The sequence below is a fragment of the Pseudomonas idahonensis genome (assembly GCF_037903935.1).
In the GTDB taxonomy this organism is placed as follows: Bacteria; Pseudomonadota; Gammaproteobacteria; order Pseudomonadales; family Pseudomonadaceae; genus Aquipseudomonas; species Aquipseudomonas danubii.
This window is the reverse complement of sequence record NZ_CP149586.1, coordinates 1,606,379-1,721,721: the sequence shown is the minus strand read 5'-3', so window position 1 is coordinate 1,721,721 and position 115,343 is coordinate 1,606,379. Positions and strand designations below refer to the sequence as shown.

Here is a 115,343-nt window from a genome sequence, read left to right as displayed (position 1 = left end):
AAAGCCTAGTTCGGAAGAACTGCTCCAGCTCCAGCAAAGATATGGTCTGAGCTATCTATAAAGGCGAAAAAAGATCGAGATACCTTTGGGGTGTACCATCAGATGTTGTTCGCTCGATAGACAATGGTGAGTCATTTTGAAAAAGAGTGAGCTACCGGTAAAACGTACGTGACCTGCGGCCTTCCATTCACATGGAGGAAAAAGTGGGCACGCTGCTGGGAGGAAGTGCGCTACTGCTCGGAGCGCTGCCGACGCAGCAAAGGCTGAATCAAAAAAGGGCCGTTAGAGGCCCCTTAATGTTCAATCCAAGTCACTTGGTCAACCAGGATTCAACGGTCGCGGCGCCGTGCTTTATTTTCCATTCCTTCAGCGTTTTGTGGTTACCACCCTTGGTTTCAACGACTTCGCCAGTGTGAGGATTTTTATAAACCTTCAGCTGGCGAGGCTTACGACTACGGACTTTCGACTCGACGGCTGAAGCAAGACGGCCTGCTTGTGGATCTAACACATTGATCACGTCTTTCAGGCTGTAGCCATATTTTGCGAGCAAATCGCGAAGCTTCGTTTCGAATTCGATTTCTTTCTTCAGGCCAGCATCGCCCTTCAAGGCTTCGAGCGCTTGGAGCTGTTCGGCGAGGTGTTTTTCGAGTTGACGGAATTCGGCAAGTTTAGACATTAAAACTCTCACTTTGATTTGATAGGTATGGCATACACTTGAACCCTTCAATCTCTAACATACTAGGCAATTTTCTGACCAGTAGGAATTAAATTTTCGGGCTGCTTCACCATAATGAAAAGTAAAATAAGTAGCACCTGGTGCGTTACCTAAAAAATGTAGCTTTTACCACCTTGGTTGATACGGGTGAGGTTAGACTGCGTGCTCAAAGCAAAAGTCAACCGAGGAGACACGAACAATGAGACCTAGATTTGTGCTTGTTCCAGCGGTTCAAGTCGAACGGAGATCCCATGGTTCAGGATTTCATGTTCAATCGCAGGCCCACCTAGGTCGTTTTGACATTTACGACAATCAAGAGAAAGTAAGGCTAGCGTATGGGTTTCAAGACAAGACTGTTGCAGAGACCGCGTGTGCAAAAATCAACTTGGAGGCGGATAACCCGAATTTGCCGCTGGGTGAAAAATCCATCAAAAACTAATCGAGTGGCACCAACGCCATTTGTGCAGGGGAGTCAGGAGCGTACCTACAGTTGGCATTCACGTTACCACTTCTTGGCTGGAAATTTATTAACTATAAACCCGAAAGTCCCTGCTGTATGAACAAGGCCCTTGAACACTATGCTTAAAGGCAATCGCGAGCATCTTTCGATTAAAGCATAGGCTGGAGATGTCTACGGTACCGGAGGCAGTCCAGAGACAACACGCCCCCGCCCACTCTCCTTAGCTTCATAGAGTCGCTTATCCGCTTCGTTTATTAGCCCTTTCAATTCAAGATCTCCCATCGGCGTAACTGTTGCCACGCCTAGTGAAATAGTTACAACACAGTCTACATCCGAGGCGACATGTTCGATGCGTAGGGCACGCACGTGTGCCAACATCCTCTCTGCTATCTCAAATGCACCCAAATGATCGGTCTTTGGCAAAACACAGGCAAACTCTTCACCACCATATCGAGCGACCAGATCATAAGGACGCTTAACGCACTCAGACAAAGCCTGGGCAATTGATATAAGGCAACTATCGCCGGCTTGATGGCCGTAATGATCGTTATAGCGTTTAAAAAAATCTACATCCACTAATATAAGCGATAGCGGTTTTTGCTCTCGAAAGCACTGCCGCCAATCTGCTGAAATATCTTGATCAAATTTACGACGATTCGCGACGCCCGTTAGTCCATCCATGAGCGCCATTGACCTCAACAAATCGTTCTGTAGCTTCAACGTGAGATGCGTTCTGACACGCGCTTTAACAATCGTTGGATTAACTGGTTTGCTAATGAAATCCACAGCACCAAGCTCAAAACCCTGAATTTCGTCAGCCTCTTGTTGATTACCAGTGATAAAAATTATAGGAATATTCTGTGTTTCAGGATTAGCTTTTAGACGTCTACAGACTTCATGGCCGTCTATGCCATCCATAACTACATCTAGCAAAATCAAATCTGGAGCTTGGTCTTGACATATCTCAATTGCTTGCTGGCCACTAGTTGCCATAAAAACATCACAATTCTCACGGAATAACTCATGAAGTATCCGTATATTAGTCGCCTGATCGTCAACCAAAAGTAGCTTTGGTCGGACGAATGAATGAGGCAGCCAGGTATCCATTAATCCACCCATTTAAAAAGACTCCAACAAATCTTGCCCCATTGGTATTGCAGCACGAAAGTCTAGAGATTCTACTTTTAGGCAGAAATCATTGAATCTTTCACGTAGTAAATCTGGAGTTTTTGGAGCTACGTCGGCTGCTAAGTCCAGAGCATCAAGATTCCCGGCTTTCAATAAGATCAAAATCTCTTTTAGGCAATCTTTCCACTGCGTCAATTCCATTTTTTCAACGTTGCTAGTAACACTTGAAGGATAGGTAAAGCCAAAGTCCAGATTCATTTTCTGGATACTTTTGGTCAGTAGCACTTCAAGTTCTGAAACCCATGTCATATCCGAAAGCAAGTTTGCCTTGGATATCTCGTCTCCATGTTTTATTTTTTGCTCTAGACTGCCTGCATACTCAGATAGTGATGTCGCCCCCATACTACCGCTACTTCCTTTGATGGTATGAAGCACAAGCGCCGCATTTAAAGTGTCATGGCGTAGAATATCATGCCGCAATCGCACAAGCTGCTTTTCCAATTCAGGGCCAAAACTACTCAGTACCTTTTTGATCAAGTCAAGATTACCTCCAAAACGATTGATAATCGTATTTTTATTTTCAACAATATCCCGACCTTCGCCTATCTTATTAGGGCTCTGAAGTATTGGCTCGAATCTACCGCTTACTTGAGACAGCAATGTAGCGACGAGATGTTCTAAATCGATAGGTTTACCCACATGCTCATTCATACCTGCTGCAATACATTCTTCTCGATCACTAATTGAGGCATTCGCGGTCATTGCTAAAATCGGAAGTTCTAGAAACTCGTCATGAGATCGAATACGACGTGTTGCTTCCAGACCATCAATATCAGGCATCTGAATATCCATTAACACTACGTCGAACGAAACTCGCTCTTCCACAACCTTTTTAACTCCCTCCAATCCACCCTCTGCAAGCGTCACGTGAGCCCCCTCACTTGTGAGTAATTCATCGGCGACCTGTCGATTGAACTCATTATCCTCGACGACCAAGAGCCTCAGTCCACTGAGACGTTTGGGCCTATCAATATTGGGGGTTTTATAAGCGGTGGGAAAACTACTTCCCCCACTGAAGGCTTGATTCACAGCATCTGCCAATTGCTTAGGAGTAATGGGCTTAGTTAAAAAACCAACAAAAGGAGCATTCCCATCTTTATTTGCATCGGCTAATACTTCACGGCCATATGCAGTGATCATAATTATCATGGGCGGAGGCAGACTATTAGACGACTGCTGGATCATTTGTGCGGCACTCAACCCATCCACAACGGGCATACGCCAGTCCATCAATACCACGTTGTAAGGTTCGCCTGATGCTTGGGCACATAAAACACTTTCCACCGCTTGAGCGCCACCACTCACTTCATCTGCTTTCCAGCCCAGCGCACGTACGGTTCTGACTAACAGCTCACTAGCCATTGCATTATCGTCGACCACTAGCACGCGTATATGCTCATCGACTCCAGGACAAAAAGATCTTAGGAGAGACTTATCGGCAATATCTAATGTGATATCAAACCAGAAGCGACTTCCGACACCCTCTTGGCTTTCGACTTGAAGATCACCTCCCATAAGGCTGACCAACCGCTTACATATCACAAGCCCCAAGCCTGTACCGCCAAAGCGCCGAGAAGTTGAAGCTTCTGCTTGTGTGAATCCCTCAAAAATCCTCAAAAGCTGCTGCGAATTAATACCGATACCAGTATCAGATACTGCAATGCGAACAGTTATATTTTCCTCCGTATCAAGGATCTGGTGAATGCTAACTACGACTTGGCCTTCCGAAGTGAATTTGAGTGCATTCCCTGCTAAATTAATAAGCACTTGCTGCAGTCGTAGACTATCGCCGATCAGATCATTTGGGAGATTAGAGTCTATATCGAATATGACCTCTACCTCTTTCTGCCCTTGGTTACCGGCCAACACTACCGCAAGATCACACATTAAAGTCTCAAGCTGGAACGGATGCAGATCGAGCTGGAGTTTGCCCACCTCAATCTTTGAGTAATCTAGAATGTCATTAAGCAAGCTAAGAAGCGATTTTGCTGCGGTTTGGGCCTTAGTGACATAATCAAGCTGGCGACCATTCAGCTCCGTATTCTGTACTAGCTGCAACATACCCAACACTGCGTTCATGGGTGTACGTATTTCATGACTCATGTTGGCTAGGAATGCTGACTTAGCTGCACTGGCTAGATCTGCTTGCTCTTTTGCATAAAGTAAACGCGACTCCAGTTCTCGCTGTGAAGTGATGTCCCTATTGATACCGGTAACACACAAAGCTGTACCTGAAGAATCGCGCTCAATCTGCGCGCCTGCCTGAATGAAGCGGATCTGGCCATCAGGGCGGACGACACGAAAAACTGTATCGTATGTACCAGCCCCATCGACAGCGGCGTTAAGCCTTGCAGAAGTGTCTACGACATCATCGGGATGAACACGCGAATACCAGTGGGAGTAATTCAAACCGCTATTACGCAATGACATAGGTTGACCATACAGCTCGAACATCCTGTCGTTCCACTGCAAAGCATTATCCGCTAATGTCCAAGACCAGATACCAAGCTCTGCTACGTCAGCGGCCAAAACCAATTGCTCATGCATCGCCATTAGTTCGCTTCGCTGCCTCTCGGTCGTTTCCAGGCTAGCAGCCAGCTCTCTTTCTGCAGCTTTACGCTCGGTGATATCTACTGCGATACCCAAGTAACCACTTAGTTTACCATCGTCATCACGCATCGACGTTACGACCAGAGTGACGGGAAAACTCGAACCGTCTTTGCGAATATATGTCCACTCCCGCGTTTCTGCTCCTTCATTGTTAGGTTTTTGAGTGAAAACGTAGAAACCATCGACGGTTTGAGAATACTCTTGGCTCAGTTCAACGCCGCGCGCATCGACTTCATCCGTGTCATGGAAAACTATAGGGGTGCATTTACCTATCAAATCGTCGGCTGTATAGCCAAGCATCTGCTCGGCACCATCATTGAATACGCGAATAACACCATCCATGTCTGTCGCAATAATTGAAACCTCAGTAGCAGAACGCAGCACGCTTCCGAGCAAAACATTGAGACTTCGTAATTCGTGAGTTCGCTGCGCCACCTGTTCTTCCAAGCTCGAGTTAAGCTCAAGAATACGTGCCTCTGCCTGTTTCTTCGCAGAAATATCCCTTACAGCTTTGGAGGCGCCAACGATGCGACCGTCCTCGCCATAAATAGGTGAGACACTTATAGAAACATCAACAAGGCGCCGATTTTTATCGAAACGTTTGGTATCGAAATTTTCGACTCGCTCACCGAGCCTTATACGAGCAAGTAGATCAATCTCCTCCGTCTTTAGCTCTGGCGGGACAATCATATTTGCCAATGATTGGCCTATGGCCTCTTCGGACGTATAAATAAATAGACGCTCTGCCGCCTTATTCCAAGTGGTTACAACACCGTCGAGCGTTTTTCCGATAATAGCCTCAGCCGAGCTTTCAAGAATCGTTGCTAGCCTCGCTTGCTCCGATATTACTTGCCTTCGACGCTCACGACTGACACTCATGACACCTATCAAAGTCGCCACAAGAAATGTAAGTAAAAAACCCAATAACAAAACAAAAGCCGGTGAAACTTGATTTAACCGATCTAGGTACAAAGAGTTTACAGCTAACTCGATTTTCCATTGCCTGCCGAACACCTCGCGCTCAACTTGATGGGACATAAGCGATGCGTCGCTAGCAGAGCTCGTGCTTTCATAAAAAAGTTGTTCTTGGCCTGGTACAGTTACATCTCGCAACCTTAGATGTACAGCACTATTTTCTATGCCAAGACTGTTAAGTACCTGTTCGGTCTGGAGGACAGCATAGCTCCATCCGAAAGCTGCTTTCTCTCTTTCGGCCTGAGTCACAGGAGTAATACCATCGCGATAAATCGGCATCATTAACAAGAAAGATTGCTGCGGCTTTCCAATGGCCTGCACAAGCGTAATGGGCCCGGTGAGTCGCGCCATGCCGCTTTGCATCGATGATTCAGCAGCCTCCCTCCTTGCTGTTTCAGACGCTATATCTAAGCCAATTGCCGCACGATTTTCTTCAACCGGTTCAACATACTGTATTATGTAGCGCTCACCGGTATGAGCTGCGAGCTGTCGTATTGAAAAATCAGCAGCTCCATCGGCCCGTGCAGATTTTAGAAATTCAATTTCATCATGCTGTGGCACACGCCTAATAAAGCCCATAGCTCTCGCCCCGGGAAACTCAGAAGTAAGGTTACGGGTATTTTGATACTTTTTAAAAAGCTCACGACTGATGCCATGCTCGCCCGCAGTAATTACGGCGCCACGAGTTCCTCTCAAACCGTATTGGTAAAGTTTAAGTCGCTCTAAAACCAGACCTGCCACCTGTTCGGTCGTTGCTACAACCGAATCTTCAGCCTGTCGCTCATTGACGCGATAGACGATCAAGCTTAAAACAAAGCTCGCACCTATACCGAGAGCCAAGGTGAGAACGGCTCCCCAGCTCAATGTAGATTTTTTTGTTTTAATCAATCGCGAGCCCTCGGTGTTAAAGGTATTAATAGGCCAAACCACAATATGAAAAATACTCAGTTTAACTTACGTATTTACTTGCATCTTCACCATCAAAAACTATACTGCCAGCTAAATAATTTAACAACTTATCGTATGGTATAGGATGACAGTATAGATAGCCTTGCATAATCTGGCAGCCTTTTTGAAAAAGCGCTTCCGCCTGAGCTTGGGACTCTACTCCTTCAGCAACCAATTCGAGATTTAGTGCTAGGCCGAGTTGAATGATCGCTTCAATAATTGCAGAATCGCTTTTATCTGTAAGCATGCACCTAACAAAGCCTTGATCAATCTTTAAAATATCAATTGGAAAGCGTTTTAGATAAGCAAGGCTTGAGTAGCCAGTACCGAAGTCATCAATAGAGATACGTACCCCTAACGCTCTGACTTTAAGAAGTATCTTTCTGACCCCATCAGCATCCTGCGCTAGTACACCTTCAGTTATTTCCAATTCCAAATACTTTCCTTCGAGTCCGGACTCAAGCAAAGTTCTTTCGACCATCGAAAAAAATGATTCTTCCAGAAATTGCACCAAAGAAATATTCACACTTACCGAAATGTCATAGCCCTGTGTACGCAGCCTCTCCGCATCTTTGCACGCCTGTAACAAGACATACTTCCCTATTGGAATTATCAGCCCTGTCTCCTCAGCCAAAGGAATGAACTCATCCGGCGAAATAAGCGCTCCATCATTATTACGCCATCGTATTAGCGCTTCCAATCCGACTATTCGCTTTTTCTGTATATTTATTTTTGGTTGGTAAAAAATCTCAAAAACTCGCTTCTCCAAAGCATCTCGAATATGACGTTCAAGTAAGTGCTTAGCGCGGATATCGTTCTGACTGCGCGAGGAGTAATAACAATACCTATTACGACCTGCCAATTTTGCCTGATATTTTGCTGAGTCAGCGTGCTGATAAAGGGATTCAGCATCCGTGCTGTCATCAGGAAAAATACTGATTCCTATGCTTACAGATAAATCGTGGCGTAGGCCTTTAATTGAAAGAGGATTCGAGATATTTTCGATCAATTTTCCTGCGTACAAATCAACTTCTTCAACAGCTAATACTTCCGACAGCAAAAGTACAAACTCGTCGCCTCCCACCCTGCTAAGGGTATCCTGCATAGGCATAGCTTGACTTAAGCGTGATGCAACAACTTGCAAAACCAAGTCACCCGCAGAGTACCCAAACGCGTCGTTTATAAACTTAAAATTATCAAGATTAATTATGAGCAATGCAACTCGCAAACATTTACTATTCGCACTTTCCAAAGCCTGATCAATACGCAGCATCAACAACCTTCTGTTGCCTAGTCCTGTCAATGCGTCGTAACTGGATATTCTTTTAGCTTCATTACGCAATCCTATGTGCGCTTTAATACGCGCCCTGGCAATCGGAATATTTATCGGCTTCTCAATAAAGTCTACACCGCCGCACTCTAACGCAAGTAGCTCTTCATCTTTTTGTGTGTGAGCGCTTACAAAGATAACGGCTATACCAGAAAAATCTGGGTCGGCCTTTAAAACTTTGCAGACATCGAAACCATTCATCCCTGGCATTTCTATGTCAAGCAACACTAAATCCGGCTTGCACTGCCTTGCAATTTCTAGAGCATCTTCTCCTCTTTGAGCGATATATATCTCAGCTAAACCTCCTACTGCTGCACTTAGCGTGCGCAGATCAGAAACCTGATCATCTACAATCAAAACAACTGATTTTGACATGGGCGTTAAACTCTGCATTCCGTCGCTCCGTATAAGCCCTGAATTACCTACATTAAACCAGCCAATCTTTTAAGTCTTTGAATGCTCTCCTCGGGTTCGCCATTGCCGACAGCCTCAGCTAGGCGCATGACCACCTGTTCGCGACGTACTTGCATGGCTGGCAAGGCATAGATAGCACCAATCAACTCGCGTAAACCCTTTGGAAGTCCCAGTCGAGTTTTCAAATGATTTGCAAACGGTGAAGAGAAATCACGGATCGCGTGTGACAGCGTTTCTTCACTTGTAGTGTTCCCCATGCTCTCCCACTTTTGTATTTGGTAAATCACACAGAGCTCTCCCATACGGTGCAAGAGAGCCGCAGTGCACAAAGGGGCTGGATCCAGGCCGCATTGCTCAGCAATCAGCAAGACTCTTTGCGCTAATCTCTCGGCAACATCAAGATGGGCTTGTAATAGGGATGTAAGCATTCCTTTAGGCTGAACCTCCTTCTGCTTTAAGGCTTGGCTAGACGCCAAATTCAAGCTTGTAAGGGAGCCTAAGCGAGCTAACGCTGAGTTCAGAGTGGTGCTTATCTGACCTTGTCCAAGATAAGCAGGGCTATTGGCCGCTGCTATCAAATAGGCAGTTATGGCCGGGTCATTCTGCCAACTTTCAACGAGTTCGCTTAGATGCGGTAGGCACTCACCGCGACCTAATTTAAGCGCCTCTTTTACGGACGTTAACAAAGGTAAATCCAACTCAACTGGCGACAAGCGATTGAGATAGTGAATCAGATCTTCCGCAATGATAAGGGGCTCTCGTACCTTCTCATCTGGCGGGAGAAGCGACTCTAAGCATTGCACAAGTCGAGGAATTTGAAATGGCTTGGTAAAAAATGCGCTGATACCTAGCGGCTTTGCCACCAGTACGCTGTCCCTGTCTGCGCGTGCGGTGATAATTATCAGGGGCGTGTGTTGATCTTTTTTACGAATAATCCTGAGCATTTCCACGCCGGGAGCATCAGGAAGGTTCCAGTCAGCCATAACTAAATGATAGTCATTCTGGTGCCAAGCAGCTAAAGCGCTAGAAACATCAGAAAAGCACTCGACCTGCGCAACGGAGCGAACACTTAGAACCACCTGTTTTAAAAGGTCAGTCATCCAAGGGTCATCATCCAAAATCATCACACGCATACGGTGTCCCTCACCGGACAGACAGACTGCTTAAAGACTAAGGGCAGATTATCAGTTACCGACTTAAATTGTAGTCACCGATGCAGAGCTCAGTATTTTTAGAGAGAAACACCTGAAAACTATCAATCCAAAAACCCTAATAATAAAAATCTATTTAGAGTACGACTCACTTATTTGCAATTAATTATCATTAAGAAATATCAAGCAGTTTTTTTCGCTATTTTCGTTCGCATCTATTAGGTCTTTTCCCCAGAATTAAACATTTGTAACCCAGCTATGGTTCACAGTTATCTAATGATACCGAATGCCAATTCAGGCGAGATTGCTCTCCAGATAGGGGTATCTGATTGCCAAACTCGACGCCATCAGAAACAAGATCGAATAGAACTATAGACACTCCCCGTAGCAGCGTCGGGCACCAGGTCACCTAGTTTGGACAAATCGCTGTAAGGTGAGTCAGGTCAACACTCAATCAGGGGGCCCCATTATCTGTTTGATTTTCGCAGGTGTAGCGAAACGCATTAAGTGTCAGAGCCCGTGGGGGAGCGGGACTGTCAGCATTGATGTCTGGGCCTACTGCACAACGCCGTTTTCGGCACTTAAAGCAGTGGTTTACGACTTCAGCCCGAGCCGCGCGGGTGAGCACGCACGTAACTTCCTTGGGCAATGGAACGGCAAGCTGGTTTGCGATGATTTCGCCGGCTACAAAGCAAGCTTCCAGCAAGGCATCACTGAAATCGGCTGCATGGCCCACGCCCGCCGTAAGTTCTTCGATTTGCACGCAACGAATAAAAGCCAGCTGGCCGAACAGGCACTGCATTCAATCGGCGGGTTGTACGAAATCGAACGGCAAGCCCGGGACATGACCGACGTGGATCGCTGGCGAATACGCCAGGAAAAAGCTGTGCCCGTTCTCAACGCACTGCACATCTGGATGCTGGCCCAGCGCAATCTCGTGCCCGAAGGATCGGCTATCGCCAAAGCTCTGGATTACAGTATCAAGCGCTGGGCAGCATTGGTTCGTTATGCCGATGATGGCGCTGTGCCGATAGACAACAATCAATGTGAGAACCAAATACGACCTTGGGCTCTTGGATGCTCGAACTGGCTATTTGCGGGCTCGTTACGTAGCGGCAAACGGGCTGCAGCGATCATGAGCTTGATCCAATCGGCGCGCATTAATGGGCATGCCCCTTATGCCTATCTCAAAGATGTGCTGACGCGACTGCCGACGCAACGTGCGAGTGAGATCGGGAAATTGCAGCCGCATCAGTGGGTACCAGCCTGACTTGCGTAGAGTAAGTTGCCGAACGCTATCAGCCAGGCTGATATAATTTGCGCCTTTAGAATGTTTTAGGGGACTCTCATGCGCCAGGTTTTGCTCATTGTCGATGTTCAGTCCACCTTCAGCCCACCTGAGTGGCTAGTCGAAGGAATACGGGCTCTATCCGCAAAAATTCCTACGATCGCGTCTATTGAGCTTCACGATGAACAGGTAACTCCATTTCAAAGACAGCTTGGCTGGAGTCCTGCGAGCAAGGACGAAAGCCTTGTCGAGACAGACAGGGTCTTCGTAAAGCATGGCTACGGGCAGACCGTCGAAACGATCAAGTACATCAAAGAGTTGGGCGTTGAGAGGGTCTTGGTGTGTGGCATACAGACTGAGACCTGCGTGCTCGCAGCTGGCTTTGCACTATTCGACGCAGGCCTTACTCCTACGCTCGTAACCGATTTAACGGTGGGCTCTTCTCTAGATAGGTCTGGTCAACTTGGCATCGACCTATGGACGCATCACTTCCGCCAAGTCACTACAGTGGCTGAGGTGGTCGCGGGACTGTAGAGAGTTAGAAAGCTCGTAAGGATAGCCGTGTCCTATACGTAATGGTCATCACCTTAAACCAGTATCGATGATTGTAATGACGGCATGTTTGAGAGACTAAAGCGGGTATACACCATTACCATCAGAAAGATGACTTCGCCGGACGCTTACCGAAAAACGACGTTCGCTCATTGTTAGCTGCGGCTTTGTTAAGACACACTGACTCCGGCCACTTTGAGGCATTCAGCGCAGGGCTTGCCGTTGGTGACATCGATCAGCGAACGCTGGAAGCGCTTCAGCATATCGGTGTCGATTCAAGTGTGCTGCGGAGTAAATGTATCGATGAGTTTAAGGGCAGGATTTCCACTACATTGTCACCTTGTGTGACAATTCATCTGAGGAGGCATCCCGGATGCCATCCTCGGACGAGGTGATTACTTGGAGTTTCGAGGATCCAGCTACCAGTGAAAAGCCTGAACCTTTTCGCCATACCCTCCAGGAAATCCATGATCGCATCAAGATGTTCGTCACGGTAAAAACTCGAAATACCTCAGCGTAGGCTTACCCATCGCTTCAGAGCCTAAGGCGGTCAAAAGCGGTCGCCAGAATGTCAGCCAATAACCGTTGATCCATCGTCATCGTTCCGACTTCTAACTGTCACATTCGTCGCTTAGGTTTCCTTCGCCAAGATGCTCAAAGGGTGCTTTATGAATAGTGTATGCTGGCCGAAGACTCGGCGCATAGCTGCCAACCTCCGTTCACGAAGGAGGATCATTAGCGCGCTTTGCAGCCGCCATTCTCCAGTGATCAGGACAGCTGAATACCAGGCTGCCGTTTTACAGCGATATCCAATGGATCTCATAAGCAGTGCTGAAGTCGAAGCCTTGTTGAGCAGCTGGCTTCCCTCTGCCGGGCGTTATCAGAGACCTTACCTGATGCCCGATAACTTATAAGGTTCTTTAGATTGATCAAAAACAAGTCATGGGAGAGCAGCTACTGATTTGACTACAAAACAAAAAAAGGTCACTGAAGGGCCCTACGTTCTTACATCCTGAAATTACTTGGTCAGCCAGGACTCGACACGCGCAGCGCCGTGCTTTGTTTTCCATCCCTTCAGCGTCTTGTGATTCCCCCCCTTGGTTTCAACGACTTCGCCAGTGTGAGGATTTTTATAAACCTTCAGCTGGCGAGGCTTACGACTACGGACTTTCGACTCGACGTCTGGAGCGCGACGACCAGCTTGCGGATCAGGCAGGTTGATCACACCCTTAAGGCTGTAGCCGTATTTTGCGAGCAAATCACGCAATTTGGTCTCGAATTCTATTTTTTCTTCAGGCCAGCATCACCCTTGAGGGTTTCTAGAGCCTGGAGTTGCTCGGCGAGGTGTTTTTCGATCTGGCGGAACTCTGCAAGCTTCGATATAAAAAGTTCTCGATATGAGTAGTACAAGAAGGTTACACCATAAATCACGGCACACACTTTCAGGTAGCTGCGTCTTAGCCGTTCACGCGGACAGCCAGCAATACACAACACTTAAAAGCTAACTCGACGATCATTTTGAAAATCGCTCTACACTAACTTGAACATCTGAATGACGTTCATTGACTTAGTAGTAGTAGTCGATCCCTGGTTGGTCGTGGAATCAACAGCTTGTGAATGCGCTTCAGATTTTTCCTAGGTTGCCCCCCTGACCACAATCGGAAGCGTACGTAAGGTTGATCACGACGCTCAAGCGTTCAACCCAACCTTCAACATGACCAAGAAATCTTCAAGCACGAAATCTCAACCTATGACTCAGGACGCCAAGGCCCGTATCTACTCGGCGACGGCTCGAGAGAACGGCGGCAGCATCCCACCGGACAGTTTCGCTACCTGCAATACCTCTTATGCATAGGCCGTGTTTTTATCTGGCCCCTAGCGACGTAGACGAGTGGCGTAGCTCATGGGGAGGAGAAAAACATGCGCACTACTGATAATCGCGCCATGTCACGGCGCTGTTTGATGGACGCCAGGTCACAGAAATTAACTATCCCCCGAAGACGAATCACCCTTACCCGACCTTGATCACGATGGGTTTGCGGAGCTTGCCAAGTAGCGGCTTAGCGCCATGATGGCACTGGGCTAGAATGACGCTTCTCTAAGTTTTGCGATGCGGATATGCCGAAGGATCGCCCCTCCAAACGCTCTAAAACCGTTGTGGCTCAGCAACCTGCGAAACCCCGGAAGAAATTAGCAAGCCTTGCTGCAACGGGCGATCGAGGAGGGGCATTTGAGCGCCGCGTTCAGGCTGTCCGTCTTTTGGCCATGTGTCTCGGCGCAGCCTGCTCAGGGGTTCGTCAGGACTTCACCATCGTCAAACTGCAATTCCAGGGCCGCATCCACGAGCACAACACTGACGACTTGGTCGTGTCGACACGCTGCGGCGCTACTGGTCAGACGGCGACTGTGCGGATGCAGATGAAACGCTCATTGAGGGCTACCGCCAATCCTGTCTTTGAAGAGGCCGTTGGATTAGCCTGGTTGGACTTTGAGAGCGCAGATTTCCAGCGCGAGCTTGATGAGACGCTGATCGTCTTCGATGTAGCCAGCACCGGCGCCATGAAGGGTGCAATTGAAGTAGTCAACTTCGCCCGCTCCTCCACGTCTTTCGAGTCCTGGGACACGAAGGTTCACGCCCCGGGGTTCAGCAATGACGCTATCCGTACCGCCTACAGCGCAATAAAGGGAGCGGTCGAGACGTATAGCTTAAAACTTGTAGCCGAGGCCAAATCCGCCAGGCCTCTGTGAAATCGCGAGCGCTTGTATCGAACGGGCGAATGCGAGATGGCCCTAGGCTCAACGACTACCGAAACAACGGTATCTTACGGCTTCATGAGCTTCAGGAGGCCTCGGGGCAGGCCCGGCGCTCAGCTTATACGGTGCCCACTGCCATAGAGGTACTATCGTGGCCTATGATGGAGACCACTTGGGGTACGACATCCCCAAAGTCAAAGCGCCGCTCATTATCACGCCACAGGCTTGTGGGGCGTGGGACAGGCCCACAATTTAGGGGACGTTACCACCTTCGAGGAAGCGATCAGTTATTGCGAAAGGAGCCCGCTTGGCGGCATGCATGCAGGTCATGACGTCCAGCGTGCGCTCACCCAGACCACGAGCTACCAGACATGAGCACAGACGAATAGTCACCTCCGCTGACCACCAGAGAGGTTTGCCAGTTGCTGCGCGAAAGCGAGGTCAGACAGGCGAACATGTGCTCCCAATCGGTAGCCGGCTGACGGCGAGCTTTCAGCCCTGAAATACGCCGCTGCTCTCAAATGCCAAGTTGTTCGGGTTGACGAGCGCCTGAGCCTGTCACGACCACGGGGGCAAAATCATGACGGGCCTGCATCAGTGGATCCCGACCAGATCTGGGCGAGGCAGATGATCGGCTCATCTAACCTCGCTACATTTGGTGATCGTACCGGGCCATCTTCAGCATGGAACAGACGAAGTCCAGCTTCTCTTCAGTCGGCTCATCATCACGTAGCCAGCGTATCTTGATGCCTAGGTACTGCGCCCATTCGATACCCTTCTTGAAGCTTCGCCGGTCATCATTTTTTGCTGCGAGCTCAACGTATTGGTTGACCAGTTTGTATTGGTTTTTGCCTGCCCTGTATTTGGCATTTTCGAACGCTGCCTGGAAATGAGGCATCGCTGCCTCGAACTGATCCTTACGGTAGTGGTAGACCCCACGTAACCAGGGCACCATCCAGCACAGTTGCTCATCCAGTCCGTAGGCCGCTACCTGAGCAGCATAATCGTCGATCTGCCCCAGCTGTGTGGTCGCATCGCCCTTGAGCTCAAAGCCCTTCTTCAGAAGTTCTGCAAAACCCTGGGGAGGGGTCAAGGCTGACTGCCGCCGAAGCAGATCCAGATGGGTGCATACGGCGAAAAGACCATACTTACTCTTGAGGGCGTCGAGGACGTCATCACGTAATGGCACGCCAGGGTGAGCATTTTTTAGCTGCCACACCGTGTCGGCGACAGCGGTCACTTTGCTGCCAAAAAATGCCCAGTAATTTCTACAGGCAGCTACCCAAACGTACGAGGCAGACTCAGGGGATTCTTGCTGCTGCATCACGGGTGCAAGCTTAGCTTTGAACTCGTCGACGTCATCGGCAATCCATACGGCGTACTCTTGAAATTGTTGGCAAGCGTCGGCAAGGTACTGGGGGTCGTAGGCTTTTGTGATTTCCCTCGCGAGGTAGCTCGATACCCGAGCAATCAACAGCGCGACAAAGATGCTGACCTGAAGCTCTTTGGATATCTCTCGCCCGTTTCGAGCCAGGGCGGCGAATGATTCTTCAAAATTTTTGAACAGTGCTGGAAGCGCCGGAAGTCGTACTCCTCGCGTCCACTTGATGGCGTTGTCGAGGTTCTGTTGAAGCAAGTTGCTGTCGCTTTGAGGGTTCTTGCCAGGGTAATGAAACTGCGTCTGTGAAAGACCACAGCACGCATATGCCCAGCGCATAACCTTTTCCAGAGGCAATACCAGACTGCCATCTGCAGCAACCGTCGGCAGGTACCAGAATGTGTCATCTGGCGTTTCCAGCTTCAGGTCTGTAAGCCTGTGGCTGAGAAGGCTTTGATTCAGCGACACAACCAGCACAGGAATTGCCGTCGTCGAAATGAAGTACTGAACGGTTTCCGATTTGCTGAGGTAGGTTCCTTCTTCACTAACCAGCCGGCTGTATACATCCAGCAGATCGTTGAGTGGATCGCCTATAGCGCTCATGATCTGGATGCTGGGTATGTACGCTGTCAGGATGTTGCTGAGTCCCTGAATGACTTGGCCAAAATTTGAAAGCAGCCCACCTTCTTCTTTGGCCAGCCTCATCAACTGCTTTTGGAGGGACTTCTTCTGCGTCTCGTCAACGTCATCACGACTGGCTTCCTTACGCGGAAGCACGCCAAAGGCATCGTAGGCCAGCTTCACCAACTCGCCTTGGGTGGCGAAGCAAATATCTCTATTCATCTGAGATCCTTGATACCCCGGCCAATAATGACCGGGGTGCGCATTCCTAGCGCTGGTTGGGGTTGAGCTGCTTGCCACGATTACCATGAGCGTGAGCGTTCGTGGGATTAGTGCCTGATGTGCCACGATTACTGTTCAATGCATCTGACCTGTCGTTCTGCTGCTGACGCTGCTGGCTGGTGGGACTGGTTGGCTTGGCCATGACTGCTTCCTATTGGGTGGAAAGAAGGTCGCATGCTACCCGCGCGAAATAATGCAGTATCTAGGCTTTTTGGAGACGAGATTTCATCAGCACCGCAGCAGGCCTTCTGCGTAACCGTACGGGCAACACACCTTTCCTGACACCGACGCTTGAGGCAATGGTTTCCGTTAGATCCGCAGACACCATCACCTTTAATTGGCTCTGATACCCTGATCCGGCTCACCCGTGACAACTATTTCTGACAAGGACGACTACATGCCCACCGTACAACGGCTACTCCTACCCGATACCAATCAAAACCCTGTGCACGTCCTGACAGGTATCAACGTTGCAGACCGTCTCTGCGAAACCACCAGCACGCTCGAAGTCATTTTCCTGGTGCCCGCCAAAGCATCACTCACCTCTGGCGCCCTCCATGAAGCGCTAGGGGCGACGATGCACAGTAAGCTGGTCAAAGGAGTACCCGTGACATTGCCTAGCGGCGCCCAGATGCGCTGCGAAACAATGAAGACCTTGAAATGGGTATCCAAACCATCCGTGTTGGTCGCCATCTTTGCCGGCCAGGACATGATGGACAAAATCGATTCGCTGCAAAACCTAGTGGCTGTCCCATGGACACCCGATGCAATTGAAAATTGGAATAGAACCTGGTCACCCCAAGTGCTGGGCAAGCCCACAAAATCTGGGAAGTCTGCTGCCCCGGCGATCAAGCTCATCGCCGATCCAATCGTTGAGCAAGCAATGAAGTCTCTGACCTCAGTGATCAACTTGGGCACCGCCGTCCTGAACGCCTCCGATGATGATCACGCCAAACGCATCCTTAGAATCCTGCGCTCGCGTAACCACAAAGAGCCGGCAGAGAACATCAAACTCTGGGCAATCAAGAATGGCTGGCTGCCCAAAACTGCTGAGCGGCTGGCGGACTTGGCTGGAAAGGCGTTCGCTTTACGTTCAAAACCGAAGCTCGATAATCCGGCTCACGCCGAGCAGCTCTATCTGCGCTGGACTGAGGCAGCCCAGTCATAACTGACTCCATCCAAGAGCTCTCATCACGGGCGATGTGGAGAGAATTCAATACTTTGCCTGCCATAAATGTGAGCCCCAGGTACGTCAGGAACTTCTGCGTGCAGAAGAAGCTCCGGAGGCCACCACGACTGAAGGCGGCGGAGAGCACGCGCTTTGAGCCACAATCGACGAGAGTTTTGAGTTAGGTCTCCCCTCTATTTAACTCAACGCTGCCAACGCCCAGCCGCCCTGACTGGGCGTTGGTTAGCCCTCTAGCCCACCATGTACTATCCCGTCAGGCCTCGCCATGAGTGGTTTCAGAGAAGCTTCAGCACCTTATCAAGCGCATCGAGAGTGCCAGGCTTGAAGACTGCCCTACCATTTTGGTCGAGCACATCCCCCAGATCGCCGTGCTGTAGCTTGAAATCATTCAAGAAGTCTTTCGAGCCTAGGTATTCAAGCGCGCGCCGCTCTAGGGAATTGAGCTTGAAGTCCGGCGCACTGCCCGCACGGTCATCAATCCGGATCACCTTTCCAGGAGGATGTATTTGTTTGAGAGAAGCCTGCGCCTCAGCTAGCTCGACGAGGGTCTGCTGAACCAGCAACCGTAATTGTGGATCCTGAATCTCGTCGGCCCATGCATCCCCGCGACGTGGTCGTTTGGGTCTTTTACGACTGGCTGAGGAATTGGCGAAGCATTTGATTAGCGCCTTGTAGTTATCACCGGTGCTGTTGGCGATGCTCTGCGCCTTCGGCACCTTTCTCGACTCCCCGAGCCGCGCGACATTAGCGTAGGAGAAATCGGTACTTTTCTCCGTCACAATTTCCTGGCAAACCTCAAAGATCGCTTCAAGCGAAGCTCGCTGCTTCGGGTTCTTCTCGCACAGCAAGGCGAGCATTTCCTCAGGTGTCATTTCTCTCTCGTTCTCTGGCCGACCCACTCATGCCAAAGCCGTCTCAGAGAGACGGCCTCGTGAAGATACTTTACCGAAGGAGCGATCAATGATGCATCGCTCTCCCGATCTTTTTGATCACAGACGACTAAGCAAAGGCCTCCAACTCGATCGACTCTATCTCCTCCATGAAGGGCAAGGCTGAGGCATCCAGGAACGGCCTTGTTTCCAGCAACCTGGCAAAATCAGGCTTGGAGATACGATCCGGGCCCTGCAGGTCATCAATCAAGAGCTCACCAGAGACCAGCTTGTTGACCTTATTCCAGCTATGAAGCCGAGTCAGGAAGAAATCCGTTACCTGGTTACCTAGGATGAGTTGCTCCTTCTCGTTTAGGTTGAACATGGAGGGCCTTAGGTCGTTCATCTGTGCCATTCGATCGATCATCTGCGAACGGCGTGGGGTCGCCATGAGAGCCGAAGAAGACTGGTAGATCGTGGCGTTCACGCACACCTCGTTCAAGTGCTGGTAGAACGAGGTCTCTTCGTACTCGATCTCGATATCGCTACGATCGGTAGCAATCAGCTGCAGTGGCATATCTTCCCCTTCCGCTGATGCCTCAGCCTGATTGTTCAAGACGACACGGGAATCATTGATGAGGCGAGTGATTGCCTGCATGTCGCATAGGTGCAAATCCATTTTCGTCGCCAGTGACTCCATGTCAGCGTGCAATCGGCTATTGGCGAGTTCCAGCCCAAGCCGCCTCGCCTCATCAAACTCGACGCCCGCCCTTATGCACATCACCTGCTCCCGATCAAGCGCTTGGATCAGTTGCATGTTCCCTGCCGTCTGCTTCTCCAGATCGCTATATTGCTCGTACACCAAAGTCACGGCCAGGCTGATCTCAGTCCACAGCGCGGACAGGCCACCGAGGAAAACCGGCCCGGTAATGAAATGTCGGCAGCGCGGACAATTTTGCATGCCTAGATAACCAGCCGGTGTCGCCCCATAAGCAAGCGAATTTAGCGCCGGCCCTCCATCCTCGCAACGCGAACCGGCATACGGACAGATGCCATAGTCGCGCACCAACTGAGTCCCCGTCATGCCCGACATCAGCGCAGCGAGGGCTTCCTCACTATTCGCCACCAATTGGTGCCTCAATTCATCTATCCGGTTCTGCTCAATCATCAACTGAGCGTGCACGGCCTTATTCAAAAGGGCTCGCTTCTCCCCCTCTGCCATCGCGTGGCGCATCTTTGCACCACCAATTTTGGTGTAGTAGACACTCATCACGATGGATGCATGTCCAGCGATCTTCATGATGATGTGGATGGGCATTCCAAACTCAGCGACATACGCGGTGATCAGGCTCACCCGCATGGAGTGCGGAGTGAAACGAGATTCGTAGGCGGTCAGCGCACTAGGACGAGCCCCCTCTTCAAAGGTAGCCAGCGTCAGGTTCTTGGGCTGGATGTTGTACAGCGCCGCCGCTAGGCGCGTGGTCAGAGAAGGGGCAAAGGTCGGAGGTTGATCCTCGCCGAACGCCCTGAACAGGAAAGTATTCGAGCCCTTCCGCGCAAGCTTCTTCTTGGAGAGCCCTGTACGTTTGCTGCAATCCACCCAAGGGGTTAGACGGGTAATGGGATTGTATTTGCGCTGCCACTCCCGAAGCACCGTCAACCAATAGATCATCGGCTCCGGTATCCACGGGACATCGTAACCAGCACCGTCGTAGGAAGTCTTGTTGCTGGTGAAGTGCATGCCCCACGCTGGGTTCCCTTCTGAGTCCGTTTCGCGTCGCACGAACCCTTCCTGACGCCCATGCTTAGCTAAGGGCCCCATATTTTTCACCCACTCGGGCTTGCCATCGACGAATCTTACGAGGTACTCATCCGACTCTCCCGAGTCGTTATACATGACCTGCCGGCCCCGGGCGGGTACCGAGACCATGCAGTACAGCGCAATCCAGAAGACTGGAATCCACAGGTAGTATTCGCCACCTGATTCCCGCCAAATGCAGTTGGGATCATCGAAGTCGATCAGCTCCTTGTCCACAGGATAGTAGTCAGCGTCGTAGTTCTGGATATTCTTCAGATCCGCGAACGTCTTCGCCTCCGGCGGGATGATCCAGTTACGAACCTCTTCAACATACTGGTAGGCGAGAACCGGCTTGACGGATTCGGAGGGCCGTTCCCTCTGCCCCATAAATTCAACAGCTGCCAATGGATTGGATGCACCGGGCACGATGTAGACGAAGCCATTCTCATCCTCTTCAGTGAAGTGACGCTTCAATGCATCGTTCAGGTATTTATTGACCTCGTGCCAAATCCGGCGCCCGATGACCGGATCAGACTCAGCCTGCAAAAATTTGAGGTATTTCTTAGTGTCGACCACCTTTTTTGTCAAAAACTCACGCACATTTGCGCCGAGATCGTTCGGCTCTACATAGTTGCGCAGAAACTTGCAAAGTGAATGTTCCAACGAACCTTTCACCGGGCTATTGTTGACAAAGTGCGCGATATCATCATGCCAACCCTTACTTTTATCCGAGATTTGTTCAAGCCTGAAAGGCAAATCCTGCTCTAAGAATTCGAAGATATTTACCCACTCTTCATAGATCAGCTCAGGATTGTAGGGCATCCTTGGATCTTTCAACTTGGCGCAAAGAGCTCTGTAGTCGGAGCGAGTTTTGCACTTGTATCGAATGGCGATCGCTCTGAGATCTTCATAAAGGTAAGGCTCCGGTACTCCCATCGCATAGGGCCAGCCCTTCCACTCCCCCGCAAACATCTTTTCCGGATTTTCAGGCAGCACAGGGTAGGTTAGACGGGCGACTTGGTAATCACTTTGATTACTCAGCTTGAGGATCTTGATCGCAAGTTTCAAGTCTTCCATGTTGTCGCACGCTTTAGGCAACAAGAATGTTGGCCATCCCGGAAAATCGGGGAAGCGCCTATTGGGCTGAGCAGGTAAACGCGCGTCAACCTTCCAATTCTTTCGATAGTTATCTGCTCCGAAAAACCTGTGTGGCAACGCTAGCTCGCGTGCCTGCTGCCAAGTCGTGCAATAGTAGCTAGTCGTCGATTGCGTGATGGGAGACCAGCCCCGCCAATGAGAAAGATAGATATTTTCAGGTCGGGCAGGTAGCTTGGGGTCACTACGGTATTTACGAGCGTAGTCTTCCTTAGAGTTTATATATAGAAGTTTGACCGCTTCCATGAACTCTTCAAATGTCGCATAGTAACCGTCGGCTGCTGGATCCCGAACATCAGTTTCATCCACTCCCAAGAAGTGAGCCCAATTCTTGAATGCGCTGCCATAGGTTTTGCTCGGACTCTTCGGCAGGCGGGGATCCAGATGTCGTCTGCGCCGGTAATTGTCCGCATTATAGATTTCCAGGCACGCGCATGCCGCAGCGGCTTCCTCAATGGTCTTGTAAGACGGCTTTTCTGTTCCAAGAAGGACAGGGATTCCCGGAAAGTCTTTGTAGACCAGAGCAGGTGTATTGGGAATTCTTGGATCTTTTTTTTGTGCTGCTTGGTAAGAGCGGACGGTAGTCAAACCCAAGCCTCGAACAACCTCCTGAAGTTCATTCAACGTATAGAATTCTGGAATACCGAAGAACTCATTCCAGCCAACCCACTTACCTGCGTACACTTTAATAGGGTTTTTGGGCAGGTCGTCATGCTGTTCCTGAAGCGCTTGGTAATCTTTAATTCGTGAGATACCTCTCTCCAGCATGAACGCCTTGGCTTCTTCGTAAGTCTTAAAGACCTGAGCAACAAGCATAGGGCGGCGCGCACCGTAATTAAAAGTTCGAGTAGGCTTTTTTCTAAAATTTTTTGCCCCACCAACACTAGCACTCTCTTGCTGCACTAAGTTCTTTTTCTCTGTTCTCGGGACTTGGCTTTCAACTTCACCTTCATTTTGACCATGTTCAACACGAGAAATCTCGCCCACTCCGTGTTGGGTATTTACTTTTTCCTGGGCATAGCTCTGCTTGCCGCCTGACTTGGCCATGGGCGCTCTCCAACGTTTGATCTGAAGGCAACAAAACTACCTAAGATAAATACAATTGAGAAGACCCACTTAATTTTCAAAAAAGCAATATATAGCTAATTCTAAATTGAGAATTAAAGCGTATATTGAAGCTAATCTTGAATTGAGTTTCGCCTCGTGCATTCTGGCGAACTCAGGCGCGCTGAGGGCTCGGAATTTCTACGAAAGGGTCGCCAATTTTAAATTGGAATTTTTCTCTGGCCGGCCTCAGCGCTTAGCTCAATTTAGAATTGAGCCAAAATTGAAACGCCTTGTTACATTTTAGGGCGTTTTTGAGGGTTTAGGCCTATTTATGGCCGGCCAAGCTTCGGTTCGCTGAGTCAGATGGGAAACAGGCTCTAGGAGACGTCTTTTGTCCTAGGGGCGGTTGCTGTGGGCTTCCCTGGGTTTTCGAGGTGAAAGGCCCGGAGTGGCTGACGTTGAGGAGGAACGAGATAGGGCCGGCTAGCAAACTATTCAGCCCGGCTGGTTGCCATCAGGCTACTGAATGACTCACACGGTGGGGCCGCCTGGGGTTCAGACCGGGCAGCTTGCATCGCCTAGCAGTGTTCCTGTTCGCTCTGGAGTTCGCGCGCTTCCCGACGTTTCTCTGCGAGACGTTTCTCACCCTTCATCCTTTCGACCCTAGTGTCTTCGTAGGTAGGCTCTTTGTAGATCCGCTGAGATTCGATATTGCGATGGTGCAGGGCCTTTTGAATAAACTCCTCGGAAAGATCGGATTCACAGAGCCTGTAACCGTATGCGTGACGATGACCATGTTCGGTAGTTCCGAGCTTTTTGGAGTGCTCCAAACCAATACGGTGAACTGCATCCCGGTGTTGGCGGTTGAAGTTTTTCATCGTCTCCGGCCTACCGTCTGTGTTCGTGAACGCGTACGGATGGTCTTCAGTTGGCTGAGGGTTAACTCGCTGGTACTTAAGGTAGTTTGCGTAATAGTGAAGGAATACCTTGGCCATATCCAATGGGTAGAAATAGACTTCAACAAAGCCATCAGAGCCATCAGTCAGCAGCGGAGCCTTCCACCCGGCATGCAGCGAGTCTGTCTTTGAATACTCCGTGCGAGGCTTTCTGCGATAACGCCGGTTCAGATAATCACGGCGATTGGTATAGCCCTCTTCCTGAACGCGCCCATTCTCAGGGTGCCAGATACGCACATAGGCTTCTTTACGCGTCCTGTCGACGATCACGTCAGACAAAAATAAGTGAAAGATCTCGCTCTTACGCAGCCCCGCATAATGCATCAAGACTGTGATCGCCCTTCCCTTCCAGTCAATACGATCATTTTCCGTAGCGTCCGGGTCGGCCATGCGCCGCACCCATCCGTTTTCAAGCAAGTTGTGAATCTCACTTTCAGGAAAGCGCTTGCTGGGCCTTCTATTGAACATAGGCACGCTCGAAGTCTGCGTGCGCCGAACCCATTGATTCTCAGCGGCTGCGTCCTTTGGTTTGTGGAGATAGTTCAGGAACACATTGGATTGACGCTGGTAGTAGGCGCACCAGTTCATCCGCTCCTCCACCGATGTCGCCTTCCTGAATGGGTTGACTAAGGATTTCTCGTGTCCAGACTCACCAACGAGCCAGTCGGTGTACGCAGTGATGTGCTGCAAGAGCGTGCGAGCATCCTCGGCTTTACGCGGTAACCAGTACAGCCCACCAGGATCTTGCTGGGTCTCGATGTTGATCGTCCCGTACTGCAGTGCTGTCGCAAACGACTCCAGGAGCTCTGTCGTCTTAGTGAAGTGGCCTTCGTTCGCACCGATGTACGACAGCAGCAGCTTCATCGCGAATACGTTCCGCTCACGCCACGAAGCGCTCTTCTTGAGGTATCGCGTCGAGGCCAGAAACCTCAGGTGGGAGATCAGGATGCCTTGAGGCGTGAGTAACGCTGGGAGCTCGATCTCACGCCCCGTATTGTCGTTCTGATACAGCGTCCTGATCTTCAAGCTGACTGTCATGGTGCTAGCTCTCCTGCCCTCTTCTCCACGCCCTTTGCTGGCAAACCTGATGTGGTCTGTGTCTTCTAATCGTCATCAGCTGGCTTGGATTGATCTCTTTGGGATCTCCAACTTGGCGTAGGACGCGTGGTTTCTGGGGTTGGAGGCTTTTCGGATTTAGTAGTAGGTAGTAGTTAGTAGTTAGTATGTGGGTATTGTCTATTATAGTGGTACAGAGCGTCTTAGTGGAAGATCCTGCACTGGGGGTTTTTGGTTAATTTTTGAACGGATTCTGGGAGCTGAGGGGCTTGAGTGGGCTGGATAGTATTGATGTTGTACCGGTGATAATGGCGCGGCATGCAGCAATCCGGCGGTCGGCGGATCAAGCGCAGCCTGTACATCGATGCCAGCGGCGTGCGCTTTCTGCATGACGACGAAGAACAGCGGCTGAGCAAGGTGCGCCTGCTCACCGACTACATCGGGCGCAAGCAGGCCGAGCTCAAGAGTTGGAACGAAGCCCAGGGCAACGTCGCCGCGCTATCGGCCAACCGCCGACGCATGACCAATATCGGCACCTTCCGCGCCTATGCCCTGGCGTACCTCAAGAGCCACCCGGAGATCCAGCCGAACATGACCTGCATGGTGCGCCAGATGCAGACCACCGCCCAGGGCATTCCGCTGGAGATCTACTGCTTCACCCGCACCACGGCCTGGGTGGATTACGAGCGCATCCAGGGGGATATCTTCGATTACTTGCTGGCGGTGATGCCGGAATTTGGCCTGAACCTCTACCAGCAGCCCAGCGGCACCGATCTGCGGGCCGGTTTGCTGCCGGCGATAGCGGGCGCCAGCCATGTTCCACAACCAGAAAAGCACGCGCTTTAACCTGCAGCCGCAGCCGAGCCATGGCGAGGCTGCGCGAAGGCCCGCAGGGCCTTGCTTGGCGATCTTGAGATTTTGCGTCCCTTCGGGCCGATCGCAGCCTGCGGCAGCGGCTACAGCAAAGCCGAGCCGCTGTGCCGCGACTTCAGCGAGCAACCAGCCGGGAGCCGCGGCGGCTGATCCACACCGCCCCAAGGATCACCAACCCGCCCAGCAACAAGCGCCCCAGGTCTTCATGCTGGTTCCAGATCAGCAGGTTGACCAGCAGCCCCACCGGCACATGCAGGTTGTTCATCACCGCCAGGGTGGCGCCGGTCACCAGGCACGCGCCCTTGTTCCACCAGTACATCCCCAATGCCGTGGACACCAGGCCGAGAAACAGCAGCACCGCCCATTGCAGCGGCGCATCAGGCAGGTAATGGGCCTTGCCGAACAGCAGGAACGCCGGCAGTACCACCAGCAACGCCCCCAGGTAGAAGTAGCCGAAGCGCCGGTAATGCGGCAGGTCGCTGGGGTAGCGCGCCACCAGGTGCTTGTACAGCACTTGCCCGGCGGCATAGGTGAAGTTGGCCAGTTGCAGCAGCAAGAAGCCGATGAAGAAGTCCGGATTGACGCTGTCGTAGCGAATCACCACTGCGCCCGCCACCGCCACCAGCGCCGCCAGCAGCCCCCAGGGGTTGAAGCGCCGGTTCAGGGCGTCTTCGATCAGGGTCACGTGCAGGGGCGTGAGGATGGTGAACAGCAGCACCTCCGGCACCGTCAGCACCCGAAAGCTCAGGTACAGGCACACGTAGGTGATGCCGAACTGCAGGGCCCCGATCAGCAGCATGCCGCGCATGAAGGCCGGTTCCACCCGGCGCCAGCGGGTCAGCGGGAGAAACACCAGCCCCGCCAACAGCACCCGCACCAGCACCGCGAAGTAACTGTCGACATGCCCGGCCAGGTATTCGCCGATCAGGCTGAAGGAAAATGCCTGGATCAGAGTGACAAAAAGTAGATAGCCCATGTTCGCCTCATCTTGAATGGCGGCGACGATAGCGGTTTTGCCGGTACAGATGAAATCCCGGGCAAAAAAAAGCCCGATCTCGCTAGGCGTGCAATCGGGCGTCGGCACTGAAGAAGCAACCAGTGCAAAGGGAGGTTCGATGCGCGAACCGGCTTGAAGGGGATCCGCAGGCGCTACTTGAACACCGGCGGATTATCTGCGGATTAACGGCGCCCATCTTGCAGCGCCGCTTCGTCCAACGGGGCTCAGGCCACCTGGGCCAGCTTGGCGTTGGCCTGGTTCAAGCCCTTTTCGTGGAAGTCGCCGCCCAGGTTCAAACCTTCGGCGTGGATGAACTCGACGTCGTGGATACCGATAAAGCCCATGACCTGACGCAGGTAGGGTTCCTGGTGATCGGCGCTGCTGCCGGCGTAGATGCCGCCCCGAGCAGTGAGCACGTAGGCACGCTTGCCGGTCAGCAGGCCCTGGGGCCCGGTGTCGGTGTACTTGAAGGTCACCCCGGCACGCAGCACATGGTCGAGCCAGGCTTTCAGGGTGCTGGGAATGGCAAAGTTGTACATCGGCGCGGCCATCACCAACACGTCGGCGGCCAGCAGCTCCTCGGTCAGCTCATTGGAGCGCTGCAGGGACTCCTGCTCGGCGGCGCTGCGCTGCTCGGCAGGTTTCATCCAGCCTCCCAACAGGTTGGCGTCCAAATGCGGCACCGGGTTGCGGGCCAGGTCACGCACCGTGATCGAGTCGCCGGGGTGAGCGGCCTGCCATTGCTGGATAAAGGTCTGGGTCAATTGCCGGGATACGGAATCCTGCTGGCGGGCACTGCTTTCAATGATCAGGACGCGGGACATGGCTGAAGCCTCCATCGGGGTATGCGTAAGTCGATGGAGCGCAGATTAAACAGAGTGATATCGATGAAAAAGCGCAAATAACTGCTATAACCAATCAACAAATTCGTTTATAAGCGGAGCCAGCCCCAACGCAGCACGCCGGGCCGGCCCAGAGTCCATCATTTGGCCTGGCAGTTCAGGTCCAGGCGCAGCTTGATGATCTTGCGATTGAACTTGGCGGTCACGTTCTTGCTCTTGCCGGCCGCCACTTCCACCTTGCGGGTGCGGGGCGCCTCGGGGCCATTGCGAAACACCACCGAACACACGGCGTCGTTCTTGCCGTAGTTGTTCAACTGGATGGAGCCGATGTCTTCATCGGTAGCAAAGGTGGTGTAGTCGATGCTCTGGCCGTTCAACTGCTTCTCGACATCGATGGGATAGGCCCAGGCGCAGAGGGGCAACAGCGCCAGCAACACACAACAGAATTTTCTCATTCGGCAGTCTCCAATAAGGAGCGCCAGCTTAGGACAAGAGGAGTCCCTCATGAAAGCGCCCCGCGTGACCCTGGATCAATGGCGCACCCTGCAGGCGGTGGTCGATCACGGCGGCTTCGCCCAGGCCGCCGAAGCCCTGCACCGCTCGCAGTCCTCGGTCAGCTACACCGTGGCGCGCATGCAGGACCAGCTCGGCGTGCCGCTGCTGCGCATCGATGGCCGCAAGGCGGTGCTCACCGAAGCCGGCGGCGTGTTGCTGCGCCGCTCCCGGCAACTGGTCAAGCAGGCCAGCCAGCTGGAAGACCTGGCCCACCATATGGAACAGGGCTGGGAAGCCGAAGTGCGACTGGTGGTGGACGCCGCCTACCCCAACGCGCGCCTGGTGCGCGCCCTGACCGCCTTCATGCCGCAAAGCCGTGGCTGCCGCGTACGCCTGCGCGAAGAAGTACTGTCCGGGGTCGAGGAAGTGCTGCTCGAAGGCGTGGCCGACCTGGCCATCAGTGGCTTCAACATTCCCGGTTACCTGGGCACCGAGATGAGTTCGGTGGAGTTCGTCGCCGTGGCCCACCCGGAACATGCCCTGCACCGCCTGCAACGTGAGCTGCATTTCCAGGACCTGGAAAGCCAGTTGCAAGTGGTGATCCGCGACTCCGGCCGCCAGCAGCCACGGGATGTGGGCTGGCTCGGCGCCGAACAACGCTGGACCGTGGGCAGCCTGGCCACCGCCTCGACCTTCGTCAGCAGCGGCCTGGGGTTTGCCTGGCTGCCCCGGCACCTGATCGAACGGGAGCTGCGCGAAGGCCTGCTCAAGGTCCTGCCCCTGGACCAGGGCGGCAGCCGCCATCCGACCTTCTTCCTCTATTCCAACAAGGACAAACCCCTGGGCCCGGCCACGCAGATCCTCGTGGAACTGCTGCGCACCTTCGACACCGCGCCCCTGGATGCGCCCTTTGCCGCCCCCGAGCAAGCCTGACGTCCCACCCACCAGAACAGGAGTTCTGCCATGGCGTATTTCGAGCATGAAGGTTGCACCCTGCACTACGAGGAATACGGCCGGGGCGACCCCCTGCTGCTGGTTCACGGCCTGGGCTCCAGCGCCCTGGACTGGGAAAAGCAGATCCCCGAGCTCTCAGCCCGCTACCGGCTGATCATCCCGGACATTCGCGGTCACGGGCGTTCCGACAAACCTCGGGAGCGCTACAGCATCCCGGGCTTCAGCGCCGACATCGTGGCGCTGATCGAGCACCTGAACCTGGGTCCCGCGCACTACGTCGGGCTGTCCATGGGCGGCATGATCGGCTTCCAGCTGGCGGTGGATCAGCCGCAATTGCTCAAGAGCCTGTGCATCGTCAACAGCGCCCCCGAGGTCAAGCTACGCAGCGCCAATGACTACTGGCAGTGGTTCAAGCGCTGGAGCCTGGCCCGGGTGTTGAGCCCGGCCGCCATCGGCAAGGCCCTGGGGCCGCGCCTGTTTCCCAAGCCGGAGCAGGGTGAGCTGCGGCAAAAGATGGCCGAGCGCTGGGCAAAAAACGACAAACGTGCTTATCTCGCCAGCTTCGACGCCATCGTCGGCTGGGGAGTGCAGGAACGTCTGGGGCGGATCACCTGTCCAACCCTGGTCGTCAGCGCCGACCGCGACTACACCCCGGTGGCGGTCAAAGAGGCTTATGTCAAACTGCTGCCGGATGCACGGCTGGTGGTGATCGAGGACTCCCGACACGCCACGCCGCTGGACCAGCCGCAGCGCTTCAACCACACCCTGCTGGACTTCATAACCACAGTCGACACCACCACTCAGGATCACTGAACCATGCTGAAAAAAATCGCCCTCGTCGCCGGCTCCGTGCTGTTCGCTGCCAACCTGATGGCCGCCCAACCGGCCAAGGCGCCTCACGTCCTGCTGGACACCAGCTTCGGCAAGATCGAAGTCGAACTGGACCCGGTCAAGGCACCGATCTCCAGCAAGAACTTCCTCGACTACGTCGACAGCGGCTTCTACAACAACACCATCTTCCACCGGGTGATCCCGGGGTTCATGGCCCAAGGCGGTGGTTTCACCGCGCAGATGGTGCAGAAAGACACCCGCGACCCGATCAAGAACGAAGCCTCCAACGGTCTGCATAACGTTCGCGGCACCCTGTCCATGGCCCGCACCTCCAACCCCAACTCGGCCACCAGCCAGTTCTTCATCAACGTCGCCGACAACGCCTTCCTCGACCCGGGCCGCGATGCCGGCTACGCGGTGTTCGCCAAGGTGGTGAGCGGCATGGACGTGGTGGACCAGATCGTCAATTCCCAGACCACCACCAAGCAAGGCATGCAAAACGTGCCTGTGGACCCGGTGCTGATCAAGTCGGCCAAGCGCATCGACTGAATTCCGCAGCCTGTCCCGACGGCGGCGCCCTACCCGGCGCCCCGTCCGCTTTCAGAACAGGAGAGCCCGTACCCCGGGCTTCAAGACCCCCATGCTCTTTCGTCGTTTTGAACAACTGATCGATATCTTCCGCGACGCCCCCAGCGCCACCCCGCCCAATCGGGTCCTGCCCTTCTACTTCCACTACATCAAGCAAGTCTGGCCCAGCTTCGTCGCGCTGCTGGTGGTGGGCCTGTTCGTGGCCCTGATCGAGGTGTCGCTGTTCAGCTACCTGAGCACCATCATCGACCTGGCCCAGGGCACGCCCAGCGTCCAGGTATTCACCGACCACGGCCTGGAGCTGGCCTGGATGGCGGTGGTGGCCCTGCTGTTCCGGCCGCTGATGGTGGGCCTGCACGACCTGTTGATGCACCAGACCATCAACCCCGGCATGACCAGCCTGATCCGCTGGCAGAACCACAGCTACGTGCTGCGCCAGAGCCTGAATTTCTTCCAGAACGACTTCGCCGGGCGCATCGCCCAGCGCATCATGCAGACCGGCTATTCGCTGCAGGACTCCTCGGTGCAGGTGATCGATGCCCTGTGGCACGTGACCATCTACGCCATCGGCTCCCTGGTGCTGTTCGCCGACGCCGACTGGCGCCTGATGATCCCCCTGCTGCTGTGGATCGCCGGTTTCATCGGTGCCATGCGCTACTTCGTGCCACGCATCCAGAAGCGCTCGGTGGACGCCTCCGACGCCCGCTCCAAACTCATGGGGCGGATCGTCGACGGCTACACCAACATCACCACCCTCAAGCTCTTCGCCCACACCCACTTCGAGCAGAGCTACGCCCGCGAAGCCATCGCCGAACAGACCGAAAAAAGCCAATTGGCCGGGCGCGTGGTCACCGCCATGGACGTGACCATCACCAGCCTCAACGGCCTGCTGATCGTCAGCACCACGGGCCTGGCCCTGTGGCTGTGGAGCCAGTCGCTGATCAGCGCCGGGGCCATCGCCCTGGCCACCGGCCTGGTGATCCGCATCGTCAACATGTCCGGCTGGATCATGTGGGTGATCAACGGCATCTTCGAGAACATCGGCATGGTCGAGGACGGCCTCAAGACCATCGCCCAGCCGCTGCAACTCACCGACCGCGAGCAGGCGCCGAAGCTGGCGGTGGCCAAGGGCGGCGTGCGCTTCGAGCATGTGGAGTTCCATTACGGCAAGGCCAACAAGGTCATCAGCGACCTCAACCTGGACATCCGTCCCGGGGAGAAGATCGGCCTGATCGGCCCGTCCGGGGCCGGCAAATCGACCCTGGTCAACCTGCTGCTGCGCCTATACGACCTGCAGGGCGGGCAGATCCTCATCGACGGCCAGAACATCGCCGAGGTGACCCAGGAAAGCCTGCGCGAGCGCATCGGCATGATCACCCAGGACACCTCGCTGCTGCACCGCTCGATCCGTGACAACCTACTCTACGGCCGCCCGGATGCCACCGACGAGGAGCTCTGGGAAGCGGTGCGCAAGGCCCGGGCCGACGAGTTCATCCCGCAGTTGTCCGACGCCCAGGGCCGCACCGGCTTCGATGCCCACGTTGGCGAACGCGGGGTCAAGCTGTCCGGCGGCCAGCGCCAGCGCATCGCCATTGCCCGGGTGCTGCTCAAGGACGCGCCGATCCTGATCATGGACGAAGCCACCTCGGCCCTGGACTCGGAAGTGGAAGCGGCGATCCAGGAAAGCCTGGAGACCCTGATGCAGGGCAAGACCGTAATCGCCATCGCCCACCGTCTCTCCACCATCGCCCGCATGGACCGCCTGATCGTCCTGGAACAGGGGCGCATTGCCGAAGCCGGCACCCACGCCGAACTGCTGGCCCATGGTGGTTTGTACGCGCGCCTGTGGCAGCACCAGACTGGAGGATTCGTCGGCATCGACTGAGCCTCTGTAGCCGCTGCCGCAGGCTGCGATCGGCCCCGCAGGGGCCGTAGAACCGGAGTTCGCGGTTCGCCGGGTAAAGCGCGGCGGCCGCCTTGCGAGTCCTGCGGACTCGATCGCAGCCTGCGGCAGCGGCTACAGTGTGCTGATCAGTTACAGAAAGTCGCCGCACAATGCGCCAGGGCCCTGGTTTCAAGGGCTCTGGCGTTTTTTTGGGTGGGCTGGAATTGCGCCGAAAGCCTGCTGTACTGACCCTAGGTTCCGGAGCGGAACCTGTAGTTAACCTGCGGGATGCATAACAGTTGTATCGCGTTGATAGGTTGGCCTATCAAGGAATCACTCATGTCTTTGTTCAAACGTTCCATGACTGAATTGCTCGGGACCTTCTGGCTGGTTCTCGGCGGCTGCGGCAGCGCCGTGCTGGCGGCGGCGTTTCCCAATGTCGGCATCGGTCTGCTGGGCGTCGCCCTGGCCTTCGGCCTGACGGTGCTGACCATGGCCTTCGCCATCGGCCATATTTCCGGCTGCCACCTCAATCCCGCCGTGTCCGTGGGCCTGGTGGTGGGCGGACGCTTTCCGGCCAGGGAGCTGCCAGCCTATATCGTGGCGCAGGTCATCGGCGGGGCCATCGCCGCAGCGCTGCTGTATTTCATTGCCAGCGGCAAGCCCGGCTTCGAGCTGGCCTCGGGGCTGGCCTCCAATGGCTATGGCGAGCACTCCCCCGGCGGCTATTCAATGGCAGCGGGGTTTGTCTGTGAACTGGTGATGACCGGGATGTTCGTGGTGATCATTCTGGGCGCCACTGACAAACGCGCTCCGGCGGGGCTGGCGCCCATCGCCATCGGCCTGGCCCTGACCCTGATCCACCTGATCTCGATCCCGGTCACCAACACCTCGGTCAACCCGGCCCGCAGCACCGGCCCGGCGCTGATCGTCGGCGGCTGGGCCCTGCAGCAACTGTGGCTGTTCTGGCTGGCGCCGATCCTCGGCGCGGTGATCGGCGCCGTGCTCTACCGCTGGCTGGGCAAGGAAGACGGCTGAGCAACGGCGGCGAGGATCACGCCTGCCGATAGGGCAAGGCGTCCCTCGCCTCCTCGGCATAAGCGCGAATTCCGACCCGCTCCCGATGCAGAAAATCCTGCACCGCGGCATTCAGCCCGGGGTGACGCAGGTAATGCCAGGAGCGGGTGATCACCGGTTCGAAGCCCCGAATCAGTTTGTGCTCGCCCTGGGCCCCGGCGTCGAAGCGCTGCAGCCCCTGGGCGATGGCGTAGTCCATGCCCTGATAGAAACAGGTCTCGAAATGCAGGCGGTCAAACTCCGCCAGGCAGCCCCAGTAGCGGCCGTAGAAACTGTCGCCCCCCACCAGGCTGAAGGCCATGGCCACCGGGCGCCCGCCCTGCTTGGCCAGGACCACGCGAATCGCCTCGGGCATGCGCTCGGCCAGCAGGCTGAAGAAGGCCCGGGTCAGGTACGGCGACTGGCGCCGCACCGCATAGGTATTGGCGTAGCAGGCATAGACGAAATCCCACAGTGCCTCGTCCAGTTCATGGCCTTCGAACCACTGGAAATCAAAGCCCTGCCCCGCCACCTGTTCGCGCTCCTTGCGCATCTGCTTGCGCTTGCGCGAACTCAAGGCGTCGAGAAAATCCTGAAAATCCCGGTAGCCGCGATTCTGCCAGTGGAACTGACAGCCCAGGCGCTGCAACCAGCCCGGTTGCTGTTCCAGGGCCTGATCGCTGAAGTCATCGGTGAAGTTGATGTGAGCGCTGGAAAGCCCTTCGATCTCCAGGTAACCGGGCAGGCTTTTCAGCAGCTCGAAGGCGTCCGCCTGGGTCGCCGCCAACACCCGGGCGCCGCTCACCGGGCTGAACGGCACCGCGGTCAGCAGCTTGGGGTAGTAGTCGATCCCGGCTCGCGCGCAGGCATCCGCCCAACCGTGATCGAACACGTATTCACCGTAGGAGTGCCATTTGCGATAGCTGGGCAGGGCCGCCAGTAGCCGGCCGTCTTCTACATGCAGCAGGTGCTCGGCCTGCCAACCGGAGCCCGGGCCCAGGCTGCCACTGTCTTCCAGGGCACTGAGAAAGGCGTGACGGACAAAGGGTTGCCCGTCCTTGAGCAGGCCATCCCATTGCACAGGATCGACGGCAGACAGACTGTTCAAGGATTGCAGCGGCATGGGGGTCCCCGGAATTCAGATCGAACGACCCGGCGAGTATCCTCCATCCCCGGACTCACCGAAACCGCCAGCACCCTGCCCCCCCCTCAATGCCCCAGGTGTTCGGCGAGAAAATCGATGAACACCCGGGATTTGCGCGGCAAGTGGGCGCTGTTGGGAAACAGCACATGCACCGGCTGCGGCGCCAGGCTGTACGGCGGCAGCACCCGCACCAGGCGCCCGTTGGCCAGGTCGTCGAGCACCAGCCATTCGGGCAGCACCGCCAGCCCCAGGCCGGCCAGGGCCAGGGCGCGAATCGCCGTCGCCGAATTGGACTCGTGCCCGGGGTTGACCCGCACCTCCACCTCGCCGCGACGCGGATGATTGAAGGTCCAGCTGGGCGGCCCCGCCAGATTGCTGTTGCCGATCCACGGCAAGCGACAGAGATCCTCGGCCTGCGCCAGTTCCACGCCCTTGAGCAGGTCCGGGCTGGCCACCAGGGCGATGCCGTAGTCCGCCAGCTTGCGACCCTTGAACCCCGAGTCCGCCAGGTGGCCGAGGCGAATCACCAGATCGAGCTTTTCCGCCACCAGGTCATTCAACGACGAATTGAAGTGATAACTCAGGCGCACCTCGGGGTAGCGCGCGGTGAACAACGGCAGGATCGGCAGCACGAAAGTCTCGGCGTACTCCGCCGTGGAGCTGATGCGCAACTTGCCGCTGACCCGGTTGCGTCCGTGCAGCACGTTGTCAAAGGCGGTATCGATATTGGCGACAATCCCCTTGAATTCGTCATACAGGTCCTGGCCGCTTTCCGTCAGGGCGATATGCCGCGTGGTGCGGATCAGCAAGGTACTGGCCAGGGCCTGCTCCAGCGCCTTGATATGCAGGCTGGCCATGGCCTTGCTGATGCCCAGGTACTGCGCGGCGCGGGTGTAGGAGCCAAAGTCCACCACCGCGAGAAAGGTCTGCACCCGGTGCAGTTGGCCGTGAAAGGTCTCGCTCACTGTCAAATCCTGTTAAACAATGCGTCAAGTATAGGCACCTCGACAGTCTCCGCCCAAGCTCCCTAAGCTGCGGGCAAAACGGAGGCGGCATGACCTACAGATACAAAGTGGCGGTGGTATTTCTTCTCGGGTTCTTTATCGACTGCGTGAACATCTTCATGTCGGCGGTGGCCCTGCCGAGCATCGCCGCGCACTGGCAGGTCTCCAGCGCCAGCGTGGCCTGGGTGGCCAACGCCTACATTCTCGGCCTGACCCTGGTGATTCCCATCAGCACCTGGCTGGCAGGACGCTTCGGCAGCCGGGAGATCCTCTGCGCCTCGATGCTGCTGTTCAGTGGCGCGGCCCTGCTCTGCGGGCTGGCCGACGACTTCAGGTGGCTGGTGTTCTGGCGACTGGTGCAGGGCATGGCCGGCGGCCTGCTGATTCCCCTGGGGCAAGCCCTGACCTTCAACCTGTTCCAGGGCCCGCAACGGGCGCGCATCTCGACCCTGATAATGGCCGTGGCATTGCTGGCGCCGGCACTCTCGCCGACCCTGGGCGGTGCAATTGTCGACCACAGTTCCTGGCGCTGGGTGTTCTTCGCCAGCCTGCCGTTGTCCTTGCTGGCGGCGCTGCTGTCCTGGCGCTGGGTCCGCAGCGAACGCACGCCGCATCCGGCCCGACCGGACCTGCGCGGCCTGCTGCTGGTGAGCGCCAGCCTGGGCAGCCTGCTGCTGGGCATGTCGCTGTACGGCAGCGGCTACCCGGCCTATCAGGCCCTGCTCTGCCTCGCGGCCGGCCTGCTGTTGGCCGCGCTGTACCGCAGGCACTGCCAGGCTTGCCCCCAGCCCATCGTCGATCTGCACCTGCTGAAAAATCCCCGCCTCGGCCTGTCGGTGGGCATCTACCACGCGATTCCCGGGGTCTTCACCGGCGTCAACCTGCTGAGCCTGTTCTTCCTGCAGGACAGCCTGCACCTGAGCGCGCAACACAGCGGCATGTTCATGCTGCTGTATGCCGCCGGTGCCCTGCTGGCGATGCTGGCCTGCGGGCGTTACTACCACCGCATCGGCGCCCCGCGACTGTTCGCCATCGCCCTGGTGCTGCACAGCGCCGGCATTGCCACGCTGTGTTGGGTCAACGCGACATCCGACCTGCCGCTGATCATGCTGGCCTACCTGCTGATGGGCCTTGGTGGCGGCGCCGGTGCCAACACCGCCCAGACCACCGCCCTGCTGGACTTCAGTGGCAGCGACACGCACAAGGCCAGCGTGATCTGGAACATCAACCGGCAGCTGGCCTTCAGCCTTGGCGCAGCCTTGCTGCTGATGCTCTACAACCTCCTGCTCAGGTACCTGGACGCTCTCGCGGCCTATCACCTGAGCCTGCTGCTGGCCGCCCTGGCCGGCCTGCTTCCCTTGCCGGCCCTCGGCAGACTCACTCCACAAAAGGCCTCCCATGCCCAACTCGATCGTTAAACAGGCACAGCACAGCGTGCACTGGATTCATCAACTGATTCACCGTGTCTTCACCGATCAACGGGGGGATGGCGCGGCCTGCATCGAGCAACTGCTGCCGCTGTTCGCCGAGGATTTCCAGATGGTGACCACCAGTGGCGCCCTGGTTGGCCGGGCACAGGTGGAGCAGCTGTTTCGCGGTGCCCTGGGCACCCGCGCGGGGCTGGAGATCATCATCAGCGATCTGCACTGCCTGTGGCAGGAAGGCCACAGCGCGGCGATCCGCTACAAGGAAACCCATTGCCTGAACCAGAGCCAGACCTCGCGCCTGTCACTGGCGATCATCCGGGTCCAGGACGATGCGGTGCAGTGGCTGTACCTGCACGAAACCGCCTGCCCCTGAGCCCTTTGCCCGAGGCGCGGCACGCGCCCCGCCTCGGCCAAGCACGGCATCACATGGTGTCGACCACCTCGATCCCCAGCAGCCCCAGGCCCTCCTTCAGGGTGCGGGCGGTCAGTTCACAGAGTTTCAGCCGCGAACCATCGACACGCTCGTCAGCAATCACCGGGCAGGACTCGTAGAAACGCGAAAACGCCGTGGCCAGCCCGTACAGATAGGCACACAGCACGTGGGGCAGGCTTTCGCGCAGCACTTGCAACATCACATCCTCGAAACGCAGCAGCTCGATGGCCAGGCTGTGTTCATGGGGCTCGATGATCTGCAGGCCTTGCTCCTTGACGCTCCCGGCCCGGGTCAGCACGCGGTTGGCCCGGGTGTAGGCGTATTGCAGGTAAGGCGCGGTATTACCCTCGAAGGACAGCATCGCGTCCCAGTCGAACACATAATCGGTGTTGCGATGACGGGACAGGTCGGCGTACTTCAGCGCGCCGATGCCCACCACCCGGGCCACGTGTCGACGGGCCTCGGGGTCCAGCCCGTTGTTCTTCGCGGCGATCAGCACCTCGGCCCGCTCCACCGCCTCGGTCAGCAACGCATCGAGCTTGACCGACTCGCCGGACTTGGTCTTCAACGGCTTGCCATCGGCGCCCTTGATCGTGCCATGGCTGACATGCTCGAAATCCGCCTGGGGCGGCAGGAAGCCGGCCTTGCGCGCCACCAGGAACAACTGCTGGAAATGCAGGGACTGACGCACATCCACCACATACAGGCAGCGGTCGAGCTTGAGCTGGCGAATGCGAAAACGGATCGCCGCCAGGTCCGTGGTGGCATAGAGAAAGCCACCGCCCTGCTTCTGTACGATAAAGGCCGCCTCCTGGCCCTCCTTGTTGGCGTACTCCGCCAGCATCACCACCCTGGCGCCCTGGCTTTCGGTCAGCAGGCCCTTGTCCTGCAGGGCCTGGACCAGGGGCTGCAGGTCATCGTTGTAGAAACTCTCGCCACGGATGTCCGACTGTTTGAGCAACAGGCCCAGGCGCTGGAAGATATCCAGGGAGTGGGACAACGACACCTCGACGAAGGTGTGCCACATGCGCAGCACCTCGGCGTCTCCCTGTTGCAGCCGGACCACATAATCCCGGGCACGGCGGGCAAAATCCTCCGATTCATCGAAGCGCAGCTTGGCCTGTTGGTAGAAGCGGTTCAGGTCCCGCAGTTCGTAGTCCTGCCGGCAGGTATCGGTGGCCTCTTTCATATAGGCCAGGAGCATGCCGAACTGAGTGCCCCAGTCGCCGACGTGACTCTGCAGGATCACGTCCTGGCCCATGAACAGATTGATCCGCGCCAGAGCGTCGCCAATGATGCTGCCGCGCAGGTGCCCGACGTGCATTTCCTTGGCCAGGTTGACCGAGGCGTACTCCACCATCACCCGCTTGGCCGGCTGCGGTTCGACTCCCAGGTTGCGGGTCAGCAGCGCATGCTCCAGGCGTTCGCGCAGGAAGTCTTTGCTGAGGGAAATGTTGATAAAGCCCGGCCCGGCGATCTGCAGGTGCTCGGCGATGCCCCGCAGGTCCACCCGCTCCACCAGTTGCAAGGCCAGCTCGCGCGGCGCCAGGCCCAGCTTCTTGGCCGCGGCCATGACTCCACTCATCTGGAAATCGCCAAACTCGGGACGGCTGGCCAGTTGAATCACCGGCGGACTGTCAGTGGCGCCCAGGCCGTTGAGGGCGGCCGCGAAACGTTGGTCCAGAATGCGCATTACAGACATGTCGGATACACCTCATCCTTGAAGATTTCGAACCTCAGGCGGCAACCCTGCCCTTTACCTGACGGCGTAGTTTTGTACCACCATGACCAGCCCGCACAGTGCGGCCAGTCCTATGAACATCCATTGCCCCCCCACCAGGTCGAGCATGCCGCCACCGTAGATCGGCGACAGCGCAATGCCCACCCGATAAAGGCTGGAGACCCCGAAATAGGTGCCGCGCAGACTCTCCTGAGCCAGCCGGTCGACCTCGATGCTGAAGATCGGGAACACAATCAACTCGCCCACGCTCAACAGCAGCGTGGCCAGCGCCAGCCCCCAGAACAGCGTCACCGGCGAGCCGGCGAACACCAGCTGCGACGCTAACATCAGGGCCATGCCCCAGAACAGCCGACAGCGAGTGGAATAGGCCTCCAGTAAGCGCAACAGAGGAAACTGAGTAAAGACCACTATCAGCGAGTTGAGGGTGATCAGGATCACCAGCAGGGTCACCGGGTCCTGCACTTCGCTACGCGCCAGGTACTGCGGCAGGGTCGAGTCGAACGAGGCATAGACGAAGGCCGCCACGGTGTTGCACAGCATCAGCAGGGTAAATCGCCGATGCTTGAGTACCGCACCGAAGGCCACCAGGAAGTTGGGGGTCGGGGCGCTGGCATGCCGCTGCACCCGGGCCTCCTTGTCCCGCAGCAGACGCCACAGCAGCAGGCCGAACACCGTGTACACCAGGGCGCAGACGGCGAACACCAGGGAGCGCACGCTGGACAGCAGCAACATGCCGATCAACGGCCCGATGGAGCCACCGACGTTCACCAGAAAATAGTTGGCATACAGTGCCAGCTCCCGGGACTGCAGATCCTCCACGTAATCGCCGATCAGCACTTTGCAGGTCGACTCCAGCAGCGAGCAGCCGATGCTCACGCCGGCCACTGCCACGCCGAACCAGAACACCGAGCCGGCCTCGATGAACAGCAAGAACGACAGCGCGCTCAACAAGGCGCCCGCCAGGATCAGGCGCCGTCGTCCGAAACGGTCCGAGAGCCAGCCGGTGTAGATACTGCTCAGTGCGCCGCCCACCATGGCCACCGCCAACAGGGTGCCGATCAAGGTCGCCCCCAGGTGATAGTCCTGGTACAGGAAGATCGCCAGGAACGGCCAGATCATGAAGAACGCGCTACGGGTCAGCAGGGTGCCGAACAGCACCACATGGATCTCCCTGGGCAGGGTGGCGTAGCGCGCCCAGCTGAAGGTTCTTTCAATCATGGGCCGGCCCACTTCTCCCGCCAGGGGGAGCCTGTCCTCCCCGGCCCTGGTTCATTGCGCTAGAGGGCACGGTTCAGGCTCCTGGGTCTTGAGTTGCGCCAGCAGCCGCTGGTGCTCCTGGTCGGTGATCGGCAGCGCCCAGCCCGGCATGCCACCGGACAGCACATTGACCGCCCTGGAGCGACCGTTGCAGCGCAAATACAGGCCCGACATCTGCTGATTGATGTAGTACAGGCCAAACACCACGAACTGCTCCACCGGCTGGTTCCAGAAGGCCTGGGGCAAAGCATAGGAGCGCTGGCGGATGGTGGCCTGGGCAATCCATTCACTGTGACTTGGACCGATGCAGGCGCGGATCAGTTCGTCAGTGGCTTCCTCACCGAGGATCACCCCCTTGCCACCGGTGGAGTTGCAGGGCTTGAACACCAGCTCTTGGCGCCGCTGCAGCAAACCCTCAAGGTTTTGCGCACTGACCCGCACCGTCATGGGTATCCGGCGATCGATGGCGGCGCGCTGTTCAGCGTCCAGCACCGCCCGCAGCGCCGGCTCATGAAACAGCGAGAACCATGACTTGCAGCTGCTCACGTAGTTTTCAAAGGTGTTGAGCAGCAAGGCGCCCGAACCGCAGATACGCCGCACCAGATCGCCGCCATCGACGATTTCCTCCTCCAGGAACAGGCGATAGACCAGGGTTCGCGCGCCCTCTTCGGCGCTCAGCCACTGCGCCTGGTACTGGTGTTCCTTGATCAGTACCACTTCCAGATCCGCACAGGCCTGACGCACATGGCGCAACAACGGCTGGTAGGCCGAAGCGCCTGCCCAGTGGTCATAGGCTTCAAGATCCAGGAGCACCACACGACTGCGCCGCTGCTCCTTGCACAGGCGCTGGATCAGCCGCGCCAGATCGACATAGGGCGATTGCCCGTGTTCGAAGCCACTGAGCTGCACCCCTCGCGACTCCAGAAAACGCGAGCAGAATTCGTGCAACTGCGGGCCTTCGATGGCCGGCCCGATGTTCAGTTCGCACAGCTGGTACTGGCCATCCTCGCTCAGCAGAACGTCCGCACGGCCAATCAGCCGCCCGCCCTTTTCCAGCAGCGACCAATCCACCAGGTCGCGGACCTGAACCGGCACATTGAACAATTCGAGGATGTGCTCGCGGCTGTGCAGGGTCAGCAAATGGGCAAGCATCCGCGACTGCGCCGCCAGGATCAGACGCAGGTCGGCGGCCACCGCCTGAAAGGCAGCGGCGGGAAACAGGGCCAGGGGAAAGGGGATCGCCTTGTATCCCTGGGGCTTGATCAACTGCGGATTGCGCTGGCCAAACACATCGAACAACGGGCGATTGAGCTCTTCAAAATTCATGGGTCGCGCTTCCTGATGCAAATGAGGGGGCAAGCCCTCGGTGGGAATGGATCAGAGGGTCGCTTCGCCGCCATCGATCACGATGTCGGCACCGGTCACCCAGGCGGCTTCGTCACTGGCCAGAAACACCGCCGCGCCGGCGTGATCCTGGGGCGTGCCGGCGCGGCCCAGGGGAATGTCCTTGCCCCGTTCGCGCCACAACTGCGGATCGTTGTGCCACTGGTTGCGGTTGCCCTGGGTGGCGGTCAGTCCGGGTGACAGGGTATTGACCCGGATGCCCTGGGCAGCGAACTCGTAGGCCAAGCTCTTGGACAGCATCGACAGCCCGGCCTTGGATGACTGGTAGTGGGCCATCTGGCTGATGGCCTTGAAGGCACTGATGGAAGACACGTTGATCACACTGCCGGCGATCCGCCGTTCGAGCATGTGGGCGATCACCGCCTGGGTCAGAAAGAACGGAAACCGCAGGTTGGCATTCATCACCTTGTGGTAGTCCTCGACGCTGGTTTCGAGAAACCCCGTGCGTGTGGTGATGCCGACATTGTTGACCAGCACATGCAGCTCATCGAACCCGGCGAGGACTCGACCGGCCAGTTGCGGCGCGGCACTGGCCTCCCCCGCATCCACCTGGAAGGCCTGGCATTTCACCCCCAACTCTTGCAGTTGACCCAGCACCTGGGCCGCGGCGGCCTCATCGCGCTGATAGGTAAACGCCACATTGGCCCCTTCTCGCGCCATGGCCAGGGCGATGGCCTGGCCAATGCCATGACTGGCGCCGGTGATCAGCGCGTTCTTGCCGGACAATCGTTGTTCTGCCATGTATTCATCCTTGTCATGCCTGGGCCCCAGGCACTGTGGTTTCAGAGGCTGTGGTTTCAGAGGCTGACGCGTGTGCCCAGCCCCTTGGTCCGTGCCGAGCGCAGCAGGGCTGCCGCCACCGCCACATCCTGAATCGCCGTGCCCACTGACTTGAACAGGCTGCTGGCGGTGCCTCGCGGGACGACGGAGCCGCCCAGCAGGCTGGCGATTTCCTGCACATCCCCGGGCATCAGAACCCCCAGGCGCAGGCTTTGAATCAGCTCGCCGGCCTCACGCAGAGCGGCATCGCGCTCCTCGACGTACACCGCCGCCTGTCCCAGCAGCAGCGGATCGATCTCGCAGGCCATTTCATCGACCCCGCCGATGGCATTGATGTGGGTCCCGGGGCGCACATCCGCCGCCCGCACCAGCGGCTCGGCACTGGCGGTGGAAGTGGCCGTGCAGATCACGTCCGCCATGCGCACCGCCCGGGCCACGCTGTCGGTCACCATGACCTGGGGGCACAACCCACGATCACTGACCCAGGCCGCCAGGGCCCGGGCCTTGTCCAGGCTCCTGGAATGCAGCAACAGCTGTTCGATGGGGCGCACCGCACAGACCGCCTCGATCTGGCTGCGGGCCTGGACCCCGGCACCGATCACCGCCAGCACCCGGGATGCGGGCCGCGCCAGCAGGTCGGTGGCCAGCCCGGCCATGGCCCCGGTGCGCAGGGCCGTCAGATGGGCGCCTTCCATCAGCGCCAGGATTTCCCCGGTCTGGCTGCTGAGCAGGATCACCAGGGCATGGATCAGTGGCCGACCGTGGCGGGGGTTGTCCGGGGTGATGGTCGAAACCTTGACCGCCACCGCCTGGGCCAAGGGCAGGGCCGCCGGCATCACCAGCACTTGGTTGCTCTCGGCACTGTCGCCCAGGGTCATGATGGTTCGCGGCGGCACTTGCACGCCGTCCGCCATGGCCGGTGCCAGGGCCTGGCGCAGGGCCTCGATGGCCTCGCCCATGGACAGTGCCCGAGCCATGGCCTGGCGATCGAGGCTGAGAAAATTCATGGCACCTCCTGTTCGACCACGGGCAAGGCCAGGGGCTCGCGCCGGGGCACCAGGAATGAACGCTGGTAACTGAGCACCACACTGCCATCGGCCTTGAAGCCTTCGGTCTCGATGGTGGCGATCCCCTGCCCAGGCCGTGAACGGCTGGGGCGGATGGCCAGGACCTTCGACTTGGCGTAGAGGGTGTCGCCGATGAACACCGGGGCCGACAGCCGCACCTGATCCCAGCCCAGGTTGGCCAGGGTGCGAAAGCTCATGGTCTGCACCGACATGCCATTGATGATGGCGAAGGTCACCACGCTGTTGACCAGCACCTTGCCGAACTCCGTGTCCTTGGCGTACTCCTGGTCGAAGTGCAGCGGGTGATGGTTCATCGACAACAGGGTCAGCCAGGTGTTGTCGGTTTCCAGCACGGTGCGCCCGGGCCAGTGACGAATCACGTCGCCGGGCTTGAAGTCCTCGAAGAACATCCCCGGCGACTCCAGGTACTCACCGTTGTCCAGCCGTTGCAGGGTCGAGATCATGGATGTGGCTCCTGGGTAAAATTGTTCAGCAGCTTGCGGGCCTTCTTGATGAATGGAGGACCGATCATGTCGCCATCCAGGGTGAAGATTTCGCCCTGGCTGTGCTCCGCCCGACGCAGGATCTCCCGGGCCCGTTCCAGCTCGCCAGGGCTGGGGCTGAACACCTCCATGACCGTGGCCAGCTGGCGTGGATGGACGATGGCCTTGCCATGGAATCCCAGGGCCTTGACCGCCCGGCTTTCCTGCAGCAACAGCTGCGGGTCGTCCAGGTGATAGCAGGCGGTGTCGATGGCCGCGATGTCGTAGCGCGCCGCTGCGTTGGCGATGCGCTGGCGGGCGTAGAGCATGTTTTCCCAACCGATTTCCACCCCCAGCTCGGCCGCAAAGTCCGCCGAGCCGAACACCAGCCCCGAGCACTGGCTGGCAATCGGGTCGATGGCGTCGATGGCCTCCAGGGTCTCCACGGTGACGTACAGCTCCACCGGGTGCTGCAGCTCGCTGAGCTGGGCACGCACGATCTCCAGTTCGCAGGCATCGCGGACCATGGTCAGCATCACGATGTCCGGCGCCACGCCATGGCGGATGAAGGCCTCAAGGTCCAGCAGGCCTTGGGGCGAGCGCAGTTCGTTGATCCGCACCGCCACCCGGGACGCCGACGCCGGAGCCTTGAGCAATTGCAGGCAATGCTCCCGGGCCAGGGCTTTCCTGGCTGGGGGCACCGAGTCTTCCAGGTCGATCAGGCAGACATCGGCCCCCGCCTCCCGAGCGCCTTGCAGCCGCTCCAGGTTGAAGGCCGGGGTGTAGAGGATCGAACGGGGCAACCGGGGAATGGGGGCAACTGAATAACCACGGGTTTGCATAACCGGACACTCGCAGCAATGGATGGGTTCAGGACTCGATGCAGCCACGCAGCAGTTCGCACATGGACAGCACCTGCTCCTCGCTGATGGTGGAGCGCAACATGACCCGCAGCCCGGCGTTGTCCTTGGCCACGATGGGGAAGAACACCGGCGACACATAGAAGCCGTTTTCGAACAGCAGCCGACCGCTGCGGATCACCTTGTCGTTGGGCAACTGCACCAGGCGGATCGGAAAGGCATTGCCGGCCTGCTCGGTGCGGATGAACTCGTCGAACAGCTGGATGTTGCGCGACAGGGCGTTCTGCCGCAGCGCCAGTTCCGGGCCGCGATGCAGCTCGGCAGACGCCAGGGAGGCGCCGATGGCCGCGGTGTTCATCGGCTGCGACCAGGCCATCGGCCCGCCGAAACGGGTCAGGATGTCCTCCACCTGCTTGCCCTTGGGGCCGAACATGATGGCTGCGCCACTGGTGCCGAACGCCTTGTTCAGGGTGGCGACGATGATGGTGTTTTCATTGACCTGATCGATGTGCGAGCGCACATAGCCCTCGCCGTGGCGACCGACGATGGACAGCGAGTGTGAATCGTCCAGGTAGAGGAACAGGCCGTACTTTTCCTGCAGGGTCAGCAAGTCCCCGAGGGCCGCGTGGCCGCCCATGCTGTAGGTGCCGTCGGCGACATAGGCGACCTTGCGGTACTTGCGGCACAGGTCTTCCAGGGCGTTCATGTCGTTGTGGCCGATGGTGAACACCTCGGTCTCATCGCCGCACACCGGCTTGTACAGGCTCATGGAAAAGTGCGCGAACTTGTCGAAGGCCATCACCGGGCGCACGCCCTGGGTCAGGTGCCCGGACGCCAGCAGCGGGAGGATGCCTGCCGTGGCCGCGCCAGCGGAAATGGCGGTGATGACCTTGGCCTCGAACAGTTGCGAGAGCGACGCCTCCAGCTCCAGCAGCGCCGGAATCTGGATGCGGATCCGGGAAATGCAGTGATCCAGCACGCCGTAGCGATGCAAGGCGTCGATGGCGCCCTGGACAATGCTCGGATGGGAATCCAGGTCCAGGTAGGAACAGCAACTGACGTTGATGAAACGATGGCCATCGGCGGTTTCCAGGCTGCCGTCCCCCACCAGGTTGGCGACGATGCCCGCCAGGCCGTTGCGTTCGGATTCGTCCCAGAACTGGTTGCCGTAATCGAAGGCCTTGAGGTTGTTGCGGTATTTGTTGGTGACCTGAGGCTGAGTGTTGTCGGTCATGATGCTCTCCGGAATTCGAGTGAGTAGGTGCCTGTCAGGTAGGCATGACGTCGAGGGCCTGGGCTTCGAACACCGCCAGCCGCCGCTTGAAGTCGCTGTCGGTTTTCCACACCGCGAAGATGTCGCCACTGGCGCCGACCATGATCAGCGCGTCCATGCCCTTGGCCCGCTTGAGGGTCTGCAGGGCATGGGCCGGGGTCTGGGCGATCGGGCTGCCGACGTTCAGCGAAGTGTTCACCGAGGCCTCGACCCCGCACTGTTTCCCCATCTGCTTGAGGTAGGCGTGGATCAGCGGGTTGAGGGACTGGCGCACGATCTGCAGGCGACTGGTGCCGTCCACATGGACCACCGCCGGAACCCGGCTGCGGGCCTCGGGGCGCGCCCGGGCGGTGAGCACCATGTAGTTGTAGGCCGAGTAGTCGTCGGTCTTGGCCCCTTCATCGAGCTCGAACAGCCGATGGGCTTCTTCCAGGGTGACCATGGGCGCCAGCGGCCGGATCTTCTCCCGGAACTTCACTTTCGAGTTGAGCAGTTCCAGGGTGTTGGGATTGCGCGGGTTGGCCAGGATGCTGCGATTGCCCAAGGCCCGCGGACCGGTTTCCGCCGGGCCCTGGAACACCCCGATCACGGCGTTGTTGCACACCAGGCTGGCCATGAAACGCGCCACCTCGGTCAGGGAATCGGCCTGGTTCAGGGAGCCGATCTTGCGGGCTTCGACCCCCTGCTCCTCGATCACTGCGCGCTGGATCTGCGCCGTGGACGGTGCCAGGCCACACAGGTACGGGCTGGCGAAATCGTTGCGCGCGTCGGCGCCATTGCGCATGGCGAACTGTATCGCCGCGCCCAGGGCCACACCGCAGTCGCTGGGGATCGGCGGCACCCAGATCTTCAGGCACTGGTCCTGGCCCAGGTAGCGCTGGAAGTAGTCGCGATTGAAGTGCTGGACCAGATGCATGTTGGCAATGCAATTGAGCGCCGTGCCGCCGGTGAGCACCAGCTTGTGGGCACAGGTCTTGCGGATCAGGTGATCGACGATATGGAACAGCGCGTCCTCGAACACCAGTTGCAGGGCCTGGGCCTTGTCGACCCGATCCTGGGTGATGTCCGAATGCTCGATGTCGTCGACGCTGAGCACGCTGTCCGGGTTCCACATGTCCCCCGGAGCGATGGGCGCGCCGAGGATGTCGATCAGCGGCTGGCCATAGGGCTCGGTGTGGCTCTTGATGTGCCAGTTGACCATGGTCCGGTTGACGTGGATGTTGCCTTCCTCGGCGAAATACAGGATCTGCCGCAGGCGCTTGTAATAGGGGTTGGTCAGGCGGCTGGCATTGCCCCAGGCAGCGGCGCCCATGTAGCGCCCTTCGGAGCTGAGGAAACTCCAGCCGCCCTGGGTCGAGCTGATGTAGCCGTACAGGTAGCCCAGGGAGTCGATGGTGCTCTGGTTTTGCCGGTGACAGATGACTTGGCCGTCGCGGACTTCGTACAGCGAGATGGCACCGTTGTCGCCAGTGCCGTCGAGCACGGTGAGGATCACCGGCTCAGGCTCCCGGGCGAACGGCGACAGGGCATAGGCCAGGTAGGCATGGTTGTTGTGGTGATGCATGCCGATCAGCGGCTGGGTGGTTTCCAGGCCCAGGCTCTGGGAGATCCGCTTGGGCGCCCCCAGGCCCTTGAGCAGGTGGCTGAGGTTGAAGTTCGGGTCGTGCCGCGGGTTGAGCAGGGTCAGGCTGCTGGGGGCATGTTCGAAGATGATCTTCAGGTCAAAGCCCAGGGCGCGGATGTAGTCCCAACTGCCAAGAATGCAGAAGATGTCCTGCGCGCTGATGTTGCGGCTGGCCATGATCAGGCGGATCTCTGCCAGGCTGTGCTGGGGAAACTTGTTGGAGTGTTTTTCTGCGCTGAAGCGCTCCTCCTCGTTGTTGGCAATGATGTGGATGCCATCCTTGGCGCTGACCTTGATCAGGGCCACGCCGGTGTTGTGCCCGAAGGGACCGACCCCCAGCAGGTACAGGCTCTCGCCCTGGGCCAGACGCCGGGCGAACTCCGCTCCGCGCTCCTGGGCGAAGGCGCTTTCACCGCTGTAGAAATGCTGCCGCCGGCCCAACTTCTCGTAGACATAGTCGGTCACGCGCTTGACCCACTCGGGCAGGCGCTTGAGCTTCGGCCCGTAGGTTCCATATACCCTGGTCATGTCGACACTCTCCTGAGATAAACCTCGAACCCGTCCTGGGTTCAGTTCCGGCAACGATCTTCGGCGGCCCGGACTGCCGCACTGGTGATGATGTCCAGATTGCCCGCATAGGCCGGCAAGTAGTCCCCTGCCCCCCTGGCCCGGACCATGGTCACCACTTTGCCGTCGATCAGGCTGGGTTCCATGATCAGCGAGTAGCCGGGCATGTACTGGCGCACCTGATCGAGCATCACGCGGACACTGTGCCGCAGCTCGGCCATGTCCGGTTTGTCTATCAGGGCGAAGACCGTGGTCTGCATGTCCACCGGCGGATCGGCCGGATTGATGTTGAGGATCGACTTGACGCTCGGGGCGCCGGAGAAATGCTTGAGGGCCTTCTCCGTGGTGCACAGGTACTCGTTCACATTCAGCCGGGTTGCGGCGCCGGCACTGCGGGCGGAAATCGACGACACCGCCTCCACGTAGTTCAGGTGCTGCCCGGTGCGCCGCAGCGCGTGCACGATCGGCAGGGAGGCCTGGCCACCGCAGGTGACCATGTTGAGGTTCTCCACATCCCGCAACGTGCTCGAATTGATCGTGGGCACACACCAGACGCCGGTATCGGCCGGAGTCAGGTTGATCAGCAACTTGCCCTGCCCCTCCAACACTTGGGCATGTTGCACATGGGCCTGGGCACTGCTGGCATCGAACACCACATCAACTTCATCCAGATGTTCAACTAACTTATCAATACCGCGATGATCACAACGCACTCCCAGTTTTGCGGCATAGTCCAGCCCCGCCGACTGTTGATTGCGCCCAATAAAATAATCACAGCGCAAATAAGAACTGCGCATGACCTTCAACAGAAGATCACAGCCAATATTACCGCTGCCTAATATCGCGACTCTAAGTACCATAAAGCGCTCTCCTTGCTTATGGGAAGTCAGTTGAATTCACAGCGCCTTGGCCAGATTCATCGCAACTTCAATAATCAGGTCTTCCTGACCTGCCACTACTTTTCTTTTGCCCAGCACGCGATATATATCCAGCGCCGCGACACCATGTTGTTGTGCGGCCTTCAACACCGGTTTTTCAAACCCCGAGAACACCCCGTACAAACCGCTGACGATGTTCATGGCACTGATATGGGGCTGCGCGCTCTTGATCCGGTCCGTGCTCTGCTCCGAGGCGACGATCATGGCAAAGGCCCGAGCCTCGTCCACCAGACCGAGCTTCATCAGCGCCGCGCACAACACTTCCAGGGGGGTATTGCCGGCGCCGGCGCCGAGGCCGTTGATGGTGCCGTCGAGCAACCGGGCTCCGGCCCTGACCGCGCTCAGGCTGTTGGCCACCGCCAGCCCCAGGTTGTTATGCCCGTGAAAACCTATGGGCACCGGCAGCTCCTGGGCCAGCAGCGAGACCTTTTCAAAAGCGTCCTGCTCCATGTAGGCCCCGGCGGAATCCATCAGCACAATGGCGTCGGCGCCGTAGCTGACCTGCAGTCGGGCCTGCTCCAGCAGGGTCCGGGCACTGGCCATGTGGGTCATCATCAGCACGCCCTGGGCCTCGGCGCCCCGTGACTTGACGAAGTCGATGTAGCGCGCGGTGATATCGGCCTCGGTGCAATGGCAGGCGATGCGCAGCACATCCACGCCCTGCTCGATGGCCATGTGCAGATGATCGATCCTGGCGAATCCGGGAATCGCATGAATCCCCAGGCGGGTCTGCTGCAAGGCTTCCCGGGCGGTGCTCAGCATCGCTTCATCACTGTGGGGAGCCAGCCCCAGTTGCAGGGACGAAGCTCCCAGGCCGTTGCCATGACCGACCTCCACGCAATAGAGCCCACAGGCATCCACGGCGCGGCAATAGGCACTGATGTCCTCCAGGCCAAGGCGGTGCCCGAGCGCATGATTACCATCCCGAAGTGTCGGGTCGTAAAGTTCAACTTTCGTCATGTCAGCAATCCCTTGCGACCCCCGGTACAGGGGTACTTAATGACTCTGCCCCACCCTTCACTTCCTTGAAGGGCTTATCGGGCCGGGGCATGACCAAACCAACCAGCGCCGGCCACCAGCGTATTAACAATCCGGTTAAAGCTCTAACTTCCCTGACAACAATCAGCCTGACCAGCTCTACAAAACTCCGTGTAGAACACTATCTTTCAGACAACTTTCCCAATGCTTGATCTGAAATCTTTTTTGATACTTCCATAGCCATTCCGAGACTGTCAACCGCACTAATTTCATTCTAAAAAACCGTAATATTTTTTAAGAAAGAAAATCACTCCAGAAAAAAAACCATATCGACGCCCTCGCCTCATCCACCATTGCCCCGTATCGACTGGCCCATGAGCACTTTCGCCAACGGCTGTAGCGAGAGCGATTGATGGCGGATTTCAACAGCGAAAATAAACTCGATGGGAACTATCCAGAGGCTATTTATTTTTTAAATTTGACGCCTGCCAAGGGGCTAACTAGCGTCCTTCGATCGCTATAACCTTCACTCCAGAAACAGCGTATTGCCGTATTCGGGCAAAAAAAAACCCCGCCGCAGCGGGGTCAAAACGAGAGGAGCTATAACGGATGAGAAAGAGCTCTACCTGGATGTTGCAACAGCCTTAGAACACGTACTGCACGCGAGCCACCAGGGCGTCGCCGCTGTCATCGCCAACGCTGTTGCTGATCTTGTCGGTGCTGACCTTGATGTAGTTGGCGGACACCTTGATCGCCTCGTTGGCGTACCAGTTGACCCCGATGGTGTTCATGTTGGCCTTGGCATCGCCAACTTCACGGGTAGCGGTGGCGGCGACGATGTTCTTGTCATCAACCTTGATGTTGTCGTAGCGGTAGAACACTTCCCAGGCACCGTACTGCTTGTTTTCCGGCTTGATGGTGTCGAACTTGGCGCCATCGAGTTTGTAGACCCGGGATTCGCCGGTCAGGGTGTAGGCCAGTTGGCCGTAGAAACCGTTGGCCTTGACGTCCTTGTAAGCGTTGCTGTCGGCTTTGAGCTTGCGAGTCAGGTATTCCGCCTGGGCCGAGAACGGGCCACTGGCGAAGGCGAACTCGCCGCCGAACACTCGGTCATTGTCATAAGCGCCTGCTGTCGTCAGGTTCGAGGCGTTCAGGCCCACGCCACCGCCGAAGGTAGCGCGGTTGCCGTTGGCGCCGGCATCGTTGCCGCCGTTGGTGGCGATGCCACGCACGCCCAGGCGAGGACGAATCCGCGAGTCGAAGGCGGTATCGCCCAGATCGCGGCTGGCGAAGTCCAGGCCGAAGTGCAGGACGTTGCCGGTTTCATGCAGCGGTGCAAACACGGCACGGGCGTTGAGCTGCTTGACGCTGTCGCCATCGCTGTCGTTGATGTCCTTGGCCGAGACGCTGCCGGACAGGTAAGCCATGTCGGCCACCACCGAGCTGACCTGCAGCCCCATGCCGTTCTCGTGGGAGTTGATCCAGTCGGCCAGCTCGTAGGCGGCATTACGCTCCATGGAGGTGACCCACTTGGAGCTGGTGGCCTTCTCCAGACCGAAGTCGGCGTCGAAACGACCGGCGCGAATGGTCACCGGCTTGAAGCCCACATAAGAGATGGACGCCTCGTCGAAGTAACCGTCATCGGCGGTGCCTGAGTTGTGGGAGAAGTCGTAGCTGATCTGGTATTTCCAATCCTTGTAGGCGGTGCCGCCCAATTCCAGATAGGCGCGGCGGAAGTAGGCGCCGTCGCCGGTATCACCATTCTTGGTGTAGAACCCGTCGAAACGGCCATAGTCGGCTTGCAGACGACCGCCCAGCTTGAAGCTGAATGCGGAGTCGGTGGTAGCAACCTCAAGGCCGCCCTTGGTTTTGACTACGATATCGGCGCCGTCGGTGGTGACGGTGCCAGCGAAAGCCTGGGCGGTTACTGCCAGGGCCAGGGCGCTGGCGGCAAAACCGGCGAAGTGCTTACGGATCATCGAAGAGTTCCCCTAATTGGTGGTCTGTAGCGTTGGAAAACACGCGGGGTTGGCCCGCTGGTGTTGGGTGGGAATCTTGGCGATGGGTTATTTCAGCCGGGTTGCTGATAGATAAAGATTTAATTACAGGGGAACTTTTTTACTTCGAAATGCAATAAGGCAAAAAGCCCGTGCTAGAGCGCTTTCGCCAGGGTTTGCGGGGGAATGGGGGGACATTACAGGGCTGTCACCTTCGATCGGATGACCGATTGGTGACAGATGCGGATGCACGGCGGCATCCGCATGGGGGAAAGGTCAGAGGTCGCGCTTGTGCTCGGCAGCCAGGCGTTCGGCCAGTTCGTCCAGGCCTTCCAGAGGCGGCTCGGGGAGCACCCGCAAGGTGGCCTGGAGCAGGCGCATCTGACGAATGAAACGCCGGCAATTGGGGCAGAACAGCAGATGATGGCGAACCATCAGGCGCTCGCGAAAACTCAGCTGGCCGTCCAGGTAGTCGCTGGAACGTGCCACTTGTTCCTTACAGGTCAGCATTGGCCGGTTTCCTCAAAATGCTCCACGGTGGCGAAGACTTTCAAACGCGCCCGGTGCAAAAGCACCCGTACATTGGAGAGCGTGAGCCCCAAAAGATTACAGATTTCTTCCAGCTCCAACCCCTGACGTTCGCGCAACAGCAGGACGCTGCTTTGCAGTTCCGAGAGGCTGAGCAGGGTGTGCTCCAGGCAGTCACGCAGCTCGGACTCGGTCAGCAGGGCCTCCGGGGTGTCTTCGTGCCAGGCGAAGGGCGCCACCAGCCAGTGGCCATCGCTGGAAGAGAAACGCTCATCGCCCACGGTGCCGTGGGGGGCGGGCAAGTCATCCAGCAGGACTTCCCGGCGATTCTGTTTGTAACGGCCCTTGGCCGCGTTGGACGTGATGGTCAGCAGCCAGGTCTTGAGGCTGGAACGCCCCTGAAACCCTGACAGATTGCGCACCACCGACAACCAGGCGTCCTGTACCACTTCATCGGCATGGCGGTTGCCGACAATGGCGTAAGCCACCGCGCGCATAGCGCTCTGGTAGGTACTGACCAGTTCCTTGTATGCCTTTTGCTCACCCGCCAAAAGGCGCTCTAGCAGTTGCGTGTCATCAGCAGCAGCCATTCGTGCCTCGTTCAATCATGCAGGTTTGAGAGGGTGTGACGCGCCAACCCGGCCCTGCGCCACACCCGCATCAGCCTAGATCAACGCTTGCGCAGCAGTACGCTGCCGATGGAGTAGCCGGCGCCGAAGGAACTGAGCACGGCCAGGGAGCCGCTGGCCAGGTCGTCCTGGTACTTGTGGAAGGCAATCACCGAGCCGGCCGAACTGGTGTTGGCGTAAGTGTCGAGAATCACCGGGGCCTCTTCCACCGTGGCTTCACGGCCCAGGAGTTTCTTGACGATCAGGTGGTTCATGCTCAGGTTGGCCTGGTGCAGCCAGAAGCGCTTCACGTCGCCGACATTGAGTTGGTTTTCTTCCAGGTGGGCCGCGATCAGTTCGGCCACCATCGGGCATACGTCACGGAACACCTTGCGGCCTTCCTGGACGAACAGCTTGTCCCGGGCACCTATGCCCTCTTCCGCCGCGCGGTTGAGGAAACCGAAGTTGTTGCGGATGTTGTTGGAGAACTGGGTCAGCAGCTTGGTGCTGACGATCTCGAACTGCTGGGCCGAGGTGGCGAGGTCGGCCCGCTCGATGATCACCGCGGTGGCGGCGTCGCCGAAGATGAAGTGGCTGTCGCGGTCACGGAAGTTCAGGTGCCCGGTGCAGACTTCCGGGTTGACCATCAGGATGGCCCGGGCTTGGCCCAGTTGCACGCTGTTGCAGGCAGCCTGGATGCCGAAGGTCGCCGAAGAACAGGCCACGTTCATGTCAAAGCCGAAGCCCTGGATGCCCAGGGCGGCCTGGACTTCGATGGCGATGGCCGGATAGGCACGCTGCAGGTTGGAACAGGCAACGATCACCCCGTCGATGTCGGCGGCGGTCTTGCCGGCCCGTTGCAGGGCCTGTTCGGCGGCGGCGACCGCCATCTGGCAAAGCACCGACCATTCGTCGTTGGAACGTTCCGGCAGGTGCGGGGCCATGCGTTGCGGGTCGAGGATGCCGTCCTTGTCCATGACGAAGCGACTTTTGATCCCCGAGGCCTTTTCAATGAAAGCGGCGTTGGATTCGGTCAGGGCCTGCACCTCGCCCCGCTCGATGGCCGCGGCGTTGTCGCTGTTGAACTGGTGGACGTAGGCATTGAAAGATTCCACCAGCTCTTCGTTGGAAATGCTGTTGGCCGGGGTAAACAGGCCGGTGCCGCTGATGACGACGTTATGCACGGTCGTTCCTCTAGTGTGATGAGGCAGAAGGTCTTGGCACCGCCGTGCCAAACCATAAACGGACTGCCCCGCTGGTGGGAGCCTTCCTGGCATCGCTTTATTCCGATCCGCCCGTTTGCCTGGGGTACAGAACAACAGGGCCGGTATTTATGACGGCGGAGTTTGCCATAAACACCGGCATTTCGCCGCAATTGCAGTGGGCCCGGTGGGCGCCGGCTTGCCGGCGAAGGGGCCTTGGAGCCTTGAGTTGCCCACGCAGACACCTTCGCTGGGGAGCCGGCGCCTGCATGGGCTCAGGCTTCGACCTGGCTCCACTGCTTGTTCAGGCGTTTGTCGGAAATCGGCACCTTGGTCCCCAGTTGCTGGGCAAACAAGGACACCCGGTATTCCTCCAGCCACCAGCGATACAGCTCCAGTTGCGGGTCGCGCTTGCCTTCCTGGGCATGCTTCTGCGCCCGGGTCTGGTACTGGCTCCACAGGCCCGCCAGCTCAGTGCTCCAGACCCGATCCTTCTGCAGCTGGCTGCCGAGTTTCTCGAAACGCAGTTCCACCGCCTTGAGGTAGCGCGGCAGTTCCTTGAGCCACAGGGCCGGGGTTTCCCGGACAAAACCCGGGTACACCAGATTCGCCAACTGCGACTTGATGTCGTTGAGGGCCACCGCCTGGGCCAGGTCGATCTTGCCCTTGAAGCGTTTTTGCAGGCCGTGCCAGAGCTTGAGAATCTCCAGGGTCAGGCGCGCCAGACGCTCGGCGTGCTCGGTCCAGGCGCCGCGCTTGCGCTCGGCCAGGGACGCCAGGCCCGCGCCATCGCGAGGCAGCGAGGCTTCGCCGTCGAGGATGCAGCTGTCGAGGCTGGCCAGGAGGATGTCCTCCACCAGGGCATCGACCCGGCCCAGTTCACGGTACAGCAGGCCCAGCTCAGTCAGCCCCGGCAGCTTGCCACGCAGGAACTTGGCCGGTTCGGCCAATTGCTGCAACAGCAGGCGCTGCAGGGCCCGGCGATGCTGGAACTCGGCCTCGGCGGCGGTGGAGAAACGCCCTTCCTTGACCGTCCCCGCCTCTTCCACCAGGGCCGGGTACACCGTCATCGACAGTCCGGCGATCTTCTGCTGGGTCTTTTCCGCGACCGCGGCAAACACACGGGCCTCCACCGGCTGCTGGCTCTTGGCGGTTTGCGGCACGGCCAGGGCGGCCTGGCTGGCTTCGGCAAAACGCGCGGTCAGTTCGGCCAGGTCGCGACCTTCGCCAAGGAACTTGCCCTGGGCGTCGACGATTTCCAGGTTCATCCGCAGGTGGCTCTCCACCTGCTGCGCGGCTTCGTTCCAGGCCTCGTCGCTGACCCGTGCACCGGTCATGCGCAACAGCTCGCGGCCCAGGGCCTGGGGCAACGAACCTTCGGCGAAGACCATGCGCTGCAAGGCCGCCTTGACGAAGTCCGGCACCGGCACGAAGTTTTTGCGCAGGGCCTTGGGCAGGTTGCGCACCAGGGCGATGCACTTGGCCTCGATCAACCCCGGCACCAGCCATTCCAGGCGTTCGGCGGGCAGCGCCGGCAGCAGGGGCGCCGGCACCCGCAGGGTTACGCCGTCCCGGGGGTGGTTGGGCTCGAAGTGATAACTCAGGGCCAGTTCCAGATCGCCAATATGCAGGGTGTCCGGGTACTGCTTGGCGGTGACTTCACTGGCCTCGCGGGCCAGCACGTCTTCTTCGCGCATGATCAACAGCTGCGGGTTCTTCTGGCTGTGGACCCGGTACCAACTGTCGAAGGTCGCGGTCTGGTGGATCTCCGCCGGCAGGCGCTCGTCGTAGAAGGCGAACAGGGTTTCCTCGTCCGCCAGGATGTCCCGGCGCCGGGCCTTGGCTTCCAGGGCGTCGAGCTGTTCCAGCAACTGGGTGTTGGCGCTCAGGCACTTGGCCTTGGACTGGATCTCACCGCGCACCAGGGCTTCGCGGATAAACAGCTCGCGGGACACCACCGGGTCCACTGGCCCGTAATGCACCGGCCGACGGCCGACCACGATCAGCCCGAACAGGGTGATCTGCTCGTAGGCCACCACCTGGCCACGCTTCTTCTCCCAATGGGGTTCGAAGTGGTTTTTCTTTACCAGGTGGCCGGCCAGGGGCTCGATCCAGTCGGGCTCGATCTTGGCCACCATGCGCGCATAGAGCTTGGTGGTCTCCACCAGCTCGGCGGTCATCAGCCATTGCGGGCGCTTCTTGCCCAGGCCCGAGGACGGGTGAATCCAGAAACGTCGCTGCCGGGCACCGAGGTAGTCGCCGTCTTCGGTCTTCTGGCCGATCTGGCTCAGCAGGCCCACCAGCACTGCCTTGTGCAGTTTCGGGTAGTCCGCCGGTTCCTTGTTCAGGCTCAGTTGCAGGTCGCGGCAGATCAGGCTCAGCTGCCGGTGCGAATCGCGCCATTCCCGCAGACGCAGGTAATTCAGGAAATTCTTGCGGCACCAGTTGCGCAGCGGGCTGGCGGTCAGGGCCTGGCGCTGCTCTTCAAAGCCGCGCCACAGATTGACCAGCCCGGCGAAGTCCGAATCCACGTCCTTCCACTGCGCGTGAGCCTGGTCGGCGGCTTGCTGACGCTCCGGCGGACGTTCGCGAGGGTCCTGGATCGACATGGCACTGGCGACGATCAGCACTTCCTGCAGGCTGCCGAGCTTGGCCGCTTCGAGCAGCATGCGGCCCATGCGCGGGTCCACCGGCAGCCGCGCCAGTTGCCGGCCCAGGGGCGTCAACTGACTGTTGCGGTCCACTGCCGAGAGTTCTTGCAGCAGGTTGAAACCGTCGCTGATGGCCTTGCCATCCGGCGGCTCGATAAACGGGAAGGCGGTGATTTCCCCCAGGCGCAGATGGAGCATCTGCAGGATCACCGCCGCCAGGTTGGTGCGCAGGATTTCCGGATCGGTGAACTCCGGCCGGCCGAGGAAATCTTCCTCGCTGTACAGGCGCACGCAGATCCCCGGCTCGACCCGGCCACAACGGCCTTTACGCTGGTTGGCGCTGGCCTGGGACACCGCCTCGATGGGCAGGCGCTGGACCTTGGCCCGGTAGCTGTAGCGGCTGATGCGTGCAGTGCCGCTGTCGATCACATAGCGAATGCCCGGCACGGTCAGCGAGGTTTCCGCAACGTTGGTCGCCAGCACCACCCGCCGGCCCGGGTGGGACTGGAAGATCCGCTGCTGTTCCGCCGGCGACAGGCGCGCGTACAGCGGCAGGATCTCGGTGTGTTTGAGCTGAGCCTTGCGCAGCATGTCCGCGGCGTCGCGAATTTCCCGCTCCCCCGGCAGGAACACCAGCACGTCTCCGGGACTGCGGCGTTCGCTGCGCTCGTAGGCGGCGATTTCATCCAGGGTGGCGAGGATCGCCTGGTCCACCGTCAGGTCGTCCTCGACCCGGTTGCCCTCCTCGTCCTGCTCCAGGGTCAGGGGGCGATACCAGGTTTCCACCGGAAAGGTGCGGCCAGAGACTTCGACGATCGGCGCGTTATCGAAGTGCTTGGAGAAGCGCTCCAGGTCGATGGTGGCCGAGGTGATGATGACCTTCAGGTCCGGACGCCGAGGCAACAGGGTCTTGAGGTAACCGAGGAGGAAGTCGATGTTCAGACTGCGCTCGTGGGCCTCGTCGACGATGATCGTGTCGTAGCGCTCCAGGTAACGGTCGTTCTGGGTTTCCGCCAGCAGGATGCCGTCGGTCATCAACTTGATCAGGGTGCTGGAGTCGCTCTGATCCTCGAAACGCACCTGGTAACCCACCAGCGCCCCTAGGGGCGTGGCCAGTTCTTCGGCCACTCGGCTGGCGACGCTGCGGGCAGCGATCCGCCGGGGCTGGGTATGGCCGATCAGACCGTACTGGCCGCGACCGATCTCCAGACAGATCTTCGGCAACTGGGTGGTTTTGCCCGAGCCGGTCTCACCGGCAATGATCAGCACCTGATGCTTGAGCAGCGCCTCCTTGATCTCGTCGCGCTTGGCGGCAATCGGCAGGCTGTCGTCATAGCGGATCAGCGGCACGCTGTCGCGCCGCGCCGTCACCAGGTTGCACGACGCCTGCATTCGCTCCAGCCACTGGGCGAGCTTGGCCTCGTCGGGCTTCTTGCGCAGTTCAAGCAACTGCCGGCGCAACCGGTGGCGGTCGGCGAGCATGGCTTGATCGAGGTTTTTCAACAGTTGGTCGATTGCAGGCGATTCGGAAGTCATCAGGTACGCAAAATGTCGTCTATGTAGGCAGGGCGCGATTGTCGCAGAAAAGCGCAGGCAATACGTAGGAGCCGGCGTGCCGGCGAAGGCGTGCTCACGGGCACCTTCGCTGGCACGCCGGCTCCTGCACTTCTATTCGTCTTCCAGGCCTTTGCGCCGGTAAGGGAAGACATCGATGATCTTGCCAGCGCGGATGGCGTCCTGCAGGCCCTTCCAGTAGTCGGCGTTGTACAGCTCGCCGTGCAACTGGTCGAACAGCTTGCGCTGGCCGGCATCGGCGAACAGGAACGGCGGGAACTCCTCGGGGAACACGTCGTGGGGGCCGATGGAATACCAGGGCTCGGAAGCCATCTCGTCCTCCGGCGTACGGGGCGCCGGAATGTGACGGAAGTTGGCTTCGGTGAGGTAGCAGATCTCATCGTAGTCGTAGAACACCACCCGGCCGTGACGGGTCACGCCGAAGTTTTTCAGCAGCATGTCGCCGGGGAAGATGTTGGCTGCCGCCAGTTGCTTGATCGCCAGGCCGTAGTCCTCCAGGGCCTCGCGGACCTGATCCGGGTTGGCGTGCTCCAGGTAGAGGTTGAGCGGGGTCATGCGGCGCTCGGTCCAGCAGTGGCGGATCAGCACGGTCTGGTCTTCCACGGCCACGGTTGACGGCGCCACCTCCAGCAGTTCCTCAAGGCAGGCCGGGTCGAACTTGCTCAGGGGGAAGCGGAAATCGGCGAACTCCTGGGTATCGGCCATGCGCCCGACCCGGTCGACGCTTTTCACCAATCGGTACTTCTCGATCACCGTGGCCCGGTCGACGTTCTTCGACGGCGAGAAGCGGTCCTTGATGATCTTGAACACGGTGTTGAAGCCCGGCAGGGTGAACACGCTCATGACCATGCCGCGCACACCGGGAGCCATGATGAAACGGTCATCGGTGCTGGCCAGGTGGTTGATCAGCGCGCGGTAAAACTCCGACTTGCCGTGCTTGTAGAAGCCGATGGAGGTGTACAGCTCGGCGATGTGCTTGCCCGGCAGGATGCGCTTGAGAAAGCCGATGAACTCCGCCGGCACCGGCACATCCACCATGAAATACGAGCGGGTGAAGGAGAAGATGATCGAGACATCGGCTTCGTCGGTGATCAGCGCATCGATCTGGATGCCCCGGCCTTCACGATGCAGCAGCGGGATCACCAGGGGCCATTGCTCTTCGTGGGTGAAGATACGCCCCACCAGGTAAGCGCCCTTGTTGCGGTAGAGCACCGAGGAGAACAGCTCCAGGGTCAACTCCGGGTCCTTGCACACCCAGTCCGGCAGGTTCTCCCGCAGTTGCGCCTCCAGGCGCCGCAGGTCCCCCGGCAGGTCGGCGTAGTCCTCGCTGAAGCGGTAGTCGGCGAACACCTGTTCGAGCATCGCCGGCAGGTTGCCCTTGGGGTGGTAGCTGCGGGTCTGCGCGGCCCGGGCCCGGCGCAGGCTGGGCCGGGTGGTGTGGATGAACATGCAGCCGTCGCTGATCAGGTCATGGCTGAACAGCCCGCAGAAGATCGAGTTGTACCAGGTCTCGGACAGCTCATCGTCAAAACGCAGGTCGATCAGGCTGATGTAGGCGCTTTTCACCAGGGGCCACTGGCCGACATCCATCAACGCATCGTCGCTGAAGGACTGGTGCAACCGGGCCACGGTTTCCCCGACCTTTTCCTCATACAGGTTGATCCGCGCCGCCGAGGCCCTCTGCGCTTCCTGCCATTGCGCCTGCTCGAAGCGTTGCCGGGCACCGTCGGTGATCTGGCGAAAATGCTCGCGGTAGTCGTCGAAGCCATCGAGGATCATTCGAGCGATATCGGCGGCGGGCCATGGCTGCGGCATAAGTAGACCTCTGCGGGAATTTACGATGCCAGAGCTTAGCCAGTGAAACGGCTTGAGGAGAAGCGTATTTTTGTGATCAAGCGTACGCTGGAAAATGACCCGGCAGTCGCCCTGCTCCCCAGGCTTGTGTGGCGGATCGTGGGACACAACAAACCCAGTGCCAGGTTTCTTCGCCCTGTGCGCCAATAAGGTTTGCCATGCCCGCCAGCGCTGGGCAAGATCCCCGCCCTCAAACCGAAGGATCCTTCCGTGAGACTTGTCGATCTCCTGCGTCTGTTGTCGCTGGCCGCCATCTGGGGCGCGAGCTTTTTATTCATGCGCATCATCGCCCCGGTGCTGGGCAGCGTACCCACGGCGTTTTTCCGGGTGTCGATTGCCGCGCTCGGGCTGCTGGTCATGCTGGCGCTGATGCGGGTCGACTGGAATTTTCGCGGCAAGCTCAAGACCGTGTTGCTGCTCGGTGTGATCAACTCAGGCATACCGGCAACGATGTATTCGGTGGCAGCCCAGGTGCTGCCTGCCGGCTACTCGGCGATCTTCAATGCCACCACGCCCTTGATGGGGGTGTTGATCGGCGGGCTGTTCTTTCATGAGCGGCTGAGCCTGAGCAAGATCGCCGGCGTCTGCCTGGGCTTGTTCGGCGTCGGCATCCTGACCCGCGCCGGCCCCGTGGCCTTCGACCATGAACTGCTGCTGGGCGCCCTGTCCTGCCTGATGGCCACCACCTGCTACGGCTTTGCCGGCTTCCTCGCGCGGCGCTGGCTGGATCAGGCCGGCGGCCTGGACAGTCGCCTCTCGGCGCTGGGCAGCATGCTCGGTGCCACCCTGCTGCTGTTGCCCCTGTTCGCCTACAACGCCATCAGCCAGCCGCCAGCCAGTTGGGGTGGCTGGAGCGTGTGGCTGTCGCTGCTGGGCTTGGGGCTGGGCTGCACGGCGTTTGCCTATGTGCTGTATTTCCGTCTGCTCAGCGCCATCGGTCCGGTGCGATCAATGACCGTGACCTTCATGATTCCGCCGTTCGGCGTGTTGTGGGGGGCCTTGCTGCTGGATGAGCCGCTGTCCATGGCGCATCTGTATGGCGGCGCGCTGATTGGCGCCGCCCTGTGGCTGGTGCTGCGGCCCACGGTCACGAGCAGCGCCCGCTGACCCGTGGCTCTTGTGGCCACGGCCAGCGCGGGTCGTGTAGCCGCTGCCGCAGGCTGCGAACGGCTTGGGCGGCATTGCGACGCAGCAGACGCGGCCATCTGGCGCCCGCACAAGGTTCGGCAGCAGACCGTCAAGCAAGGCCCTGCGGGCCTTTTCGCAGCCTCGCCGGAGCTCGGCAGCGGCTACGGAGCCTAAAGCGCGGCGTTGCTCATTTCGCCATCCACCAGACGCCGAATACCCAACGGGTTGGCATTGCGCAGGGCTTCGGGCAACAGCGCGTCCGGGTAGTTCTGGAAACACACCGGCCGCAGGAAGCGCTCGATCGCCAGACTGCCCACCGAGGTGCCCCGGGCATCGGAAGTGGCCGGGTAAGGCCCGCCATGAACCATGGCATCGCAGACTTCGACCCCGGTCGGATAACCGTTGAGCAACAGCCGACCGACCTTGTCCTGCAGGGTCTCGGTCAACCAGCGATGCTCCAGCAACTCCGGCTCCTCGCCGATCAGGGTCGCGGTCAGTTGCCCGCGCAGCCCCTGCAAGGCCGCCGCCAGCTCGCTCCAATCAGCCACTTCGATGACGATGCTGGCTGGGCCGAAGACTTCCTCCTGAAGCCGTTCATCCCCCTCCAGCAACAGGCTGACATCAGCCTGGAATAGCTGAGCCTGTGCCTGGGCGCCCTGTTGTGGCCGACCCGCCAGGTGCCGCAGGCGGGGATGCTGGTGCAAGGCTTCAACACCCTGGCAGTAGCTGGCCAGCGTGCCGCTGTTGAGCATGGTCTGCGGCGCCTGCTGGTCCATCTGCGCGCTGAACGCTTGGAGAAAGGCGCTGAACTGCGGCGAGCGCAGGCCGATGATCAGGCCCGGATTGGTACAGAACTGACCCGCGCCCAAGGTCACCGAGCCCGCCAGTTCGGCGGCGATCCGCGCGCCCCGGACCCTGAGTGCCTCGGGCAGCAGGATCACCGGGTTGATGCTCGACATCTCGGCGAACACCGGGATCGGCTGCGGCCGGTTCGCAGCCATCTGACACAAAGCGTTGCCGCCCTTGAGGGAGCCGGTAAAGCCCACTGCCTGGATCGCCGGGTGCTTGACCAGCCACTCCCCGACCCCGGCGCCGTAGATCATGTTGAACACCCCGGCGGGCATCTCGCTGCGCTGCGCCGCACGGATGATCGCGTCGGCCACCCACTCGGCGGTCGCCATGTGTCCGCTGTGGGCCTTGAACACCACCGGGCAACCGGCGGCCAGGGCCGCAGCGGTGTCGCCACCGGCCGTGGAAAACGCCAGGGGAAAGTTGCTCGCACCGAATACCGCCACCGGGCCCAGGCCGATATGGTACTGGCGCAAGTCCGGGCGCGGCAGCGGCTGGCGCTCGGGCAAGGCGCGATCGATGCGTGCGGCATAGAAGTCACCCCGACGCAGGACCCTGGCGAACAAGCGCAACTGGCCGCTGGTACGCCCACGCTCGCCCTGGATACGCGCAGCGGGCAAGGCGGTTTCCCGGCAGACGGTGGCGATGAAGTCATCCCCGAGACGATCCAGTTCATCGGCAATGGCATCGAGAAACTGGGCGCGCCTCTCGGCGCTGAGGTTGCGGTACAGCGGGAAGGCCTGCGCGGCGGCCCGGGCCGCAGCATCCACTTCTGCCGCAGTCGCCTGGAAGAAGCTTCCCGGCAGGGCTTGGCCACTGTCGGCATCCAGGCTGTGCAGTTGCACCTCGCCCTGTGCGCTGCGGCCGCCGCCAATGTAGTTGTGTCCAGACAAGCGAGTCATGAGGCATTCCTTGACCGGCGCCAGGGGCCGGTGATTGAAGGTTTACAGGGCACGCACCTGGCCGATGGCCAAGGGCTGGGCGCTTTCGCCGATGGTGTTTTCCAGGGGCGCACCGAAGGCTTCGAGGCTGATCTGGAAGCGGTCGCCGGGCCGCGTGCGCACCCCATCGGCAAAGGACAGGGTGGCGGTGCCGAAGTAGTGCACATGGACGTCACCGGGACGCAGGAACTGCGCGTACTTGAAGTGGTGATATTCGAGGTTGGCCAGGCTGTGGCACATGTTGTCCTCGCCGCTGAGAAACTCCTTTTCCCAGAGCACTTCAGCGTCGCGGATGATGCGGCTGCGGCCCACCAGGTGCCGGGGCAGTTCGCCGACCCGCAATTCCGGGCCATAGGCGCAGTAGCGCAGCTTCGAGTGGGCCAGGTACAGGTAGTTGCGCCGCTCCATCACATGGTCGGAGAACTCGTTGCCTAGGGCATAACCGACGCGGTACGGCAGGCCATCCTCGCCGATCACATAAAGGCCGGTGAGCTCCGGCTCCTCGCCGGCATCCTCGGCAAAGGGCGGTACAGGAAAATCGCCGCCGGGAGGTACGACAATGCTGCCGTCGCCCTTGTAGAACCATTCCGGCTGGGCTCCCACTTGCCCGGCTGCGGGCTTGCCGCCTTCCAGGCCCCATTTGAAGATGCGCATGGTGTCGGTCATGCCGGCTTCCACCCCAGCGTCATGCTGGTGCATCTTGTCCCGGGCCGAGGCGCTGCCCAGGTGGGTCAGGCCGGTGCCGCTTATCAGGCAGTGGGCCGGGTCCTCATGGTCCAGGGGCGGCAACACCCGGCGCTGCTGCAGCAGCTGTGCATAGTCCGGCCCCGGATCACTGCCACGCCGTTGCGCTTCCTGCTGCAGAGTGCGCTGGTTGCGGATCGCCGCCAGGGCCAACTCTCGGGTGCTGGCGGTGTTGCGCAATACTCGCAGTTGCTGCTCTTCGATCACCCCGACCTGACGCTGACCGGTGCTGCTGAAAAATTGAATCAAGCGCATGTTCGCTCTCCCACAGGTCTGCACAGCGCCGCCCGCAAGCGGCGCCCGAGGCTTATTCGATGATGTTGAACTCGCTCAGGTAATCTTCGGAGATTTCCAGGCCCAGGCCCGGTTTGTGGTCGTCGAGCTGGATGTAGCCCTTGACCGGCTGCGGCTCGCCCTTGAACACGTAATAGAAGAGTTCGTTGCCGACCTCGACGTCGAACACCGGGAAGAACTCGGCCATCGGCGAGGCCGTGGTGGACAGGGTCAAGTGGTAGTTGTGCATCTGCCCGGCATGGGGAATCACCGGCACCGACCAGGCTTCGGCCATGGCGTTGATCTTGCGCGCGGCGGTGATGCCACCGACACGGTTGGTGTCGTACTGGATCACGTCGACGGCACGACGTTCCAGCAGGTCCTTGAAGCCATAGGAAGTGAACTCGTGCTCGCCGCCGGAGATCGGCATGATGCCCATCTTCTTCAACTCGACGTAGCCTTCGAGGTCATCGGCGATCACCGGCTCCTCCAGCCAGCGCGGCTCGAACTCCGCCAGCTTGGGCAACATGCGCCGGGCGTATTCCAGGGTCCAGCCCATATAGCACTCAAGCATGATGTCCACGTCCGGGCCGACCAGTTCGCGCAGGGCGCGTACCTGCTCGATGTTGCGGCGCATGCCGAGCGGACCGTCCTTGGGGCCGTAGCCGAAGCGCATCTTCAGCGCGGTGAAACCCTGGTTGAGGTAGCCCTGGGCCTCTTCGAGGAACAGATCGAGATTGTCATTGGCGTAGAGCTTGGAGGCGTAGGTCCAGATCTGGTCCTTGGTGCGCCCGCCGAGGAGCTTGAATACCGGCTTGTTCACTGCTTTGCCCATGATGTCCCAGAGGGCAATGTCGATCGCCGAGATGGCCGCCATGCCGATGCCCTTGCGCCCCCAGGCGTGGCTTTGACGGTACATTTTCTGCCAGATGTATTCGTTGTCGAAAGGGTCCTCACCGATGGCGATCGGGGCCAGGTAGGTGTCGATGATTTCCTTGGCCACCCGCGGCGCCAGGGCGCAATTGCCTATGCCCACCAAGCCGTTGTCGGTTTCCACTTCCACCACCAGCCAGCCGTGGAAACGGAACGAGCCCATGGCATCGCCACGCTCGAAGAGGATGTCCGTGGCGTTGGTGCAAAAGTGCGCCTGGGGTGGCACGACTTTGCCTTTCCACTCGAATACACGGGTACGGATCGCGGTGATTTTCATCAGGAGGTTTTCCTTGCAAGGCGTGGGTAGTGATCAGCCGACCTGGGCCGGTGTGAGCTGTTTGGGAGTGGTCGGGGTGTGCCGGGTATTCAGGCGTGACAACAGAATGGCGCCGAGGATGCCGACCAGGGCCAGGGCGAACATCCCCGCACGCGGGTCGGCAAACTGGGTTTCCATCAGGGTCTTGAGGTTCGGCGCGACAAAGCCGCCGAGGTTGCCGATGGAGTTGATCAGGGCGATGCCGCCGGCCGCCGCGGCGCCGCTGAGGTAGCCGGTGGGAATGGTCCAGAACAGCGGCTGCACGGCGACAAAGCCGGCGGCGGCGAAACAGAAGGCCAGGACCACCGGCACCATGCTGCTGCCCAGCGCCGAAGCAGCGATGCCCAGGGCGGCCATGCTCAGCATGACCACCGCCAGGTGCCGGTGCTGACCACTGCGGTCGGCATAGCGAGTCACCAGACGAGTCACCAGCAAGGCGCAGATCCACGGAATCGCGGTGATCAGCCCGACGCTAAGGCCGACGTGGCCATCCAGCAGCCCGGCGACGCGTGTCGGCAGGTAGAACACCACGCCGTAGACGCTCATCTGGATGGTGAAATAGGCCAGGCAGAATTGCAGGACCCGGCGGTTGCGCAAGGCACTGAAGAAGCCGTGGGGGCTGCTGTCCTTTTTCCTCGCGTCCTCTTCGGCCAGGGCCTCATGCAGCGCCTGCTTCTGCTCGTGGCTCAACCAGCGTGCATCGCCGGGACGATCCACCAGGTAAAAGTAGGCGGCGACGCCGACGACCGAGGCCATCAGGCCCTCGACCACGAACAGCCATTGCCAGTTGGTCAGGCCGAACACGCCGTGGAACTCCAGCAACCAACCCGACAGCGGGCTGCCCAGGACCAGCGCCAAGGGCAGACCGAAATAGAACAGCCCCAGGGCCTGGCCCCGGCTCTGGGCCGGGAACCAGTAGGTGAGGTACAGAATGATCCCCGGGAAGAAGCCGGCCTCGGCCACGCCCAGGAGAAAGCGCAGCACATAGAAGGTCTGGGCGTTGTGGGCGAACATCATCGCCGCCGACACCAGGCCCCAGGTGACCATGATCCGGCACAGCCAGACCCGCGCACCAAGGCGATGCAGCATGTAGTTGCTGGGCACTTCGAAGAAGGCGTAGCCGATGAAGAAAATACTCGCGCCAAAGGCGAAGGCCGCATCGCCGAGGCCGGTATCGGCTTGCAATGCGGCCTTGGCGAAGCCGACGTTGGAGCGGTCGATAAAGGCCAGGATGTACATCAGGATCAGGAACGGCAGCAGACGCAGCCGGCTTTTGGAGATGGCGCTGGCGAGCGCCAGCGCGGAATCTGGACGAGTCATGTGGATGTTCCTTGAGTGCCGATCATGCCTTGCGCAAGGGACAAGGCGGGCTTCTTGTAGTTGTTCGATCGCTTGAGGGAGTCGCTGGCAGCCGCTCAATCGATGGGGCGACTTTAGCCAGCGCCGACAGCACCGGCTAATCACTTATGGGTATCCAGCGATAACCACCGATGATCGCAAGAGACCTTTTATTGCCTTTCAGGGTTATCAGAGAGAGCGCCTGCCTTTCGCCAGCCAGCCGGCTCCTGCAGCCATGCCGGCCCAGGCGTTCCGGCAAACGGCGGATGCCAGAAAGCATTCCCATGCCAGGGCATGGGAATGCGCGAGCAAGCAAACGGCGCGATCAGTGGCGGTGGGCGCCCATGCGGCAGGCAATCTCGAAGGCCTGGCCAATGGCGCCGGCATTGGCCTTGCCCTGCCCGGCAATATCGAACGCGGTGCCGTGGGCCGGCGTGGTGATGGGAATGGGCAAGCCGCCCTGCACGGTGACGCCACGGGAAAAGCCCATGAGCTTGATCGCGATCTGCCCCTGGTCGTGGTACATGGTCACCACCGCGTCGAAGGCACTGGCGTCGCCCTGGACCTTGAGGAAGATGGTGTCAGCCGGATAAGGCCCGTCAGCGCCGATACCCAGGGCCTGGGCGTTCTTCACTGCCGGGCCGATGATATCCAGCTCCTCGCGACCAAAAGAGCCATGGTCGCCATTGTGCGGATTGAGACCGCAGACGCCGATGCGCGGCCGTGCCAGACCATTGCGTTTGAGGGCCTGGTCGATCAGTTGGATGGCCTCCAGCACTCGCGCCTGGCTGAGCAGGCCCGGCACCTCGGCCAGGGCCACATGGGAGGTCACCCGTGAGGTCCAGAGGTTGTCGAGGACGTTGAACTCACAGAACGGCCCGTGGAAGCCCAACCGCTCAGCGAACCAGTGCAGCTCATCGCTGTGGGCCATACCGGCCATGTGCAGCGAGGTCTTGTTCAAGGGGCCGAACAGCACCGCGTCAGTGGTCCCGTCGCGGGTCAGGCCCAGGGCCACTTCGAGGGTGTCAAGGCAATAACGCCCACCCACGGCGCTGGCTTGGCGGCGCGCAAACTCGCCTACTGCATTGCCGCGAAAATCATAGAACAGCGGCGTGTCGTCAGTGAACGCCAACGACTCCAGGGTACTGACCTTGCGATAGGCAAACTCGCACCCGGCGATGTCCATGCCGCGACGCATTTCTGCTTCATCGGCAATCAGGATCACCTTGGCCTGGGCCCGCACCTGGGGCTGGCTCAACAACCGGGCAATGAGTTCCGGGCCGATGCCAGCCGGGTCGCCCAGGACCATGGCGATGGTGCTCTTGCTCATGCTTCACTCCTTGCAGGTTCAGGCTCGGGGCGCGCATCCACGCCCGGCTCGCAACGGAAGAGCTGTTGCGCATTGCTGTAGAACAGGCGCTGCTGATCGGCCCGTGGCAGATCGGCGACCCTGTGTTTGAAATTGTTGTAATGCATGCAGCGCTCGACTGGGACAGCGCCACGTTGGGGGCAACTATCGAGGCCTTGGAGATAACCGTCTAATCAAAACTTGAGATACACCGATAGCTGGAAGATATGCCTACAAGGGATTCAGAGAACTCCGAAGCTCTAGGGTATTTTCCAACCAACTTTCACAAAAGGCTCTGAACCGCCTGTTTCAGCGTCTTCCCTGCTGCGCCGCCCCGTCGATCTATAACCCCAGGCTATCGGTGTATCTCATGTTTTGAGTAGACGTCGTGCCACCGGCTTCCCACACTCGGTTCCAGGCTTGCGGCCTCAGGCCACGGACAAGCCACTCATAACAACGACAAGAACCAGAGGCTCTACCATGCGCTCAACCTTCGTTCGTCGCACGTCACGCCTATTGCTCGGCGCCAGCCTGCTCTGCGCCCTGCCCGCCCTGGCCTGGCAGCCGGAAAAGAACGTCGAGATCGTAATCGCCGGTGGCCCCGGAGGCGGCACCGACCAACTCGGCCGACTGATCCAGTCAATCATCACCACCCACAAGCTGCTGGACGTCAACACCGTGGCCCTGAACAAGGGGGGAGGCAACGGCGCGGAGGCCTTCCTTGACCTGAAGATGGCCCAGGGCGATCCAGGCAAGCTGGTGATCGGCACCAACAACATCTACTTGCTGCCGCTAGTGGCCAAACTCGGCTACCAGTGGCAGGAGCTGACGCCAGTGGCCGCCCTGGCCGAGGACGACTTCATCCTCTGGACCTACCAGGACGCGCCCTGGAAAGACGCCAAGGCTTTCTATGAGGCAGTCAAAACCGAGCCGAAGCTGCGCATGGGCGGCAGCCAGTCCAAGGACGTCGACCAGACCCTGACCCTGCTGCTGAACCGCACCATTGGCAGCAAGCTGACCTACATCCCCTTCAAGAGCGGCAGTGAGGCGGCCACCCAGTTGGCGGGCAAACACATCGCCAGCAACGTCAACAATCCCGCAGAAAGCATCAGCCAATGGCGCGGCAATCAGGTCCGGCCACTGTGTGTGTTCAGCCGCGAGCCCATGCAGTACACCGACAAGGTCGCCGGCGAACGCTCCTGGTCAGACATTCCCACCTGCCACTCTCAAGGCCTGGGGATCGACCAGTACCGCTTCCCGCGCACCGTGTTCATGCCCGGCGGGGTCAGTGCCGAGCAGCGGGCGTTCTACGTCGAGCTGCTGCGCAAGGTCACCCAGGCTCCGGAGTTCAAGGCCTACGTGAGCCAGAACGCCCTGGTGCCGACCTTTCTCGAAGGCGAGCCACTGAACGCCTACATCGAGCAGGACACTGCACGGGTGACCCCGGTCTTCAAGGAAGCCGGCTGGCTGCGCGACTGATCCCGCGGGCGGCCCCGTCCCGCCTGAGACTCAGGCAGGGCCGCTGCCGCTCGCCCTTTTTTCGGAGGTGCAAGCATGTCCCATTGCGCAAATTCATCATCACTCCTGGGCACCCGCTGGGTCGAACTCGGGCTGGCCCTGTTCACCGCCCTGATCGGCGCCGCGGTGATGCTCGGTAGCCTCGAACAAGGCATCGGCTGGGGCGACGCCGGCCCCCAGCCTGGGTATTTCCCGTTCTACATCGGCCTGCTGCTCAGTGGCGCCAGCGCCGCCAACGCCCTGCTCACCGGGCTGCGCTGGCACGCCCTGGGCCTGGCCTTCGTCAGCCGCAAGGCGTTCGTCCAGGTGCTCTCGGTGTTCATTCCCATTGCCCTGTTCGTTGCGGCCATGCCGTTCACCGGCATCTACCTGGCCTCAGCGCTGTTCATCGCCTGGTTCATGTGGCGCGACCGGTTGCGGGCCCGGCCTTATGGCAGATGGATGATCAGTGGCGTGTCCTTCGGAGCAGTGCTGGCCAGCTACCTGATCTTCGCCCTGTGGTTCAAGGTGCCGCTGGATGCCGGGCCGCTGGGCGACTGGTTGGCCCTGGCCGGGAGTCGCCTGAAATGAGCGAATTCGACTCCCTGCTGCAAGGCATGAACCTGATCCTCACCCCCGGCCATATCGGACTGATGGTGGTGGGCGTACTGCTGGGTATCCTGGTGGGAGTGCTGCCCGGGCTCGGCGCGCCCAACGGTGTCGCTCTGTTACTGCCGCTGACCTTCAGCATGACGCCGGTGTCGGCGATTATCCTGCTTTCGTGCATGTACTGGGGGGCGTTGTTCGGCGGTTCGATCACCTCGATCCTGTTCAACATTCCCGGTGAGCCCTCATCGGTGGCCACTACCTTCGACGGCTACCCCATGGCCCGCCAGGGTCGGGCGGCCGAGGCCCTGACCGCAGCCTTCAGTTCGGCACTGATCGGTGCCCTCTGCGGCGTGCTGCTGCTGACCTTCCTGTCGACGCGGATTGCCGAGTTCGCCCTGTCCTTCAGCTCACCGGAATTCTTCGCCGTGTACCTGCTGGCGTTCTGCACGTTCATTGGCATGAGCAAGAACCCGCCGCTAAAAACCCTGGTGGCGATGATGCTCGGCTTCGCCATGGCCGCGGTGGGCATGGACACGGTGTCGGGCAACCTGCGACTGACCTTCGACCAGCCGATGCTGATGACCGGCATCAGCTTTGAAGTGGCGGTGATCGGTCTGTTCGGCATTGGCGAGATCCTCTGCACCGTGGAGGAAGGCCTGGTGTTCCGTGGCGAGCACGCGCGGATCACGCCGATGATCATCCTGCGTACCTGGGCGCGCTTGCCGCGCTATTGGCTGACGCTGGTGCGCAGCACCCTGGTGGGCTGCTGGATGGGCATCACACCCGGCGGCCCCACCGCAGCCTCGTTCATGGGCTACAGCCTGGCACGGCGCTTCTCCAGGCACCGCGAGCACTTCGGCAAGGGTGAGATCGAAGGCGTGATCGCCCCGGAAACCGCCGACCACGCTGCTGGTACCAGCGCCCTGCTGCCGATGCTGACCCTGGGCATTCCCGGTTCTGCCACCGCCGCGGTGATGCTCGGCGGGCTAATGATCTGGGGCCTGCACCCGGGGCCGACGCTGTTTGTCGAGCAGCACGATTTCGTCTGGGGCCTGATCGCCAGCATGTACCTGGGCAACGTGGTCAGCCTGATCGTGGTGCTGGCCACCGTGCCGCTGTTCGCCTCGATCCTGCGAATTCCTTTCTCGATCATTGCGCCGATCATCATCATGGTCTGCGCCATTGGTGCCTACTCGGTGCACAACGCCTTCTTCGACGTGGTGCTGATGCTGGGCTTCGGCGCCCTGGGCTACCTGTTCAAAAAGCTCGGCTACCCCATCGCGCCGTTGGTGCTGGCGGCAGTACTGGGAGACAAGGCCGAGGATGCCTTCCGCCAATCGATGCTGTTCTCCGACGGGCAATTGGGGATCTTCTGGTCCAACCCGCTGGTGGGCAGCCTGACCACGGCGGCGCTGATTATGCTGTTCTGGCCCCTGCTGTCTACGGCCTTGCAACACGTGGTCAAGGGCCGCTCGCAGGGTCCGGCCGACAGTCATTCCTCCCCTTGAATGCTACTCCTGGCAACGCCTGGCATTTATTGTCAGGCTTGCCGCTGCCTCTTACTGCGAGCCCGGCCCTATGACCAAGATTCCTGATGCCAACATGATTCACAGTCGCCTGCGCCTGCGCCAATTACGACTGATGCTGGCCCTGCAGGAGTTCGGCTCTCTGCGCCGCACTGCGGACAACATCGGCATGACCCAGCCAGCCGCTACCAAGATGCTCCATGAGGCCGAGGACCTGCTGGGGGTCGAGCTGTTCGAACGCCTGCCTCGGGGCATGCGCTCCACGCCCTTCGGCGAGACGGTGATCTACTACGCCCAGATGGTCTTCGCCGAACTCAGTGGCATGCGCGAGGAACTGGTAGCCCTGGAATCCGGCAACCTCGGGCGGGTTGCGGTGGGGGCCATTCCAGCCCTGGCCTCAGGACTGCTGACGCGGACCATCGCGACCCTCAAGCAGAGTCACCCCCGGCTGTCCATGAGCATTCAGGTAGACACCAGCGATGTGCTGGTACAGGCGTTATTGCAGGATCAACTGGACATCGTCCTGGGCAGGATCCCCGCTGGCGCACGGGCCGAGGAACTGCTCTTCGACAGCCTGGGTGAAGAGGCCCTGTGCGTGATCGCTGGGGCGCAGAATCCACTGGCACAAGCCACGCACTTGAGCTGGGCACAATTGCAGAACGAAACCTGGGTGCTGCAACAGCATCCCAGCCCCATGCGCTCGATCATCAACCAAGTGTTCCACAACGCCCGGGTCGACATCCCCAGCAGCATCGTCGAGACCACCTCGATCATGACCTTGCTGTCCCTGGTGCAGCAGACCGACATGATCGGTGTTACACCGGTTTCGGTAGTCGAGGACTATCCCGGGCGTCACCTGTTGGCGGTGCTGCCGATCCAGTTCGAGGCGCGGTTGCCGCCCTTCGGGTTGATCACCCGGCGGCACCGCATCCAATCGTCGGCGATGCAGGCCTTCATGAACTCGGTTCGCAAGGAACATGGGTTGAACCGAGACTGAGTGCCAGCAAGGGGCCCTATGGAACGCTCAGGGTAATCAGGTAAGTGCCGGAGGTCACCGCCTTGCCGGACTGATCGACGAAGGCGTACTGCTGGTCGTAGTAACGGCCCTGGGAACCACTGTCGGCCAGGAGCTTGAGCTTGACCGCGGAACGATCCACCGCACTGACACTGGTCCCGACCCGGGTCACATCAATCACTCCACCCCGTGAACCCTGAGGGCACTGGCGCAGACTCAAGCCTGTGCTGGCAGCGCTGGACGCGCAATTGGACTCGACGATACTGCCGGTAAAGCGGATGACCCCCTGTGCCACGGGAGCAGCGGCGAAACAACTGCTCGACAGTCCCAAAAGCAAACCGAAAGCGGTTGAAGCGAACGTTGCGTTCATACTGACTCTCCTTTGTTTAAGGACTATGTCGTCAGTCTAGGTACCGGCTTTAGCTTTTAAGGTTTGTCTGATGGACTAATTTGGAATACCAACAAAAAAGTCTAAGCATCTGGTTATCAAAAGAACCTTGAGGGTTCGCTTCAGTCGCTCATTACGTGCACATACAAGGTTTGAAATCAGACCTTTATTGACCGGCAAAGAACTACACGACGATAGTGGCATCTAGCCACTATTCATGCTTATAGTCGATCATTAATTGAATCAATAATGGGTAAAAGCGACCGAGCATTGCGCTCGGCCGCAGGTCTGGACAACCACCGCGAAGATCGTCGCCCGTAACTATCAGGCGCTCTTACGGAACACGAAGACCAGGCCGACAATGATCAGGCCCATGCCCATCAGGCTCAGCCAGGCCAGACGATTGCCGAAAAAGATAAAGTCCATCAATGCGGTCACCGCCGGTACCAGATAGAACAGGCTGGTGACATTCACCAGGTTGCCCTGAGCGATCAAGCGGTACAGCAGCAGTGTGGCCAGTACCGACACCACCAACCCCATCCACAGCAGCGCAATCACGAAGCCGGCGCTGTACTCGAAGTGAAACGGCTGGAACGGCACGAACAGCGCACACAGCAACAGGCCCGCCAGGTACTGCACCGGCAGGGTGCCCAAGGGGTTGTCGGTGATGCGTTTCTGCATGATCGAACCGGCCGTCATGCTGACCAGGGCCAGCAGGCCACAGAGCATGCCGGAGACGGATATCCCCGCCAGACCGATGCCCTGGTAGACCACCATGATCAGCCCGGTGAGCCCCAGACTGAGGCCGAACAGGCGGCTCCAGGAACGCTGGCGCTCCATCAGCACCACGGTGAGGATCGGCTGCACCCCCATGATGGTGGCCATGACGCCAGGGGTGACCTTCAGGTCCAGGGCCAGGATGTAGAAGATCTGGTAGGCCCACAGCAGCACCAGGCCGGTGGCCATGGCAAAGCCCACGGCCCGGCGCCCCTGGGGCAACCTGAGCTTGAGCAGGGGCATCAGCAGCACCAGGCCCATCAGGGCGATGATGAAACGCAGCAGCAGGAAGGCAAAGGGCGAAGCCTGGGTCAGGCCCCATTTGGAGAAGATCGCGCCACTGCTCCAGAGCAGGACGAACAGGCTCGTGGAAGCCGCCGCAAGTGCGGACTTTTTGGAAATGAGCAACATGAAAACCACCTGTAATCAGGCAAGAAGCCAATTCAGCCAAGGCTGAAGTTCAGTAGTGTTTGGTTCAGGCGGGCACAGGGAACAGCAGCGATTGCTGATCAGCCCGAAAAGCCAACGCCCGGCGGTGATACGACTGCGTACACCGGCGTGCTACTGACAGGTGGGGGGTACTGACCGATCTGCACAGGCTGCTGATTCCCGCACGGCACGACGCCAGCGTTGACCGCTGAAACCACTACCGCGTTGAGAAGGGAAAAGGCCATGAGCTGATCTTTCTTGAAGGGAAAAAACCATGAGTCGGCTGACTCATCGGGCGCCGAATGTAACCGGCGTCCGATATTCATTGCAAGACTTATCCGAACAACCACTTCCACAAGACCACCAGCACCACCACCGCCAGAACCGGGCGCAGGATGCGGTAGAGCTTGGGATTGCGGCGCTTCCACTGCTTGACCACACCGCTGAAGCTGTCGCTGAAACGTTTGCTCCAGGCGTAAGCCTGGTTAATCCCGCCGACGCGCTCGTCATCAAGGTTCTGCGGCGCGGTCGCACGCCCCAACTGGGCGCTGACCCAGCGGTTGATGCGCGTCATCAACGGGCTGCTCAACGGCCGCTCGATGTCGCAGAACAGGATCACCCGGGTGGTTTCGGTTTCGTTCTTCACCCAGTGCACATAGGTCTCGTCGAACATCACGTCTTCACCGTCGCGCCAGGCGTACTCCTGACCATCGACAAAGATCCGGCAAGCGTCGGAGTTGGGGGTCGATAACCCCAGGTGATAACGCAGCGAGCCGGCAAAGGGATCGCGGTGCGGGTTCAGGTGACTGCCACCGGGCAGCAGGGCGAACATCGCACCCTTGACGTTGGGAATGGCGCTCACCAGCTCGACGGTTTTGGGGCACAGCGCGGCCGCCGACGGCAGGGGCTTGTCGTACCACTTGAGGTAGAAACGCTTCCAGCCCTTCTTGAAGAAGGAACCGAAGCCGGCATCGTTGTTCTTCTCCGCCGCGCGGATATACCCCTCATCGAACAGATGCATGGCCTCCTCGCGGATCACTTCCCAGTTATCCCGCAGGATATCCAGCTCGGGGAACTTGCTGCGGTCCAGGTAAGGCTTGGAAGGCACTCCGGAAAACAGATACATCAGCGCGTTATAGGGGGCGAACAGCGCCGAATGGTTGACGAACTGGCGCAGTACCGGCAGACGCGCTTTGCCGCGCAGATGCACGTAAAGGATGCTGCCGACGAACAGCGACAACACCGCGAACTTGGCGGCAAAGGAAAAGCTCATGCAACGACTCCTTGGAAATAGGCACCTGTGCAGGCTGTGTGGGGGAGTGTTCACCCAACCTGGCAGCCGGCAATGATAAACACTCCTGGACCCTGGAAAAACCCGCACGACTCAACATTCAGTGTTAACGGGCGTGCAACAAAGGCGCTTAAGTAGCATAAGCGGCCAGGCCATTGCCTGATGTAGGTCAGCATTCACCGGCGAGCCGGCGCCTGTCGGCGAATGCCCGAGGTGCGTTACTGCTGGTTTTCCTGCTCGGTGAACAGGTCGCTGAACAGCATGCTCGACAGATAGCGCTCGCCGGAGTCCGGCAGGATCACCACGATGGTCTTGCCCTGCATTTCCGGGGTCTGGGCCAGGCGCACCGCCACCGCCATGGCCGCGCCGCAGGAAATCCCGCAGAGAATCCCCTCTTCCTGCATCAACCGCAGGGCCATGGCCTTGGATTCCTCGTCGGTCACCAGCTCGACCCGGTCGACCATTTCCAGATCCAGGTTCTTGGGCACGAAACCGGCGCCGATGCCCTGGATCTTGTGGGGGCTGGGCTTGATCTCTTCACCGGCCAGTTTCTGGCTGATGACCGGCGAAGTGGCAGGTTCCACCGCCACCGAGAGGATCGGCTTGCCCTGGGTCTTCTTGATATAGCGCGACACGCCGCTGATGGTGCCACCCGTGCCGACCCCAGCCACCAGCACATCCACGGCGCCGTCGGTGTCGTTCCAGATTTCCGGACCGGTGGTTTTCTCATGGATCGCCGGGTTGGCCGGGTTATCGAACTGCTGCGGCATGAAGTACTTGGACGGATCGCTGGCGAGAATTTCCGCCGCCTTTTCAATCGCGCCCTTCATGCCCTTGGCCGGCTCGGTCAGCACCAGCTCCGCCCCCAGGGCCTTGAGCACCTTGCGCCGCTCGATGCTCATGGACGCCGGCATGGTCAGCATCAGCTTGTAACCACGGGCAGCGGCGACGAAGGCCAGGCCAATCCCGGTGTTGCCCGAAGTGGGCTCGACGATGGTCATGCCCGGCTTGAGCTTGCCGCGACTTTCCGCGTCCCAGATCATGTTGGCGCCGATCCGGCATTTCACCGAATAGCCCGGGTTACGCCCTTCGATCTTGGCCAGGATGGTCACGCCGCGAGGGGCGATACGGTTGATCTGCACCAAGGGCGTATTGCCGATGGAATGGGCATTGTCAGCAAAAATTCGGCTCATGGCTGGGTCCTTATGCAGCAGTGAAGAAGTCCTCAAGGGTATGCCTGGTGCCTTTGAGCGTCCAGTCGCGCCGAACGACTGCGACCCCAGGCAGTCAATGCCTCTATACGGCTGGAGACTGCTGATCATGAAACGTCGTTACCGTTGGCCCCTATGGACACTGGCCGGCCTGCTGGTCCTGCTGCTGGCCCTGCACTTCACCCTGCCCTATCTGGTGCGCGACTACCTGAATGACAAACTGGCGGACATGGGCGACTACCGTGGCCAGATCAGCGATATCGACCTGGCCCTGTGGCGCGGCGCCTACCGCATCAACGGGCTGAAGATCGTCAAGGTCAGCGGCAAGGTACCGGTGCCCTTCGTCAAGGCGCCGCAGATCGACCTGGCGGTGAGCTGGCATTCACTGTGGTACGACCACGCCGTGGTGGCCAAGGTGCAGTTCGTCCAGCCGGAGCTGAACTTCGTCGATGGCGGCGCCGACAAGCAAGCGTCGCAGACCGGTGAAGGCACCGACTGGCGGGCGCAACTGGGCAAGCTGTTGCCCATCACTCTCGACGAGCTGCGGATCAGCGACGGCAAGATCCACTTTCGCAACTTCAGCTCCACTCCCCCGGTGAACATCGGCGCCACCCAGGTCAATGCCAGTTTCTACAACCTGACCAACGTGGTGGATACCCAGGGCAAACGCGATGCGCGCTTCGACGGCAAGGCCTTGCTGCAAGGCCAGGCCCCCATGGAAAGCACCGCCACCTTCGACCCCCTGAGCAATTTCGAGGACTTCGAATTCCGTCTGCGGGCCCGGGGTATCGAACTCAAGCGTTTCAACGACTTCGCCTCGGCCTACGGCAAGTTCGACTTCAATGCCGGACACGGCGACGTGGTGATCGAAGCCCAGGCCGAGAAGGGCCAACTGCATGGCTATATCAAGCCGCTGCTGCGGGACGTGGAAGTCTTCAACTGGCAGCAGGATGTGGAGAACCGCAACAAAGGAGTATTCCGCTCGGTATGGGAAGCCTTGGTGGGGGCCGGGGAAAACCTGCTGAAGAACCAGCACAAGAACCAGTTCGCCACCCGGGTCGAACTCAGCGGCAGCGTGCACCAGCAAGATATCAGCGCATTCCAGGCGTTTTTGCAGATTTTGCGCAATGGATTCATCCAGGCCTTCAATGCCCGTTACGAACAACCCAAGCCCTCGACTGACTGAGTCACCCCGTGACGCTCCATTCAGAGACTGAATGGGGCGTCCACGTTCACAGTCGACCGGGCACCGCGTTATAGTCGCGCCATCACTCTCCATTCAATCGATCTGCCCCGGGCAGCTCGCCGTCACCGTTCGAGGAATTGCAGATGAAGTTCGAAGGCACCAGCGCATACGTCGCCACCGATGACCTGAAGCTGGCAGTCAACGCCGCCATCACCCTGGAGCGTCCGCTGCTGGTCAAGGGCGAACCCGGCACCGGCAAGACCATGCTCGCCGAGCAACTGGCCGAATCCTTTGGCGCCAAGCTGATCACCTGGCACATCAAGTCCACCACCAAGGCCCACCAGGGTCTGTATGAGTACGACGCGGTCAGCCGCCTGCGCGACTCCCAGCTGGGTGTGGACAAGGTCCACGACATCCGCAACTACCTGAAGAAAGGCAAGCTGTGGGAAGCCTTCGAATCCGAGGAACGGGTGATCCTCTTGATCGACGAGATCGACAAGGCCGACATCGAGTTCCCCAACGACCTGCTGCAAGAGCTCGACAAGATGGAGTTCTACGTCTACGAAATCGACGAGACCATCAAGGCCAAGCAGCGGCCGATCATCATCATTACCTCCAACAACGAGAAAGAGCTGCCGGACGCCTTCCTGCGTCGCTGCTTCTTCCACTACATCGCCTTCCCCGACCGCACCACCCTGCAGAAAATCGTCGACGTGCACTACCCCGACATCAAGAAAGACCTGGTCAGCGAAGCCCTGGACGTGTTCTTCGATGTGCGCAAGGTGCCGGGCCTGAAGAAGAAGCCCTCGACCTCGGAACTGGTGGACTGGCTCAAGCTCTTGATGGCCGACAACATCGGCGAAGCGGTGCTGCGCGAACGCGATCCGACCAAGGCCATCCCGCCCCTGGCCGGCGCCCTGGTGAAGAACGAACAGGACGTACAACTGCTGGAGCGCCTGGCGTTCATGAGCCGTCGCGGTAGTCGTTAAGAGGCTGATGCCATGCTGCTCAACCTGTTCAATGAAATGCGCGCGGCCAAGGTGCCGGTGTCGGTACGCGAGCTGCTGGACCTGATCAACGCACTCAAGCAGCGCGTGACCTTCGCCGACATGGACGAGTTCTACTACCTCGCCCGGGCGATCCTGGTGAAGGACGAACGGCATTTCGACAAGTTCGACCGAGCCTTCGGTGCCTACTTCAATGGCCTGGAAAAGCTCGATGACCACCTGCAGGCGCTGATCCCCGAGGATTGGCTGCGCAAGGAGTTCGAGCGCTCGCTGAGCGATGAGGAACGGGCGCAGATCCAGTCCCTGGGCGGCCTGGACAAGCTCATCGAAGAGTTCAAGAAGCGCCTGGAAGAACAGAAGGAACGCCACGCCGGCGGCAACAAGTGGATCGGCACCGGCGGCACCAGCCCCTTCGGCTCCGGCGGTTTCAACCCGGAAGGCATCCGCGTCGGCGATGCCGGCAAGCGCCAGGGCAAGGCGGTGAAAGTCTGGGACCAGCGCGAATACAAGAACCTCGACGACTCGGTGGAACTGGGCACCCGCAACATCAAGGTGGCCCTGCGCCGGCTGCGCAAGTTTGCGCGCCAGGGTGCGGCGGAGGAGCTGGACATCGACGGCACCATCGACCACACCGCCCGGGATGCCGGGTTGCTGAACATCCAGATGCGCCCGGAGCGACGCAACAGCATCAAGCTGCTGTTGCTGTTCGACATCGGCGGTTCCATGGATGCCCACGTGAAGATCTGCGAGGAACTGTTCTCGGCCTGCAAGACCGAGTTCAAGCACCTGGAGTACTACTACTTCCACAACTTCATCTATGAATCGGTGTGGAAGAACAACCTGCGTCGCGGTTCCGAGCGCACCTCGACCCAGGACCTGCTGCACAAGTACGGCGCCGACTACAAAGTGATCTTCGTCGGTGACGCCGCCATGGCGCCCTACGAAATCACCCAGGCCGGCGGCAGCGTCGAGCACTGGAACGAAGAAGCCGGCTATGTGTGGATGCAGCGCTTCATGGAGAAGTACAAGAAACTCATCTGGATCAATCCCTACCCGAAAGACACCTGGGGCTACACCGCTTCGACCAACATCGTTCGCGAGTTGATCGAAGACCAGATGTACCCGCTGACCTTGCGTGGCCTGGAAGAAGGCATGCGCTTCCTGTCCAAGTAAGCGGCGCGGGACCGTCAAGCAAGGCCTCGCGGCCTTTTCGCAGCCTCGCCAAGGCTCGACAGCGGCTACAGGAAATCCCCTGTAGCCGCTGCCGCAGGCTGCGAACGGTCGCGAAGCGGCCGCCTTCAGCCACTACCCAAACCTGCGCAAGAATGCCACCTGCTGCCGATGCGCCGTTTCCTGCACCACCGGCGTCAATCGCACCTCGCTGCCCGGCAAGCACTGCGCCAACCGCGCCAGTGACAAGGGGGTCAACGCCCCCAATCGCGGATAGCCGCCAATGGTCTGCCGATCATTGAGCAGGATGATCGGCTGGCCGTCCGGCGGCACCTGGATCGCCCCCAGGGGAATGCCCTCGGAAATCATCGGCCGGCCCTGATACTGCAAGGTCGGCCCCAGCAAGCGCGCGCCCATGCGATCAGCGCGGCTGTCCAGGGTCCAGCTGCTGTTGAAGGCGTCGAACAGGCTCAAACCGCTGAACTGGCCGATCTGCGCGCCCAGAATCACCTCCAGCGGTGCAGCGGATTTGCAATCCGTCAGTTGCTCAGGCGCCAGGCTCTTGAGCGAACCGCCGGTTCCCGAATAGCTCAGCACCCCGCCCTCGCTCAGCGCCCGGCCGTAGCCATCGAGCCCACCGAGAGCCTCTCGCAACACACTGGCGCAACTGCCCAGGACCTTGGGCGCGTCAAATCCGCCAGGGGCTGCCAGGTAGGCCCGGGCGCCGAAGAAAGGTTGAGTAAAACGCAGGCGCTGGCCCTTTTGCAGGATGAAACTGCGTCCCGGGCTCAAAGGCCGCTCATCGACATATGCCCCCAGATCGGCCCCGGCCAGGGCCAGCAGGCAATAGTCCTCGGCCAACAGGGTGAAACCGCCCAGGGTGATTTCCACCACCGGCGCATCCAGGGCATTGCCCAGCAGCCAGTTGGCCCAGGACATCGACACCCAATCCAGCGCCCCGCCCTGGGTCACGCCCAAATGGCGCACACCAAAACGCCCGGCATCCTGCAGCAGGCACAGCGGGGTGCTGGCCTCGATCATCAAGCGGCTCATGCCGACACCTCCAGCGGCGTGTCATCGCCCCCCAGGCGCAGGAACTCGGCCCGCTCCACGGCAGCAAAGCGCACGCGGTCCCCCGGCTGCATCAGGCTGTAGCCTTCGCGCTCGCGATCGAACAGGCGGCTCGGGGTCCGGCCGATCAGGTTCCAGCCTCCCGGCGATACCACCGGGTAAGCGGCGGTCTGGCGTTCGGCGATCCCCACACTGCCCGCCGCCACCCGCTTGCGCGGGGTGTTCAGCCGCGGCGCCGCCAGCGCCTCTTCCACCAACCCCATGAAGGCAAATCCGGGCGCGAAACCCAGGGCGAACACTTGATATTCACGCTGGCTGTGACGCTCGATCAGCTCAGGCACCGACAGCCCGCTGCGCCGGGACAACAGCGCCAGTTCCGGCCCGACACTGAGGTCGTACCACACCGGCAGCACATGCTCGCGCCCGGCCTGAGTGGTACTGGGCGCCAGATCGGTCAAGGCGACCGCGATCCGCTGTCGAGCCTCGGACGGACTCAGGGCCAGCAGGTCGTAATGCACCATCAACGTGGTATAGGACGGCACCAGGTCGATCAGAGACTCGCCAAAAGCCCGCCGCAGCCCTTGGGCGGCGGCCAGCATCCAGGGCATGTTGTCCTCGGCGATCACCTCGAACAAGCGCACCATCAGGCAGTCGATGGCGACGACTTCAACCTGTGGCTTCATAGGCCGGACTGCTGGTTCAAGGCCTCGCGAATGCGCTGCACGGCGGCCACCGAACTGGCGTTGTCGCCATGCACGCACAGGGTGTCGGCCTGCAGCAGCAAGGCGCTGCCGTCGCTGGCGGTCAGGGTGTCGCCCCGAGCGATGGTCAAGGCCTGCTGGAGAATGGTCTGCGGATCATGATGCACCGCGCCCGGCAACTGCCGCGACACTAGATGCCCGGCGTTGTCGTAGGCACGGTCGGCAAAGGCCTCGAACCACAGGGTGACGCCGTATTCATCGCCCAGGGCCTGGGCCGTGCTGTTATCCCGCGTGGCCATGAGCATCAGCGGCAGTTGCGGGTCGTAGGCCGCCACCGCCTGGATCACCGCCCGCAACTGGGTCGGCTTGGCCATCATGTCGTTGTACATCGCGCCGTGGGGTTTGACGTAGCTGACCCGCGCGCCCTGGGCCCGGCAGATGCCATCCAGCGCGCCGATCTGGTAGTGCAGCAGGTCACGAATCTCCTCCGGCGAATAGCTCATGGAGCGGCGGCCGAAACCGGCCAGATCCTGATAGGCCGGGTGCGCACCGATGCGTACGCCGTTGGCCAGGGCCAAGGCCACGGTCTTGCGCATGATGCCCGGGTCGCCGGCATGGAAGCCGCAGGCAATGTTGGCGCAGTCGATAAAGGGCATCACCTCGGCATCCAGGCCCAGGGTCCAGTTGCCAAAGCTCTCGCCGATGTCGCAATTCAATAACAGGCGGCTCATGGTCAGTGCTCCTGTGGTTCTTGTTGTGGGTCAGCTGCAGGGCTGTCGCGCAATGTCCGCGCAGATTATCAGTTAGCGCGCCTCAAGTTCCTTGCCGCGGGTTTCCGGCAGGCTCAGGGCCGCCAGCACCACCACGCCGTAGGACACCGCGGCAAAGCTGCCGATGGCCACGCTCAGGGGTACATGCTGGCTCAGCAGGCCGATCAGCAGCGGGAACAGCGCCGCCAGCGCCCGGCCGCTGTTGTAGCAGAAACCCTGGCCGGAACCGCGGATACGGGTGGGGAACAGCTCAGTGAGGAACGCCCCCATGCCGCTGAAAATGCCTGAAGCGAAGAAGCCCAGGGGAAAGCCCAACCAGAGCATCACGGCATTGCTCACCGGCATTTGCGTATAGAGCAGGACAATGGTGAAAGAGCCGGCGGCGAACAGCACGAAGTTCTTCTTGCGTCCGAGAATATCCGTCAGGTAGGCGCTGATCACATAGCCCACGTAGGAGCCGGCGATCACCATGGCCAGGTAGCCGCCGGTACTGAGCACGCTCAAGCCGCGCTCGGTCTTCAGATAGGTCGGCAGCCAGAAGGTGATGGCGTAGTAACCACCCTGGGCCCCTGCCGCCAGCAAGGAGGCGCGCAGGGTGGTGCTGAGAATCCCCGGGGCGAAGATCTCGTAGAACCGCGCCGGGTTGCTTGGCGCTTCACGTGCCTTGGTTGCCCGGTAGACCTCGGGGTCCTTGACCAGGCGACGAACGAAGATCACGAAAATCGCCGGCAGGATGCCCAGCAGAAACAGCCCGCGCCAGGCGTCCTCCGGCGGCAGCAAGGAGAACAGCAGCGCATACAGCAGCGCCGTCAGCCCCCAGCCCAGGGCCCAACCGGACTGCACCATGCCCACCGCCTTGCCACGGTTCTTGGCGCGGATCACCTCACCGATCAGCACCGCCCCGGCGGTCCACTCGCCGCCGAATCCAAACCCCATCAAGGTGCGGGCGATCAGCAACTGTTCGTAGTTCTGCGCAAGACCGCAGAGAAAGGTGAAGACGGCAAACCACAGCACCGTGAGTTGCAGGGTGCGTACCCGGCCGATGCGGTCGGAAAGAATCCCGGCGATCCAGCCTCCCAGGGCGGAGGCCAGCAAGGTACTGGTATGGATCAGGCCGGCTTCGGCGGAAGTGATGCCCCACAGCGCGATCAAGGTCGGGATCACGAAGCTGAGCATCTGGGTGTCCATGCCATCCAGGCCGTAACCTATCTTGCAGCTCCAGAATGTCCGGCGTTCCTGCTGGTTGATGTCCCGGTACCAGTCAAACGGGCCGGCGCGGCGCGGAGCCTTGGCGGCCAATGTTTCGGGCGCACTCATGGCGATCTCCAGGGTAGTGTTGTTGGTATTGTTCTGGGCCCCGACGACGCATATCGTGGGTCGGGCCATTCTTCGGTTCAGGCACAACCTGCGTCCAACTAATAAAAACCGCCCCAAGGCATAAGAAAAGTTGATCCCATGAATCTCAAGTTTCTCGAAACCTTCGTCTGGGTAGCGCGGCTCAAGAGCTTCAGCCTGACCGCGGAAAAACTCTTCACCACCCAGGCGGCAATCTCCAGCCGTATCGCGGTGCTGGAAGGCGAACTGGGGGTGAAGCTGTTCCTGCGGGACTCGCGGGGCGTCAGCCTGACCCCGCAAGGGCTCAAGGTGCTGGAGCACGCCGAGCAGATGCTCGACACCCTGCAGGTGCTGAAACAGTCCATCGAGGCGCCGTCGAGCAAGGTCGGGCGGGTTCGCATCGGGGTCATGGATACGGTGATCCACACCTGGCTCAGCCCCCTGGTGGCGGAAATGATGGATCACTACCCGCAAGTGGAAATCGAACTGGTGGCCGACACCTCGCTGAATCTCTGCGACCAGCTGCAAAAAGGCTTTCTCGACCTGGTGCTGCAGACCGACTTGCTGCGCCAGGAAAGTATCCGCAGCCGGGAGCTGGCCAGCCACCCGGTGGGCTGGATTGCCGCCAGCAACTCGATCTACAACCGCGACTACGCCAATCTCGCCGAGCTGGCCCGGGAGCGGATCATCACCTATTCGAAGAACTCCCTGCCCCACCAGCAGGTACTGAGCCTGATGCAGGCCAACGGGGTGCTGGCGCCACGGCTCAATTGCGTCAACTCGGTGTCGGCCATCACCCGCCTGTTAAGGGACGGCTTCGGGATTGGCGCCCTGCCGCCGGTGCTGGTCCGTGAAGAACTGGCCCGTGGCGAACTGACCTTGCTGGCCATCGACCAGCGCCCACCCAACCTGCAGGTGGTGGTGTCGTGGCGCGTGGGCGTGGAGCTGGTGGAGGATATCGTGGAGCTGTGCCAGCGCGTGGTGCAGCGCTATGGGCAGAAGGTCGGCGAGGATCAGCTGGTTCTGATCGCCCCCCAGTAAACATCGCCATCACACCCCGCGTAGGAGCTGGCTTGCCAGCGAAGGCGATCTGCAGCCAGGCGCAAGCCACGCGGCCGCTTCGCCGGCAAGCCGGCTCCTACAGAGGTCAGAGGCCCTTTAGGTCGCGCTCTTCGATCGGACGGCTCTGGCGCAGACGCCGGCCTCCCAGGACCACCCAGTCGATCAGGCGGTACAGGCACTCCAGTCCAAAGGACAGCAGCATGGCGCCGCTCATGCCCCAGATCATCGCTTCCGGGGTCAGCAGGATCTGGTAGCTGTAGCCGTCCCAGGTTTCCTTGCGGATATCCGGGTCGGCTGCCAGGGCCACTTGCAGCAGGCGGATGTACCACGGGCCCTGCATCGCCTGGTATTGCTTGTCCAGGGCCAACTGACGATGGAGCAAACCGCTCAAGCTTTCGGCATCGCTGCGAAACACCGGGTCTTCGCTGGCCCGGTAATGGGCCACCAGCGCATTCAGATCGCCCTTGAAGAACTGCTGCGCGGTGCCCTGGAAGCCTCGCAGGCTGTTCTGCGACTCAATCAAGTGGGCTTCCACGCGCTTGGCGTAGTCGCTGATGAAACCCGGCACTTGCACACCGATCAACAGGCCGGCGGCGAACAACGCCAGCCGCAGATAACTGAGCAACATAGAGATGTCCTTATTCGGTCTGGCCGTGGCTGACGCATTCACCGCGCCGCCACAGGCTCCATTGGCCCGGTTGGTAGCGGGTCCAGGTTTCGTTTTCGGTCAGAGGTTCGGTGGCGATCACCGTCACAACATCGTTGGGGGTGGTTTCCGCCTGGAAGTCGACAATCACATCGACATCCTTGAGCCGGGCCGGGCCGAACGGCGCGCGCCGGGTGATCTGCGCCAGCTTGGTGGAGCAGAAGCAGAACAGCCAGTCGCCGTCGCTGAGCAAGCCGTTGAACACACCCTTGCTGCGGTATTCGCTACAGGCCTGGATCAGGGTTGGCAGCAGTTGCTCGACCTCCACCGGTTCGGGAAAGGCTTCGCGAACCCGGTTGAGCAAGTCACAGAAGGCCGCCTCGCTGTCGGTATCGCCCACCGGACGATAGAAGCTGGTCTGGGGCTGGAAGTCCGCCAACTGACCGTTATGGGCAAAGCACCAATTGCGGCCCCAGAGTTCACGGACAAAGGGATGGGTGTTGGCCAGGCAGACCTTGCCGACGTTGGCCTGGCGAATGTGGCCGATGACCACTTCGCTCTTGATCGGGTAGCGCTGCACCAGGTTGGCCACTTCCGACTCGCTGCTGGCCGCCGGGTCCTGGAACAACCGCAGGCCGCGGCCTTCGTAGAAGGCGATGCCCCAACCGTCGCGATGGGGGCCGGTACGGCCGCCGCGCTGCATCAGCCCGGTAAAGCTGAAGACGATATCGGTCGGTACATTGGCGCTCATGCCCAATAACTCACACATGCTCGGACTCTCGCTGCAATGCCGGGGCCAGGTTACAGACGCGGCTCGACCCGCGTGTTCAGGGGGGTGCCCGCAGCTGGCGGACGACCATAACGGTCATTGCCGGCACCGCCAAAGGGCTGGTCATCCTCGACTTCGGCAGCCTTGGCCGCGGCTTGCGCCACTTCGTTGCGCTGGCGGCGTTCATTGGCGGCACGCTCGATGGGCCAGCGGATCAGCACGAACAGCAGGTACACGCCAAAGGCGATCATGCCGTACATGAACAGATCGGACACCGCGCGCCAGGCGTTGTTGCCGACCTTGAAGGCCATATCCAGGGCAGTGATGGCCACCGCCGGGGCAAATTTTTCCTTGACCGGGTCGATGATGGTGGGACTGAACAGCAGCACCGCCACCAGTACACGCAGCGGCTCGCGCAGCCAGCGCCACATCCAGCGGGTCAGGCGCATCCACACCAGCAGGCAGCCCAAGGCGGCAAAGGCGTAAAGGCCCCAGGCGATCAGATAGTCGTTCTCGGTCATGGTGTCCATGGCAAGGCAGGCAAAGAGGCGCTTATGATAACGACTTTTCCCGTGTCAGGCTGCACCGCCGTCTGCCAAGCCCTCATTTGTCTTCGTTCGAGAGCCACCCATGCCCCTACCCGCCAACGACAGCAGCGCCCCGATTGCCCACAAGGCCGAAGGCGTTGACCCGTATGCCTGGCTGCAGGAACGCGACACCGACGCGGTGCTCGACTACCTGAACGCTGAAAACAGCTACCAGGAAGCCCGGCTGGCCCACCAGGCGCCGCTGCGCGAGACACTGTTCCAGGAGATCAAGGGGCGAATCCTCGAGACCGACCTGTCCCTGCCCTCCCCCTGGGGCCCGTACCTGTATTACACCCGCACCACCGCCGGTGACGAATACGCCCGGCACTACCGCTGCCCGCGCCCGGCAGACGACAGCCTGACGGTGGACGAAAGCCGCGAACAGCTGCTGCTGGACCCCAACGCCCTGGCCAACGGTGGCTTCTTCTCCCTCGGCGCCTTCAGCATCAGCCCCGACCACCAGCGCCTGGCCTACAGCCTCGACACCACCGGCGAGGAAATCTACACCCTGTTCATCAAGGAGCTGTCCAACGGCAAGGTCAGCGAGCTGTCCTTCGACAACTGCGACGGCAGCATGACCTGGGCCAACGACAGCCTGACCCTGTTCTTCGGCGAACTGGACGACACTCACCGCCCGCACAAACTGTTCCGCTACCGTCTGGACGGCACGGCCGCCGAGGAAGTGTTCCATGAACCGGACGGACGCTTCTTCCTGCACTGCTACCGCTCAAGCTCCGAGCGCCAATTGCTGCTGTCCCTGGGCAGCAAGACCACCGGCGAAACCTGGGCCCTGGATGCCGCGCAGCCGCAGTTGCCGTTCACCTGCCTGGCGCCACGGGTCGAAGGCCATGAATACGATGTCGATCACGGCCAGCTCGACAGCCAGTGGACCTGGTTCATCCGCAGCAACCGCGAAGGCATCAACTTCGCCCTCTACCAAGCTGCGGACGAAGGCGTTATCCCCGAGGAAAGCGACTGGCAACTGCTGGTCCCGCACAACCCCGAGGTGATGCTCGACGGCGTGACCCTCAATGCCGGCGCCATGACCCTGAGCCTGCGCGAAGGCGGGCTGCCGATCATCGAAGTGCATCCCCAGGACCTGCCCGTGTATCGCGTGCAACTGCCGGATGCGGCCTACAGCCTGCACGTGCAGAACAGCCTGGAGTTTTCCAGCGATCGCATCCGCCTGCGCTACGAGGCGCTGAATCGCCCGGCCCAGGTACGCCAGCTGCAACTGGCCGACGGTCAACAGCAGGTGCTCAAGGAAACCCCGGTGCTGGGCCCCTTCGACGCCGATGCCTACGTCAGCCAGCGCCTCTGGGCCACCGCGGCCGACGGTACCCAGGTGCCCATCAGCCTGGTGGTCAAGCGCGAGTGCCTGGGCCAACCGACACCGCTGTACCTGTATGGCTACGGCGCCTATGGCGAGAGCCTCGATCCCTGGTTCTCCCATGCCCGCCTGAGCCTGCTGGATCGCGGCGTGGCCTTTGCCATCGCCCATGTGCGCGGCGGTGGCGAACTGGGTGAAGCCTGGTATCGCGCCGGCAAGCAGGAACACAAACAGAACACCTTCAGCGACTTCATCGCCTGCGCCGAGCACCTGATCGCCCAGGGCCTGACCAGCGCCCAGCAACTGGCCATCAGCGGCGGCAGTGCCGGCGGCCTGTTGATCGGCGCCGTGCTCAACCAGCGTCCCGAACTGTTCCGGGCGGCCATCGCCGAAGTGCCCTTCGTCGACGTGCTCAACACCATGCTCGACCCGGACCTGCCACTGACCGTCACCGAGTACGACGAATGGGGCAATCCCGAGGAGCCTGAGGTCTATGAGCGGATCAAGGCCTACGCCCCCTACGAGAACGTCCGGGCCCAGGCCTACCCGGCGACCCTGGTGATCGCCGGCTACAACGACAGTCGCGTGCAGTACTGGGAAGCCGCCAAATGGGTGGCCAAACTGCGCGCCACCAAGACCGACGACAACCTGCTGCTGCTCAAGACCGAACTGGGTGCCGGCCATGGCGGCATGAGCGGCCGTTACCAGGGATTACGTGACGTAGCCCTCGAATATGCCTTTATCCTGAACATTCTGGGCCTGGACTGAGGAACTACCTGCGGCGCTCCTGTCTTAACCCTGGACCGCCGCCGGCAACCGCCGGACCGGGCCTGCGCCCGTGCAACAGACACAAGAAAAAGACCCTGATCCCATGTCTGAACCCACCTTACTGAACAACGAAATCCGCGACTGGCTGATGGACTGCGGCCTGTTCGACCAACTGCAGCCCGCCGACTTCAACGCGGCGGCCGGCTATTTCAGCATCAGCAGCATCGCCGAAGGCGAAGCGATCTTTCGTGAAGGCGATGCCGGCAGTTTCATGTGCATCATCCACAGCGGCCAGGTGGCCGTGCAAAAGAGCACCCTGGACGGCCAGCCGCTGACCATCGCCACCCTGCGCAGCGGCCGGGCCTTTGGCGAAATGGCGGTGCTCGATGGCGAGCGACGCTCGGCCACCTGCGTGGCGGCCAGTGATTGCCAGTTGCTCAACCTGGGCAAGGACTCCCTGGAGAAGATGCTCAACGATGCGCCGAAGATCGCCGCCAAGATCATCCGCGCCCTGGCTATTTCCCTGTCCAAGCGCCTGCGCATGGCCGACGGCCAGTTGCTCGCACAGCAGATCTAGGCTCCTTGCACCTTGGCCTTGTTGTCATTCTGCTCCAGCCCCGGCAGGGTCTGATCCTTGGGCGGCTTGGGCATGTCGATGGGCGGCAGCAAGGGCGCACTGCCACTGCTGCCGGTTTTCGGCGTGCTGGGTGGGGTCACTTGCGGATAAGGCGTGGGGGTGGCCGTGCCCGGGGTGCCTAGGGTCGGCGTCGGGGTCACCACCGGGGCGCTTTGCGGCTCGTCGGCCAGGGCCGGGCCAGCACTCAGCGCCAGGGCGGCGGTCAGGGCGAGCGCCGCTTGGGCAATCACCGTTAGAATAGTGCGCTTCATCAATGGCTCCATTGCTATTGTCTGGCGTCAGGCTACTCCCAACCGGGAGCTTTTGCCTTCCTCAATGAGATCTCCATGAAACGTTTCGTACTGCTGGACACCACTGCGATTCCCGACAACGGCGGTGCCTTGTGCCTGTTCGAATACGGTGAGGATTTCGTCATCAAGATCCAGGGCGGCGACGGCGGCCAATTGATGAACACCCGTATGCACGGCTCCGAGGACGCCCTGGCGCAGATTCCCTGCAGCAAGGTCGCCGGGCGCCCGAACTCGCGGGTGCTGATCGGCGGCCTCGGCATGGGCTTCACCCTGGCCGCGGCCCTCAAGCACCTGGGCCAGAGCGCCGAGGTGGTGGTCGCCGAACTGGTGCCCGGAGTGGTGGAATGGAACCGTGGCCCGCTCGGGGAAAAGTCCGGCCGGCCGCTGCTGGACCCGCGCACGGTGATCCGCCTGGAAGACGTGGCCAAGGTCCTGCAGGCCGAGCCCCAGGGCTTCGACGCGATCATGCTCGACGTCGACAACGGCCCCGAAGGCCTGACCCAGAAAGCCAACAGTTGGCTCTACTCCAGCGCCGGCCTGGCCGCCTGTGCCCGCGCTCTGCGGCCCAAGGGCATTCTTGCGGTGTGGTCGGCCAGCGCCGACCAGAAGTTCTCCGAGCGCCTGCGCAAGGCCGGCTTCAAGGCCGAGGAAGTGCAGGTGTACGCTCACGGCAATCGCGGCACCCGGCATACCATCTGGATTGCCGAGAAGCTCAAGGCCTGAGCTAAACTTTGTCCATTACCGTCATTAGTCCTTCTACAAAGGTGAACCCATGAGTTCGTCCACTCCCCCGTCCAACACCGCCAAGCTGGACCGTATCCTTGCCGACGCCCAGCGCGACCGGGAAATGGGCTACCGCGACAAGGCGCTGAAGATGTACCCCCACGTCTGCGGCCGCTGCGCCCGGGAGTTTTCCGGCAAGCGCCTGAGCGAGCTGACCGTGCACCACCGCGATCACAACCACGACAACAACCCCCAGGACGGTTCCAACTGGGAACTCTTGTGCCTGTACTGCCATGACAACGAGCACTCGCGCTACACCGACCAGCAGTACTTCGGCGAAGGCTCCCTGAGCACCCCGAAAATTGCCAAGGCGACCCACAACCCGTTTGCCGCCCTGGCCGGGTTGATGAAGAAAGACGCCGAGTAAGCTTTTCGCGGGCCAGCCGCCCGGCTTGCCCGCGAACCGCCGAGCACCCCGCCACACCCCGCACAATCCCCGTATAATCGCGCTCTTTTCCCCCAAGGCTCCTCGCTCGTGGCAAACAAAAGGTACAGCTGCATCGGTTTGTATAACCCCAAGTCACCGGAGAATGTCGGTTCGGTGATGCGCGCCGCCGGCTGCTATGGCGTCGCCTCGGTGTTCTACACCGGCAAGCGCTATGAACGTGCCCGCGACTTCGTCACCGACACCAAGAAGGTCCACCAGGACATTCCCCTGATCGGCATCGACGACCTGAAGAAAATCCTCCCCCTGGGCTGCATCCCGGTGGCCGTGGAACTGGTGGAGGGCGCCCGTGCGCTGCCGGAATACACCCACCCGGACCGTGCGCTGTACATCTTCGGTCCGGAAGACGGCTCCCTCGACAAGGAGATCCGCGACTGGTGCGAAGACGTGGTCTACATCCCCACCACCGGCTGCATGAACCTGGCGGCCACGGTCAACGTGGTGCTCTACGATCGCCTGGCCAAGGGCAACAACACCCGCTCCGGTCCGAAGTACTGAAACCCCGCCGATCAATCCCCGGGAACCAGCGACGCCCTGGTGCAGTCAGCTTTGTATCCCACACCGCCCTTGGAGACAGAGCATGAGCGAGCGCAAACAGCTGCAAACGATCGAAGCCACACCCTTGCCGAGCCAACCGACCCAGAACGTCCAGGGCTGGGAGCGCATCGGCTCCCTGGCCGGTGGCGTGGTGATGATGGGCAAGGGCCTGCGCCGCGGCGGCGTGTTCGGCCTGATTCAGGTGGCCATCGGTGGCGTGGCCCTGGCCCGGGGGATTACCGGCCATAGCTCGGCGAAAAGCCTGCTGGAGAAGAGCCGCCAGGACATGCACAACGTGCGCAGCAAGATCGAACGCGCCGGGGAAGAACTGCGCACTCTGAAGGCCAATGCCGAAGCGGCCAGCCGCCATGCCAAGGCGGCCAGCAATGATGAAGTGAAGACGCCCAAGGCTTGAGGCGAAGGCGTTCCTGCGGGCCCCCTGCGCGGGCAGAGGTCAGTGCAGCAGGCTGGTGTCCAGGACCTTGGACGATTCGCCCAGCACGTTTTCACTGAGCTGGACGAACTCGGCGGTGCTGACGCTTTCCAGGCGCATCGCCGCTTGCAGCACATCGTCCAGGGAACGCTTGTTGCGGGTCTTGAGGCGGATCTCCCGATCCAGCTCCTGCAACAGCAGCACGGCCTTGGCCACGGTGGCGCTGTCCACCTGCTCGCCCCGCAGGCTGTCGACCTTGTGACTGTCCCGGACCAGGCGCTTGTGCAGCACCTGATAGCGCTCGTCACTGATGCCACCGGCCCGGCGCAACAGTTCGATGCCGTAGTACTCCGCCAGCCCCTCGCTGATCCAGTCGCTGCCCTGGCTGTCGTTGATCCGCGACAGTGACTGCACCAGTTCCCGCAACAGCGGGCTGCTGCCGCTCTCGTTGACCAGGGGCAGGCGGCTATGGAGGAACAGCGAGTCACGCCCCGCCAGACTGCCGCGCCACATCGGATCGGCCGCGCCAACGATCAACAGCTTGCCGGGCTGACGCGGGAACACCGCCTGTACTTGCGGCCAGACAAAGGTCAGCAGGGTCAGCACGTCCATGCGGCGCATGCCCTGGCCCAGGGGCGACACCACGCTGACTTCGGTTGCTCCCAGACGCGTGCGGCGGCTGCCCAGGTTGCCGGCCAGCATCCAGCCGGCGGGACGGTCGAACAGCCGCGAGGGATTGTCGATGCGAAAGCGATTCTTGCCGATACGCGGCCAGGCGGTCTCGATGCTTTTCCAACCGGCCGGCAAGTCGAAGTCCAGGCGCGCCACCAGCTCGACGCCATCCTGTTGATCGAGCCGGGCCGGGGGCACCAGGATCTCGCCGCGCAACAGCGCCCAGTTGGCGCTGCTGCGGCTGTCGTAGCTGCCCTTCTTGATGCTGTGACTCAGGCGCACCCTGTAGCTGAGGCTGGCCTTGCCGCTGGCCGGACGCCAGACACCGCGCTGGCCACCGGCATCCGCCGCCCCGGCCTGCCATTGGCCGTCGGCCTTGAAGTCGCTGTAGTCGCCGTCCCGCCCCAGGTCGAAGTCCAGGCTGCGCAAGGCCGAGCCCTCGGCCAGGGTCAGGCGCACCTCGGCCTGATCGCTCTGGGGCAGGAAACGCACGTGATAATCCAGATCGACTTTCTTCGCCGCAAAGGCCGATGCGCTCAATGCCAGCATTGCAGCGGCCAGCGCCAGTTTCGCCCCCACCCTCATACACACTCCTTTCCTGGGTAACCTGGTTCTGCAGCCAACGCGGCGAATCCTCAACCGGCGCGGAAAATCAGATGATCCTCCCAGTCCTCTTCCGCCACGCTGCCTTCGGCCAGCATGCGCCCGGACTGGGAAATACGTTCGTGGTGCACCGCATCGCGATCGCCGCACACCAGGTGGTGCCAGAGCGGCAGGTCCTTGCCTTCGCTCACCAGGCGGTAGCCGCAGGTGGGTGGCAGCCACTTGAATTCGTCGGCCTTGCCCGGGGTCAGTTGGATGCAGTCGGGCACCGACGCCCGGCGATTGGGGTAGTCGCTGCACTGGCAGGTTTTCAGGTCCAGCAGTTTGCAGGCGATGCGCGTGTAATAGACGCTGTTGTCGTCCTCGTCCTCAAGCTTTTGCAGGCAGCACAGACCGCAGCCATCGCACAGCGACTCCCATTCGTCCTGGTCGAGCTGTTCGAGGGTTTTGCGTATCCAGAAAGGTTCGACTTTGGCGGCCATGGCTCAAGCATCAGTATCCGAGGGTGAAAAGGCCGCCAGTCTAGTGCCGAAGGCCCGGCGGGCCAAGCGCTTACGACTGTCGGTAGGCCGGGGCTTGTCAGCAGCAGGCCCGCACAGTAGCTTTGCGCCTCGGACCACCCCGCGTCCGAGTGCCATTAACGCTCGACCGCGTTGCACCCGGCAAACCGCACGGGGTCAGGAATACCCCTTCGCTCAGTTGATCTGCGCTTGCCGGTTTATTCCACCCTTCTCACTTGCTGCCAGGAGTTTTTCCATGAGCGCCAATCCTCGCGTTGCCGATTACGCCATCCACCCGCAGTTCACTCAGCGCTGGTCGCCACGGGCCTTCACCGGCGAAACCATCCCTGAAGAAACCCTGCTGAGCTTCTTCGAAGCCGCGCGTTGGGCGCCTTCGGCCTACAACTCGCAACCCTGGCGCTTTCTCTATGCCCGACGCGATACGCCGAACTGGGAGCGCTTCCTCGGCCTGCTCAACGAATTCAACCGTGGCTGGGCGCAACACGCCTCGGCCCTGGTGATCGTGATTTCCAAGACCACCTTCACCGCCCCCGGCGCCACGGAAGAAAGCCCGGCCCTGTGGCACACCTTCGACACCGGCTCGGCCTGGGGCCACCTGGCACTGCAGGCCAGCCTCAGCGGCTGGCACACCCACGGCATGGCCGGCTTCGACCAGGAGCTGACCCGCAAGGAGCTGAAGATTCCCGAAGGCTATGCACTGCACGCAGCGATAGCGGTGGGCAAGCTGGGAGACAAGTCGACCCTGGCCGACTACCTGCAGGCCCGGGAAGAACCGAGCCCGCGCCGTCCATTGAGCGAGACCGTGGCCGAAGGCGATTTCAGCCTCTAAAGCCGCGCTCGCCTCTGTAGGAGCGAGCTGGCTCGCGAAGCCCTGAAGGCCGCCGCGCTTGCCTGGCAAGCGCGGCTTTCGCGAGCAAGCTCGCTCCTACGATCAGGCACGTTTCAGTAGCCGCGAGCGAAATCCACTTCGCCGCGCAAGGCCTGCTTGGCCTCGTAGGCCCGCAGGTTGTCGACGAACAACTGCACCATCAGTTCCGGCGAGGTCGGCGCCGAGCTGTGGCCCGTCAGCAGCAAGCCCCAGGCCGTCCAGAACGGGTGCCGTTGCGGCAAGGGTTCCTGGCGGCAGACATCGATCACCGCCCCCGCCAGATGTCCATCCTTGAGGGCCTGCACCAAGTCGCCATCGACCACGGAAACACCCCGGCCCACATTGATGAACAGCCCCGTGGACTTGAATTGCTTGAACAGCGCCGCGTCATACAGGTCGTGGGTACTTGGGGTGTTGGGCAGCAGATTGACCACATAATCCACCTCCCCCACCAAGCGTCCCAGGTCTTCCAGGCCGGCCACTTCGATAAAGGGGGCCTGCTCCCGCGCCTGGCTGGCGATGCCGTACAGCTTCACGCCAAAGGGCAGCAGAAATTGCGCCACGCTCTGGCCGATGTCGCCGGTGCCGACGATCAGCACCTTGCGCCCCACCAGGCTCTGGCCCATGCGGTTGTCCCACTTGCGCTCCACCTGGCTGACCAGCCGCGCCAGCACTTCGCGCTCATGGCCGAGGATGTAGGTGAGCACGTACTCGGCCATTACCTGGCCGAAGATGCCCACCGCCCGGGTCAGGCGGTAATGCCGGGGCAGGCCGTCGGCCAGCAACGGGGTGATACCGGCCCAGGTGGATTGCAGCCATTGGGGCTGATGGCCCTGACGCAGCAGGGTCGCCAGCAGGTCCGGCTGGCCCAGCCAGACTGGGCAATCGGCCGCCAGCCGCGACAGTTCGGCGGAATCGCCGCTGGTCAGCACTTCCAGCTCCGGGGCCGCCTGACGCAACAGGCGGGCATAAACAGCGTGATCGTGTTCGGCAATCAGAACGCGCATGGTTCAAACCTTAAAAAACGGTGCAGGCCGCCGCCGACGGAGCATTGCTCCATCGATCAAGGCGGTGGCCAGGTCAGTCAATTGCATTTCACAGCGGCTCGGGACCGAGCCTCTAGAGGTCAGACCGGATCATTGCGGCGCAGCAACTCTTCGGGCAAGTGCTCGATGTACTCGTCTTCCGCCGGCGGCATCTGCAAGTGATAGCCCTGCTTTTCGAGGTTCTCCAGCACCTGGTGGATGTCCTCCCGGGACAGCTTGCGCTCCGGGGTCAGCACCAGATCGAAGGCATGTTGCGGCTTGCCGAAAGCCAGCAGCAGGTTTTCCGGCACGCGTTCCAGGGCCTCGCTTTTCAGGACGTAGAGGTACATCTCGTTCTTGCGTGGGCTTTTATAGATGGAGCAGATACGTTTCAAGGCTGTTCTCCGGCGGTGGCCAGGCTGTCCAGCAGCGCCTGGCCCATCAATTCGCGGCGCCAGCCACGCAGCGAATCAGGCAATTGGTAAGGCCCGTTGGGGTAGCCGCTCTTGAGCAGGCTCTCCAGGGTTTTCTTGCGCAGCATGACTTCCGGGGCGATGCCCAGACGCTCGGCCTCGGCCTGCCCCACTGCCTTGAGGCGCTTGAGCAGGGCCGCGGCTTCAATCGGCAACGGCTCGGGTACGGCCGGCGGCCATTGATCCGGGCCAAGGGCCGCGGTGCGTTTGATCAGGTCGAGGAGAAACTCGCCATCCTGACGCACGGTACGCGGGTGCATGTCTTCGATCTTGGCCAGCGCCGCCAGCGTATCGGGCTGGGTCTTGGCCAGGGGCCAGAGGGCGTGTTCACGCACGATGCGGTTGCGCGGCAAGTCCCGGGCGCGGGCTTCACGCTCGCGCCAGGCACAGAGCTCACGCAGCACCGCCAACTGGGCACGGGAGAGTTTCCAGGCCAGCTTGGCCTCGCGATAAACCTCGTTGGGGTCCACTTCGCGGCGCAGGTTGGCCACCAGCTCGGCGCCGTCTTCCAGCACCCAGCGGTACTTGTCCTCGGACAACTTCGGCCGCAGCTCGGTGAACACCTGGGCCAGATGCACGGCATCTTCGGCGGCGTAACTGACCTGGGTTTCCGAGAGCGGACGCTGCAGCCAGTCGGAGCGGGTCTCGCCCTTGGGCAGTTCGATGCCCAGGACTTCCTGCACCAGGCGCGAATAGCCCATGGAAAAGCCCAGGTTCAGGTAGGCAGCCGCCAGTTGCGTGTCGAACAAAGGCGCCGGCAGACTGCCGGTCAGGCGCAGCAGGACTTCGAGGTCCTCGCTGCAGGCATGCACCACCTTGACCACCGCCGGGTTCTCCAGCAGGGCCGCCAGGGGCTTCCAGTTGTCGATGGTCAAAGGATCAATCAGGTAAGCGCGCTGCCCATCGCCGATCTGCAACAGGGCGGCGATGGGATAGAAAGTGTCGACCCGCATGAATTCGGTGTCGAGGGCGACGAATGGCAACTGCTGCCACTCGGCGCAAAACTGACCGAGGCTATCGTTGTCGCGAATCCAGTGTATATCGATGGCCACACGGCTCTCCCTTGAAGAATGGCGCGCAGTATATATCGCCTCCGGCGATTTCTGAGCATTCACCCGACAAGAGCAAGTGCGAAACCTTATGTCGGACGGCAAGAATAGTCCGAGAGTCGCAATCAGCTGGGTTTTCTAAGGACATAGACCCGCGCCGCCCCACAGCCGGGCAGGAAATCCTGCTGGCTCACGACCTCGAAACCGGCCTGCTTGAACTCGCCTTCCAACTGCACCCTGCCGATCGCCAGTGACGCCGCGGACTCTCCCCGCGCAGTGGCCAGGTGCTTGAACAACGGCTCGACCCGGGTCGCGAGGATCACCGAATCACGGCTGACCCGATGAAACTCCCGCAGCAGCGCCAGGCGATCCTCGCTGCGGGTCACATGGGCAAACAGTTGCATGCAGATGATGCTGTCCACCGCATTGGCCGACAGACCGATGTCGAACGCCGAGCTGTGCAAGGTCTTGACCCGTTGCAGCAGGCTGGCCGGGTGATGGGTCTGGGCATGATTGAGCATGTCCTGGGAAGGGTCCGACGCCAGGATCACCCGGTTGCCATGTTCGGCCAGCACCGGCCAGTAGCGCCCGGCACCACAGGCCACATCCAGGATCAGTCCCGGCTCGCCGGCCACTTTCAGGGCATGGCGTACCAGGCGCACCGTGCGCCACAGCGCCAGGCGCGCGGCAAGCCCGGCAGGCCGGGGCTCGCCGCAGACCCGGGCGTGCTCCTGGTCATAGCGCCGGGCGAACTCCAGCTCGATGGATGGTGGGGGATGGGACGACATGACTGGCGAACTCTTGTAGGTATCCAGAAGCCACAGGTTAACCAGTCGTTCGTGAAAAAAAGGTCGAAAGCCCTCGAGCGGTTTTGTCCAGGCGGGGCACCAGGCCACCCTTGCCCGACCCAGGGCCGATGCCAATAATGCTTCGGCACCGCGTCCCGCCCTTCACTTCAAGGAACGACCCATGCTGCCCCGCCTCTTGCTCTGCACTCTGCTCGGCCTCAGTGCCCCCGCCCTCAGCTTCGCCCAGGACCCAACCTCCCGTCTGGACCAGGTACTCGAACGTGGCCACCTCACGGTCTGCACCACCGGCGACTACAAGCCCTACAGCTACTTGCGCGACGATGGCCACTACGAAGGCATCGACATCGACATGGCCGAATCCCTGGCGAAAAGCCTCGGGGTCCGGGTGAAGTGGATCAACACCACCTGGAAGACCCTGATGGCGGACTTCCAGAGCCAGCAATGCGATATCGCCGTCGGGGGTATTTCCGTCTCTCTGGAGCGGCAGAAAAAAGCCTTCTTCAGCCAGCCCCTGGGGATTGACGGCAAGATTCCCCTGGTGCGCTGCCAGGACCTCAAGCGCTATGCAACCCTGGAGCAGATCAACCAGCCCTCGGTGCGCCTGATCGAACCACCGGGTGGCACCAACGAAGTCTTCGCCCGGGCCCATGTGCCCAAGGCCGAGCTGATCCTGTTCGCCGACAACGTGAAAATCTTCGATCAGTTGCTGACCAAGCAGGCCGACGTGATGATCACCGACGCCTCGGAGGCGCGCTTCCAGCAGAAGCACAAGCCGGGGCTGTGCGCGGTCAACCCCGAGCGCTACCTGCAATACAGCGAGAAGGCCTTTCTCCTGCCTCGGGATGACATGGCCTGGAAAAGCTATGTCGACCAGTGGCTGCACCTGAGCAAGGCCACCGGCGCCTATGACCAGGTGGTGAATCAGTGGCTGGCGGCGCCGTAGTCCTGGTCCAGCAGCATCTGCCGAAAGGCCTGGCAGGCGGCGCTGCGATAGGCACCCCGGCGTTCCAGCAGCACCACGCTGCGGGGCGCCGGGGGTGATTGCAGGGCCAATGCCCGCAAGCCCGGCTGCTCGCGGGCGATGGCACTCGGAAGCAGGGTCGCCAACGGCCCGCGGCGCACGATCTCGACAATCCCACTCACCGAATTGGCCTCGATGGCGATACGCGGCGCAATGCCCTGTTGCCGGCAATACAGGTCGATATGCTGGCGCGTGGCAAAGTCGGCGCTGAGCAGCACCAGGGAATGACGAGCCAGGGCCGAGGCACTCAAGGGTTGCTGGCCCTGCTGCGGATAGTGCAGGCCGACCATCAGGCTCAGGGTTTCGGTGAACAGCGGCTGGCTGTGGATGTCCGCCAGGTGCTCGCCGGCAAAGGCGATCCCCAGGTCCAGGCGGTCCTCGGCCAGGGCTGCTTCCAGGCGATCCTGGGTCATTTCCTCAAGGCTCAGGTCGATCCCCGGGTAATGCTGGTTGAAGCGGCTGAGCAAGGGGCCGGTGAGGTAGGCAGTGAAGGTCGGGGTCAGCGCCAGGCGCAGTGAACCGCGGCTCAGGTCCTGCACATCATGGATCGCCCGCTTGGCCGCCTGCAGGTCCTGCAGGGCGCGGCGCGCATAGACGACATAGGCCTGACCGGCATCGGTGAGACGCACGCTGCGTCCGGAGCGGTCGAACAACGGCGCCCCCAGGGACTCCTCCAACTGTTTGATCTGTTGCGACAAGGTCGGCTGGGAAACATGCAGCGCCTCGGCGGCACGGGTGAAATTGCAATGCTCGGCCACGGCCAGCAGGTAACGGATATGACGCAAGAGCATGACGGCTCCAACTATAGGCAGGACTTATGGAAAGCATAATAAACCGGTCTTGGACGCTATAGCCGAACACTTCCATCCTTGCCCCATCAGCGACGCAAGGAGACTCCCATGCAGAACATCATCGACGGCTTCCTCAAGTTCCAGCACGAGGCCTTTGTGCAACGCAGCGAGCTGTTCAGGCAGCTGGCCAACAAGCAGAGCCCCGGCACCCTGTTCGTCACCTGCTCCGACAGTCGGGTCGTTCCCGAGCTGCTGACCCAGCAGGAGCCCGGCGACCTGTTCGTGATTCGCAACGCCGGCAACATCGTCCCCAGCTACGGCCCGGAACCCGGTGGCGTGTCGGCCACCGTGGAATACGCGGTAGCGGTGCTGGGGGTGAGTGACATCGTCATCTGCGGCCATTCCGACTGCGGCGCAATGACCGCCATCTCCACCTGCAAATGCCTCGATCACCTGCCCGCCGTGGCCAACTGGCTGCGCCACGCCGAGTCGGCCAAGGTGATCAACGCCGCCCGCCAGCATGCCTCCCCCGCCGAGCACCTGGACGCCCTGGTGCGTGACAACGTGATCGCCCAGTTGGCGAACCTCAAGACTCATCCTTCGGTGGCCCTGGCCCTGGAACAGGGCCGGCTGAACCTGCATGGCTGGGTGTATGACATCGAGCGCGGCGCCATCGCCGCCCTCGACGGCAACAGCCAGCGCTTTGTCTCCCTGACCGAACACCCGCAGACCTGCGCCCTGGCCCGCCACGGGTCAACCGCTGCCTGAGCAACCCCTTTCATCCCCCCAAGAGGAACAGACCCATGCTGCAATCTCAATTCGCCCAAGCTCCACGCCTGGCCCTGGCCGACACCATCATCGACGCCAAGGCGCGCAAGAACCTGTCGTGGCAGGACCTTGCCGACGGTACCGGGCTGAGCCTGGCCTTCGTCACCGCCGCCCTGCTGGGCCAGCATGCCCTGCCCGCTGCTGCTGCCGATCGGGTATGCGAAAAACTCGGCCTGGACCAGGACGCCAGCCGCCTGCTGCAGAGCATTCCCCTGCGGGGCAGCATCGCCGGCGGCATCCCCACCGACCCGACCGTCTACCGCTTCTATGAAATGCTCCAGGTCTACGGCTCGACCCTCAAGGCCCTGGTGCACGAGCAGTTCGGCGACGGCATCATCAGCGCCATCAACTTCAAGCTGGACATCAAGAAAGTCGAGGACCCGGAAGGCGGTTCACGCGCGGTGATCACCCTGGATGGCAAGTACCTGCCAACCAAACCGTTCTGATCCACCATGCCTAGTAGCCGCCGCTGCAGGCGGCGCCGAGTCGCAACGAGGCACCGGGCCTTACCGATAAACCGCGGCGCCCGGTTTGCCCCGTCCTGCGCACCGAATCGCAGCCTATGACAGCGGTTACAGGTCCGCAGTGATATTTAGTTTTTAAATAACACTGCGGACTTTCTGATTTGCCCCGACTGTCCCCCTCGCCGCCTAATCAGCCCCTGTTCCTTGAAGGTCTGGTTATGGAAAACGTTCGTGCAAGTTCCCGTCCCGCGCTCTGGCTGATGGTCAGCGTGGTCCTGGTGGCCCTCAACCTGCGGCCGTCGATGGCCGCCGTCGGCCCTCTGCTGTCGGGCATCCGTGGCGATGTCCCCCTGAGTTTCAGCCTAGCGTCGCTGCTGACTATGTTGCCGGTCATGGCCATGGGCCTGGCGATGTTCTTCGGCATGGCCATCAGTCAGCGCCTGGGCGAACACCGCACGGTGGTCCTGTCCTTGCTGATCATCGGGCTGGCCACGGTCTCGCGGTTGTTCATGGACTCGGCGGCGGAGCTGATTCTCAGCGCCGTGCTGGCCGGTGTCGGCATCGCCCTGATCCAGGCGCTGATGCCGGCCCTGATCAAGTCGCGTTTTGCCGATAACGTCTCGCTGTTCATGGGCCTGTATGTCACCTCGATCATGGGCGGCGCGGCCATCGCGGCGTCCTTCGCCCCACTGGTGATGAACCACAGCGGCAGCTGGCGCCTGGCCCTGGCGATCTGGGCCGGCCTGGCCCTGCTGGCCCTGGGGTTCTGGTCCGCCCAGCGCCGTTCACTGCCTAGCCTGCCGGCCGCCGGCGGCGGGCGTGAGTCCTTCAGCGGCAATCGCCGGGCCTGGCTGCTGGCGGTGTTCTTCGGTCTTGGCACCGCGTCCTACACCTGCGTGCTGGCGTGGCTGGCGCCCTACTACGTGGAGAACGGCTGGAGCGAACAGAACGCCGGCCTGCTGCTGGGCTTTCTCACCGCCATGGAAGTGATTTCCGGGCTGGTCACCCCGGCCATCGCCAACCGCAGCCAGGATCGGCGCCGAGTGCTGGTGGCCCTGCTGGTGCTGATCATCGCCGGCTTTTGCGGCCTGATCCTCAGCCCGCAATACCTGAGCCTGCTCTGGCCGTGCCTGCTGGGCCTGGGCATTGGCGGACTGTTTCCCATGAGCCTGATCGTGTCCCTGGACCACTTGCCCGACCCGCGCCGGGCCGGCGGCCTGACCGCCTTCGTGCAGGGCATCGGCTACCTGATCGCCGGCCTGTCACCGCTGCTGGCGGGGATGATCCGCGACCAGTTGGGCAGTTTCGAATGGGCCTGGTGGTCACTGACGGCAGTGATGGGGGTGATGATCCTCATGGTGCTGCGCTTCGACCCTCGGCATTACGCCCGGCACATCCGCTGAGCATCGGCCCGGGAGGCCTGCATGAACCCTGTGAGTTTCACCCAAGCCAACCTCGGCATGCTGCTCTGGGCAGCGCTGATCGCCGCCTCGTTCTTCGCGGCCGCCCAGGTCAGCCAGGCCATCGATCCGGTGCTGCTGACCGCCCTGCGCCTGTTGTTCTCGGCACTGATGTTCGTGCCCTTGCTGTGGTTCAAGGGCGCTGCGGCGCCGACCCGGGCCGGATTGGGCGCCCACGCGGTACTGGGCCTGCTGCTGGCGCTGTACTTTGGCTCGCTGTTCGAAGCCCTGCGCTACACCTCGGCGGTCAACACCGGCACCCTGTTCACCCTGGTGCCGCTGCTGACCCTGGCGTTCGAAGGCTGGCTGTTGCCCGGCGGCAGCCAGCAACGCCGCCTGCTGCCGATGCTGGTGGCCGGCGCCGGGGCCTTGCTGTTGGTGCTCAAGGGGGGCGCGCCGGGGCAGTTGCCCTCCCTTTATGCCATGGCGGTCTATGCCCTGGGCTGCCTGGCCATGGCGGCCTATTCGCCCCTCAGCCAGCGCTTCAAGGCTCGCAGCCTGCAAGGCCGCAGCCCGGCCGCCATGACGTTCTGGAACATGCTCTTCGGGGCGCTGTTCCTGTTTGCCGCCAGCCTGGTCAGCGGCGGCTGGCGCAGCGCCGCCCTGCTCGGCAGCAACGACCTGCTGTGGCTGCTGTACCTGGCCCTGTTCGCAACCCTGGCGACCTTCTGGTTGTTGCACCGGGCCATAGGCGTCATCGCCCCGTCCACGGTGATTTCCTACATCTACCTGAGCACCCTGTTCCTCACCCTGTTCCACTGGTTGTGGCTGGGCCAGCGTCCGCTCCTGGGAGAAGGGCTCGGTGCTCTGCTGGTGGCCCTGGGCATGTTCGGTCTGGTGCGCGGCAGCCGTCCCGGGGCAGCCATGGCCTGAAATGACCCTGAGACAGGGGACATTATTCTGCGAGAAACTGCGCAGGTCGTGTTATCGGAATTTAATGTCCGGATGCTGTCCGCGAATCCCCACCCCGGGCATTTGATTAGGACGATCGTTCCGCTAGCATCGACCCGGTTTGTGCGCCACCGGCGCCAGGTGCTCAGCGGGATAGAACAGATGCTCATCAGCAACGTGCTCAGAAAACTCGACATGCAGGACCTGATGGTCTTTATCGCGGTGTACGAGCAAAGCAGTGTCACCGGGGTATCGGAAACCCTGTGCGTCAGTCAGTCGACTGTCAGCTACTGCCTGAAGAAACTGCGCAATGGCTTCGAGGACGAGCTGTTCATCAATACCCGCACCGGCATGCGCCCGACCTACAAGGCCACCAGCATGTACAGCCACGTGCTGAAGATCCTGGAAAGCATCAATCTGTGCCACAGCGGCGTACCGGCCTTCGATCCGACCCGCCAGGCCGTGACCTTCAACCTCTGCGCCCCTGAATACTTCGAACTGCTGATCCTGCCGCGCCTGCTCAAGGGGTTCGACTACGCCGACCTGCCGGTGACGGTCAATGTGCAGAAGCTTGAGAGCGACATTCCTGCCGAGGAGCTGCGTGACGGCAGCATTGACCTGGTGATCTGCTTTGGTCCGAACTTCCATCGCAGCCATGCCGACTTCAAGTCGCAGATGCTGCTGGAGGACGATCTGGTGTGCGTCTTCGACAAGCGCGCCACACCGCCCAGGGAGCCGCGTTTCAGCCTGCAATCGTTCATCGAACGGCGCCACGTTTTTCCTACGCCCTGGACGTCGGACAGCAACATGGTGGATGGCTGGCTGGCCCGCCAGGCGCACAAGCGGCAGATCGTCGCCCGCTCCAACAGCTACAGCGCAGCGCTGAAAATGATCACCGGCACCGACTTCATCCTGACCCTGCCCCGACGCATCCAGGCCTTGCTGGCCAACGAAGCGGTGTTCAACCATTGCGAGGCCCCCAGCGGCCTGCCGGGGTTCACCCTGGACATGCAATGGAACCAGAACACCGATCAGGACAGCGCGCAGACCTGGTTCCGCGAACAGGTGGTCAAGGTCTGCGCCGAACCGGGCCTGCTTTAGGCCCTGCCCCCATCAGAGACCGACAGCCGCCTTGCTGTAGGACGCGCGGTCGATGTCGATAATCTCCACGCACAACTGCACCGCCAGCTCAGCCGGCCAGGGCGCCAGGTCCTGCAGCAGGGCCAGCAGGCTGTCGGACAATTGCTTCTTGATCTCCGGCGAGCGGCCGCTGAGCAGGGCCAACTTGACGTGGACAAAGGCCCGCTCACCCAGGCCGGTACCCACCCGGAACGACTCGACCTTCACTGCCCGGCTCTTGATATCGAACTCATCGGCAAACTGCCCGGAGGCCACCAGCCCGTGATTGAGCCGCAGCAGCGCCTTGTCGACGTCCAGCTGGGGCAGGTTGGCGGTGTATTCCATATGCAGGTGCGGCATGGCAGAACTCCTGGTCTGTCAGGGGAAAAGGCGCTCCATACTACACAAGGCCCGACCTCGCGCTTGCATTATCCGCAGGCCTCATTGCCCCGCCGTCGCTGCCCGCTCGCGCAGGGCCAGGGTTTCCCAGGCGGCCACGAGCACCATCACCAAGGTGGTCAGGCTGCCCAGGGCCAGAGCGGAAAACAGCTGATTCCAGGCGGCCGGCAACAACAGCAGCAGGACCACGAGCCCGGCCAGGTGCGACAGCGGCGGTAACGGCCGATCGTTCATCACCCACTTGAACAGGGCGCAGCCCAGGAGGAACAGCCAGGGACCACCGACTATCACCAGCACCCCGGCCGGGCGGGCGTGTTCCGGGTGCATCAGCACCAGCTCATCGGCCACGGCACTGACAATGATCCCGGCCACGATCAGCAGGTGCAGATAGGTGTAGGCGATGCGCGCCTGACGCCCCGGGTCGTCGGAATGAGCGATACGGTGGTGGGCACGCTCGGCGCCACTGTCGAAATACACCCACCACATGGCGATGCTGCCCAGCACCGCCACCACGAACCCCAGCAGCCCCTGGGCGCTGGTGGTCAGCTCGGCGAAGGTGGCACCGGTCACCAGCAGCGATTCTCCCAGGGCGATGATCACGAACAGGCCGCAGCGCTCGGCCATGTGATTGCCTTCCACATTCCAGTCGGCCAGGGTCGAACGCCCCAGCCCCGGCACCCAGAAATACAGCGACGGCGACAGTACTTCGATGGCCAGGGCCAGCCCCCACAAGGCCAGCCGCTGCGGGCCCTCCAGCAGGCCGCCGGTGATCCAGAAAACCCCCGAGAACATCAGCCACAATAGGATGCGCTGGAAGTTGCGAGTCATGTTCACCGGCTCGCCGCGCACCGCCCACAGGGCATAGGCGGTGCGGCCCACCTGCATGAACACATAGGCGCCGGCAAACAGCAGGCCGCGCTCACCGAAGGCCTGAGGAATCGACGACGACAGCAGCAACCCCGCCACCATCAGCACGAACAGCCCGAGGCGGGTCGGCAAGGTTTCCGGGTCCAGCCAGTTGGTGATCCACGACGTGAAGATCCACACCCACCACACCGCCACCATCAGCAACGCGACCTGCAGCGCCCCGCCCAGGGACAGATGGGCCAGCAGGGAATGGGACAACTGGGTCACAGCGAACACGAACACCAGGTCGAAGAACAGCTCGACCATGCCAACCTTGCCGCTGTCGTGGCTGCCACGCCCACGCAACAGGGAACGGGAACGACTCATGGGCACACTCCACCGATCAATGTTTCAACTGACGATCCACACAGCAAAGCAGCCGCCTGTGCCTATGCCAAGCTGGCGGCCTCCGTTCACTGCGCCGCTGTAGCCGCTGCCGCAGGCTGCGACCCAGTCCGCAGGACGGGCAAGGCCGCCCATGCGATCCGCCAGGCAGACCGCATGGGCCGGTTTCGGGCCCGCTGCGCGGTCCATCGCAGCCTGCGGCAGCGGCTACAAAGCACGATTAGCTCGCGAGGGGCGCCCGCTCGCTCATGAAGGCTTCCAGCCGTGAACGCAGCCAGCGCTCGGCGGGGTCGGTGTCCACATGGCTGAGCCAGACCATGGACAGGTCCAGGGTTGGGGTCTTGAACGGAAACGGCTCGCAGTACAGCTGCCCCGAGGCGGCCATGGCCGCGGCGGCATAGTCCGGCAGGCTGGCAATCAGCTTGGTCCCGGCCAGCAGGGCCGGCAAAGAACTGTACTGCGGCACCGACAGCACGACCTGACGGGTGCGGCCGATCTCCGCCAGCCACTCATCGGCGAAGCCGGCGACATTGGCGGTATGGGATACCAGCACATGGGGCCGCGCGCAGTATTCGTCGAGGGTCAACGGCGTATCGCTGGCATCGGCCCGCAGCACGCTGGGCTGGATATGCCGCAGCAACTTGCGCTTGGCATTGGCCGGCAGGCCCCGGGTCTGGCTGATGCCGACGGTGATGTCGCCGGAGGCCAGCAAGTCGGGAATCCGCCAGTAGTCCACGTGCTGCACCACGACCACCACCTGCGGTGCTTCCTGGCGCAGGGCTCGCAGCAAAGGCGGCAGCAGGCCGAACTCGACGTCGTCGGACAGGCCGATACGGAAGGTCATGGTGCTGCTGGCAGGATCGAAATCGTGGGTCAGGCTCAGGGCCGAGGACAGCGCGTCAAGGGCCGGCGACAGGTGCTGGATAAGCTGCTCGGCACGCGCCGTGGGCTCCATGCGATGGCCGACGCGGATGAACAGCGGATCGTTGAACATCGCCCGCAAACGGTTGAGGGCGGAGCTGATGGTGGGCTGGCCGAGAAACAGCTTCTCCGCTACCCGGGTGACATTGCGTTCCAGCATCAACGCCTCGAACACCACCATCAGGTTGATGTCGGCCTTGCGCAGTTCATTGCGATTCATCGGTGCTCCCCCGGTCCCCAGACGGAGGTCAGTGTAGAAAGGCCTGTGGGCCGGCGTCCAGGTAAACACCCGAGGCCTGCGGCCGGTGCTTCAGTCGAAGGTGAAGTTGAACTGGGCGCTGCTGTTGGCTGCCCCCTCGGTGATGGGCCCCGTGCGAATGTACTGGGCGCGAAAGCTGAAGCTGGCGCTATCGCTGCCCAACAGGCGCTCCATGGCGTATTGAGTGCCATTGCAATGAATGCGCGGAATCTGCTCATTGAACATGACGATGCCGACGCCCTTGGCGACGGACCGCCCCTGATCCTGAGCCGATTGAGTCAGCCCCAGGACCCCTGTCGGGTCGCAGCGCGAGGCGGGTTCGGCGCTGAACGCGACCTTCGGCAGGCTGTTGAACGAGCAGTCGTTGACCTCAAGCCTGGCCACGGCCGAGGGCGGCGAAGTCGAGCCCAGCGTGGGAAAGTCATGGGCCGAGGGACTGCCCAGACGCAGCGTAACGTTGCGGGTGACCACCTGGCACTTGGCGGCGAACTTGACGCCTTCGGCGCCCAGCAGATCCTGTTCGCTGAGCAACAGTTGTTTCGAACACCGATCCCGGTTGTCCTGCTGCGGCAGCTCCAGCAAGTGTTGCCCTACCGTCGCCACCCCCTTGTCCAGATCCAGCGCGTACAGCGCCACCTGGGCACCGCTCAAGCTGTTGACCACCAGTGCGCCCTTGGGCAACTCATCGGCGGGCCGAGTCAGGATCAGCGAATACACGTAGGCCGTGACTACCTTTTTCAACGCGCCACTTAAATGCTCCACGCTGTACTTTTCCAGTACCCGGGGATAGAAATTGCCCGTGAGGACATGAGGGTCCGAGCCGGACGGATAGGCCGTCACCTTGAGGCTGATGCCATCGATATTGGTCGGAATGATGCCGTCGGGAAATCTCACCCCCGGCAAATGCGCAGCGGCCACCAATTCATGCATCTCCTGGGATTCCGCCTCCTCGGTGGTGTATTCGATGATCGGGTTCACGTGACGCTGCTGCAATACGGACCCCACCGGCGTGCTGCGGGTCAATGGCGTGATCTCGACCCAGTCCCGGGCAGTGCCGCCATAGCTACTGAATACGCAATTTGTGGCCTGGCCCTCCGAAACGGCATACGCCGGCAGGCTCCCTAGCTGGCAAGACAGCATCAGGATGATCGCGCCAATCAACAGTCCGGGCCGCCGCCCATCGGTGAGAAGCCTGAGCCATGGGTCACTCATCGGTCATTGCCTCTTTTTCCATGCCGGCTCCTGGCGCGCTAAAGCGCCCCAGGAGCCCGCCAATCGATAATGGATAGGTTGCGGTGCCCGGCGTGCCAGGGACAGTCCCTGGCAGCCGGGCCGAGGTTTTACGGACGAGACTTACTCCGTCAGGCTGGCAAACCGCGTCAGGCTGTCGGGAACGCGGACCGACGAGTAGGTACCTTGGTTGATGCCGACCTGATCACCGGAGGTCTGGAAGTAGTGCCAGACGGTATCGACCTTGACGGTGGATTTCGAGCCTTGGATCTGCCCCTCGTTCACGCCCACCAGGCCACCCAGGGTGGCACGCCAGCCGCCACTGACCTTGCTACGGGATTCGGAGTTGACGATCCGCGACTGGTTGTCGCCGACCAGGCCACCCACCTTGCTGTGCCAGGTTCCATGGACGTCGCCCGTCGCCACTGCACGCTCGATGATGTGGTTGGTGTAGTTGGTGTTAGTACCCACCAGTCCCCCCACCGAGCTGTAGGTATCGCCAAATACCTTGCCATGGGCCTCAACCGAGATCAGGTCGCCATCGTTGTAGCCCACCAGGCCGCCAATATTACTGCTGGCATAGCCCTCCACCGCGCCAAGTGCTTTGGCATCGTAGATGAGCCCACCGGTGTTGCTGCCGACCAGGCCGCCGACGTTGGCCTTCAATCCGCCTTTGACCTGTCCCTTGGCCTCGATGTAACCGCGGATCGTGCTGTCATCGCTCTTTCCTACCAGCCCCCCCAGATTCATGCCAGCGCGGTCAATGACATTCCCGGAGGCCTGGACGTTGCTCAGCACGCTTTGGTTCTGCTGCGAGCCGACCAACCCGCCGGCCGCCTCAGTGCCCACCCCATAGACATTGCCGCTGGCACTGGAACCGCTGATGGTGCCAGACCGGTTGACCCCGACCAGGCCGCCAATATGGCTACCCAGCGAGCCATGCACGCTCGCCGAAGAACTGGAGCCGGTAATGGTGCCGTTCTGGTTATTACCCACCAACCCGCCCAGATACAGCCCCTTGTAGAGCGGGTTGTAAGTACCGACGGAGCCCTTGCTCGACGAATTGACAATCACCGCGCCATTGTTGACCCCCACCAGCCCACCGGCGGCGCCCATGATCTGTCTCTTCATATGGGTAGTGATATCGACATGACTGGAACTGCCGCTGATGATGCCGGCCTTGACAAGACCGAAGCGGTTTTCCCCGGCCACGCCGCCGATGGCCGCGGTATGGGCGCCGCCGTACAGCGAACCCGATACCGAAGAGTCCTTGATCGAACCGCCGTAGTTGACCCCCACCAGGCCACCCAGCTTGTTGCGCTGGTTGCTCTCGGCGTTGACCTGCATATCACGGGCACTGACCCGAGCGATGCTGCCGCTGTTACGCCCCACCAGGCCGCCGATTTCACTGAAACCGTTCCTGCTGTTTTGCCCGTTGACGGTGATCGAGGCCAGCTTCAGATCGCTGATGGTGCCGGAGGACTGACCGAACAATCCGGCGTACAGGCCCGAACTGTCGATGGTGAAGTCACTGATGGTATTGCCCAGGCCATTGAGCGAGCCGGTGAACAGCTGATCGCCGCCAATGGAGTTGATGGTCCCTGATCCCTTGATCTGATTGCCCAGGACATAGTGGTCATCGAGCTTGTTGCCGATGGCCTGCAACTGCTGGCTGTTCTGGATCACTTTGTGCTGCTTGCCATTGGCGTCAAACCCGGCGTCGTCTCCGGACAAGGTCACCAGGCCCTGGTTGCCCACGACCAGTTGCTCGCCGTAATTCACCCCCAGGCTATTGTTGGCGCCAGTGAGGCTCACGTGATTGTCGAGGTGGACCGACTTGGCGGCGTTCAGTTCCAGGCGCGAGTTGGTCCCCGTGGCATTGATCCGTTGATTGACCTTGACGTCCTTGGCGGAGGTCAGGGTCAGTTGGTTGCCGCTTTTCCACGCCACCGCAGCGTCCACCGCCACATCGCCATTGCGGCTGCGCAGATGAACGTTGGTGTTGTTCAGGTTCTGGGAGAGGGTGCTGTCGACCAGGGTCGGGCTGCCAGTCACGCCCGTCGCCCCCACCTTGACCTCGTTGGACTCGATGACCCAGGTGCCGGTGCGATCGTTCCTAGAGCGGGTATCGACCTCGGCATTGAGCTCGACTCGGGTGACCGCGCCCGATGTCTGTACCGTACCGCCGTCGCCGTAGGTGGCTTCGGCCTTGGCCGTCAATTTCCCCCCCACATTGACCACGCCACGCTCGCCGCCGTCCAGAACAATGCGCCCGCCCTTGTTGGACAGGGTATTGGCCTCGATCACGCCCTGGTTGTTGACCACCGCCTGAGTCAGCGCATTGGCGCTCTTGGCCAGCATCAGCACCTGACCGCCATCGGCCTTGAGCAACGACGTGTTCTGCGCCAACGCATCCGCGGCGGCACCGTTAATCTGCAAGCTGATCAGATTGTCGTTACCCAGGCTCAGGGTGAAGTCGTTACCAGCCGCCAGTGCCACGGCTCCTCCATTGGCAACGATTTCGCCGTTGTTGCGCACCCGCGCGCCCAGCAGCGCCACGTAGCCGCCGTCGGCGGCAGTGATCTTGCCGTCGTTGATCACTTCCACCGCCGATTTTCCGGTGAACTGATAGCGACCGTTGTCGAAATCATCGTCACTGATGCCACGGGTCGAGGCCACCAGGCCGCCCACGTTGACCTGCGCACCCTGGCCGATCAGCACCCCGTTGGGGTTGATCAGAAACACCTGGCCGTTGGCGTTCAGCGCGCCCTGAATGTTGCTGGCCTTGAAGCCGGTCACCCGGTTCAGGGCGATGGAGTCGCGTCCCGGCTGGTTGAAGGTCACCGACTGATCGGCGGCGATGTTGAACTCGGTCCAGTTGGTGATCAGCTTGTCGGTCTTTTGATTGATCACCAGGTTATTGCCGTTGACGTCGTAATTGGCACTGCCGGACACCAGCGTGCCTCCTTCGGGCAACGCCATCGCCGGCGTCAGCCCGCCCATAGAGAGCAACCCGGCCGCCATCACCAACACCCCCTTGCGCCCGGAACTGCGGCGCTGGCGCCGCGCGCCCTCGCACGTCACGCTCCAGCGACCCAGGGCGCGGTTCCATACCAATGCATAAATCTTGTTCACAATGACTCCTTATTGACGTTTAAACGCTCTGCTGTTTTTCGCAGAACGGCACTACTTCCAAAGCACACGCAGGCCTTCAGAAAAACTGTGTCGCGCTGACCCAGATCCGAGGGGTGCGCTCGGGACCGTCCCCGGCCTTCTGGTTATCCAGGGGCCAGGCACTGGTCAGGTTGAGTTGCCGCCGGTCGCCGCTCCAGCGTGCCCCCAGCCCTGCCGCTTGCAGGCGCTGGGTATTGATTTCGCGGGTCCAGGGCAGGCGGTTGACCTGCACATAGCCCTTGTCGGCAAACAGGCTGAGCTGCCAGCCGGGTGCCAGGGCGTAGCTCAGCTCCAGGCCGGCCTGCCAGCCCTGGTCGCCAATACCGGCGCTCAGGGGATAGGCGCGCACGCCGTAGGGGCCGCCCAGCCCCATCTTTTCCGAGCTGTCGAGGTTGGCCGAGGTCCACTGGGCATTGACTTGGGCATGGAGCTGGAAACGGTTGCCCAGGCGCTGCAGCCGCGCGACCTGCAGGTTGGTCTTGGCGAAGCCGCCACCAGTGGCGGCGCTATAGCGATCCAGGCGCTGCTCGAAGGCGTCATCGAAGGTCAGGCGGCCGGAGCCGTAGGACAGGCTGAACTGGTTGTAGCCACCGCCGAAGAAGCGGTCCTGACGGTTGCCACCCAGGCTCAGGGTCCACAACTCGATGTGCTTGCGCTTGCTCAGCTCGAACAAGTCGATGTCGTCGCGCAGTTGCTTGTTCTCGTACTGCAGTTGCGCACTCAGGTCGAAGGTCCGCCCCCGCAGGATCGGCTGAGCGAGGAACAGGCTCTGGACACTGGCCTGGCCATTCATCTGCAGCTTCTTCAAACGCTTTCTGTTGAGCTCGTAGCTCATGTGCGAGTAGCCGGCGCCGACCCGGGTCGACCAGGGCCCCACGGGCAGCTGATAAGCGCTGCGCCAGTAGCGCTGGTCGCGGTCGCTGCCCAGCAGGCGCAGGTTGAGCTGGTCCCCCAGGCCCAGGGGGTTGTTGAGGTTGAAGCTGCCCCCCAGGCGGAACTCGCCGGTGTGGTAGCCGCCGAAGTTGTCGGCATCCAGACTGCCACTGGCCCAGGGACCGGGCTGTGCCTCCACCAGCAGATCGCTGGTGCCGGGGGCCTGTCCCGCACGCAACGTGCCCTTGACCCGGACCCCGGGCAGATCGTTAAGCAGCAGCAGGCTGCGCTCAAGGTCCGCGCTGTTGACCGCCGCGCCATCGTCCAGTGCGGCCAGCGGCCCACGGAGCACGCCATCCCGGGCACGGGACTGGTTGCTCAGCTCGACCCGGCCATAGCGACCTTCCATGACCTCGATGCGCACCACCCCGCCATCGACTTCCTGGGCCGGCAAGAAGGCCCGGGCCAACAGGTAGCCCTGTTGCTGGTAATGGGCGGTGATGCGCTGCGCCGCGTCACGCAAACCGTCAAGGTCGAGTTCCCGCGCGCGCAGATCGTCCAGCAGCGGCTGCAGGTCCTGATCGCTGAACACTTGATTGCCCTCGATGACGAAAGCCTTGACCTGCAAGCGCACCCCAGAAGTATCCGGGGCCGGTGTCGGCCGCTCGGCCTTGGGCACCTCCAGCTGCACGTCATCGGTGGGCGGCGGCAGCGCCGGCTGGGTGGCTTCGATATCCCGAATGGCCTGCCCGGCACTGGGCACCTGGACCCGCATCTGCGCCTGCGCCAACGCGGGCAACAGCAGCGCCAGCAACATCCCCGGCCGCAGCGCCGACTGCACTCGCGCCCGCTCCGGACCTGGCCCCTTGCCTTCAGCGGCCGGCTGGCCGGCTGGCGTACCACTACAGCTGTACTTGCACACTTCCACTCAGCGTCTCCCCGCTGTCTAAAACCACTTGGTATCGAATTTCTGTCGCGCCGCCGCCCAACGGCGGCGCGGCGGACAAAGGCAGGCGCGCCGAACCGAACGGCTCGACGGTGATGCTCTGTACAGTCATGGGTTGGCGCGGATCGCCCACATCCACCCGAGCCAGGGATACGTAGTACGGCGTCGGATTGCTCACGCTGAGCGTCGCAGCGCCTCCCGCCTGCGTCGCCCCGGGCAGGCTCCAGCGCAACTGGCGCGCCGCGTCGTCGGCCCGACCCGGCAGGCCCTTGGGGCGATACAGCAGCTTCATTCGCAGGCGATAGCTCAGGCTCAGCTGGTTGCTGCTCAGAGGCCGCAGGGACGGCACTTCCAGAAAATTGAGCCAGAACACCGACTCACGATCGGCAGGCAGCGGCTCGCCGCTGTGACGCAGCGACAGGACGGCGCTCTGCTGCGGATCGAGTCGCGAAAGTGGCGGTGAAAGTACGAATGGCACGGCCAACCGGCTCGGATCGACCGAGGCATCGCCCTTGTCCAGCCAGGTCTGTAGCAGCAGCGGCGCCGTGCCGAGATTGCCGACCCGGATGCTCAAGGCCGCCAGCCCCTGGGGATAGATAAAGCGCGTGCCGACAATCGACAGATCGGCCCAGGCGCCCTGGCTGAACAGCAGCAACGCCGCCCCCAGCAGGCACACGCCACGCAACACACGAGCAAGGCAGCCCCTCAAGATGCAGGCTCCGCGGTGATGGTGCTCTGCGGCGACAGGCCGCGACACGGCAAGTCGAGCAAGAGCGAATCGTTGCCCGGCTGCGCCGCGGGCGCCGGCAATACATAGTCGATCAGGCACTGCTCGCCAGGTCCTTCGCCCCACTGCACACGAATGCGGCCCCGATCCTTCTCGCTGCGCAGCACCAGGCGACTGC

At 60.6% G+C, this 115,343-nt stretch carries 96 protein-coding genes and 6 pseudogenes (2 of these 102 running past the window's edge); 37 read left to right on the top strand and 65 right to left on the bottom strand.

Features of this window, described 5'->3' with window-relative positions:
- A protein-coding gene (locus WIN67_RS07845; RefSeq protein WP_110651960.1) for a cupin domain-containing protein crosses the window boundary here: on the top strand, positions 1-61 show its 3' end. It extends 404 nt beyond the left edge of the window; 61 of the gene's 465 nt are visible here — the last part of the coding sequence; its start codon lies off the left edge, out of view; the stop codon is at positions 59-61.
- Between the two features lie 75 nt (positions 62-136).
- Positions 137-267, top strand: a pseudogene (locus WIN67_RS07840) (DUF2256 domain-containing protein).
- Positions 268-310: 43 nt separating this feature from the next.
- Here the strand turns inward: WIN67_RS07840 and WIN67_RS07835 are convergent.
- The 5 genes from WIN67_RS07835 to WIN67_RS07815 all read right to left on the bottom strand — a co-directional run bounded on the left by WIN67_RS07835 (position 311) and on the right by WIN67_RS07815 (position 9,773).
- Positions 311-676, bottom strand: a complete 366-nt coding sequence (locus WIN67_RS07835) for a histone-like nucleoid-structuring protein, MvaT/MvaU family (RefSeq protein ID WP_110651959.1) — start codon at positions 674-676, stop codon at positions 311-313.
- 670 nt (positions 677-1,346) lie between these two features.
- Positions 1,347-2,294 carry a diguanylate cyclase gene (locus WIN67_RS07830; protein ID WP_110651957.1) on the bottom strand — a complete coding sequence of 316 codons (948 nt, stop codon included), beginning with the start codon at positions 2,292-2,294 and terminating at the stop codon, positions 1,347-1,349.
- Positions 2,295-6,833, bottom strand: a complete 4,539-nt coding sequence (locus tag WIN67_RS07825; protein WP_422394722.1) for a PAS domain S-box protein — start codon at positions 6,831-6,833, stop codon at positions 2,295-2,297. It lies immediately after the preceding gene.
- A gap of 64 nt (positions 6,834-6,897) precedes the next feature.
- Positions 6,898-8,619, bottom strand: coding sequence for a putative bifunctional diguanylate cyclase/phosphodiesterase (locus WIN67_RS07820; protein ID WP_339070879.1), 1,722 nt, complete (start codon positions 8,617-8,619; stop codon positions 6,898-6,900).
- Positions 8,620-8,648: 29 nt separating this feature from the next.
- On the bottom strand, positions 8,649-9,773 hold the full coding sequence (locus WIN67_RS07815) for a response regulator (RefSeq protein ID WP_339070878.1): 1,125 nt from the start codon (positions 9,771-9,773) through the stop codon (positions 8,649-8,651).
- Between the two features lie 565 nt (positions 9,774-10,338).
- Here WIN67_RS07815 and tnpC point away from each other — a divergent pair.
- The 3 genes and pseudogenes from tnpC to WIN67_RS07800 form a co-directional block, all read left to right on the top strand.
- Positions 10,339-11,061: pseudogene (tnpC, locus tag WIN67_RS07810) on the top strand (IS66 family transposase); the annotation flags it as partial.
- A gap of 78 nt (positions 11,062-11,139) precedes the next feature.
- Complete coding sequence (locus WIN67_RS07805; protein ID WP_339070877.1) at positions 11,140-11,613, top strand: isochorismatase family cysteine hydrolase; 474 nt, start codon at positions 11,140-11,142, stop codon at positions 11,611-11,613.
- Between the two features lie 107 nt (positions 11,614-11,720).
- Positions 11,721-12,151, top strand: a pseudogene (locus WIN67_RS07800) (arsenate reductase ArsC).
- Positions 12,152-12,649: 498 nt separating this feature from the next.
- On the opposite strand, the pseudogene WIN67_RS07795 reads toward WIN67_RS07800, so the two are convergent.
- Positions 12,650-13,014, bottom strand: a pseudogene (locus WIN67_RS07795) (histone-like nucleoid-structuring protein, MvaT/MvaU family).
- Between the two features lie 735 nt (positions 13,015-13,749).
- On the opposite strand from WIN67_RS07795, the gene WIN67_RS07790 reads away from it, so the two are divergent.
- Positions 13,750-14,379 (top strand): hypothetical protein, encoded by a 630-nt coding sequence (locus tag WIN67_RS07790; protein ID WP_339070876.1) that lies wholly within the window; start codon positions 13,750-13,752, stop codon positions 14,377-14,379.
- A gap of 655 nt (positions 14,380-15,034) precedes the next feature.
- Here the strand turns inward: WIN67_RS07790 and WIN67_RS07785 are convergent.
- A complete protein-coding gene (locus tag WIN67_RS07785) occupies positions 15,035-16,606 on the bottom strand; it encodes a hypothetical protein (RefSeq protein WP_339070875.1) in 1,572 nt (523 codons plus the stop codon).
- A gap of 457 nt (positions 16,607-17,063) precedes the next feature.
- Between WIN67_RS07785 and WIN67_RS07780 the strand changes: the two genes are divergently transcribed.
- Positions 17,064-17,834 (top strand): hypothetical protein, encoded by a 771-nt coding sequence (locus WIN67_RS07780; RefSeq protein WP_339070874.1) that lies wholly within the window; start codon positions 17,064-17,066, stop codon positions 17,832-17,834.
- 296 nt (positions 17,835-18,130) lie between these two features.
- On the opposite strand, the gene gmtX is transcribed toward WIN67_RS07780, so the two are convergent.
- The 3 genes from gmtX to gmtY all read right to left on the bottom strand — a co-directional run bounded on the left by gmtX (position 18,131) and on the right by gmtY (position 24,718).
- Complete coding sequence (gene gmtX / locus WIN67_RS07775) at positions 18,131-18,727, bottom strand: gamma-mobile-trio protein GmtX (RefSeq protein ID WP_339070873.1); 597 nt, start codon at positions 18,725-18,727, stop codon at positions 18,131-18,133.
- A 127-nt stretch (positions 18,728-18,854) separates the two neighbouring features.
- Positions 18,855-22,724 carry a gamma-mobile-trio integrase GmtZ gene (gene gmtZ, locus WIN67_RS07770; protein ID WP_339070871.1) on the bottom strand — a complete coding sequence of 1,290 codons (3,870 nt, stop codon included), beginning with the start codon at positions 22,722-22,724 and terminating at the stop codon, positions 18,855-18,857.
- Positions 22,725-23,302: 578 nt separating this feature from the next.
- The gene (gmtY, locus tag WIN67_RS07765; RefSeq protein WP_110651944.1) at positions 23,303-24,718 is read right to left on the bottom strand and encodes a gamma-mobile-trio recombinase GmtY; all 1,416 of its coding nucleotides are present in this window, start codon (positions 24,716-24,718) and stop codon (positions 23,303-23,305) included.
- 327 nt (positions 24,719-25,045) lie between these two features.
- On the opposite strand from gmtY, the pseudogene WIN67_RS07760 reads away from it, so the two are divergent.
- A pseudogene (locus tag WIN67_RS07760) lies at positions 25,046-25,582 on the top strand (mechanosensitive ion channel family protein); the annotation flags it as partial.
- A gap of 142 nt (positions 25,583-25,724) precedes the next feature.
- Here WIN67_RS07760 and WIN67_RS07755 read toward each other — a convergent pair.
- The 3 genes from WIN67_RS07755 to WIN67_RS07745 form a co-directional block, all read right to left on the bottom strand.
- A complete protein-coding gene (locus WIN67_RS07755) occupies positions 25,725-26,585 on the bottom strand; it encodes a carboxylate/amino acid/amine transporter (RefSeq protein WP_306398378.1) in 861 nt (286 codons plus the stop codon).
- A 245-nt stretch (positions 26,586-26,830) separates the two neighbouring features.
- Positions 26,831-27,430, bottom strand: coding sequence for an FMN-dependent NADH-azoreductase (locus WIN67_RS07750; RefSeq protein ID WP_102861686.1), 600 nt, complete (start codon positions 27,428-27,430; stop codon positions 26,831-26,833).
- A gap of 158 nt (positions 27,431-27,588) precedes the next feature.
- On the bottom strand, positions 27,589-27,903 hold the full coding sequence (locus tag WIN67_RS07745; protein WP_102878800.1) for a 3-phosphoglycerate kinase: 315 nt from the start codon (positions 27,901-27,903) through the stop codon (positions 27,589-27,591).
- Between the two features lie 49 nt (positions 27,904-27,952).
- Here WIN67_RS07745 and WIN67_RS07740 point away from each other — a divergent pair, with 49 nt between their 5' ends.
- The 5 genes from WIN67_RS07740 to aqpZ all read left to right on the top strand — a co-directional run bounded on the left by WIN67_RS07740 (position 27,953) and on the right by aqpZ (position 33,239).
- Positions 27,953-28,876 carry a LysR family transcriptional regulator gene (locus WIN67_RS07740; protein ID WP_123726405.1) on the top strand — a complete coding sequence of 308 codons (924 nt, stop codon included), beginning with the start codon at positions 27,953-27,955 and terminating at the stop codon, positions 28,874-28,876.
- A gap of 30 nt (positions 28,877-28,906) precedes the next feature.
- Positions 28,907-29,710 (top strand): alpha/beta fold hydrolase, encoded by an 804-nt coding sequence (locus tag WIN67_RS07735; RefSeq protein ID WP_306383230.1) that lies wholly within the window; start codon positions 28,907-28,909, stop codon positions 29,708-29,710.
- Between the two features lie 3 nt (positions 29,711-29,713).
- Positions 29,714-30,277 (top strand): peptidylprolyl isomerase, encoded by a 564-nt coding sequence (locus WIN67_RS07730; RefSeq protein WP_102861682.1) that lies wholly within the window; start codon positions 29,714-29,716, stop codon positions 30,275-30,277.
- 91 nt (positions 30,278-30,368) lie between these two features.
- A complete protein-coding gene (locus tag WIN67_RS07725; protein WP_102861681.1) occupies positions 30,369-32,201 on the top strand; it encodes an ABC transporter ATP-binding protein in 1,833 nt (610 codons plus the stop codon).
- A 339-nt stretch (positions 32,202-32,540) separates the two neighbouring features.
- The gene (gene aqpZ / locus WIN67_RS07720) at positions 32,541-33,239 is read left to right on the top strand and encodes an aquaporin Z (RefSeq protein ID WP_102861680.1); all 699 of its coding nucleotides are present in this window, start codon (positions 32,541-32,543) and stop codon (positions 33,237-33,239) included.
- 16 nt (positions 33,240-33,255) lie between these two features.
- Here the strand turns inward: aqpZ and WIN67_RS07715 are convergent, their stop codons facing one another.
- Positions 33,256-34,380: a GNAT family N-acetyltransferase gene (locus WIN67_RS07715; protein WP_110595123.1), complete on the bottom strand. Its 1,125-nt coding sequence runs from the start codon at positions 34,378-34,380 to the stop codon at positions 33,256-33,258.
- Positions 34,381-34,466: 86 nt separating this feature from the next.
- Entirely contained in the window at positions 34,467-35,372 is a 906-nt protein-coding gene (locus WIN67_RS07710) for a LysR family transcriptional regulator (RefSeq protein WP_102878796.1), read from the bottom strand.
- 83 nt (positions 35,373-35,455) lie between these two features.
- Here WIN67_RS07710 and WIN67_RS07705 point away from each other — a divergent pair, with 83 nt between their 5' ends.
- Both WIN67_RS07705 and WIN67_RS07700 read left to right on the top strand, forming a co-directional pair.
- The gene (locus tag WIN67_RS07705) at positions 35,456-36,823 is read left to right on the top strand and encodes an MFS transporter (protein ID WP_339070870.1); all 1,368 of its coding nucleotides are present in this window, start codon (positions 35,456-35,458) and stop codon (positions 36,821-36,823) included.
- Positions 36,804-37,205 carry a DUF4440 domain-containing protein gene (locus WIN67_RS07700; RefSeq protein WP_339070869.1) on the top strand — a complete coding sequence of 134 codons (402 nt, stop codon included), beginning with the start codon at positions 36,804-36,806 and terminating at the stop codon, positions 37,203-37,205. Before WIN67_RS07705 ends, WIN67_RS07700 begins: the two co-directional genes overlap by 20 nt.
- Positions 37,206-37,254: 49 nt before the next feature.
- Here the strand turns inward: WIN67_RS07700 and argS are convergent, their stop codons facing one another.
- The 17 genes from argS to aceK form a co-directional block, all read right to left on the bottom strand.
- Positions 37,255-38,967, bottom strand: coding sequence for an arginine--tRNA ligase (gene argS, locus WIN67_RS07695; RefSeq protein WP_102878793.1), 1,713 nt, complete (start codon positions 38,965-38,967; stop codon positions 37,255-37,257).
- Positions 38,968-39,021: 54 nt separating this feature from the next.
- Positions 39,022-40,224: an MFS transporter gene (locus WIN67_RS07690; RefSeq protein ID WP_339070868.1), complete on the bottom strand. Its 1,203-nt coding sequence runs from the start codon at positions 40,222-40,224 to the stop codon at positions 39,022-39,024.
- 51 nt (positions 40,225-40,275) lie between these two features.
- Positions 40,276-41,589, bottom strand: a complete 1,314-nt coding sequence (locus tag WIN67_RS07685) for a hypothetical protein (protein WP_339070867.1) — start codon at positions 41,587-41,589, stop codon at positions 40,276-40,278.
- 51 nt (positions 41,590-41,640) lie between these two features.
- On the bottom strand, positions 41,641-42,408 hold the full coding sequence (locus WIN67_RS07680; protein WP_102878790.1) for an SDR family NAD(P)-dependent oxidoreductase: 768 nt from the start codon (positions 42,406-42,408) through the stop codon (positions 41,641-41,643).
- A gap of 56 nt (positions 42,409-42,464) precedes the next feature.
- Positions 42,465-43,454 (bottom strand): ornithine cyclodeaminase family protein, encoded by a 990-nt coding sequence (locus tag WIN67_RS07675; RefSeq protein ID WP_102878789.1) that lies wholly within the window; start codon positions 43,452-43,454, stop codon positions 42,465-42,467.
- Positions 43,451-43,978 carry a MaoC family dehydratase gene (locus WIN67_RS07670; protein ID WP_339070866.1) on the bottom strand — a complete coding sequence of 176 codons (528 nt, stop codon included), beginning with the start codon at positions 43,976-43,978 and terminating at the stop codon, positions 43,451-43,453. The genes WIN67_RS07675 and WIN67_RS07670 overlap by 4 nt, the downstream gene beginning before the upstream one ends.
- A complete protein-coding gene (locus tag WIN67_RS07665; RefSeq protein ID WP_300244537.1) occupies positions 43,975-44,838 on the bottom strand; it encodes an HpcH/HpaI aldolase/citrate lyase family protein in 864 nt (287 codons plus the stop codon). Before WIN67_RS07665 ends, WIN67_RS07670 begins: the two co-directional genes overlap by 4 nt.
- Positions 44,839-44,866: 28 nt before the next feature.
- Positions 44,867-46,090: an aminotransferase class I/II-fold pyridoxal phosphate-dependent enzyme gene (locus tag WIN67_RS07660; protein WP_267269544.1), complete on the bottom strand. Its 1,224-nt coding sequence runs from the start codon at positions 46,088-46,090 to the stop codon at positions 44,867-44,869.
- Between the two features lie 34 nt (positions 46,091-46,124).
- Positions 46,125-48,281 carry a carbamoyltransferase C-terminal domain-containing protein gene (locus WIN67_RS07655; protein ID WP_339070865.1) on the bottom strand — a complete coding sequence of 719 codons (2,157 nt, stop codon included), beginning with the start codon at positions 48,279-48,281 and terminating at the stop codon, positions 46,125-46,127.
- A gap of 41 nt (positions 48,282-48,322) precedes the next feature.
- Positions 48,323-49,180: an acetaldehyde dehydrogenase (acetylating) gene (locus tag WIN67_RS07650; RefSeq protein WP_102878784.1), complete on the bottom strand. Its 858-nt coding sequence runs from the start codon at positions 49,178-49,180 to the stop codon at positions 48,323-48,325.
- 36 nt (positions 49,181-49,216) lie between these two features.
- Positions 49,217-50,218 carry a 4-hydroxy-2-oxovalerate aldolase gene (gene dmpG, locus WIN67_RS07645; RefSeq protein WP_110595115.1) on the bottom strand — a complete coding sequence of 334 codons (1,002 nt, stop codon included), beginning with the start codon at positions 50,216-50,218 and terminating at the stop codon, positions 49,217-49,219.
- Positions 50,219-50,880: 662 nt separating this feature from the next.
- The gene (locus tag WIN67_RS07640; protein ID WP_110595114.1) at positions 50,881-52,215 is read right to left on the bottom strand and encodes an OprO/OprP family phosphate-selective porin; all 1,335 of its coding nucleotides are present in this window, start codon (positions 52,213-52,215) and stop codon (positions 50,881-50,883) included.
- Between the two features lie 294 nt (positions 52,216-52,509).
- Positions 52,510-52,743, bottom strand: coding sequence for an anti-sigma factor family protein (locus WIN67_RS07635; RefSeq protein ID WP_102861663.1), 234 nt, complete (start codon positions 52,741-52,743; stop codon positions 52,510-52,512).
- The gene (locus WIN67_RS07630) at positions 52,737-53,351 is read right to left on the bottom strand and encodes an RNA polymerase sigma factor (RefSeq protein WP_102861662.1); all 615 of its coding nucleotides are present in this window, start codon (positions 53,349-53,351) and stop codon (positions 52,737-52,739) included. Before WIN67_RS07630 ends, WIN67_RS07635 begins: the two co-directional genes overlap by 7 nt.
- Before the next feature lie 80 nt (positions 53,352-53,431).
- The gene (locus WIN67_RS07625) at positions 53,432-54,553 is read right to left on the bottom strand and encodes a beta-ketoacyl-ACP synthase III (RefSeq protein WP_339070864.1); all 1,122 of its coding nucleotides are present in this window, start codon (positions 54,551-54,553) and stop codon (positions 53,432-53,434) included.
- A 293-nt stretch (positions 54,554-54,846) separates the two neighbouring features.
- Entirely contained in the window at positions 54,847-58,758 is a 3,912-nt protein-coding gene (hrpA, locus tag WIN67_RS07620; protein WP_339070863.1) for an ATP-dependent RNA helicase HrpA, read from the bottom strand.
- Positions 58,759-58,890: 132 nt separating this feature from the next.
- Positions 58,891-60,612 (bottom strand): bifunctional isocitrate dehydrogenase kinase/phosphatase, encoded by a 1,722-nt coding sequence (gene aceK, locus WIN67_RS07615; protein WP_207167239.1) that lies wholly within the window; start codon positions 60,610-60,612, stop codon positions 58,891-58,893.
- Between the two features lie 249 nt (positions 60,613-60,861).
- On the opposite strand from aceK, the gene WIN67_RS07610 reads away from it, so the two are divergent.
- A complete protein-coding gene (locus WIN67_RS07610) occupies positions 60,862-61,758 on the top strand; it encodes a DMT family transporter (protein ID WP_170001317.1) in 897 nt (298 codons plus the stop codon).
- A gap of 191 nt (positions 61,759-61,949) precedes the next feature.
- Here WIN67_RS07610 and WIN67_RS07605 read toward each other — a convergent pair whose 3' ends face one another.
- From WIN67_RS07605 to WIN67_RS07580, 6 genes and pseudogenes are all read right to left on the bottom strand, one after another.
- Positions 61,950-63,530 carry an aldehyde dehydrogenase (NADP(+)) gene (locus WIN67_RS07605; protein ID WP_265074340.1) on the bottom strand — a complete coding sequence of 527 codons (1,581 nt, stop codon included), beginning with the start codon at positions 63,528-63,530 and terminating at the stop codon, positions 61,950-61,952.
- A 42-nt stretch (positions 63,531-63,572) separates the two neighbouring features.
- Positions 63,573-64,568, bottom strand: a complete 996-nt coding sequence (araD1, locus tag WIN67_RS07600) for an AraD1 family protein (RefSeq protein ID WP_110651928.1) — start codon at positions 64,566-64,568, stop codon at positions 63,573-63,575.
- A 52-nt stretch (positions 64,569-64,620) separates the two neighbouring features.
- Positions 64,621-65,796, bottom strand: coding sequence for an L-rhamnonate dehydratase (locus WIN67_RS07595; RefSeq protein ID WP_102878776.1), 1,176 nt, complete (start codon positions 65,794-65,796; stop codon positions 64,621-64,623).
- A 33-nt stretch (positions 65,797-65,829) separates the two neighbouring features.
- Entirely contained in the window at positions 65,830-67,155 is a 1,326-nt protein-coding gene (locus WIN67_RS07590) for an MFS transporter (protein WP_339070861.1), read from the bottom strand.
- Positions 67,156-67,498: 343 nt separating this feature from the next.
- Positions 67,499-68,503, bottom strand: a complete 1,005-nt coding sequence (locus WIN67_RS07585; RefSeq protein ID WP_339070859.1) for a 4-hydroxythreonine-4-phosphate dehydrogenase PdxA — start codon at positions 68,501-68,503, stop codon at positions 67,499-67,501.
- Positions 68,500-68,643, bottom strand: a pseudogene (locus WIN67_RS07580) (thioesterase); the annotation flags it as partial. The gene WIN67_RS07585 and the pseudogene WIN67_RS07580, both read right to left, overlap by 4 nt.
- A gap of 358 nt (positions 68,644-69,001) precedes the next feature.
- Here WIN67_RS07580 and WIN67_RS07575 point away from each other — a divergent pair.
- The 4 genes from WIN67_RS07575 (at position 69,002) to WIN67_RS07560 (ending at position 73,150) form a co-directional block, all read left to right on the top strand.
- Positions 69,002-70,000 carry a tripartite tricarboxylate transporter substrate binding protein gene (locus tag WIN67_RS07575; RefSeq protein WP_339070858.1) on the top strand — a complete coding sequence of 333 codons (999 nt, stop codon included), beginning with the start codon at positions 69,002-69,004 and terminating at the stop codon, positions 69,998-70,000.
- A gap of 75 nt (positions 70,001-70,075) precedes the next feature.
- Complete coding sequence (locus WIN67_RS07570) at positions 70,076-70,609, top strand: tripartite tricarboxylate transporter TctB family protein (protein ID WP_170001319.1); 534 nt, start codon at positions 70,076-70,078, stop codon at positions 70,607-70,609.
- Positions 70,606-72,135 (top strand): tripartite tricarboxylate transporter permease, encoded by a 1,530-nt coding sequence (locus tag WIN67_RS07565; RefSeq protein WP_102878771.1) that lies wholly within the window; start codon positions 70,606-70,608, stop codon positions 72,133-72,135. Before WIN67_RS07570 ends, WIN67_RS07565 begins: the two co-directional genes overlap by 4 nt.
- 70 nt (positions 72,136-72,205) lie before the next feature.
- Positions 72,206-73,150: a LysR family transcriptional regulator gene (locus tag WIN67_RS07560; protein ID WP_339070857.1), complete on the top strand. Its 945-nt coding sequence runs from the start codon at positions 72,206-72,208 to the stop codon at positions 73,148-73,150.
- 16 nt (positions 73,151-73,166) lie between these two features.
- Here the strand turns inward: WIN67_RS07560 and WIN67_RS07555 are convergent, their stop codons facing one another.
- From WIN67_RS07555 to cysK, 4 genes are all read right to left on the bottom strand, one after another.
- Positions 73,167-73,538, bottom strand: coding sequence for a type 1 fimbrial protein (locus tag WIN67_RS07555; RefSeq protein WP_339070856.1), 372 nt, complete (start codon positions 73,536-73,538; stop codon positions 73,167-73,169).
- A gap of 342 nt (positions 73,539-73,880) precedes the next feature.
- A complete protein-coding gene (locus WIN67_RS07550) occupies positions 73,881-74,744 on the bottom strand; it encodes a DMT family transporter (RefSeq protein ID WP_339070854.1) in 864 nt (287 codons plus the stop codon).
- A gap of 352 nt (positions 74,745-75,096) precedes the next feature.
- Positions 75,097-76,035, bottom strand: a complete 939-nt coding sequence (locus WIN67_RS07545) for an aspartyl/asparaginyl beta-hydroxylase domain-containing protein (RefSeq protein ID WP_102878768.1) — start codon at positions 76,033-76,035, stop codon at positions 75,097-75,099.
- 236 nt (positions 76,036-76,271) lie between these two features.
- Positions 76,272-77,246 (bottom strand): cysteine synthase A, encoded by a 975-nt coding sequence (gene cysK / locus WIN67_RS07540; protein ID WP_102861654.1) that lies wholly within the window; start codon positions 77,244-77,246, stop codon positions 76,272-76,274.
- A 127-nt stretch (positions 77,247-77,373) separates the two neighbouring features.
- Here cysK and WIN67_RS07535 point away from each other — a divergent pair, with 127 nt between their 5' ends.
- The 3 genes from WIN67_RS07535 to WIN67_RS07525 all read left to right on the top strand — a co-directional run bounded on the left by WIN67_RS07535 (position 77,374) and on the right by WIN67_RS07525 (position 80,630).
- Positions 77,374-78,450 carry a DUF748 domain-containing protein gene (locus WIN67_RS07535; protein ID WP_339070853.1) on the top strand — a complete coding sequence of 359 codons (1,077 nt, stop codon included), beginning with the start codon at positions 77,374-77,376 and terminating at the stop codon, positions 78,448-78,450.
- A 143-nt stretch (positions 78,451-78,593) separates the two neighbouring features.
- On the top strand, positions 78,594-79,439 hold the full coding sequence (locus WIN67_RS07530; protein WP_011059855.1) for an AAA family ATPase: 846 nt from the start codon (positions 78,594-78,596) through the stop codon (positions 79,437-79,439).
- Positions 79,440-79,451: 12 nt separating this feature from the next.
- Positions 79,452-80,630, top strand: a complete 1,179-nt coding sequence (locus WIN67_RS07525) for a vWA domain-containing protein (protein WP_102861652.1) — start codon at positions 79,452-79,454, stop codon at positions 80,628-80,630.
- A gap of 132 nt (positions 80,631-80,762) precedes the next feature.
- On the opposite strand, the gene WIN67_RS07520 is transcribed toward WIN67_RS07525, so the two are convergent.
- The 4 genes from WIN67_RS07520 to WIN67_RS07505 all read right to left on the bottom strand — a co-directional run bounded on the left by WIN67_RS07520 (position 80,763) and on the right by WIN67_RS07505 (position 84,486).
- Positions 80,763-81,680, bottom strand: a complete 918-nt coding sequence (locus WIN67_RS07520) for a biotin-dependent carboxyltransferase family protein (protein WP_339070852.1) — start codon at positions 81,678-81,680, stop codon at positions 80,763-80,765.
- Positions 81,677-82,381, bottom strand: coding sequence for a 5-oxoprolinase subunit PxpB (gene pxpB / locus WIN67_RS07515; RefSeq protein WP_102878755.1), 705 nt, complete (start codon positions 82,379-82,381; stop codon positions 81,677-81,679). Before pxpB ends, WIN67_RS07520 begins: the two co-directional genes overlap by 4 nt.
- On the bottom strand, positions 82,378-83,130 hold the full coding sequence (locus WIN67_RS07510; RefSeq protein ID WP_110595101.1) for a 5-oxoprolinase subunit PxpA: 753 nt from the start codon (positions 83,128-83,130) through the stop codon (positions 82,378-82,380). Before WIN67_RS07510 ends, pxpB begins: the two co-directional genes overlap by 4 nt.
- Before the next feature lie 72 nt (positions 83,131-83,202).
- The gene (locus WIN67_RS07505) at positions 83,203-84,486 is read right to left on the bottom strand and encodes an MFS transporter (protein ID WP_102861648.1); all 1,284 of its coding nucleotides are present in this window, start codon (positions 84,484-84,486) and stop codon (positions 83,203-83,205) included.
- Positions 84,487-84,624: 138 nt separating this feature from the next.
- Here WIN67_RS07505 and WIN67_RS07500 point away from each other — a divergent pair, with 138 nt between their 5' ends.
- Entirely contained in the window at positions 84,625-85,545 is a 921-nt protein-coding gene (locus WIN67_RS07500) for a LysR family transcriptional regulator (protein WP_339070851.1), read from the top strand.
- A gap of 106 nt (positions 85,546-85,651) precedes the next feature.
- Here the strand turns inward: WIN67_RS07500 and WIN67_RS07495 are convergent, their stop codons facing one another.
- The 3 genes from WIN67_RS07495 to WIN67_RS07485 are packed head-to-tail and all read right to left on the bottom strand — an operon-like array spanning position 85,652 to position 87,511.
- Entirely contained in the window at positions 85,652-86,194 is a 543-nt protein-coding gene (locus tag WIN67_RS07495; protein WP_110651921.1) for a DUF2937 family protein, read from the bottom strand.
- A 10-nt stretch (positions 86,195-86,204) separates the two neighbouring features.
- Positions 86,205-86,981, bottom strand: a complete 777-nt coding sequence (locus WIN67_RS07490) for a class II glutamine amidotransferase (RefSeq protein WP_110595098.1) — start codon at positions 86,979-86,981, stop codon at positions 86,205-86,207.
- A 32-nt stretch (positions 86,982-87,013) separates the two neighbouring features.
- Positions 87,014-87,511, bottom strand: a complete 498-nt coding sequence (locus WIN67_RS07485; RefSeq protein WP_123393383.1) for an MFS transporter — start codon at positions 87,509-87,511, stop codon at positions 87,014-87,016.
- A 100-nt stretch (positions 87,512-87,611) separates the two neighbouring features.
- On the opposite strand from WIN67_RS07485, the gene WIN67_RS07480 reads away from it, so the two are divergent.
- Both WIN67_RS07480 and WIN67_RS07475 read left to right on the top strand, forming a co-directional pair.
- Positions 87,612-89,666 (top strand): S9 family peptidase, encoded by a 2,055-nt coding sequence (locus WIN67_RS07480; protein ID WP_339070850.1) that lies wholly within the window; start codon positions 87,612-87,614, stop codon positions 89,664-89,666.
- Between the two features lie 103 nt (positions 89,667-89,769).
- On the top strand, positions 89,770-90,243 hold the full coding sequence (locus tag WIN67_RS07475; protein ID WP_102861642.1) for a cyclic nucleotide-binding domain-containing protein: 474 nt from the start codon (positions 89,770-89,772) through the stop codon (positions 90,241-90,243).
- Here the strand turns inward: WIN67_RS07475 and WIN67_RS07470 are convergent.
- The gene (locus WIN67_RS07470; protein WP_102861641.1) at positions 90,240-90,554 is read right to left on the bottom strand and encodes a hypothetical protein; all 315 of its coding nucleotides are present in this window, start codon (positions 90,552-90,554) and stop codon (positions 90,240-90,242) included. The two genes, WIN67_RS07475 and WIN67_RS07470, sit on opposite strands and share 4 nt — an antisense overlap.
- 75 nt (positions 90,555-90,629) lie before the next feature.
- Between WIN67_RS07470 and WIN67_RS07465 the strand changes: the two genes are divergently transcribed.
- From WIN67_RS07465 to WIN67_RS07450, 4 genes are all read left to right on the top strand, one after another.
- Entirely contained in the window at positions 90,630-91,316 is a 687-nt protein-coding gene (locus WIN67_RS07465) for a spermidine synthase (protein ID WP_102878749.1), read from the top strand.
- Positions 91,317-91,365: 49 nt separating this feature from the next.
- A complete protein-coding gene (locus tag WIN67_RS07460) occupies positions 91,366-91,743 on the top strand; it encodes a YajD family HNH nuclease (RefSeq protein ID WP_339070849.1) in 378 nt (125 codons plus the stop codon).
- A 108-nt stretch (positions 91,744-91,851) separates the two neighbouring features.
- On the top strand, positions 91,852-92,319 hold the full coding sequence (locus WIN67_RS07455) for an RNA methyltransferase (protein WP_102861638.1): 468 nt from the start codon (positions 91,852-91,854) through the stop codon (positions 92,317-92,319).
- An 82-nt stretch (positions 92,320-92,401) separates the two neighbouring features.
- Entirely contained in the window at positions 92,402-92,773 is a 372-nt protein-coding gene (locus WIN67_RS07450; RefSeq protein ID WP_102878748.1) for a YgaP family membrane protein, read from the top strand.
- Positions 92,774-92,812: 39 nt separating this feature from the next.
- On the opposite strand, the gene WIN67_RS07445 is transcribed toward WIN67_RS07450, so the two are convergent.
- Positions 92,813-94,048: a hypothetical protein gene (locus WIN67_RS07445; RefSeq protein ID WP_339070848.1), complete on the bottom strand. Its 1,236-nt coding sequence runs from the start codon at positions 94,046-94,048 to the stop codon at positions 92,813-92,815.
- Positions 94,049-94,098: 50 nt separating this feature from the next.
- Positions 94,099-94,548: a YcgN family cysteine cluster protein gene (locus WIN67_RS07440; RefSeq protein ID WP_102861635.1), complete on the bottom strand. Its 450-nt coding sequence runs from the start codon at positions 94,546-94,548 to the stop codon at positions 94,099-94,101.
- 274 nt (positions 94,549-94,822) lie between these two features.
- Here WIN67_RS07440 and WIN67_RS07435 point away from each other — a divergent pair, with 274 nt between their 5' ends.
- Complete coding sequence (locus tag WIN67_RS07435) at positions 94,823-95,416, top strand: nitroreductase family protein (protein WP_102861634.1); 594 nt, start codon at positions 94,823-94,825, stop codon at positions 95,414-95,416.
- 113 nt (positions 95,417-95,529) lie between these two features.
- Here WIN67_RS07435 and WIN67_RS07430 read toward each other — a convergent pair whose 3' ends face one another.
- From WIN67_RS07430 to WIN67_RS07415, 4 genes are all read right to left on the bottom strand, one after another.
- Positions 95,530-96,462: a D-2-hydroxyacid dehydrogenase gene (locus WIN67_RS07430; protein WP_123393393.1), complete on the bottom strand. Its 933-nt coding sequence runs from the start codon at positions 96,460-96,462 to the stop codon at positions 95,530-95,532.
- Positions 96,463-96,581: 119 nt separating this feature from the next.
- A complete protein-coding gene (locus tag WIN67_RS07425) occupies positions 96,582-96,875 on the bottom strand; it encodes a YcgL domain-containing protein (RefSeq protein WP_016964446.1) in 294 nt (97 codons plus the stop codon).
- Complete coding sequence (gene rnd / locus WIN67_RS07420) at positions 96,872-98,005, bottom strand: ribonuclease D (protein ID WP_102861632.1); 1,134 nt, start codon at positions 98,003-98,005, stop codon at positions 96,872-96,874. Before rnd ends, WIN67_RS07425 begins: the two co-directional genes overlap by 4 nt.
- A gap of 122 nt (positions 98,006-98,127) precedes the next feature.
- Positions 98,128-98,790, bottom strand: coding sequence for a class I SAM-dependent methyltransferase (locus WIN67_RS07415; RefSeq protein ID WP_102878744.1), 663 nt, complete (start codon positions 98,788-98,790; stop codon positions 98,128-98,130).
- Between the two features lie 181 nt (positions 98,791-98,971).
- Between WIN67_RS07415 and WIN67_RS07410 the strand changes: the two genes are divergently transcribed.
- Complete coding sequence (locus WIN67_RS07410; protein ID WP_110595093.1) at positions 98,972-99,754, top strand: transporter substrate-binding domain-containing protein; 783 nt, start codon at positions 98,972-98,974, stop codon at positions 99,752-99,754.
- Here WIN67_RS07410 and cynR read toward each other — a convergent pair.
- Entirely contained in the window at positions 99,733-100,623 is an 891-nt protein-coding gene (cynR, locus tag WIN67_RS07405) for a transcriptional regulator CynR (RefSeq protein WP_339070846.1), read from the bottom strand. The two genes, WIN67_RS07410 and cynR, sit on opposite strands and share 22 nt — an antisense overlap.
- A gap of 108 nt (positions 100,624-100,731) precedes the next feature.
- On the opposite strand from cynR, the gene WIN67_RS07400 reads away from it, so the two are divergent.
- The 5 genes from WIN67_RS07400 (at position 100,732) to WIN67_RS07380 (ending at position 105,367) form a co-directional block, all read left to right on the top strand.
- Positions 100,732-101,391, top strand: coding sequence for a carbonic anhydrase (locus WIN67_RS07400; protein ID WP_339070845.1), 660 nt, complete (start codon positions 100,732-100,734; stop codon positions 101,389-101,391).
- A 35-nt stretch (positions 101,392-101,426) separates the two neighbouring features.
- Positions 101,427-101,897, top strand: a complete 471-nt coding sequence (gene cynS, locus WIN67_RS07395; RefSeq protein ID WP_102878740.1) for a cyanase — start codon at positions 101,427-101,429, stop codon at positions 101,895-101,897.
- Positions 101,898-102,133: 236 nt separating this feature from the next.
- Entirely contained in the window at positions 102,134-103,318 is a 1,185-nt protein-coding gene (locus tag WIN67_RS07390; protein WP_110595089.1) for a cyanate transporter, read from the top strand.
- Between the two features lie 21 nt (positions 103,319-103,339).
- Positions 103,340-104,248 carry a DMT family transporter gene (locus WIN67_RS07385; protein WP_102878738.1) on the top strand — a complete coding sequence of 303 codons (909 nt, stop codon included), beginning with the start codon at positions 103,340-103,342 and terminating at the stop codon, positions 104,246-104,248.
- A 180-nt stretch (positions 104,249-104,428) separates the two neighbouring features.
- Positions 104,429-105,367, top strand: a complete 939-nt coding sequence (locus tag WIN67_RS07380; RefSeq protein ID WP_102861732.1) for a LysR family transcriptional regulator — start codon at positions 104,429-104,431, stop codon at positions 105,365-105,367.
- A 12-nt stretch (positions 105,368-105,379) separates the two neighbouring features.
- On the opposite strand, the gene WIN67_RS07375 is transcribed toward WIN67_RS07380, so the two are convergent.
- The 8 genes from WIN67_RS07375 to WIN67_RS07340 form a co-directional block, all read right to left on the bottom strand.
- Positions 105,380-105,745, bottom strand: a complete 366-nt coding sequence (locus tag WIN67_RS07375; RefSeq protein WP_102878737.1) for a 5-carboxymethyl-2-hydroxymuconate Delta-isomerase — start codon at positions 105,743-105,745, stop codon at positions 105,380-105,382.
- Positions 105,746-105,826: 81 nt separating this feature from the next.
- Positions 105,827-107,017, bottom strand: a complete 1,191-nt coding sequence (locus WIN67_RS07370) for a low temperature requirement protein A (protein WP_339070844.1) — start codon at positions 107,015-107,017, stop codon at positions 105,827-105,829.
- 238 nt (positions 107,018-107,255) lie between these two features.
- Positions 107,256-108,176 carry a LysR substrate-binding domain-containing protein gene (locus WIN67_RS07365; protein ID WP_253083911.1) on the bottom strand — a complete coding sequence of 307 codons (921 nt, stop codon included), beginning with the start codon at positions 108,174-108,176 and terminating at the stop codon, positions 107,256-107,258.
- A gap of 90 nt (positions 108,177-108,266) precedes the next feature.
- The gene (locus WIN67_RS07360) at positions 108,267-109,427 is read right to left on the bottom strand and encodes a fimbrial protein (protein ID WP_339070843.1); all 1,161 of its coding nucleotides are present in this window, start codon (positions 109,425-109,427) and stop codon (positions 108,267-108,269) included.
- Positions 109,428-109,568: 141 nt separating this feature from the next.
- On the bottom strand, positions 109,569-112,580 hold the full coding sequence (locus WIN67_RS07355; protein ID WP_339070842.1) for a GLUG motif-containing protein: 3,012 nt from the start codon (positions 112,578-112,580) through the stop codon (positions 109,569-109,571).
- A 76-nt stretch (positions 112,581-112,656) separates the two neighbouring features.
- A complete protein-coding gene (locus WIN67_RS07350) occupies positions 112,657-114,309 on the bottom strand; it encodes a ShlB/FhaC/HecB family hemolysin secretion/activation protein (RefSeq protein ID WP_339071694.1) in 1,653 nt (550 codons plus the stop codon).
- An 85-nt stretch (positions 114,310-114,394) separates the two neighbouring features.
- Positions 114,395-115,147, bottom strand: a complete 753-nt coding sequence (locus WIN67_RS07345) for a fimbria/pilus periplasmic chaperone (RefSeq protein ID WP_306398355.1) — start codon at positions 115,145-115,147, stop codon at positions 114,395-114,397.
- Positions 115,144-115,343, bottom strand: partial view of a fimbria/pilus outer membrane usher protein gene (locus WIN67_RS07340; RefSeq protein WP_422394721.1) — the 3' end only. The gene runs 2,284 nt beyond the window's last position; the window shows 200 of its 2,484 coding nt (coding positions 2,285-2,484); its start codon lies off the right edge, out of view; the stop codon is at positions 115,144-115,146. Before WIN67_RS07340 ends, WIN67_RS07345 begins: the two co-directional genes overlap by 4 nt.

What these genes read in the sequence shown, in the direction of transcription:
- WIN67_RS07675 (WP_102878789.1), bottom strand. Translation starts at nt 43,454, where the DNA reads ATGAATTTTCTCAGCCTCGATCGCCAGGCCATGGCTCGGGCACTGTCC.
- WIN67_RS07385 (WP_102878738.1), top strand. Translation starts at nt 103,340, where the DNA reads ATGAACCCTGTGAGTTTCACCCAAGCCAACCTCGGCATGCTGCTCTGG.
- WIN67_RS07790 (WP_339070876.1), top strand. Translation starts at nt 13,750, where the DNA reads ATGCCGAAGGATCGCCCCTCCAAACGCTCTAAAACCGTTGTGGCTCAG.
- argS (WP_102878793.1), bottom strand. Translation starts at nt 38,967, where the DNA reads ATGTCTGTAATGCGCATTCTGGACCAACGTTTCGCGGCCGCCCTCAAC.
- WIN67_RS07375 (WP_102878737.1), bottom strand. Translation starts at nt 105,745, where the DNA reads ATGCCGCACCTGCATATGGAATACACCGCCAACCTGCCCCAGCTGGAC.
- dmpG (WP_110595115.1), bottom strand. Translation starts at nt 50,218, where the DNA reads ATGACGAAAGTTGAACTTTACGACCCGACACTTCGGGATGGTAATCAT.
- WIN67_RS07400 (WP_339070845.1), top strand. Translation starts at nt 100,732, where the DNA reads ATGCAGAACATCATCGACGGCTTCCTCAAGTTCCAGCACGAGGCCTTT.
- WIN67_RS07680 (WP_102878790.1), bottom strand. Translation starts at nt 42,408, where the DNA reads ATGGCAGAACAACGATTGTCCGGCAAGAACGCGCTGATCACCGGCGCC.
- WIN67_RS07655 (WP_339070865.1), bottom strand. Translation starts at nt 48,281, where the DNA reads ATGACCAGGGTATATGGAACCTACGGGCCGAAGCTCAAGCGCCTGCCC.
- WIN67_RS07640 (WP_110595114.1), bottom strand. Translation starts at nt 52,215, where the DNA reads ATGATCCGTAAGCACTTCGCCGGTTTTGCCGCCAGCGCCCTGGCCCTG.
- WIN67_RS07565 (WP_102878771.1), top strand. Translation starts at nt 70,606, where the DNA reads ATGAGCGAATTCGACTCCCTGCTGCAAGGCATGAACCTGATCCTCACC.
- WIN67_RS07555 (WP_339070856.1), bottom strand. Translation starts at nt 73,538, where the DNA reads ATGAACGCAACGTTCGCTTCAACCGCTTTCGGTTTGCTTTTGGGACTG.
- WIN67_RS07460 (WP_339070849.1), top strand. Translation starts at nt 91,366, where the DNA reads ATGAGTTCGTCCACTCCCCCGTCCAACACCGCCAAGCTGGACCGTATC.
- WIN67_RS07805 (WP_339070877.1), top strand. Translation starts at nt 11,140, where the DNA reads ATGCGCCAGGTTTTGCTCATTGTCGATGTTCAGTCCACCTTCAGCCCA.
- WIN67_RS07830 (WP_110651957.1), bottom strand. Translation starts at nt 2,294, where the DNA reads ATGGGTGGATTAATGGATACCTGGCTGCCTCATTCATTCGTCCGACCA.
- WIN67_RS07780 (WP_339070874.1), top strand. Translation starts at nt 17,064, where the DNA reads ATGCCCACCGTACAACGGCTACTCCTACCCGATACCAATCAAAACCCT.
- pxpB (WP_102878755.1), bottom strand. Translation starts at nt 82,381, where the DNA reads ATGAAGCCACAGGTTGAAGTCGTCGCCATCGACTGCCTGATGGTGCGC.
- WIN67_RS07670 (WP_339070866.1), bottom strand. Translation starts at nt 43,978, where the DNA reads ATGATCTCGACCCTGCAACGGCTGGACAACGGTGAGTACCTGGAGTCG.
- WIN67_RS07605 (WP_265074340.1), bottom strand. Translation starts at nt 63,530, where the DNA reads ATGACTCGCTTGTCTGGACACAACTACATTGGCGGCGGCCGCAGCGCA.
- WIN67_RS07715 (WP_110595123.1), bottom strand. Translation starts at nt 34,380, where the DNA reads ATGCCGCTGCAATCCTTGAACAGTCTGTCTGCCGTCGATCCTGTGCAA.
- WIN67_RS07700 (WP_339070869.1), top strand. Translation starts at nt 36,804, where the DNA reads ATGCCCAACTCGATCGTTAAACAGGCACAGCACAGCGTGCACTGGATT.
- WIN67_RS07595 (WP_102878776.1), bottom strand. Translation starts at nt 65,796, where the DNA reads ATGAAAATCACCGCGATCCGTACCCGTGTATTCGAGTGGAAAGGCAAA.
- hrpA (WP_339070863.1), bottom strand. Translation starts at nt 58,758, where the DNA reads ATGACTTCCGAATCGCCTGCAATCGACCAACTGTTGAAAAACCTCGAT.
- WIN67_RS07690 (WP_339070868.1), bottom strand. Translation starts at nt 40,224, where the DNA reads ATGATTGAAAGAACCTTCAGCTGGGCGCGCTACGCCACCCTGCCCAGG.
- WIN67_RS07510 (WP_110595101.1), bottom strand. Translation starts at nt 83,130, where the DNA reads ATGAGCCGCCTGTTATTGAATTGCGACATCGGCGAGAGCTTTGGCAAC.
- WIN67_RS07360 (WP_339070843.1), bottom strand. Translation starts at nt 109,427, where the DNA reads ATGAGTGACCCATGGCTCAGGCTTCTCACCGATGGGCGGCGGCCCGGA.
- WIN67_RS07730 (WP_102861682.1), top strand. Translation starts at nt 29,714, where the DNA reads ATGCTGAAAAAAATCGCCCTCGTCGCCGGCTCCGTGCTGTTCGCTGCC.
- WIN67_RS07590 (WP_339070861.1), bottom strand. Translation starts at nt 67,155, where the DNA reads ATGACTCGTCCAGATTCCGCGCTGGCGCTCGCCAGCGCCATCTCCAAA.
- WIN67_RS07350 (WP_339071694.1), bottom strand. Translation starts at nt 114,309, where the DNA reads ATGTTGCTGGCGCTGCTGTTGCCCGCGTTGGCGCAGGCGCAGATGCGG.
- WIN67_RS07445 (WP_339070848.1), bottom strand. Translation starts at nt 94,048, where the DNA reads ATGAGGGTGGGGGCGAAACTGGCGCTGGCCGCTGCAATGCTGGCATTG.
- aceK (WP_207167239.1), bottom strand. Translation starts at nt 60,612, where the DNA reads ATGCCGCAGCCATGGCCCGCCGCCGATATCGCTCGAATGATCCTCGAT.
- WIN67_RS07415 (WP_102878744.1), bottom strand. Translation starts at nt 98,790, where the DNA reads ATGTCGTCCCATCCCCCACCATCCATCGAGCTGGAGTTCGCCCGGCGC.
- cysK (WP_102861654.1), bottom strand. Translation starts at nt 77,246, where the DNA reads ATGAGCCGAATTTTTGCTGACAATGCCCATTCCATCGGCAATACGCCC.
- gmtX (WP_339070873.1), bottom strand. Translation starts at nt 18,727, where the DNA reads ATGACACCTGAGGAAATGCTCGCCTTGCTGTGCGAGAAGAACCCGAAG.
- WIN67_RS07470 (WP_102861641.1), bottom strand. Translation starts at nt 90,554, where the DNA reads ATGAAGCGCACTATTCTAACGGTGATTGCCCAAGCGGCGCTCGCCCTG.
- WIN67_RS07650 (WP_102878784.1), bottom strand. Translation starts at nt 49,180, where the DNA reads ATGGTACTTAGAGTCGCGATATTAGGCAGCGGTAATATTGGCTGTGAT.
- WIN67_RS07550 (WP_339070854.1), bottom strand. Translation starts at nt 74,744, where the DNA reads ATGTTGCTCATTTCCAAAAAGTCCGCACTTGCGGCGGCTTCCACGAGC.
- WIN67_RS07500 (WP_339070851.1), top strand. Translation starts at nt 84,625, where the DNA reads ATGAATCTCAAGTTTCTCGAAACCTTCGTCTGGGTAGCGCGGCTCAAG.
- WIN67_RS07685 (WP_339070867.1), bottom strand. Translation starts at nt 41,589, where the DNA reads ATGAATTTTGAAGAGCTCAATCGCCCGTTGTTCGATGTGTTTGGCCAG.
- gmtY (WP_110651944.1), bottom strand. Translation starts at nt 24,718, where the DNA reads ATGACAGTCAGCTTGAAGATCAGGACGCTGTATCAGAACGACAATACG.
- aqpZ (WP_102861680.1), top strand. Translation starts at nt 32,541, where the DNA reads ATGTCTTTGTTCAAACGTTCCATGACTGAATTGCTCGGGACCTTCTGG.
- WIN67_RS07480 (WP_339070850.1), top strand. Translation starts at nt 87,612, where the DNA reads ATGCCCCTACCCGCCAACGACAGCAGCGCCCCGATTGCCCACAAGGCC.
- WIN67_RS07525 (WP_102861652.1), top strand. Translation starts at nt 79,452, where the DNA reads ATGCTGCTCAACCTGTTCAATGAAATGCGCGCGGCCAAGGTGCCGGTG.
- gmtZ (WP_339070871.1), bottom strand. Translation starts at nt 22,724, where the DNA reads ATGGCCAAGTCAGGCGGCAAGCAGAGCTATGCCCAGGAAAAAGTAAAT.
- WIN67_RS07380 (WP_102861732.1), top strand. Translation starts at nt 104,429, where the DNA reads ATGCTCATCAGCAACGTGCTCAGAAAACTCGACATGCAGGACCTGATG.
- WIN67_RS07520 (WP_339070852.1), bottom strand. Translation starts at nt 81,680, where the DNA reads ATGAGCCGCTTGATGATCGAGGCCAGCACCCCGCTGTGCCTGCTGCAG.
- WIN67_RS07570 (WP_170001319.1), top strand. Translation starts at nt 70,076, where the DNA reads ATGTCCCATTGCGCAAATTCATCATCACTCCTGGGCACCCGCTGGGTC.
- WIN67_RS07755 (WP_306398378.1), bottom strand. Translation starts at nt 26,585, where the DNA reads ATGGGCTATCTACTTTTTGTCACTCTGATCCAGGCATTTTCCTTCAGC.
- WIN67_RS07585 (WP_339070859.1), bottom strand. Translation starts at nt 68,503, where the DNA reads ATGAGCAAGAGCACCATCGCCATGGTCCTGGGCGACCCGGCTGGCATC.
- WIN67_RS07485 (WP_123393383.1), bottom strand. Translation starts at nt 87,511, where the DNA reads ATGGACACCATGACCGAGAACGACTATCTGATCGCCTGGGGCCTTTAC.
- WIN67_RS07465 (WP_102878749.1), top strand. Translation starts at nt 90,630, where the DNA reads ATGAAACGTTTCGTACTGCTGGACACCACTGCGATTCCCGACAACGGC.
- WIN67_RS07630 (WP_102861662.1), bottom strand. Translation starts at nt 53,351, where the DNA reads ATGGCTGCTGCTGATGACACGCAACTGCTAGAGCGCCTTTTGGCGGGT.
- WIN67_RS07750 (WP_102861686.1), bottom strand. Translation starts at nt 27,430, where the DNA reads ATGTCCCGCGTCCTGATCATTGAAAGCAGTGCCCGCCAGCAGGATTCC.
- araD1 (WP_110651928.1), bottom strand. Translation starts at nt 64,568, where the DNA reads ATGCGCTTGATTCAATTTTTCAGCAGCACCGGTCAGCGTCAGGTCGGG.
- WIN67_RS07665 (WP_300244537.1), bottom strand. Translation starts at nt 44,838, where the DNA reads ATGCAAACCCGTGGTTATTCAGTTGCCCCCATTCCCCGGTTGCCCCGT.
- WIN67_RS07735 (WP_306383230.1), top strand. Translation starts at nt 28,907, where the DNA reads ATGGCGTATTTCGAGCATGAAGGTTGCACCCTGCACTACGAGGAATAC.
- WIN67_RS07545 (WP_102878768.1), bottom strand. Translation starts at nt 76,035, where the DNA reads ATGAGCTTTTCCTTTGCCGCCAAGTTCGCGGTGTTGTCGCTGTTCGTC.
- WIN67_RS07820 (WP_339070879.1), bottom strand. Translation starts at nt 8,619, where the DNA reads ATGCAGAGTTTAACGCCCATGTCAAAATCAGTTGTTTTGATTGTAGAT.
- WIN67_RS07725 (WP_102861681.1), top strand. Translation starts at nt 30,369, where the DNA reads ATGCTCTTTCGTCGTTTTGAACAACTGATCGATATCTTCCGCGACGCC.
- WIN67_RS07490 (WP_110595098.1), bottom strand. Translation starts at nt 86,981, where the DNA reads ATGTGTGAGTTATTGGGCATGAGCGCCAATGTACCGACCGATATCGTC.
- cynS (WP_102878740.1), top strand. Translation starts at nt 101,427, where the DNA reads ATGCTGCAATCTCAATTCGCCCAAGCTCCACGCCTGGCCCTGGCCGAC.
- WIN67_RS07785 (WP_339070875.1), bottom strand. Translation starts at nt 16,606, where the DNA reads ATGAATAGAGATATTTGCTTCGCCACCCAAGGCGAGTTGGTGAAGCTG.
- WIN67_RS07505 (WP_102861648.1), bottom strand. Translation starts at nt 84,486, where the DNA reads ATGAGTGCGCCCGAAACATTGGCCGCCAAGGCTCCGCGCCGCGCCGGC.
- WIN67_RS07530 (WP_011059855.1), top strand. Translation starts at nt 78,594, where the DNA reads ATGAAGTTCGAAGGCACCAGCGCATACGTCGCCACCGATGACCTGAAG.
- WIN67_RS07815 (WP_339070878.1), bottom strand. Translation starts at nt 9,773, where the DNA reads ATGCGTGTGATGATTTTGGATGATGACCCTTGGATGACTGACCTTTTA.
- WIN67_RS07435 (WP_102861634.1), top strand. Translation starts at nt 94,823, where the DNA reads ATGAGCGCCAATCCTCGCGTTGCCGATTACGCCATCCACCCGCAGTTC.
- WIN67_RS07745 (WP_102878800.1), bottom strand. Translation starts at nt 27,903, where the DNA reads ATGAGAAAATTCTGTTGTGTGTTGCTGGCGCTGTTGCCCCTCTGCGCC.
- WIN67_RS07370 (WP_339070844.1), bottom strand. Translation starts at nt 107,017, where the DNA reads ATGAGTCGTTCCCGTTCCCTGTTGCGTGGGCGTGGCAGCCACGACAGC.
- cynR (WP_339070846.1), bottom strand. Translation starts at nt 100,623, where the DNA reads ATGCTCTTGCGTCATATCCGTTACCTGCTGGCCGTGGCCGAGCATTGC.
- WIN67_RS07705 (WP_339070870.1), top strand. Translation starts at nt 35,456, where the DNA reads ATGACCTACAGATACAAAGTGGCGGTGGTATTTCTTCTCGGGTTCTTT.
- WIN67_RS07410 (WP_110595093.1), top strand. Translation starts at nt 98,972, where the DNA reads ATGCTGCCCCGCCTCTTGCTCTGCACTCTGCTCGGCCTCAGTGCCCCC.
- WIN67_RS07835 (WP_110651959.1), bottom strand. Translation starts at nt 676, where the DNA reads ATGTCTAAACTTGCCGAATTCCGTCAACTCGAAAAACACCTCGCCGAA.
- WIN67_RS07495 (WP_110651921.1), bottom strand. Translation starts at nt 86,194, where the DNA reads ATGTTGCTCAGTTATCTGCGGCTGGCGTTGTTCGCCGCCGGCCTGTTG.
- WIN67_RS07430 (WP_123393393.1), bottom strand. Translation starts at nt 96,462, where the DNA reads ATGCGCGTTCTGATTGCCGAACACGATCACGCTGTTTATGCCCGCCTG.
- WIN67_RS07575 (WP_339070858.1), top strand. Translation starts at nt 69,002, where the DNA reads ATGCGCTCAACCTTCGTTCGTCGCACGTCACGCCTATTGCTCGGCGCC.
- WIN67_RS07450 (WP_102878748.1), top strand. Translation starts at nt 92,402, where the DNA reads ATGAGCGAGCGCAAACAGCTGCAAACGATCGAAGCCACACCCTTGCCG.
- WIN67_RS07635 (WP_102861663.1), bottom strand. Translation starts at nt 52,743, where the DNA reads ATGCTGACCTGTAAGGAACAAGTGGCACGTTCCAGCGACTACCTGGAC.
- WIN67_RS07390 (WP_110595089.1), top strand. Translation starts at nt 102,134, where the DNA reads ATGGAAAACGTTCGTGCAAGTTCCCGTCCCGCGCTCTGGCTGATGGTC.
- WIN67_RS07365 (WP_253083911.1), bottom strand. Translation starts at nt 108,176, where the DNA reads ATGAATCGCAATGAACTGCGCAAGGCCGACATCAACCTGATGGTGGTG.
- WIN67_RS07440 (WP_102861635.1), bottom strand. Translation starts at nt 94,548, where the DNA reads ATGGCCGCCAAAGTCGAACCTTTCTGGATACGCAAAACCCTCGAACAG.
- WIN67_RS07660 (WP_267269544.1), bottom strand. Translation starts at nt 46,090, where the DNA reads ATGACCGACAACACTCAGCCTCAGGTCACCAACAAATACCGCAACAAC.
- WIN67_RS07740 (WP_123726405.1), top strand. Translation starts at nt 27,953, where the DNA reads ATGAAAGCGCCCCGCGTGACCCTGGATCAATGGCGCACCCTGCAGGCG.
- WIN67_RS07560 (WP_339070857.1), top strand. Translation starts at nt 72,206, where the DNA reads ATGACCAAGATTCCTGATGCCAACATGATTCACAGTCGCCTGCGCCTG.
- WIN67_RS07535 (WP_339070853.1), top strand. Translation starts at nt 77,374, where the DNA reads ATGAAACGTCGTTACCGTTGGCCCCTATGGACACTGGCCGGCCTGCTG.
- WIN67_RS07475 (WP_102861642.1), top strand. Translation starts at nt 89,770, where the DNA reads ATGTCTGAACCCACCTTACTGAACAACGAAATCCGCGACTGGCTGATG.